This window comes from Bradyrhizobium sp. AUGA SZCCT0160, assembly GCF_018130105.1.
GTDB lineage: Bacteria > Pseudomonadota > Alphaproteobacteria > Rhizobiales > Xanthobacteraceae > Bradyrhizobium.
In genome coordinates this window covers 164,879-272,950 of sequence record NZ_JAFCMD010000007.1, presented here as the reverse complement: position 1 = coordinate 272,950, position 108,072 = coordinate 164,879, and the positions used below count along the sequence as shown (strand labels likewise).

122 protein-coding genes and 4 tRNA genes (2 of these 126 only partly in view) are annotated in these 108,072 nt (G+C 62.2%); 96 read left to right on the top strand and 30 right to left on the bottom strand.

The genetic code is table 11. From position 1 onward, the window contains the following. Positions 1–617, bottom strand: partial view of a hypothetical protein gene (locus JQ558_RS14885; RefSeq protein WP_212294048.1) — the 5' portion only. Its footprint begins 46 nt before the window's first position; the window shows 617 of its 663 coding nt (coding positions 1–617); it begins with the start codon at positions 615–617; the stop codon falls past the left edge of the window. A gap of 320 nt (positions 618–937) precedes the next feature. Here JQ558_RS14885 and JQ558_RS14880 point away from each other — a divergent pair, with 320 nt between their 5' ends. Then, positions 938–2,533, top strand: coding sequence for a S10 family serine carboxypeptidase-like protein (locus JQ558_RS14880; RefSeq protein ID WP_212294047.1), 1,596 nt, complete (start codon positions 938–940; stop codon positions 2,531–2,533). Positions 2,534–3,598: 1,065 nt separating this feature from the next. Here JQ558_RS14880 and JQ558_RS14875 read toward each other — a convergent pair. Together JQ558_RS14875 and JQ558_RS14870 are read right to left on the bottom strand one after the other, a co-directional pair. Then, the gene (locus JQ558_RS14875; protein WP_212294046.1) at positions 3,599–6,232 is read right to left on the bottom strand and encodes an EAL domain-containing protein; all 2,634 of its coding nucleotides are present in this window, start codon (positions 6,230–6,232) and stop codon (positions 3,599–3,601) included. Positions 6,233–6,541: 309 nt separating this feature from the next. Continuing rightward, positions 6,542–7,087, bottom strand: coding sequence for a lipopolysaccharide assembly protein LapB (locus JQ558_RS14870; protein ID WP_212207309.1), 546 nt, complete (start codon positions 7,085–7,087; stop codon positions 6,542–6,544). A gap of 469 nt (positions 7,088–7,556) precedes the next feature. Between JQ558_RS14870 and JQ558_RS14865 the strand changes: the two genes are divergently transcribed. Further along, positions 7,557–7,979 carry a hypothetical protein gene (locus JQ558_RS14865; protein ID WP_212207310.1) on the top strand — a complete coding sequence of 141 codons (423 nt, stop codon included), beginning with the start codon at positions 7,557–7,559 and terminating at the stop codon, positions 7,977–7,979. Positions 7,980–7,995: 16 nt separating this feature from the next. On the opposite strand, the gene JQ558_RS14860 is transcribed toward JQ558_RS14865, so the two are convergent. After that, positions 7,996–8,526, bottom strand: coding sequence for a MarR family winged helix-turn-helix transcriptional regulator (locus tag JQ558_RS14860; RefSeq protein ID WP_212207311.1), 531 nt, complete (start codon positions 8,524–8,526; stop codon positions 7,996–7,998). 147 nt (positions 8,527–8,673) lie between these two features. On the opposite strand from JQ558_RS14860, the gene JQ558_RS14855 reads away from it, so the two are divergent. From JQ558_RS14855 to JQ558_RS14845, 3 genes are all read left to right on the top strand, one after another. Further along, a complete protein-coding gene (locus JQ558_RS14855) occupies positions 8,674–9,720 on the top strand; it encodes an alpha/beta fold hydrolase (RefSeq protein WP_212294045.1) in 1,047 nt (348 codons plus the stop codon). 354 nt (positions 9,721–10,074) lie between these two features. Next, the gene (locus tag JQ558_RS14850) at positions 10,075–10,788 is read left to right on the top strand and encodes an outer membrane protein (protein WP_212294044.1); all 714 of its coding nucleotides are present in this window, start codon (positions 10,075–10,077) and stop codon (positions 10,786–10,788) included. 190 nt (positions 10,789–10,978) lie between these two features. After that, positions 10,979–11,218, top strand: a complete 240-nt coding sequence (locus JQ558_RS14845; protein ID WP_212036121.1) for a hypothetical protein — start codon at positions 10,979–10,981, stop codon at positions 11,216–11,218. A 94-nt stretch (positions 11,219–11,312) separates the two neighbouring features. On the opposite strand, the gene JQ558_RS14840 is transcribed toward JQ558_RS14845, so the two are convergent. Next, on the bottom strand, positions 11,313–11,576 hold the full coding sequence (locus JQ558_RS14840) for a hypothetical protein (RefSeq protein ID WP_212207314.1): 264 nt from the start codon (positions 11,574–11,576) through the stop codon (positions 11,313–11,315). Between the two features lie 208 nt (positions 11,577–11,784). Between JQ558_RS14840 and JQ558_RS14835 the strand changes: the two genes are divergently transcribed. The 3 genes from JQ558_RS14835 to JQ558_RS14825 all read left to right on the top strand — a co-directional run bounded on the left by JQ558_RS14835 (position 11,785) and on the right by JQ558_RS14825 (position 13,208). Then, the gene (locus JQ558_RS14835; RefSeq protein WP_212207315.1) at positions 11,785–11,895 is read left to right on the top strand and encodes a glucose transporter; all 111 of its coding nucleotides are present in this window, start codon (positions 11,785–11,787) and stop codon (positions 11,893–11,895) included. Between the two features lie 99 nt (positions 11,896–11,994). Beyond that, positions 11,995–12,363 (top strand): hypothetical protein, encoded by a 369-nt coding sequence (locus JQ558_RS14830; RefSeq protein WP_192733974.1) that lies wholly within the window; start codon positions 11,995–11,997, stop codon positions 12,361–12,363. After that, positions 12,360–13,208 carry an alpha/beta fold hydrolase gene (locus JQ558_RS14825; protein ID WP_212294043.1) on the top strand — a complete coding sequence of 283 codons (849 nt, stop codon included), beginning with the start codon at positions 12,360–12,362 and terminating at the stop codon, positions 13,206–13,208. Before JQ558_RS14830 ends, JQ558_RS14825 begins: the two co-directional genes overlap by 4 nt. 96 nt (positions 13,209–13,304) lie before the next feature. Here JQ558_RS14825 and JQ558_RS14820 read toward each other — a convergent pair whose 3' ends face one another. Together JQ558_RS14820 and JQ558_RS14815 are read right to left on the bottom strand one after the other, a co-directional pair. Next, positions 13,305–13,715: a hypothetical protein gene (locus JQ558_RS14820; RefSeq protein WP_212207317.1), complete on the bottom strand. Its 411-nt coding sequence runs from the start codon at positions 13,713–13,715 to the stop codon at positions 13,305–13,307. A 314-nt stretch (positions 13,716–14,029) separates the two neighbouring features. Beyond that, entirely contained in the window at positions 14,030–14,317 is a 288-nt protein-coding gene (locus tag JQ558_RS14815; protein ID WP_212294042.1) for a hypothetical protein, read from the bottom strand. A 374-nt stretch (positions 14,318–14,691) separates the two neighbouring features. On the opposite strand from JQ558_RS14815, the gene JQ558_RS37860 reads away from it, so the two are divergent. Together JQ558_RS37860 and JQ558_RS14810 are read left to right on the top strand one after the other, a co-directional pair. Beyond that, the gene (locus tag JQ558_RS37860; RefSeq protein ID WP_283813745.1) at positions 14,692–14,826 is read left to right on the top strand and encodes a hypothetical protein; all 135 of its coding nucleotides are present in this window, start codon (positions 14,692–14,694) and stop codon (positions 14,824–14,826) included. A 174-nt stretch (positions 14,827–15,000) separates the two neighbouring features. Further along, on the top strand, positions 15,001–15,261 hold the full coding sequence (locus JQ558_RS14810) for a hypothetical protein (RefSeq protein WP_212294041.1): 261 nt from the start codon (positions 15,001–15,003) through the stop codon (positions 15,259–15,261). A 40-nt stretch (positions 15,262–15,301) separates the two neighbouring features. On the opposite strand, the gene JQ558_RS14805 is transcribed toward JQ558_RS14810, so the two are convergent. From JQ558_RS14805 to JQ558_RS14785, 5 genes are all read right to left on the bottom strand, one after another. Continuing rightward, positions 15,302–15,439, bottom strand: coding sequence for a hypothetical protein (locus tag JQ558_RS14805; protein WP_212207320.1), 138 nt, complete (start codon positions 15,437–15,439; stop codon positions 15,302–15,304). A gap of 240 nt (positions 15,440–15,679) precedes the next feature. Further along, positions 15,680–15,910 carry a hypothetical protein gene (locus JQ558_RS14800; protein WP_212207321.1) on the bottom strand — a complete coding sequence of 77 codons (231 nt, stop codon included), beginning with the start codon at positions 15,908–15,910 and terminating at the stop codon, positions 15,680–15,682. Between the two features lie 2,423 nt (positions 15,911–18,333). Then, positions 18,334–18,408 (bottom strand) — tRNA-Thr (locus tag JQ558_RS14795). A 176-nt stretch (positions 18,409–18,584) separates the two neighbouring features. After that, entirely contained in the window at positions 18,585–18,914 is a 330-nt protein-coding gene (locus JQ558_RS14790; protein WP_212294040.1) for a hypothetical protein, read from the bottom strand. A 142-nt stretch (positions 18,915–19,056) separates the two neighbouring features. Continuing rightward, complete coding sequence (locus JQ558_RS14785) at positions 19,057–19,401, bottom strand: hypothetical protein (RefSeq protein WP_212207323.1); 345 nt, start codon at positions 19,399–19,401, stop codon at positions 19,057–19,059. A 161-nt stretch (positions 19,402–19,562) separates the two neighbouring features. Between JQ558_RS14785 and JQ558_RS14780 the strand changes: the two genes are divergently transcribed. The 4 genes from JQ558_RS14780 to JQ558_RS14765 all read left to right on the top strand — a co-directional run bounded on the left by JQ558_RS14780 (position 19,563) and on the right by JQ558_RS14765 (position 22,255). Next, a complete protein-coding gene (locus tag JQ558_RS14780; protein WP_212294039.1) occupies positions 19,563–20,282 on the top strand; it encodes a dienelactone hydrolase family protein in 720 nt (239 codons plus the stop codon). A gap of 51 nt (positions 20,283–20,333) precedes the next feature. Next, entirely contained in the window at positions 20,334–21,029 is a 696-nt protein-coding gene (locus JQ558_RS14775) for an urease accessory protein (protein ID WP_212207325.1), read from the top strand. A 248-nt stretch (positions 21,030–21,277) separates the two neighbouring features. Then, positions 21,278–21,736 (top strand): hypothetical protein, encoded by a 459-nt coding sequence (locus JQ558_RS14770; RefSeq protein WP_212272127.1) that lies wholly within the window; start codon positions 21,278–21,280, stop codon positions 21,734–21,736. 48 nt (positions 21,737–21,784) lie between these two features. Further along, positions 21,785–22,255, top strand: coding sequence for a hypothetical protein (locus JQ558_RS14765; protein WP_212272128.1), 471 nt, complete (start codon positions 21,785–21,787; stop codon positions 22,253–22,255). A 58-nt stretch (positions 22,256–22,313) separates the two neighbouring features. Here the strand turns inward: JQ558_RS14765 and rlmB are convergent, their stop codons facing one another. Then, positions 22,314–23,141 (bottom strand): 23S rRNA (guanosine(2251)-2'-O)-methyltransferase RlmB, encoded by an 828-nt coding sequence (gene rlmB / locus JQ558_RS14760; RefSeq protein ID WP_212207328.1) that lies wholly within the window; start codon positions 23,139–23,141, stop codon positions 22,314–22,316. Positions 23,142–23,343: 202 nt separating this feature from the next. On the opposite strand from rlmB, the gene JQ558_RS14755 reads away from it, so the two are divergent. The 3 genes from JQ558_RS14755 to JQ558_RS14740 all read left to right on the top strand — a co-directional run bounded on the left by JQ558_RS14755 (position 23,344) and on the right by JQ558_RS14740 (position 24,931). After that, positions 23,344–23,429: transfer RNA gene (locus JQ558_RS14755), tRNA-Tyr, on the top strand. Positions 23,430–23,528: 99 nt separating this feature from the next. Further along, entirely contained in the window at positions 23,529–23,678 is a 150-nt protein-coding gene (locus JQ558_RS14750) for a DUF5989 family protein (RefSeq protein WP_249119410.1), read from the top strand. Positions 23,679–24,754: 1,076 nt separating this feature from the next. Then, positions 24,755–24,931, top strand: a complete 177-nt coding sequence (locus JQ558_RS14740; RefSeq protein WP_212294038.1) for a hypothetical protein — start codon at positions 24,755–24,757, stop codon at positions 24,929–24,931. A gap of 14 nt (positions 24,932–24,945) precedes the next feature. Here JQ558_RS14740 and JQ558_RS14735 read toward each other — a convergent pair whose 3' ends face one another. Then, positions 24,946–25,341 (bottom strand): YciI family protein, encoded by a 396-nt coding sequence (locus JQ558_RS14735; protein ID WP_212294037.1) that lies wholly within the window; start codon positions 25,339–25,341, stop codon positions 24,946–24,948. Positions 25,342–25,565: 224 nt separating this feature from the next. Here JQ558_RS14735 and JQ558_RS14730 point away from each other — a divergent pair, with 224 nt between their 5' ends. From JQ558_RS14730 to JQ558_RS14710, 5 genes are all read left to right on the top strand, one after another. Beyond that, entirely contained in the window at positions 25,566–25,766 is a 201-nt protein-coding gene (locus JQ558_RS14730) for a hypothetical protein (protein WP_249119398.1), read from the top strand. A 185-nt stretch (positions 25,767–25,951) separates the two neighbouring features. Then, entirely contained in the window at positions 25,952–26,317 is a 366-nt protein-coding gene (locus JQ558_RS14725) for an SH3 domain-containing protein (RefSeq protein ID WP_212294036.1), read from the top strand. A 396-nt stretch (positions 26,318–26,713) separates the two neighbouring features. Further along, positions 26,714–26,787 (top strand) — tRNA-Gly (locus JQ558_RS14720). A 198-nt stretch (positions 26,788–26,985) separates the two neighbouring features. Further along, entirely contained in the window at positions 26,986–27,363 is a 378-nt protein-coding gene (locus tag JQ558_RS14715; protein ID WP_212207334.1) for a YbaN family protein, read from the top strand. A 121-nt stretch (positions 27,364–27,484) separates the two neighbouring features. Continuing rightward, positions 27,485–28,678 (top strand): M20/M25/M40 family metallo-hydrolase, encoded by a 1,194-nt coding sequence (locus JQ558_RS14710; RefSeq protein WP_212294035.1) that lies wholly within the window; start codon positions 27,485–27,487, stop codon positions 28,676–28,678. Between the two features lie 9 nt (positions 28,679–28,687). Here the strand turns inward: JQ558_RS14710 and JQ558_RS14705 are convergent, their stop codons facing one another. Then, positions 28,688–29,266 (bottom strand): alpha-ketoglutarate-dependent dioxygenase AlkB, encoded by a 579-nt coding sequence (locus tag JQ558_RS14705; protein WP_249142463.1) that lies wholly within the window; start codon positions 29,264–29,266, stop codon positions 28,688–28,690. A gap of 143 nt (positions 29,267–29,409) precedes the next feature. Here JQ558_RS14705 and JQ558_RS14700 point away from each other — a divergent pair, with 143 nt between their 5' ends. Further along, complete coding sequence (locus JQ558_RS14700) at positions 29,410–30,267, top strand: SDR family oxidoreductase (protein ID WP_212294034.1); 858 nt, start codon at positions 29,410–29,412, stop codon at positions 30,265–30,267. Positions 30,268–30,350: 83 nt separating this feature from the next. On the opposite strand, the gene JQ558_RS37220 is transcribed toward JQ558_RS14700, so the two are convergent. The 4 genes from JQ558_RS37220 to JQ558_RS14685 form a co-directional block, all read right to left on the bottom strand. Further along, complete coding sequence (locus tag JQ558_RS37220) at positions 30,351–30,563, bottom strand: hypothetical protein (RefSeq protein ID WP_249142462.1); 213 nt, start codon at positions 30,561–30,563, stop codon at positions 30,351–30,353. A gap of 195 nt (positions 30,564–30,758) precedes the next feature. Beyond that, positions 30,759–31,541, bottom strand: coding sequence for a S9 family peptidase (locus JQ558_RS14695; protein WP_212207339.1), 783 nt, complete (start codon positions 31,539–31,541; stop codon positions 30,759–30,761). After that, positions 31,538–32,656 (bottom strand): DUF3182 family protein, encoded by a 1,119-nt coding sequence (locus JQ558_RS14690; protein WP_212294033.1) that lies wholly within the window; start codon positions 32,654–32,656, stop codon positions 31,538–31,540. The genes JQ558_RS14695 and JQ558_RS14690 overlap by 4 nt, the downstream gene beginning before the upstream one ends. Before the next feature lie 161 nt (positions 32,657–32,817). Beyond that, the gene (locus JQ558_RS14685) at positions 32,818–33,792 is read right to left on the bottom strand and encodes a LysR family transcriptional regulator (RefSeq protein ID WP_212272160.1); all 975 of its coding nucleotides are present in this window, start codon (positions 33,790–33,792) and stop codon (positions 32,818–32,820) included. Between the two features lie 118 nt (positions 33,793–33,910). Here JQ558_RS14685 and JQ558_RS14680 point away from each other — a divergent pair, with 118 nt between their 5' ends. From JQ558_RS14680 to JQ558_RS14655, 6 genes are all read left to right on the top strand, one after another. After that, positions 33,911–34,867, top strand: a complete 957-nt coding sequence (locus JQ558_RS14680) for a hydroxymethylglutaryl-CoA lyase (protein WP_212294032.1) — start codon at positions 33,911–33,913, stop codon at positions 34,865–34,867. Next, on the top strand, positions 34,864–36,081 hold the full coding sequence (locus JQ558_RS14675; protein ID WP_249142461.1) for a CaiB/BaiF CoA-transferase family protein: 1,218 nt from the start codon (positions 34,864–34,866) through the stop codon (positions 36,079–36,081). The genes JQ558_RS14680 and JQ558_RS14675 overlap by 4 nt, the downstream gene beginning before the upstream one ends. Before the next feature lie 65 nt (positions 36,082–36,146). After that, positions 36,147–37,145 (top strand): tripartite tricarboxylate transporter substrate binding protein, encoded by a 999-nt coding sequence (locus tag JQ558_RS14670; RefSeq protein WP_212294031.1) that lies wholly within the window; start codon positions 36,147–36,149, stop codon positions 37,143–37,145. An 8-nt stretch (positions 37,146–37,153) separates the two neighbouring features. Then, positions 37,154–39,142 (top strand): aconitase family protein, encoded by a 1,989-nt coding sequence (locus JQ558_RS14665; protein ID WP_212294030.1) that lies wholly within the window; start codon positions 37,154–37,156, stop codon positions 39,140–39,142. A gap of 184 nt (positions 39,143–39,326) precedes the next feature. Beyond that, positions 39,327–40,553: a CaiB/BaiF CoA-transferase family protein gene (locus JQ558_RS14660; protein WP_212207345.1), complete on the top strand. Its 1,227-nt coding sequence runs from the start codon at positions 39,327–39,329 to the stop codon at positions 40,551–40,553. Between the two features lie 112 nt (positions 40,554–40,665). Then, on the top strand, positions 40,666–41,058 hold the full coding sequence (locus JQ558_RS14655; RefSeq protein ID WP_212294029.1) for a RidA family protein: 393 nt from the start codon (positions 40,666–40,668) through the stop codon (positions 41,056–41,058). Here JQ558_RS14655 and JQ558_RS14650 read toward each other — a convergent pair. Continuing rightward, positions 41,055–41,747 (bottom strand): TetR/AcrR family transcriptional regulator, encoded by a 693-nt coding sequence (locus JQ558_RS14650; RefSeq protein WP_212207347.1) that lies wholly within the window; start codon positions 41,745–41,747, stop codon positions 41,055–41,057. The genes JQ558_RS14655 and JQ558_RS14650 overlap by 4 nt on opposite strands. Positions 41,748–41,930: 183 nt before the next feature. Between JQ558_RS14650 and JQ558_RS14645 the strand changes: the two genes are divergently transcribed. From JQ558_RS14645 to JQ558_RS14630, 4 genes are all read left to right on the top strand, one after another. Continuing rightward, positions 41,931–43,163, top strand: coding sequence for an acyl-CoA dehydrogenase family protein (locus tag JQ558_RS14645; RefSeq protein ID WP_212207348.1), 1,233 nt, complete (start codon positions 41,931–41,933; stop codon positions 43,161–43,163). 64 nt (positions 43,164–43,227) lie between these two features. Continuing rightward, positions 43,228–44,286 carry a phosphotransferase family protein gene (locus JQ558_RS14640; protein ID WP_212294028.1) on the top strand — a complete coding sequence of 353 codons (1,059 nt, stop codon included), beginning with the start codon at positions 43,228–43,230 and terminating at the stop codon, positions 44,284–44,286. A 173-nt stretch (positions 44,287–44,459) separates the two neighbouring features. Beyond that, positions 44,460–45,371 carry a DMT family transporter gene (locus JQ558_RS14635; RefSeq protein ID WP_212272168.1) on the top strand — a complete coding sequence of 304 codons (912 nt, stop codon included), beginning with the start codon at positions 44,460–44,462 and terminating at the stop codon, positions 45,369–45,371. Between the two features lie 87 nt (positions 45,372–45,458). Beyond that, the gene (locus tag JQ558_RS14630) at positions 45,459–45,812 is read left to right on the top strand and encodes an NIPSNAP family protein (RefSeq protein WP_249127643.1); all 354 of its coding nucleotides are present in this window, start codon (positions 45,459–45,461) and stop codon (positions 45,810–45,812) included. A gap of 669 nt (positions 45,813–46,481) precedes the next feature. Here JQ558_RS14630 and JQ558_RS14625 read toward each other — a convergent pair. Further along, complete coding sequence (locus JQ558_RS14625; RefSeq protein ID WP_212294027.1) at positions 46,482–47,267, bottom strand: SDR family NAD(P)-dependent oxidoreductase; 786 nt, start codon at positions 47,265–47,267, stop codon at positions 46,482–46,484. A gap of 161 nt (positions 47,268–47,428) precedes the next feature. Here JQ558_RS14625 and JQ558_RS14620 point away from each other — a divergent pair, with 161 nt between their 5' ends. Next, the gene (locus JQ558_RS14620; protein WP_212272169.1) at positions 47,429–48,139 is read left to right on the top strand and encodes a histidine phosphatase family protein; all 711 of its coding nucleotides are present in this window, start codon (positions 47,429–47,431) and stop codon (positions 48,137–48,139) included. An 87-nt stretch (positions 48,140–48,226) separates the two neighbouring features. Beyond that, positions 48,227–48,994, top strand: coding sequence for an SDR family NAD(P)-dependent oxidoreductase (locus JQ558_RS14615; protein ID WP_212294026.1), 768 nt, complete (start codon positions 48,227–48,229; stop codon positions 48,992–48,994). A gap of 41 nt (positions 48,995–49,035) precedes the next feature. Here the strand turns inward: JQ558_RS14615 and JQ558_RS14610 are convergent, their stop codons facing one another. Beyond that, complete coding sequence (locus JQ558_RS14610; RefSeq protein ID WP_212294025.1) at positions 49,036–50,259, bottom strand: serine hydrolase; 1,224 nt, start codon at positions 50,257–50,259, stop codon at positions 49,036–49,038. A gap of 175 nt (positions 50,260–50,434) precedes the next feature. Between JQ558_RS14610 and JQ558_RS14605 the strand changes: the two genes are divergently transcribed. After that, positions 50,435–50,510 (top strand) — tRNA-Trp (locus tag JQ558_RS14605). Positions 50,511–50,528: 18 nt separating this feature from the next. On the opposite strand, the gene JQ558_RS14600 is transcribed toward JQ558_RS14605, so the two are convergent. Then, a complete protein-coding gene (locus JQ558_RS14600; RefSeq protein ID WP_212294024.1) occupies positions 50,529–51,725 on the bottom strand; it encodes a site-specific integrase in 1,197 nt (398 codons plus the stop codon). After that, the gene (locus JQ558_RS14595; protein WP_212294023.1) at positions 51,722–52,153 is read right to left on the bottom strand and encodes a hypothetical protein; all 432 of its coding nucleotides are present in this window, start codon (positions 52,151–52,153) and stop codon (positions 51,722–51,724) included. The genes JQ558_RS14600 and JQ558_RS14595 overlap by 4 nt, the downstream gene beginning before the upstream one ends. Before the next feature lie 120 nt (positions 52,154–52,273). Here JQ558_RS14595 and JQ558_RS14590 point away from each other — a divergent pair, with 120 nt between their 5' ends. The 10 genes from JQ558_RS14590 (at position 52,274) to JQ558_RS14545 (ending at position 58,996) form a co-directional block, all read left to right on the top strand. Continuing rightward, a complete protein-coding gene (locus tag JQ558_RS14590) occupies positions 52,274–52,480 on the top strand; it encodes a helix-turn-helix domain-containing protein (RefSeq protein WP_212294022.1) in 207 nt (68 codons plus the stop codon). 12 nt (positions 52,481–52,492) lie between these two features. Beyond that, positions 52,493–52,717 (top strand): hypothetical protein, encoded by a 225-nt coding sequence (locus JQ558_RS14585; protein ID WP_212294021.1) that lies wholly within the window; start codon positions 52,493–52,495, stop codon positions 52,715–52,717. Next, positions 52,714–53,925, top strand: a complete 1,212-nt coding sequence (locus tag JQ558_RS14580; protein ID WP_212294020.1) for a virulence-associated E family protein — start codon at positions 52,714–52,716, stop codon at positions 53,923–53,925. Before JQ558_RS14585 ends, JQ558_RS14580 begins: the two co-directional genes overlap by 4 nt. 503 nt (positions 53,926–54,428) lie before the next feature. Continuing rightward, positions 54,429–54,641, top strand: a complete 213-nt coding sequence (locus tag JQ558_RS14575; RefSeq protein ID WP_212294019.1) for a hypothetical protein — start codon at positions 54,429–54,431, stop codon at positions 54,639–54,641. A gap of 195 nt (positions 54,642–54,836) precedes the next feature. After that, entirely contained in the window at positions 54,837–55,880 is a 1,044-nt protein-coding gene (locus tag JQ558_RS14570; RefSeq protein ID WP_212294018.1) for a phage major capsid protein, read from the top strand. A gap of 4 nt (positions 55,881–55,884) precedes the next feature. Next, positions 55,885–56,223: a hypothetical protein gene (locus JQ558_RS14565; protein WP_212294017.1), complete on the top strand. Its 339-nt coding sequence runs from the start codon at positions 55,885–55,887 to the stop codon at positions 56,221–56,223. Beyond that, the gene (locus tag JQ558_RS14560; RefSeq protein ID WP_212294016.1) at positions 56,216–56,386 is read left to right on the top strand and encodes a hypothetical protein; all 171 of its coding nucleotides are present in this window, start codon (positions 56,216–56,218) and stop codon (positions 56,384–56,386) included. Before JQ558_RS14565 ends, JQ558_RS14560 begins: the two co-directional genes overlap by 8 nt. Positions 56,387–56,486: 100 nt before the next feature. Further along, complete coding sequence (locus tag JQ558_RS14555) at positions 56,487–56,720, top strand: hypothetical protein (protein WP_212294015.1); 234 nt, start codon at positions 56,487–56,489, stop codon at positions 56,718–56,720. A gap of 3 nt (positions 56,721–56,723) precedes the next feature. After that, positions 56,724–57,107: a hypothetical protein gene (locus JQ558_RS14550; protein WP_212294014.1), complete on the top strand. Its 384-nt coding sequence runs from the start codon at positions 56,724–56,726 to the stop codon at positions 57,105–57,107. Continuing rightward, on the top strand, positions 57,104–58,996 hold the full coding sequence (locus JQ558_RS14545) for a hypothetical protein (protein WP_212294013.1): 1,893 nt from the start codon (positions 57,104–57,106) through the stop codon (positions 58,994–58,996). The genes JQ558_RS14550 and JQ558_RS14545 overlap by 4 nt, the downstream gene beginning before the upstream one ends. A 28-nt stretch (positions 58,997–59,024) precedes the next feature. Here the strand turns inward: JQ558_RS14545 and JQ558_RS14540 are convergent, their stop codons facing one another. Together JQ558_RS14540 and JQ558_RS14535 are read right to left on the bottom strand one after the other, a co-directional pair. Beyond that, entirely contained in the window at positions 59,025–59,645 is a 621-nt protein-coding gene (locus tag JQ558_RS14540; RefSeq protein WP_212294012.1) for an O-antigen ligase family protein, read from the bottom strand. Beyond that, entirely contained in the window at positions 59,540–60,271 is a 732-nt protein-coding gene (locus tag JQ558_RS14535; RefSeq protein ID WP_212294011.1) for a hypothetical protein, read from the bottom strand. Before JQ558_RS14535 ends, JQ558_RS14540 begins: the two co-directional genes overlap by 106 nt. Before the next feature lie 391 nt (positions 60,272–60,662). On the opposite strand from JQ558_RS14535, the gene JQ558_RS14530 reads away from it, so the two are divergent. Together JQ558_RS14530 and JQ558_RS14525 are read left to right on the top strand one after the other, a co-directional pair. Beyond that, a complete protein-coding gene (locus JQ558_RS14530; protein ID WP_212294010.1) occupies positions 60,663–61,328 on the top strand; it encodes a hypothetical protein in 666 nt (221 codons plus the stop codon). Beyond that, positions 61,325–61,552 carry a hypothetical protein gene (locus JQ558_RS14525; protein ID WP_212294009.1) on the top strand — a complete coding sequence of 76 codons (228 nt, stop codon included), beginning with the start codon at positions 61,325–61,327 and terminating at the stop codon, positions 61,550–61,552. Before JQ558_RS14530 ends, JQ558_RS14525 begins: the two co-directional genes overlap by 4 nt. Before the next feature lie 255 nt (positions 61,553–61,807). Here the strand turns inward: JQ558_RS14525 and JQ558_RS14520 are convergent, their stop codons facing one another. Next, complete coding sequence (locus JQ558_RS14520) at positions 61,808–62,002, bottom strand: hypothetical protein (protein WP_212294008.1); 195 nt, start codon at positions 62,000–62,002, stop codon at positions 61,808–61,810. Positions 62,003–62,375: 373 nt separating this feature from the next. Here JQ558_RS14520 and secE point away from each other — a divergent pair, with 373 nt between their 5' ends. The 12 genes from secE to JQ558_RS14460 all read left to right on the top strand — a co-directional run bounded on the left by secE (position 62,376) and on the right by JQ558_RS14460 (position 81,757). Continuing rightward, positions 62,376–62,567, top strand: coding sequence for a preprotein translocase subunit SecE (secE, locus tag JQ558_RS14515; RefSeq protein ID WP_212211803.1), 192 nt, complete (start codon positions 62,376–62,378; stop codon positions 62,565–62,567). A gap of 20 nt (positions 62,568–62,587) precedes the next feature. Further along, positions 62,588–63,118 (top strand): transcription termination/antitermination protein NusG, encoded by a 531-nt coding sequence (gene nusG, locus JQ558_RS14510; protein WP_211998187.1) that lies wholly within the window; start codon positions 62,588–62,590, stop codon positions 63,116–63,118. Between the two features lie 137 nt (positions 63,119–63,255). Beyond that, positions 63,256–63,684 carry a 50S ribosomal protein L11 gene (gene rplK, locus JQ558_RS14505; RefSeq protein WP_065728804.1) on the top strand — a complete coding sequence of 143 codons (429 nt, stop codon included), beginning with the start codon at positions 63,256–63,258 and terminating at the stop codon, positions 63,682–63,684. Between the two features lie 6 nt (positions 63,685–63,690). After that, on the top strand, positions 63,691–64,383 hold the full coding sequence (gene rplA, locus JQ558_RS14500) for a 50S ribosomal protein L1 (RefSeq protein ID WP_192733881.1): 693 nt from the start codon (positions 63,691–63,693) through the stop codon (positions 64,381–64,383). Positions 64,384–64,464: 81 nt separating this feature from the next. Continuing rightward, positions 64,465–65,418, top strand: coding sequence for a 2-hydroxyacid dehydrogenase (locus JQ558_RS14495; RefSeq protein WP_212294007.1), 954 nt, complete (start codon positions 64,465–64,467; stop codon positions 65,416–65,418). A gap of 601 nt (positions 65,419–66,019) precedes the next feature. Then, positions 66,020–66,538 (top strand): 50S ribosomal protein L10, encoded by a 519-nt coding sequence (gene rplJ, locus JQ558_RS14490; protein ID WP_212035215.1) that lies wholly within the window; start codon positions 66,020–66,022, stop codon positions 66,536–66,538. 52 nt (positions 66,539–66,590) lie between these two features. After that, positions 66,591–66,968 (top strand): 50S ribosomal protein L7/L12, encoded by a 378-nt coding sequence (gene rplL / locus JQ558_RS14485; RefSeq protein WP_192733878.1) that lies wholly within the window; start codon positions 66,591–66,593, stop codon positions 66,966–66,968. A 457-nt stretch (positions 66,969–67,425) separates the two neighbouring features. Next, the gene (rpoB, locus tag JQ558_RS14480; RefSeq protein WP_212211799.1) at positions 67,426–71,544 is read left to right on the top strand and encodes a DNA-directed RNA polymerase subunit beta; all 4,119 of its coding nucleotides are present in this window, start codon (positions 67,426–67,428) and stop codon (positions 71,542–71,544) included. A gap of 154 nt (positions 71,545–71,698) precedes the next feature. Beyond that, entirely contained in the window at positions 71,699–75,898 is a 4,200-nt protein-coding gene (gene rpoC, locus JQ558_RS14475) for a DNA-directed RNA polymerase subunit beta' (RefSeq protein WP_212211797.1), read from the top strand. 230 nt (positions 75,899–76,128) lie between these two features. After that, on the top strand, positions 76,129–77,214 hold the full coding sequence (locus JQ558_RS14470) for a LuxR family transcriptional regulator (protein WP_212294006.1): 1,086 nt from the start codon (positions 76,129–76,131) through the stop codon (positions 77,212–77,214). Between the two features lie 306 nt (positions 77,215–77,520). Further along, positions 77,521–79,575, top strand: coding sequence for an FAD-dependent oxidoreductase (locus tag JQ558_RS14465; RefSeq protein WP_212294005.1), 2,055 nt, complete (start codon positions 77,521–77,523; stop codon positions 79,573–79,575). Between the two features lie 139 nt (positions 79,576–79,714). Next, positions 79,715–81,757, top strand: coding sequence for an ABC transporter ATP-binding protein (locus tag JQ558_RS14460; RefSeq protein ID WP_212294004.1), 2,043 nt, complete (start codon positions 79,715–79,717; stop codon positions 81,755–81,757). On the opposite strand, the gene JQ558_RS14455 is transcribed toward JQ558_RS14460, so the two are convergent. Next, entirely contained in the window at positions 81,697–82,923 is a 1,227-nt protein-coding gene (locus JQ558_RS14455; protein WP_212294003.1) for an NAD(P)/FAD-dependent oxidoreductase, read from the bottom strand. The two genes, JQ558_RS14460 and JQ558_RS14455, sit on opposite strands and share 61 nt — an antisense overlap. A gap of 699 nt (positions 82,924–83,622) precedes the next feature. On the opposite strand from JQ558_RS14455, the gene rpsL reads away from it, so the two are divergent. From rpsL to rplQ, 32 genes are all read left to right on the top strand, one after another. After that, complete coding sequence (gene rpsL / locus JQ558_RS14450) at positions 83,623–83,994, top strand: 30S ribosomal protein S12 (protein ID WP_057849132.1); 372 nt, start codon at positions 83,623–83,625, stop codon at positions 83,992–83,994. Between the two features lie 15 nt (positions 83,995–84,009). Continuing rightward, the gene (gene rpsG / locus JQ558_RS14445) at positions 84,010–84,480 is read left to right on the top strand and encodes a 30S ribosomal protein S7 (protein ID WP_192733871.1); all 471 of its coding nucleotides are present in this window, start codon (positions 84,010–84,012) and stop codon (positions 84,478–84,480) included. A gap of 30 nt (positions 84,481–84,510) precedes the next feature. Next, positions 84,511–86,583: an elongation factor G gene (gene fusA, locus JQ558_RS14440; RefSeq protein WP_212211784.1), complete on the top strand. Its 2,073-nt coding sequence runs from the start codon at positions 84,511–84,513 to the stop codon at positions 86,581–86,583. Between the two features lie 39 nt (positions 86,584–86,622). Continuing rightward, the gene (tuf, locus tag JQ558_RS14435; protein ID WP_192733869.1) at positions 86,623–87,813 is read left to right on the top strand and encodes an elongation factor Tu; all 1,191 of its coding nucleotides are present in this window, start codon (positions 86,623–86,625) and stop codon (positions 87,811–87,813) included. 89 nt (positions 87,814–87,902) lie between these two features. Beyond that, positions 87,903–88,211 carry a 30S ribosomal protein S10 gene (gene rpsJ / locus JQ558_RS14430; protein ID WP_002712302.1) on the top strand — a complete coding sequence of 103 codons (309 nt, stop codon included), beginning with the start codon at positions 87,903–87,905 and terminating at the stop codon, positions 88,209–88,211. Positions 88,212–88,263: 52 nt separating this feature from the next. Continuing rightward, positions 88,264–88,986 (top strand): 50S ribosomal protein L3, encoded by a 723-nt coding sequence (gene rplC, locus JQ558_RS14425; RefSeq protein WP_192733868.1) that lies wholly within the window; start codon positions 88,264–88,266, stop codon positions 88,984–88,986. A gap of 1 nt (position 88,987) precedes the next feature. Further along, on the top strand, positions 88,988–89,608 hold the full coding sequence (rplD, locus tag JQ558_RS14420) for a 50S ribosomal protein L4 (protein WP_192733867.1): 621 nt from the start codon (positions 88,988–88,990) through the stop codon (positions 89,606–89,608). Next, a complete protein-coding gene (locus JQ558_RS14415) occupies positions 89,605–89,904 on the top strand; it encodes a 50S ribosomal protein L23 (protein ID WP_192733866.1) in 300 nt (99 codons plus the stop codon). The genes rplD and JQ558_RS14415 overlap by 4 nt, the downstream gene beginning before the upstream one ends. A gap of 12 nt (positions 89,905–89,916) precedes the next feature. After that, positions 89,917–90,750: a 50S ribosomal protein L2 gene (rplB, locus tag JQ558_RS14410; protein ID WP_211998086.1), complete on the top strand. Its 834-nt coding sequence runs from the start codon at positions 89,917–89,919 to the stop codon at positions 90,748–90,750. A 12-nt stretch (positions 90,751–90,762) separates the two neighbouring features. Continuing rightward, complete coding sequence (rpsS, locus tag JQ558_RS14405; protein ID WP_027536815.1) at positions 90,763–91,041, top strand: 30S ribosomal protein S19; 279 nt, start codon at positions 90,763–90,765, stop codon at positions 91,039–91,041. A 10-nt stretch (positions 91,042–91,051) separates the two neighbouring features. After that, entirely contained in the window at positions 91,052–91,438 is a 387-nt protein-coding gene (rplV, locus tag JQ558_RS14400) for a 50S ribosomal protein L22 (RefSeq protein WP_192733864.1), read from the top strand. 17 nt (positions 91,439–91,455) lie between these two features. Further along, complete coding sequence (gene rpsC, locus JQ558_RS14395; RefSeq protein WP_192733863.1) at positions 91,456–92,154, top strand: 30S ribosomal protein S3; 699 nt, start codon at positions 91,456–91,458, stop codon at positions 92,152–92,154. A gap of 30 nt (positions 92,155–92,184) precedes the next feature. After that, the gene (rplP, locus tag JQ558_RS14390; protein WP_025588649.1) at positions 92,185–92,598 is read left to right on the top strand and encodes a 50S ribosomal protein L16; all 414 of its coding nucleotides are present in this window, start codon (positions 92,185–92,187) and stop codon (positions 92,596–92,598) included. Between the two features lie 5 nt (positions 92,599–92,603). Further along, positions 92,604–92,810, top strand: coding sequence for a 50S ribosomal protein L29 (rpmC, locus tag JQ558_RS14385; RefSeq protein WP_192733862.1), 207 nt, complete (start codon positions 92,604–92,606; stop codon positions 92,808–92,810). A gap of 10 nt (positions 92,811–92,820) precedes the next feature. Beyond that, positions 92,821–93,069 carry a 30S ribosomal protein S17 gene (rpsQ, locus tag JQ558_RS14380; RefSeq protein ID WP_192733861.1) on the top strand — a complete coding sequence of 83 codons (249 nt, stop codon included), beginning with the start codon at positions 92,821–92,823 and terminating at the stop codon, positions 93,067–93,069. A gap of 80 nt (positions 93,070–93,149) precedes the next feature. Then, positions 93,150–93,518: a 50S ribosomal protein L14 gene (gene rplN, locus JQ558_RS14375; RefSeq protein WP_011473865.1), complete on the top strand. Its 369-nt coding sequence runs from the start codon at positions 93,150–93,152 to the stop codon at positions 93,516–93,518. Then, the gene (rplX, locus tag JQ558_RS14370; protein ID WP_192733860.1) at positions 93,518–93,832 is read left to right on the top strand and encodes a 50S ribosomal protein L24; all 315 of its coding nucleotides are present in this window, start codon (positions 93,518–93,520) and stop codon (positions 93,830–93,832) included. Before rplN ends, rplX begins: the two co-directional genes overlap by 1 nt. After that, on the top strand, positions 93,825–94,382 hold the full coding sequence (gene rplE, locus JQ558_RS14365; RefSeq protein ID WP_192733859.1) for a 50S ribosomal protein L5: 558 nt from the start codon (positions 93,825–93,827) through the stop codon (positions 94,380–94,382). The genes rplX and rplE overlap by 8 nt, the downstream gene beginning before the upstream one ends. A 44-nt stretch (positions 94,383–94,426) precedes the next feature. After that, a complete protein-coding gene (gene rpsN, locus JQ558_RS14360) occupies positions 94,427–94,732 on the top strand; it encodes a 30S ribosomal protein S14 (RefSeq protein ID WP_074276047.1) in 306 nt (101 codons plus the stop codon). A gap of 13 nt (positions 94,733–94,745) precedes the next feature. Then, positions 94,746–95,144: a 30S ribosomal protein S8 gene (gene rpsH, locus JQ558_RS14355; RefSeq protein WP_211998087.1), complete on the top strand. Its 399-nt coding sequence runs from the start codon at positions 94,746–94,748 to the stop codon at positions 95,142–95,144. A 14-nt stretch (positions 95,145–95,158) separates the two neighbouring features. After that, the gene (rplF, locus tag JQ558_RS14350) at positions 95,159–95,692 is read left to right on the top strand and encodes a 50S ribosomal protein L6 (protein ID WP_192733856.1); all 534 of its coding nucleotides are present in this window, start codon (positions 95,159–95,161) and stop codon (positions 95,690–95,692) included. A gap of 11 nt (positions 95,693–95,703) precedes the next feature. Next, complete coding sequence (gene rplR, locus JQ558_RS14345) at positions 95,704–96,063, top strand: 50S ribosomal protein L18 (RefSeq protein ID WP_212035204.1); 360 nt, start codon at positions 95,704–95,706, stop codon at positions 96,061–96,063. A 62-nt stretch (positions 96,064–96,125) separates the two neighbouring features. Next, complete coding sequence (rpsE, locus tag JQ558_RS14340; RefSeq protein ID WP_028349043.1) at positions 96,126–96,701, top strand: 30S ribosomal protein S5; 576 nt, start codon at positions 96,126–96,128, stop codon at positions 96,699–96,701. Positions 96,702–96,742: 41 nt separating this feature from the next. Continuing rightward, positions 96,743–96,934: a 50S ribosomal protein L30 gene (rpmD, locus tag JQ558_RS14335; RefSeq protein WP_192733854.1), complete on the top strand. Its 192-nt coding sequence runs from the start codon at positions 96,743–96,745 to the stop codon at positions 96,932–96,934. An 83-nt stretch (positions 96,935–97,017) separates the two neighbouring features. Continuing rightward, entirely contained in the window at positions 97,018–97,506 is a 489-nt protein-coding gene (rplO, locus tag JQ558_RS14330; RefSeq protein WP_212211783.1) for a 50S ribosomal protein L15, read from the top strand. A gap of 146 nt (positions 97,507–97,652) precedes the next feature. Continuing rightward, positions 97,653–98,984 (top strand): preprotein translocase subunit SecY, encoded by a 1,332-nt coding sequence (gene secY / locus JQ558_RS14325; protein ID WP_212211781.1) that lies wholly within the window; start codon positions 97,653–97,655, stop codon positions 98,982–98,984. A 95-nt stretch (positions 98,985–99,079) separates the two neighbouring features. Further along, positions 99,080–100,189 carry a preprotein translocase subunit SecY gene (locus tag JQ558_RS14320; RefSeq protein ID WP_249142460.1) on the top strand — a complete coding sequence of 370 codons (1,110 nt, stop codon included), beginning with the start codon at positions 99,080–99,082 and terminating at the stop codon, positions 100,187–100,189. Further along, entirely contained in the window at positions 100,186–101,031 is an 846-nt protein-coding gene (locus tag JQ558_RS14315; RefSeq protein ID WP_212294001.1) for an adenylate kinase, read from the top strand. Before JQ558_RS14320 ends, JQ558_RS14315 begins: the two co-directional genes overlap by 4 nt. 184 nt (positions 101,032–101,215) lie before the next feature. Further along, on the top strand, positions 101,216–101,584 hold the full coding sequence (gene rpsM / locus JQ558_RS14310; RefSeq protein ID WP_211998091.1) for a 30S ribosomal protein S13: 369 nt from the start codon (positions 101,216–101,218) through the stop codon (positions 101,582–101,584). Between the two features lie 130 nt (positions 101,585–101,714). Next, the gene (gene rpsK, locus JQ558_RS14305; RefSeq protein WP_192733848.1) at positions 101,715–102,104 is read left to right on the top strand and encodes a 30S ribosomal protein S11; all 390 of its coding nucleotides are present in this window, start codon (positions 101,715–101,717) and stop codon (positions 102,102–102,104) included. Between the two features lie 118 nt (positions 102,105–102,222). Next, positions 102,223–103,254 carry a DNA-directed RNA polymerase subunit alpha gene (locus tag JQ558_RS14300; protein ID WP_192733847.1) on the top strand — a complete coding sequence of 344 codons (1,032 nt, stop codon included), beginning with the start codon at positions 102,223–102,225 and terminating at the stop codon, positions 103,252–103,254. A 142-nt stretch (positions 103,255–103,396) separates the two neighbouring features. Further along, entirely contained in the window at positions 103,397–103,813 is a 417-nt protein-coding gene (rplQ, locus tag JQ558_RS14295) for a 50S ribosomal protein L17 (protein ID WP_212211768.1), read from the top strand. 103 nt (positions 103,814–103,916) lie between these two features. On the opposite strand, the gene JQ558_RS14290 is transcribed toward rplQ, so the two are convergent. Then, positions 103,917–104,318 carry a hypothetical protein gene (locus tag JQ558_RS14290; RefSeq protein WP_212211766.1) on the bottom strand — a complete coding sequence of 134 codons (402 nt, stop codon included), beginning with the start codon at positions 104,316–104,318 and terminating at the stop codon, positions 103,917–103,919. A gap of 386 nt (positions 104,319–104,704) precedes the next feature. Between JQ558_RS14290 and JQ558_RS14285 the strand changes: the two genes are divergently transcribed. Both JQ558_RS14285 and JQ558_RS14280 read left to right on the top strand, forming a co-directional pair. Then, complete coding sequence (locus tag JQ558_RS14285; RefSeq protein WP_212294000.1) at positions 104,705–105,499, top strand: SDR family NAD(P)-dependent oxidoreductase; 795 nt, start codon at positions 104,705–104,707, stop codon at positions 105,497–105,499. Positions 105,500–105,592: 93 nt separating this feature from the next. Beyond that, positions 105,593–105,889, top strand: coding sequence for a DUF1330 domain-containing protein (locus JQ558_RS14280; RefSeq protein ID WP_212293999.1), 297 nt, complete (start codon positions 105,593–105,595; stop codon positions 105,887–105,889). Positions 105,890–106,007: 118 nt separating this feature from the next. Here the strand turns inward: JQ558_RS14280 and JQ558_RS14275 are convergent, their stop codons facing one another. Continuing rightward, the gene (locus JQ558_RS14275) at positions 106,008–107,021 is read right to left on the bottom strand and encodes a zinc-binding alcohol dehydrogenase family protein (RefSeq protein WP_212272181.1); all 1,014 of its coding nucleotides are present in this window, start codon (positions 107,019–107,021) and stop codon (positions 106,008–106,010) included. A 118-nt stretch (positions 107,022–107,139) separates the two neighbouring features. Between JQ558_RS14275 and JQ558_RS14270 the strand changes: the two genes are divergently transcribed. Both JQ558_RS14270 and JQ558_RS14265 read left to right on the top strand, forming a co-directional pair. After that, on the top strand, positions 107,140–107,517 hold the full coding sequence (locus JQ558_RS14270) for a helix-turn-helix domain-containing protein (protein ID WP_212211758.1): 378 nt from the start codon (positions 107,140–107,142) through the stop codon (positions 107,515–107,517). 64 nt (positions 107,518–107,581) lie between these two features. Then, positions 107,582–108,072 carry the 5' end (the start) of a DegQ family serine endoprotease gene (locus tag JQ558_RS14265; protein ID WP_212211756.1) on the top strand. The gene runs 901 nt beyond the window's last position, so only the first 491 of its 1,392 coding nucleotides appear in the window; the start codon lies at positions 107,582–107,584; the stop codon falls past the right edge of the window.

The following is a 108,072-nucleotide window of genomic DNA, read 5'->3' as shown; positions in this document are numbered from 1 at the left end:
TTTGCCTGCGCGTCGACCCGGAACACGATTTCCGACGATTTGAACGAGGCGGCGTAGAGACCGCCGGGGACCAGGGCGACGTTCTCGCCGGCGAAATCGACGAACTTGCCCTTGAGCTGGGTGCCGCCGAGCGCGATCTGGTGACGCTCGCCGGCGAGGTCGAGCCGGCGCACCACCAGCGTGCCGCGGCCCTTGGCCTGCACGAACGGTGAGGCGCCGTAGATCGTCAGTTGCGGCTCGGGCAGCGAAGCGGTTTTGGCGCTGCGGAGCAGGGTGGCGGCGACGGCGCTGGTGTCCTTGGTGGTGGCGTTGGCCTGGTTGGAATCGCAGTTCGTCCTCTCCGCCTTGAGGACGGCTTGATCGACCATGCTCTCCTCGTTGCCGACGACAACGGTGCCGGCGCCGCTGATGGTCTCGCGCCGGCAGGACTTCAAATAGCTAAGCACGACGGAGCCGCCGTCGGCGATCTTGATGACGGATCTGGCGGTCACATAGTCCATGAACTCGGCGCCGGTCACCTTGCCCTTGATGTCCTCGACCACCGCAACCGGTGAATCCGCCGCGGCGGGAGAAGCCAGCGTCAGCAGGCCGAGGCAGGCAACAATCGCACGTTTCATTTTGGTCCCCATTGGAAAGCGCAGGTTCTTTAGTCTCGCCAGCGCCAAAATGGTTTCATGGATGAATCAAAATAATTGGCCGGGTCCGCCGGCGGAACCGACCGATATCACCTAACGGTTGGCGAGGACAACCATGGCGATGCGGCGGATCAAGCCCCATGCGGATTGCTTTCACGCAATACTGTCGGGATTGTGATGCCAGCGGGTTTCGTCCTGTTGTAGCACAGCTCTTCTGTCGCCATCCCAGGCTGAAATCCGCGGCGCAACCGCGCGGCGCAGGGAGCAAGTGGCCGGGAGCAAGTGAGAGGGAGCAGGACGTCATGGCTTTTCGCTTCACCGCGCGGCGTCATATGCAACTCGCCATCACGCTTGTCATGCTGTCTTGCGTGGCCGGCGCGCGCGCCCAGGACGCAAGCCCGACGGCCGCGCAGCAGCAACCTGCCGCGACGCCGACGCCGGGGCCAACGCTTCCGCCGCAACCGCCGCAGGGACAGAAGGGCGGCGGACGGCGCGGCGACGCCGCCACGCCGCAACCGGTTTCCGATCAGCACCGGCTACCGCCGGATTCCACCACCAAACAGACGCTGGCGCTGCCCGGGCGCACGCTGGCTTTCACCGCGACCGCAGGTTCGATCCGGCTGTTCGACGAAAAAGGCGAGCCGCAGGCCGACATCGCCTACACCTCCTACCAGCTCGACGGCACCGATCGCGGCACGCGGCCAGTCACGTTCCTGTTCAATGGCGGGCCGGGCGCATCATCGGCGTGGCTGCAGTTCGGCACTGCCGGACCGTGGCGGCTGTCGATTACAGGAGATGGCGCGATAGCTTCCGCTTCGCCCGAGCTTGTGCCCAATGCCGAGACCTGGCTCGACTTTACTGATTTGGTCTTCATCGATCCCGTGAGCACCGGCTATAGCCGCTTCGTCGCGACGGGTGAGGACGCGCGCAAGCGGTTCTTCAGCCTGGATGGCGACGTCAGTTCGATCGCGCTGGTGATCCGGCGCTGGCTCGAAAAATACGACCGGCTGCTGTCGCCGAAATATGTCACCGGCGAAAGCTATGGCGGCATCCGCGGCCCGAAGATCGTCCGCAACCTGCAGACCCAGCAGGGCATCGGCGTGCGCGGGCTGATCCTCGTCTCTCCCTTGCTCGACTACCGCGAATTTTCCGGCTCCAGCCAGCTCCAATATGTCCACCGGCTTCCCACCATGGCCGCGGTGGCGCGCGAAGCGAAGAGTCCGGTGAAATGGGCCGATCTCGCCGATGTTGAACGCTACGCGCGCAGCGAATTTGTCAGCGACCTGCTCAAGGGGCAGGCGGACACCGAGGCCACCAACCGGCTCGCCGACAAGGTCGCGTCGTTGACCGGCATCGATCAGGCCGTGAGCCGCCGGCTTGCCGGACGCTTCGAGGTCGGCGAATTCCGCCGCGAGTTCGACCGCCGCAACGGCCGGGTGACCGGACGCTATGACGCGTCGGTGTCGGGCTTCGATCCCTATCCGGATTCGGACTCCTCGCACTTCGGCGATCCGTCCGGGGATTCGCTGATGGCGCCGTTGACCAGCGCCGCCGTCGATCTCACCACGCGCAAGCTGAACTGGCGGCCGGACGGCTCGTACCATCTGCTCAACGGCAGCGTCCTCAGTTCCTGGGATTTCGGCCGCGGACCTGCCGAGTCGGTTTCCCAATTGCGGCAGATTCTCGCGCTCGACCCGAAGATGAAATTGCTGGTCGGGCACGGCCTGTTCGATCTCGCCACACCGTATTTTGCCTCGAAGATCATCCTCGACGGGTTGCCGGCCTTCGCCAGTCCGAACCGTGTCAAACTCGTGGTCTATCCCGGCGGCCACATGTTCTATTCACGCGATGCGGCACGGCAGGCGTTTCGCAGCGAGGTGCAGGCGGTGATGAAGTGAGGGGACCTTCGCCACTTGCCGTCATTGCGAGGAGCGAAAGCGACGACTTGTCCGCCGTAGCTCGAAGAGCGAAGGAGGAAGCAATCCATGGGCCGGCTTGGCGCGGTATGGATTGCTTCGCTTCGTTCGCAATGACGCCTGTGCGTCACCATAATTCTTCTTGAGAGACCGAGTGGACAATCCGCACGAAGCGTGAGTCGCCGTCTTGATCGGCGCATTTTAGTACCTACATGCACTGTGCGGCGGCGCCTCGCGCTGTCGCTGCCCTCTTTTGGGGCGTTTCCTCCCTAGACTTGGGCCGCTTGTTCATTCAAGCGGCCCTTTTTTCGTTTATGCATGGGTATGCGACAAAACAACCCGTCGGGCAAATCACTTCCGATTTACGGAAACCGTGTCAAGCAGAAAAATTCCGTAAATCAAAAATATTTCTGTTGTCGGCCGACCCAAATCAGTGCGCATCTATCGCCATCCCGTCCTGGTCAGAAGGGCGTCGGCCGTCGTCACGGACGTTGGACGGGTTGCGGTGGACGCTGGTTTACGCCTCGACGACGGCGTGGATAAGCGTACGGCAAAACCGTGTGGTCCTGGCACCCGTTGCAGGTGTCAAGCTGTCGGGTAGGCGAGAGCTGAACGGCAGCGACGGAGTCAACCAAGAACTCGTCTCCGGGGAGATCACGGCATAAGCCGTAAAGCCATTGCGCAGGGAAGGCCGGGTGTTCACCGCTGCCCTGTATGCTCGTGTGCACTTTGTTTTGTGCAAACCGCACACGAGACCGCGGGTGCAGCGCGCACCCGGTCTTCCCTGCGCCCTCTATTTTCGAGGGCGGGAAGTTTCTGGCAAAGCTCGGGCGCAATCCGTCGCGAGATCGCGAAACTACGTTTAGACCACGGTGCAACAACAAACACCGCTGTCGTCCCGGCCTTGAGCTCAGATGCGCAATTGCGCATCGGGGGACCCATAACCACAGGGAGAAGTTTTGCGAAAGGTGTTTGATACCGCGGCCTCATCGAGAAATCACGCGGTATGGGCCCCGACTCAAGGCCGGGACGACGATGAAAGCGGCTTTACGAGTTGGTGCCGGAAGCGATGCGTGGTGAAGCCTCGGCCAGCGATCGTCCGACGTGCCGCAGCACTCTGCTGGCCTGCGCGGCGCTATGGTCGAGCAGCCAGCGGCCGAACGCGTCGGGCGACAGCGCGCGGGCGTAGAGAAATCCTTGAACGACGTCGCAGCCAAGTTCGGTCAGCAAGTTCAGCTGCCCGTCGCTTTCGACGCCTTCGGCGACGACGGTGAGGTGCAGGCTCTGGCCAACGCGAACCACCGATGTGACGATCGCCAGCGCGCTGGGGTCGCTCCCGACATCGTGCATGAAGCTGCGGTCGATCTTCAACTCGCGGATCGGCAGATGCGCCAGCCGGCTCAGGCTCGAATAGCCGATGCCGAAATCATCCAGCGACAGGCCGACCCCCAGGTCGCGAAGCGCATGCATCGTCTCGATCGCAACCGAGCGCTCGTTCATGATCACGCCTTCGGTGATCTCGAGCATCAGCACTTCCGGCGGCAGGTCATGGTCTGCGAGAATTCCGGCGACCGCTGCGGCCAGGTTCGGGTTCTGGAAATTGATCGGCGACAGGTTGACCGACACGCAGGGGATATCCACGCCGGCGCCGCGCCATTCCGCCATTTGCCGGCAGGCCTCGCGGAGCGACCACATGCCGATCTGTTCGATCAGTCCGCACTCTTCGGCGAGCGGGATGAACTTCGAAGGCGAGACTTCGCCGAGCTCCGGATCATACCAGCGCGCCAGCGCCTCGACGCCATAAATGCCGCCGTCGCCGGTCCGGATCTGCGGCTGATACTGCAATTGCAGAACGTCGCTGGCGAGCGCGCGCCGCAACGCCGCGCTGTGGGCCAGCCGCTGTTCGGCCAGCCGATCCATGTCGGCGCTGAAGAAGCGAAACGTGGAGCGGCCGGCCTGCTTGGCCTTGTACATGGCGGCATCCGCCTGCTGGATCAGCGTATCGATATCGGTCGCGTTGTCCGGATACATGCTGATGCCGATGCTGGCGGACATCGCGACCTGCTTGGCGCCGATCTGAATCGGATTGACCAGGGCCTCCGTCATCCGCGACGCCATCAGCGAGGCTTCGGCCGCGTTGCGGTTCGGCAGCACGATCACGAATTCGTCGCCGCCGAGCCGCCCCAGCATGTCGCCCCGCTGGATCTGCGCGCGCAGGCGCTGGGCAAATCCGACCAGCAGTTCGTCGCCGGCCGAGTGTCCGAGCGTATCGTTGACGTCCTTGAAATTATCGATGTCGAGAAACGCCAGCGCAACGTGTCTGCCGGCCGGGCAGGCGTTGGTCGCCTCAAGGATCAGATCGCGCAGGCGCGCGCGGTTCGGCAGGCCGGTCAGCATGTCGTAATAGGCGAGCCGAGCGATCTGGGCGCGGGCCTCCTTGCGCTCGATCGCGAGCCCGCCGAGATCGACGCAGGCGTCGACGATCCGCTGATGCCAGCGGCTGGGCGCGCGACATTCCCGGTAGTAGAACGCGAAGGTACCGATCACGCGGCCGTCCTTGCCCTTGATCGGCGTGGACCAGCAGGCGCGCAGGCCAACCTCGAGCGGGCGGGTCTTGAACGGCTGCCAGCGCGGATCGGTGTCGATGTCCTCCGCCAGCACCGGCTTGCCAAAATACGCCGCGGAGCCGCAGGAGCCGATGTTCGGACCGATCGCGACGCCGTCCAGCGCCCGCGAATAGTCCTCGGGAAGGCTGGGACCGCCCAGCGGGTGAACCAGTCCGCCGGCGTCGATGTGAAGCAGCGAGGAGACGACGTCAGGCGCGATCTCTTCGACGCGCCGGCAAAGCCGGTCGGCGATGTCGGCGATCGGGATTTCATCGGCCAGCGCGCTCATGATCAGCTGCTGCAGCGAACGCAGCTGCTTGGTCTCGGTGATGTCGGTCAGCAGGGCGAACATGTAGTTGGACCGTCCGCGCCCGTCGCGGAACGTCTTGACGTTGGCCGAGACCCAGATCTCGTCGCCGTTCCTGTCGTAGGCGAGGACTTCCTCTTCACCGCCGGCTTCCTCGCCGACCCAGCGTCGCAGCCTGGCCAGCGTCCTGCGGTCGGTATAGCGGCCCACCAGCAGTTCGCCTGCAAACCGGTCCTTCGCCTCTTCGAGCGAGTACCCGAACATTCCCGTAAACGCGGCGTTGGTATAGACGACCTTCAGATTGCGGTCGGTGACGATGACGGCGCGGCTGGTCCTGTCGGCGACCAGCGAGAGCAGGGCCAGCCTTTCACGCCGCGCGACCTCCTTGGTGATGTCCCGCACGAATGCGATGGTGCGGCATTGCCCGTCGATCGCGAGATTCGAAAGCCAAAGCGCCACGCGAATCCGGCTGCCATCCTTGCGCGCGATCGTGATCTCGGCGTTGCGTCCATGCGGAACGTCGTTGCGGCTCACCTGGTCCGAGGCCGGCGTCGCGACATGATGATGTTGCAGGTCCTTGAGCCCGAGATCGCCGACATGGCAACCGAGCGCTGCTGCGCGGTCCAGCCCGAAGATGAGTTCGGCCGCGGCGTTGCAATACCTGACGTGAAGCTCGCGATCCAGGATCAGCACGGCGTCGTTCGCCCGCTCAAGCGCGGCCAGCAGAACGTCCGGCGTTTCGGCCGCGGGGTAATCGCCTGTGCTCATCATCCAACCCTGATGCCCGTCTGGAACCCATCGGGGCCTTGGTCCGATGGGGCGGCGGCGTCATTTTGGTGAAAAGCCTAGGGGAGCATGGGTGTTGAAATGGTTCTTCGATCCCGTCCCGGTTGGCGGAAAGAGATCATCCTTAAGGATTCGCTAATGAATAGCCGAGCAACCGGCGTCAGCGGCCAGGCTGGAACGCGATTTCCGTTGTGCGTGACAGAAAAAGGAAAGGTGCCGGCGGCGGATCGCGTCGGCACCCATCCATTTTCGTATTGCCGCTCCCCGCCACGAAGCGAGGGCGTTGACGGCTCAGTAAGCCAGACCGGTTCCCGGCGGCTTTTCGAGCGCTGCGGCGAGCGAGCGGTATTCCTCACTCGAGGTGCCGGCAAGCGCCGCGATCTTGTTCAAATGGTACTGCGCGGATTCGCGGTTACCCTGTTCGACCTGCCACAAGCCGTAATATTGCCAGGTCTTGACGTGGGTCGGGTCGGCCTTGAGCGCGCGCTCGTACCAGATCTGCGACACCTTGTAGTCGCCGAGCTGGCGATAGGAATAGCCGATCAGATTGGCGACCGCGGCGCTGTCGTCGCGGCCGAGCGCCTTCAACTGTTCGATCGCCGAGGCGTAGTCGTGGCGATCGTAGATCGCGGCATAGGCGGCGCGATAACCGGTTGCAAATGCGGTTTCCTGCGTGCTCGGGCGCACTTCGCTCGATCGCTTCTTCTTTTTGCTGTTATCGGGCGGCGGCGGCGGACTGCTGTCGGGTGCGGCGTAGACCACGCTGACGACGGGGGCCGCCGTCAGCGTCAGCGTGAACATCGCCAGCGTCAGAAGCCTGATAGCAAGTTTGGTCATGCGTCTCTCCAGTTGAACAGATCAAGAAACCCGACTTCGAAAAAATCAGTAGAAAAGGACGGTGCCATCAGGCGATCCTATACCGAAGCTCGCTGATTTGAACACCTGGCGGTTGGGAACATTCCCGACGCATAATGCCATTCCCGTGATTTGGCGTTGCTTTGGGAACGTGACGAAGATGTCATGCAGATGAACGACGTCCGCTGTCGCGCTTCACGAGGGGTTCAGCGCGGGGGCGCTAGTGTCGTCCGCAGCCACCATCAAACTGATCCGCGGGCGCGGTTCGATCCCCATTGCCCCCGACGCGCCGGCGGGTATCAGGCCGACCCACGCGCCATTGCTTCCCCAATGGCCGTGGGTTGGCGCCGATGTCAGCGGTCCAATCCGGGCGCGATAAGCGAGTTGCGAATTCCATTTCGGCGCCGCCCGGTCTAAGAGATAGCCTCGGGGGCAGGTGGAAGACTTACGCTTGGGGACATCAGCAAAATTCGCGGCGATCGTGTTGCTGCCGATCGTGCTCGCGGCCTGCGCGGGCAGCGACGAGGTCAGGAGCATCACCTATACCGACGACCGCGGCGTCTCCAATCAGCCGTTTCCCAACAATTACAAGGGCGAGATACTCCTGTTCATGAGGACCTATCTCAACAACCCGGTCGGCGTGCGTAACGCCGTGATGGCGGAGCCGATACAACGTGTCGTCGGGGGACGGCTGCGTTACGTCAGTTGCCTGCGCTTCAGCCCGCGCGATTCCGACGGCAATTACGCCGAACCGCGCGAACGTGCGATACTTTACGTCGATGGCCGGCTCGACCGCATCATTGAAAACGCCAGCGAGCCCTGCGCCGGTGCGGTCTATGCGCCATTCCCCGACCTGGAAAAGATGGCGCGGTAGCGGCCGGCGCTCGGGATTACGCGCCTTGCTTTGCCGCCGCGGCCGAGGGGCTTGCCGGCGCGCCGGTCGGCGTATCCTGCATTGATTTGATCAGGTTGTTGCGCACCGTGACCACCGCCTTCTGCAGCCTGGGGAATTCCTCCGGCGAAAGCCCGGAAGCCTTCACCAGATTCCTTCCTCCGAGTTTTTCGCGCAGCCCGCGCCCGGCCTCGGTCAGGCTGACCAGCACCTGGCGCTCGTCGGCGGCATCGCGCTGCCGGCGCAGATAACCCATCGTCTCGAGCTTCTTCAGGATCGGGGTCAGCGTGTTGGATTCGAGGAACAGCTTTTCGCCCAGACTTGAGACGGTCTGGTTGTCGTTTTCCCACAACGCCACGATCGCAATATATTGCGTGTAGGTGAGGCCAAGTTCATCGAGAAGTGGTTTATAGGCCCGGCCAAAGGCGAGGTTGGCCGAATAGACCGCAAAGCACAGGAAGTCGGCGAGCTTTCGATCCGTAGGCTGTGGATCTGCAGGCAGTGGGTTCGAAGACTTGGTCGGTTTCATCCTGATGCTCCCGGGCACACGCGATCGTGACGGTTGCAGAGCATATATATCGGATACGATTAAATCGGAAGGGTTGACATCAAGAATATTGGGCTATTAGATCGTGTCCGAGTTAATCGTATTCGATCAGTATAGGAGGGAGCCCACATGTCCGACAACATCAACCTTGGTCGCCGCCGTTTTCTTGGCGCCGCTGCAACGACTCTGGCAGCCGCCCAGCTCGCCCTGGCTGGCCCGGCCGACGCACAGTCCGGTAACGCCAAACCGGTGACGGCGATCAAGCCTGGGACGCACAGGTCGTTTCCTGCCATCAAGCAGATCAACGCCGGGGCCCTCAACGTCGGATACGCCGAAGCAGGACCCGCTGATGGTCCGCCGGTCATCCTGCTGCACGGCTGGCCCTATGACATTCACGCCTTTGTCGACGTCGCGCCGATCCTGGCCTCGGCCGGTTTCCGGGTGATCGTCCCGCATCTGCGCGGCTACGGCACCACGCGGTTTCTCTCCAGCGACACGCCCCGCAACGGTCAGCAGGGCGCGCTCGCGGTCGACGTCATTGATCTGATGGATGCGCTCAGGATCGAGAAGGCGGTTATCGCCGGGTTCGACTGGGGCGCACGGACCGCCGACATCGTCGCGGCGATCTGGCCGCAGCGGGTCAAGGCGCTGGTTGCGGTGAGCGGCTATCTGATCGGCAGCCAACAGGCCAACAAGGCGCCGCTGCCGCCGAAGGCCGAGCTTTCCTGGTGGTACCAGTACTATTTCACGACCGAGCGCGGCCGGGCCGGCTATGAGAAATACACCCGCGATTTTGCCCGGCTGATCTGGCAAACGGCTTCGCCGAAGTGGAATTTCGACGACGCGACGTTCGAGCGCAGCGCAGCCTCCCTCGACAACCCGGATCATGTCGCCATTTCGATCCACAATTATCGCTGGCGGCTCAGCCTGGCCGAGGGCGAGGCGAAATACGACGATCTGGAGAAGCGGCTCGCCGCATTTCCGGTGATCTCGGTGCCGTCAATCACCCTCGAAGGCGATGCCAATGGCGCTCCGCACCCCGATCCTGCCGCTTATGCCAAGAAGTTCTCAGGCAGATACGCGCACCGCCTGATCACCGGCGGCATCGGGCACAATCTGCCCCAGGAGGCGCCGCAGGCGTTTGCCGAGGCGGTGATCGAGGTTGCCGGCTATTGAGCCGGGGAGGGCTTCCGGGATGCCTTCGAAAATCGAGCGTCCCGGAAACCCGAATGGCGGCTCTTTTGCGGAGGGTCCTCCGACTTAGCGGAGGGTCCTGCGACCCGAAAGATGAACGGAATTCAATCACTTTTTGGCGACCCTTGAACCTCGCCTTAGTTATCTCCGACATCAACAAAGCGGGATACCTGCCGGTAACGCAGGAAAAAACCTAATATGCGAGGGAACCAAAGCGCTCTGTTGCCGCGCCGTCACAGTTGAGCACCGTTCGGTGCTCCGGCATTGCCGCAAAGCAACCTAATTGAGGTCACGTTGTTTGGTTTGATGGCGGAACGTTAGTCACGGGGAATGAAGATGAAGAAGATTTTGCTCGGCGCTGCCGCGCTGGCCGCAATGGCGGCTCCTGCTTTCGCGGCGGACATCCAGCCTCGACCTTATACCAAGGCGCCGGCCTACACCGCGCCGGCGCTGGTCTATAACTGGACCGGTTTCTATATCGGCGGCCATGTCGGCGGGGCCTTTGCGGGTACCGACTCCCTGCAAAGCAGCGACGCGCGCTTCCTCGGCGGTGTGCAGGGCGGCTTCGACTACCAGTTCGCGCCCAACTGGGTGGTGGGTGCCGAAGCCCAATACAGCTGGCTGAACGGCGGCAGCAATAATGGCGTGCTGTTCCCGGGCGGTACGCTGGTGACCAGCAATACCGACCAGCTTGGTTCGGTGACCGGCCGGGTCGGCTACACTTGGGGGCCGGCGTTGCTCTACGCCAAGGGCGGTTATGCCTGGCGGGACGGCAACAATCTCGGTGTCACCGTGGGCGGCGTCCCGCCGGGCTTCACCACCAGCGGCAACCGCAAGGACGGCTACACGGTCGGCGGCGGCCTCGAATACATGTTCGCGCCCAACTGGTCGGCCAAGGCCGAGTACCAGTATTATGATTTCGGCAAAACCACCTTCACGGCTGGCCCCGCCGACGTCACCGGCCAGAGCTTCCGGAACGACGAACACACCGTCAAGGTCGGCGTGAACTACCGGTTTGGCTGGGGTGGCCCCGCGGCCTCCAAATACTGAGGGCTTGCTACCTAACCAGACGGAAAAGGCCGGCGGGAAGCCGGCCTTTTTGTTTTCAGGGGGCGCCGCCGGACGGCACGAAGCGCCATCCGCAGCTGTTGGTACCTCGCGAAAAATAATTTTCGCGGTGCGCGCAACTTTTTGTCATCTTCGGCTATTATGGTCCGGTCGGCTGGTTGGACAATCAAACATGCGTGCTTTTGCGTTAGGGCTGATATTCTCCGCAGCGTCGCTGCCATGCCTTGCCCAGACTGTCCTGAAATCAGAACCGCTCATCCTTGCTCCCTATGAAATCGCCTTCGTACAGGACGCCAACTGTCCGGTTGGGAAGGTGCTCAAGGTGACCGGCGCGATCAGGGGACTGAACCGTCGCAAGGCGTGCGTCGTCCTCGCCTCGGAACAGGCTTCACTGGCAGCCGCGACGCCTTAAGAAGGCGATCGTTCGATTTTTCCTCCGGCCGTAAGGCCGGCCCGTTCCCGTGCGGCCTTTTATCTCCGCCGACGACACCCGCGAAGCGGCTGCGTCAGGCCGCTTTCGAACCCAACTGCAGCACCGAACGGGCGTCGCGCTCGGCCTCGGCCTTGTTTCGCGCCGGATCTTCGTCCGGGTCCGGCTGGCAGGGCTTGATCTCGTAGTCATTGTCCAGCACCGGTCGCGGCGCCTGCCTTTCCTCATCGGAAACCGCATCGACCACGAGCCCCGACTGTCGGGCCAGCCTCCAGACATCGGCCTCGGTCGGATAGGCCTTGCTCAGCTTGGCCTCTTGGCAGAATAGCGCGTAGGGCATGCGTGGGGGCTCCAGCAAAAACGGTCAACGTTGCAGCCCCTTTTGGGTTCTGGCTTGGCTGGTATTCCGCCCGTTCAGGGCTCACGAAGGGCTGAAATGGCCCGTTTCGACGGCATTTTGGCGGAGTCCCTGAGTCGTAAACGAGTCATGAATCCCGCGAAAAAGAATCCCCGAGACTCCTCGGCTAGAATCGCTGGATGTTTCGGCCATGAGAACGATCGTCCAGACTCACTCCTGCGAGCGTGTCCAACTCACGCTCACGGTCGCGCTGCTGGTGGCCTGCGCGGCCAACATCGCGCTGGTCTGGGCGTGGCTTTAGCGGCCGGGGAGCGATTGACCGCGCGACCAATCCACCCATCATGCAACACAACAAGTTCGGGCCGCGAGGCGGCTCGATGACATGACGGGCGGGACGGGAATGATCGAGACGCTGCAAGCGCGGGTCAATGGCGATGCGGGACTGGTCCGGCGCGGCCGCTATCTCACGACCAGCTTTCTTCTGGAGGTCGGCCAGTCAGCCTTTCTGATTTCGATCCATGAGGGCCGAATCGTGTCGGTGACGCCAGGGCCGTTAGTGATGCCGTCTTCGGCTTTCGCGCTTCGCGCCTCCGAGGAGGAATGGAAGAAGTTCTGGAGCGAGCGCCCGCCGCCGGGCTCCAACGATTTGCTGGCGCTGATCAAGCGGCGCGTGCTGAGGGCCGAAGGCAATCTGCAGATCTTCATGGCCCATCTGCGTTACTTCAAGGAAGCGCTGGCCAAGCTCCGCGCCACGGGAGCTGGCGCATGAGCGCGAGGTTCGAGCCGATCGTCGGCCGCTACATGCATCTGGAATTGTTCGGCCGGCCACACCGCATCTATGTCGAGCAAGCGGGCGAAGGCACGCCGTTACTGTGCCTGCACACCGCGGGCAGCGATGGCCGGCAATATCGCGCGCTGATGAACGATGTGCGCATCACCTCAAAGCATCGCGTCATCGCCTTCGACATGCCCTGGCACGGCAAATCCTCGCCGCCGGCCGGCTGGCACGACGAGGAATACCAGCTGACCTCGGCGCAATACACGACCATGGTCCTGGAAGTTTCGGCGGCACTCGAGCTCGACAAGCCGATCCTGATCGGCTGCTCGATCGGCGGCCGCATCGCGCTGCATCTGGCGCTCGAACATCCCGAGCGCTTTCGCGCCATCATCGGCCTGCAGGCCGGCGCGCATGTCGATCCCTATTACGATCTGAATTTCCTGCACCGGCCGGATGTGCATGGCGGCGAGGTCTGCGGCGCCATCGTCTCCGGTCTGGTCGGCCCCGATGCGCCGGACCGTGAGCGTTGGGAAACGATCTGGCACTACATGCAGGGCGGACCCGGCGTCTTCAAAGGCGATCTGTATTTCTACAAGCTCGACGGCGACATCCGCGGCCGCGTCGCAGAGATCGACACCAGGCGCTGTCCGCTGTTTCTGCTGTCCGGCGAGTATGATTACTCCTGCACTCCGGAGGAAACGCTGGCCGTGGCCAACAGCATCAGGGGTTGCGAAGTCACCATCATGAAAGGGCTCGGCCACTTCCCGATGAGCGAAAACCCGGAGCTGTTTCTGACGCACCTGCTGCCGGTGCTGGAGAAGATCGGCAGGGCCTAGAGGATTTTCAAGCGAAGCATGCCCTCGGACTTGATCCGAGGGTGGATTCCGATCCGCCTTACGACAACCCGTCAAACAAGAGGATTGGGGCGAGGGCTATTTGCCCAGCGGCGGCGGCGCGGTGTCTTCACGCAGCGCGGCGTGGACCTTGGCCATGGTGGCGCTGCAATAGGCCTCGCGCTCGCGGTTGAAGCGCTCCTGATGCGCGCGGAAATTGGCGACACGGGCGCGGATTTCGGACTGGAAATCGACCTTGGGCTCGGGACGTGCGTTCTGGACCGGCTTCGGCGGCGCGACGGAGATGGTTTCGGCCAGCATCGCCTCGATGTCAGGCATCGACACCGCGGGCGTGGCTTTGGGCACGTCAAAGGGTGCGGGCGCTTCCGGGCTTACGAAAGAGGCCGGATTCGCAAGGAATTGCGCCGCGTCCGGCTTCTTCCCGGTCACCGATTGCACGAATGCCATCGTCTGCGCGATCAGGAGGTCGCGTTCCTTCATCCATTTCATCGCACACCTCAACCCAAGTCATTCCAGCAAAAGGCTTTTGTGGAATCAAGAGCAAGTGTTGAACTTGGCTAATGAAGGCATTCGATTTGCCGGCGAGGTGACAAAAGGGCGACACCCTGTGGGGGACATCCTGCGTAGTACCTCCGCCAGCGGTGCCATGCCAGCGGGTGCCATCCGAGGCACCGCAGGGCCAGACCCAAAATCGCGAAACAACCCCATGCAAAGTAGAACGGGCCGTGGCTCGCAGCGCGGGTGTGCGTTGCGTAGGCATTAGAAAATAGGGTCGGCCCTCACGGCTCGACCCTCGTCCTTGCTTAGCGCTCGCGCGGATTGGTGTTGGGCACGAAAGGCGCGCCGATCACCCGGACCGGCGTCTGGTCGACGAGACGGGCCGGTTGCCGTGCCGCCGGCGAAGCCGCGGCGGCCGACGGCGAAGACGCCGCAGCGGCCGACGACGACGTCGCGGCGGCGGCATAGACCTGCCTGTTTTTGCTCACGTCGGAGGCAGGTTCCCAAAAGCCCGCGGCGCCCGCGATGACTGCACTCACCAGCGTCACGCCGGTGAGCAAAACCAGATTGCAGTTCTCTTCCCGAATTCTCATGCAGCAAAAACGTGATCGAACGGGGTTGGTTCCGGGAGGCCACGGGAACCCAAAATGCCGCAGCTATCGGATGGAACAAAGATTAAATGTGCACTTCGTAACACATCACTCGGAACGATTCCTGCGTTGCAGCGTAACGTCTGTGGGACAGCAAGCGGGAGATAGCAGCAGTGGTGGGCAGGCAGTATCTGACGCGTCAGGCAACTACGCTTCTCAAATTCGCACGGACAGTCACGGACCCGAATGTGGCAGCGGGCCTGGTCGAGAAGGCCGCCGACCTCAAATCCCAGGTCGATGACCCGAACCGGTCGGACAAGAGTCCGAGAGCGCCTGACGTCGAGCGGACCAGCAGTCGATAGCTCAGCGACGCCGCCATGCAGGAAGGCCGCACCCTTGCCCTCGGAACAGTGCTCGGCGTCGCGATCGGTGCTGCCATCGACAATATCGCTATGGGCATCGGCCTCGGCCTCGCGCTGGGTATTGCGATGTCCTACGCCGTGAAGCCCTGACGGCGCGGCGCTCAATCTGCGCTCGCAAGCGGACGCGCGATCACCCAACGCATTCCGAACTCCGCTGAATCACCGGAACAGAACTCCGTTTCCGAAACCTTCAAAAATTATCTGGCGCAAGTTCCCAACAGGCTCGCTGGGCAGGCGTTAACCCGGCAACGGAAAGGAGCGCACATGCGAAAGATAGGATTACCTCTCGCAGCCGTTGCCGCGCTTGCGACAACCGCTGTCGTCAACTCGCCGGCCGAGGCCCGTGGCGGGCGTAACGCGGCGATCGGCTTCGGCGTGGCCGCTGGCGTGCTAGGCGCCGCCGCGGCGGCCAATGCCTACCACGGCGGCTACCACTATGGACCGAGGTACGGCTATTACGGCGGTGGGCCGTACGCCTATTACGATGGCCCGCGATACTATCATCGCCACTACCATCATTGGTAACGAAGAGGCCCGGAGCAATCCGGGCTTTTTCTTTGCGCCGTCAGATAAACAGCTTGGCGACGGCCAGCACGATCAAAGCGGCAATGCAGAGGTACATCAGTCCGAATAGCCGCCGGTCCTGTTTGGCGTGCCGTTCGGAAATCTTACCAGTCATGAAATCAGTAAATGGATCTTGCACGGTGGCCCTCTGAACTAAGGCCGTACAGGTTCTGATTTGCGATTCCCGGTCAAGAGTCGCTTGAGATTTTTTGATCTTGTGGTCTGTATCAAGCGGCTCACTGAGAACGGTACGAAAAGTGTTCACTGTGAATAGCGAGGATAACGGGAATCTTGCCATAGCTGTGAATAGCGAGGATTGAGGGTAGAAAACTACTTGGGTGCCTGACAACTCGAAGCGCGCACTTCAGAACCGTATTCATCAAGCCATTGTTCGGGAGGTGCCATGTTGAAGTATAATGGTGTCAGCTCGCCAGCGGCCTATGTCTGCCATGCGGTTTGATTCTTTATCGGTTGGGCCGCGCTCGCGCTTTTCACCGTCAATCGGGTGAAAGTCGATCACTCCAAAAGGGCCGAGCTGGAATCCATTTTCAAGATTGCCAGACGGCTCGCCTGCGATTTCGGTGGATCTGCTCGGCGTCGGCGTCATCATAGCCGCGCTCGGGCTCGCGTGGCTGATACGGCGCTGGATGCTGATGTAAACGGCGCAAGCGTTGTTGTCGCATTTGCGACTTTGAACGCGGACTGGTGCCGGTTGAGCGAGTTGAACCCCAACCTTCGGTTTACAAAACCGGCCCGCATTCAATTATATCAATACCTTACGGCGACGGTGACCTATTGTCGGAAAATGTCATTTTTTGTGAACAGTTTCACAACGCCGCTATCCAGAGCCGGCGCGTTAGGTTAAGTGACGCAGGACAACCCCGGAGTGATCATGACAACAGTGCAGGCCATTGCATTTGGGGCCATGCTAGCTTGGACTCCAGCGCTTATCATCATGGCGTTCTTGTTGTGGGATGTTCCCGACCTCGACGAGAAAGAATAGCCTCGTTGCGTCGCCGGTGTCATCAGCGATTCGCCTTGCCGTCGACCTGACGCTAGACCGACAAACCATTTCCATTTTCGATCGAAGCCCTGGGCCACTCTGAACTCAATGCGCCGATACGCCATGAGTTAGCGTGGCTGCAAGTCGTGCAAAGCTGAATCACGATCAGGATCTGGGTTACCAGCGGCTTGCCTGTTCCGGCTAAACACAAGACCAAGGCAGCCGATCGCGATTAAAATAGCTCCCGCGATCATTAGCCAATGCGGCAAGCCAATCGACGACAGCAGGTCCATTTATTCCCCTTCGCCTTCAGCCGGACAGTACAGCATCATTCGGCTTCTGCATTGGCGGATGTCTCCCCGTCGAGCCAGTCTTGCTCCTCGGCTAACGCGAGCCAGCCAGACGCAGGCAGTTCTCAGCGTTCTGCCGGTAGATTTCAGATTGCCTTATCATTGCCGCGCCTCCTTGGCCCCATTTCTCTATCGCTTTTGGTCAGATCCAGCGGCAGTCGTAAGGAGCTCATCGGAAGAGTTTAGTCCTTATGTTCGGTCCAGCTGCGTTCGCCGCACTGACATTCAAACATTCGTACCGTCAAGCCACGGGTTGGCTCCATCATCTTGTGAACCACTTTGGGCTGCGCGCCACACCTGCACCCGTGATGCTCGCGATTCTCCGGTCCTGATAGTTTATCGCCGCTTGAGTCGTCCATTACTCAACTCACCCCGCCAAAGGTGAGTCAGTAAGTTGCTAACTGCGCTTTGGTTCCCACTCGCTCGCGGAAAAGGTGCGCATCACCCGAATGGGTTATCATTCAAGTAAAGCCACTAACGGCGAGGCCGCAACCGTTAAGCAAACAAATGCGCGCCGGCCAGTGTGTACTTCACGAAGGTCCCGGCCTCGTGCAGCCACAGCCAGCCGCGCGCTGGCGCCGATACTCGACGAAGTCGGCTTCCGTGCATTGTGGCTGACAATCTTTTCCACGCCGTTTCGAATCCGCCCAGCACCTGGTCGAAAAGTTGACGTAGCCGCTGCGGGAGAGACCGCGATGTCATGCCGACGTCCCATCTCCATTGTTTGCCAGCAGTCGGTGCGTTCGGGTTCGGGCGACGAAGGATTGCGGTTCGCAGGTGCGATCGGCACACTGAAAGAGGCCGCCAACCGAGGTACTCCAAACTAGTTCGGAACGATCGACCGAGTTGCGGTAATTTGGCTAACCGTAGGCCGCCTTTTTCCGCGTTGCCCACGGTTGGAATGGGCGGCCCCAACTCAGCCCCCAGCCCCGAGGTTGGGGCCGCTTCTCAGCGGCATCGCGAATGGAAGAGGCCGCCAACTGAGGCGGCCGACATGGCGAACAATAGGATGCCGATGCCACCACGCCGCGCGCTTTGCTACTTTTGAAACGGGGCGAGTGTTATGAGTTCAAGCGAAAAAGCGGCTGCCGAGGTGTCAGTGGCCCCCAGCGGCCAAAGGCGAGAGCAAGTGATCGTTGGGGTGGCCTTCTTTGTTCCTGTTATCCTTGCAACGGCGGGTTGGTTCTACCTACTTAGCAAGCTCGTTGCGACGACCTACGATTGGCTGTTTGCATAATTGCAGCGGAGCGCGCCGCGCGCAGCCATTGGTCGATTGCGTCGGCAGCGGCATCGGCAAGTAACCAAGCCTTGAAGGGGCGATGGCGGGCGATGCTCGATGAGGTCCCGGTGCATCGGGGCAGGTAATCTTTCCATGTCGCTTCGGTGTCGGTCCCGAGCCTGATCGAAGCTTGACGCGTACCAGGTGCGAGACTGGTTTGCATTCACGATCCGGTATTTCTGCGCCGGCTTTTGCTGGCCAATGAAAAAGGCCGCAGGCGTTGCGCGCTGCGGCCCGTCCGGGAAAATTGATTGTCAGTGCAATGACAATACTCCCAACCCCGGTAGCGTCGAATCTGCCGCAAGACTTTCGAGCGTGGGAGTCTTAATTGGTGTTCCGAGAAGCGAAACATCATGGATGTTGCCGGACGGTGACAGTTCCTCGCACCACTCAAGAGACGCTGGTGCCGGTTGAGAGGATTGAACTCCCGACCTTCGGTTTACAAAACCGCTGCTCTACCGCTGAGCTAAACCGGCGAATTGAAGCGATGGCGGGCCAGCCAGGATAACGCGCGAGGTTCCACCAATCTTCGGCGGTCGAATACCAGACTTGCCCGCAAAGGGCCAGCACCTCGAAAGCCCGTTTCCGTTACGTCTGCGCATGAAAAAGGCGGCCTTTCGGCCGCCTTTTTCCGCATCTCGCTCCGCTTGTCCTATTGGCAGATGTGCCGGCGGCCGTCTTCGCCGCGGAACAGGGTGCCGGGGATGCAGACGAAGCCGTTGCGGCGGGCGTATTCTTCGCCGCCGATCGGTTCGACTGCCATCGCGGACGCGGTGCCTGCGGCGGCGTTGCCCGCCCGGAACCCGCTGCGGTCGTCCCAGCGGTTGTAGCTGTTCTGCCAGTTGCCGTTCTGCCGATAGGCCTGATCCGGAGAGGCCTGACGCTGATAGCTGCCGGTGTTCGTGACCTGCTGCGCCATGGCCGGGCCCGCCAACGCGGATGCGATGATCGCAGCCGTGCCGAGGATTTTGATTATTGTCATACGGTTCTCCTTTTCATGACGCGGGTTTTCTGGTGACGCCAGTTTTCGTCACGCCAAGCCAGGTCCGGGGTGCAAGGTCGTTCCGTATTTTCCCTGGCCGCAATTCTATTCGGCGTTATTGGCCCGGACCGCTCACGCCTCGTCAGCAGGGGCGCCAGCGTCCGTCGGGGCCCATATAGGTCGCGTCGGGTTGAATGCCGCAGGCGGGACGCAGGCTCTGCGGGCGCTGGACGGGATAGGCATAGGAATCGTCGTAGGCCGGTCCGCCGTAATAGGCGTAGGAATCCCGGTTGCGGAACGGGGCGGTCGCAATCGCGCCTGCTGCGCCAACCGCGCCGCCGACGACGCCGGCTGCGACTTCGCCGGGCCAGAAGCCGGACGATCGATGGCGATAGTTGTAATCATTCGTCCACTGCTGCGCCATCGCAGGTGTCGCAATCGTCGCTGCCAGCAATGCCGTTGCGCCCAGAAGTTTCAGTTTTGTCATTGGTTGCTCTCCGCAAATGTTGTGCGGGGCCAACCGATCGCAGCGCTCGATGTTCCGATTTTGGGTTGTGCTGCGTTCAAACCGGTGTGATGTTCCTGTTCCCCGCATTTTGAAGCGCCCCCAAAGAACCAAGAGAACTTCAAGAGCTTGAAGAGAATTTCATGCCGACGCGTGACCTCGATTACCGCTGCGACGACGTCAATTTGCGGGGCTATCTCGCCTGGAACGACAACGCCTCAGGTCCGCGGCCGGGCGTGCTGGTGTTTCACGAGGGACTGGGGCTCGGCGAGTTTGCGATGGAACGCGTGCGGCGGCTTGCAGACCTCGGCTATATCGCGCTCGCGGCCGACATGTTCGGTGACCGGCGGCAGGCGAGCAATCTGCAGCAAGTCGCGACCCTGGTTGGCGGACTGCGTGCCGAGCCGGAAAAACTCCACGCCCGCGGCCGCGCCGCGCTTGCGGCGCTGGCGAATCTGCCTGATGTCGATACCAGCCGGCTCGCGGCAATCGGCTTCTGCTTTGGCGGCTCGGTGGTGCTGGAGCTCGCGCGCGAGGGCGCCGATCTCAAGGTTGTCGTCAGTTTCCACGGCGTGCTGGCGACGAAAATGCCCGCGCAGCCCGGCCGCGTGAAGGCCAGCGTGCTGGTGCTCACCGGCGCGGAGGATCCACTGGCGCCGCCTGATCAGGTCACAGCGTTCGAGAACGAGATGCGAGAAGGCCACGTCCGCGATTGGCAGGTCATCAGTTATGGCAACACGCTGCACGGTTTCACCAACCCCGCCGCCGACGGTTCGATGATGCGCACCGCGCTCTACAATGAGCAGGCCGATCGCCGCTCATGGGCAGCGATGCGGGGACTGTTCGATGAAGTGTTGACCTGACAAGAACAGTTGATTGGTGTTTGATAAGCGCTTGTAGCGCGCAGGGGGCATATGTTCGGAATTCTGGGGCTTGGGTTTTTGCTGGGCATGCAGCATGCGCTCGAAGCCGATCATATCGCCGCCGTCTCCAGCATCGCCGTGCGCCGCAGCCGTGTCGGTGACATCGTCAAGCACGGGCTGACCTGGGGGCTCGGCCACACGCTGACGCTGTTCGTGTTCGCCGGCTGCGCCATCCTGCTCGGCAGCGCGATCCCGGAAAGCGTGGCGCGACCGCTCGAGGCCGCCGTCGGCATCATGCTGGTCGGCCTTGGCGCGCATGTGCTGTGGCGGCTGTGGCGGGACCGCGTGCATTTTCACAAGCACGGCCATGGCGACGGCACCGTGCATATTCACGCCCACAGCCATGCCGGCGAAACCACGCCGCATCTGCGCACCGCGCACGCCCACGAACACGGCTTTCGCTGGCGCACATTGCTGGTCGGGTTGATGCACGGCATGGCGGGCTCGGCTGCACTGCTGGTGCTGACGGTTTCGCAGGCGTCGAGTGCGGCGGTCGGGCTCGGTTATGTCGCGCTGTTCGGGATCGGCTCAATGATCGGCATGGGCGCATTGTCCACCGTCATCGCCGTGCCGCTCGCGGTGTCCGCGCGCTGGCTCACTTGGGCCAATCGCGGCCTGCAGGGGGCGGTGGGTATCGTCACGATCGCCATCGGCGCAACGACGATCGTCGAAAATTTGTTCGCCTGAGATATTCCCTCTCGCCTTCTCTTTCTCTCTCGTCATTCCCCGATGCGCAATGCGCATCGGGGAATGACGTCGGAGAGATCCCGATGGGTCGGGCTCGCCCCGTTAACAATTGCTGATCGGGTTCGCTCGCAATTGAGCGACTGGGGATGCTGACGCGTTAGCCTTACCGGCAGTTTGGTCCGGCCCCTTAACCCTTGGGGATGCCCGTTCGACTAAATTGCGGCCAAAGGAAAACGGGGTCCCAAGCGATGCGCATTGGCGTGACACTGGCAATTCTGATGGCGACGACGTCGACGGCCTTGGCCGGTGGCGGGTTTGAAATCGTGATTCCGGGTCGCCCCGGTGTTCCCGTCATCATCAACGGCGTCGATGCATCCTATTCGGTGGTCGAGGGCGACTGGGGCCTCCTCAGGGGCACGCATGTGCAGCCGACCATCTATGGCGGCCGCTATATCGACCCGGTGCCGCGTGTCGGTCATTATTATCCGAGCGCAGGTCATCTGCCCGGTTACGGCCGTCTGGAAATCGAGCCGCCGGCGAACCGACGGTTGCCGCAGCCGGCCGAAAGCTATCACCAATCCTGGTCTGCACAGTCGGCACCGCTGCCGGCGCAATCCAACGTGCCGGTCAATCCGCCCGAGATCATCTACGCACCGCAGGAAGACCGGCGTCGTCGGCATCCCACGGGATTACTTCCACGCCCATAAACCACGCCAACAAGAACACCAACAGGCAAACACGTACAGGAGAGAGTAATGCGTCATCTGATTTCAGGACTGGTCGCGGCCGTTGCCGTGATGGCCTCCGCGCCCGCGATGGCGTGCGGTTACACGAGCTGCGGTTACGCTGCGCCCGTCGTCTACGCGGCACCGGTTGTTGCGACCTACACCTCGGCGGGCTGCAATCCCTGCGGCGGCGTGGGTTGGGGTTATGACCGGCTCGCCGATCCCGTGCAGCAATATTACTACGTCAACCAGGGCCCGACCTATTCCGGTCCCGGCGCCTGGGCTCCGGCGCGCGTCTATCAGGAAGACACCGTCGTCGGCTATCGTCCGTATTACGGCTACGGCTACGGCAGTGGCGTCGTAGCGCCGCGGGCCTACGGCTACCGCTACGGTTTCCGTCCGGGCTTCCGTTATGGCTACGGCGCCCGTTACGGTTATGCCGGACGCTATGGCTACGGCGCTCGTTACGGCTATCGCGGCGCGCGCTTCGGCCGCTACTGATCCAAACTTCGAATCAAGACGAAGGCGCCCGTTCGCATCATGCGAGCGGGCGTTGTTTTTATTTCATCAGGCCAAGCCGGCTCGCGCCGATATAGAGCGCCAGCACCGCGGCGTTGGAGACGTTCAGGCTCTTGATCTCGCCGGGCATGTCGAGGCGCGCCACCACGCTGCAGGTCTCGCGCGTCAATTGCCGCAAGCCCTTGCCTTCGGCGCCCAATACCAACGCCAGCGGCTGCTGTAATGCGACAGCGCCGAGGTCTTCGCTGCCTTCGCTGTCGAGGCCAACGGTCATGAAGCCACGGTCGTTCAACTCATTCAGCGCGCGGGCGAGATTCTGCACGGTCACCAATGGCACCATTTCCAGCGCGCCGGACGCCGACTTCGCCAGCACGCCGGTCGCCTCGGGGCTGTGCCGCGCGGTCGTGACGATCGCCTTGACCGCAAACGCCGCGGCCGAACGCATGATGGCGCCGACATTGTGCGGATCGGTGATCTGGTCGAGCACCAGCACGATGCCCTCCTGATCAAGCGTATCGATATCGGGCGAGGGCAGGGGATCGGCCTCCGCGAGCAGGCCCTGATGCACGGCATCGGGGCCCAGCCGCTGGTCGATCGCGCTCGGCCGGACGAGTTCCGGGGGCACGCGGGTGTCGATATTCTCGTCGGCCAGGCGCCGGGCGGCGTTCTCGGTCAGAAATAGTTTGCGGATCTGGCGTTCCGGATTGGCCAAAGCCGCCGCCACCGTATGCCAGCCATAAAGAATCACCGGCCCGTCCGGGCCCGTGTCCCGGTCGCGCCAGGCCGGGCGACCGCCCGGTTTCCGGCCTTTTTCGAAGGGTTTGCCGCCGCCACGGCGGAACGGCGGTTTTCGGTCGCGATCGCTCATGGGCCAGCTTGTGTCACGGGTTCCGGATTATGGCAATTTGGCCCCTCGAGGCTCGTTTTTCGAGCCTTCCCTTGGTTGACTTTGCCATGGCCCTTCGCCCATAAACGCGCCCGACCGGGAGCGCGCCATCGGCTCCAGGTATTAACGTCATCCATGGCCTGTCTGCCGCCATCAAGCGGTTGGGTTTGCGATGCAGTTAAACGGGGGAGTGTCCCGAGTGGCAAAGGGAGCTGACTGTAAATCAGCCGTCTTATGACTTCGAAGGTTCGAGTCCTTCTTCCCCCACCATCCTTCGCTGGCTCCGCCAGCTACGGCTAGGCAGGCCCTATCGTAGCGAAGGCTGCCGCGCCGAAGCCCGGTGAATCACAAATTCTGGGTTCGGATATGCTGTCGTTTCTGGCCGAATTTTGGATGTTTCTGCGGGTGCGGAAGAAGTTTTGGCTGCTGCCGATCTTCATCATGATGCTGCTATTCGGGTCGCTGCTCGTCTTGTCGAAAGGCTCTGCGGTCGCACCTTTTATTTACGCGATTTTCTAGATGGACGGCATCAGGCCCATGCCGGGCCTTGCTTGAGACGAAAGATTTCGCACTGCGTCCCGATTCCTCATGTCATCATAGCTTCGATCCGAGCGATGGAGACCACCGAGGAGTTTGCTGATTCGATCAGCAATCGCAGCCTGCCGGACGGGCTCGCCCATGCGACTTTCAGACATTTGCTGAACTCTGGAGCCTTCCCGCGGTTGGAGGCATACTGGTGGAAGGTCGCGACCATCAGCGGTCGGACGAACGCAGAGGGGGGGGCTTTGCATGAGGATTCTTCCGATACTTGCCGTTGGTGTTGCGCTCGCGCTCGCTGGGTGCGGCAGAGATCCTGGTCCAAAGGGCGACCCGGGCCCTCAGGGACCGGCCGGCCCCCAAGGGTCGCAGGGCCCCCAAGGCGTGCCCGGTGCGCAAGGCCAAGCTGGGCCGCAGGGGCTCCAGGGCGTGCCCGGTGCGCAGGGCCAGGCCGGGGCACAGGGGCCGCAAGGTCCACAAGGCGCTCCGGGCGAAAGGGGCCCGAAGGGCGATCCGGCGACGGCGAGCGTTCGCGCCGTTCAAGGCGATGGCGCAGTGAGCTGCGAATCCAACGAAATGTTGGTGTCGGTTTTCTGTCCCAGTGGCGGGGTATCTGAAGGAGCAAAATGTGCGACCGCTCCAACAATTGGGCTTTGTCTGATCAAGCCCTAGCACGCGCGGCACGAGATAAACGCAACGTGGCCTGTCGGTTCATGCCGACGGGCCAAAGCGCTTTTTACTCTGGCCATACCGCGTCGCTATTTCCTGGGTCTACTACTGGCTCAAGTATAAATCCGAGAGTCACAACGTCGCGACGTTGCCGCAGCAGCCGCCGTCCAGCTACGACATCAAGACATCGGTCGATGAAACCGCGGCCGAAATGGACGAGCGGTCCGCCGTCAGCGTGGCGCGGGAGATCGACGGGTTTCTCGGCCGCCTGACGGCAAAGGGCGCCGCAACAGGCCCGCCTGCCGCACACGCCTCACGCGAATTGCCGCAGCTTGAACCCTGGCGAGCTGGCTCACGACCAAGCCGCCAGGAGAGAACAACATGTTCTAATGGCTGATTCCGATTTTGATCGCGGCGGTGCTGCTGCTCTGGCTCCTTGTTCCCTCGGCCTGCTCGAGTTCGTGAGCGCCGTTCTGGAGCTGATCGGGGCGGTGATTTCAGGCGTTGTAAAGCTTGCCACCTCTGTGATTCGCCGGTTGACCGGACCGGCAAAACTCCAGCCCTGAGCGTCGTAGCCCTCCTAGGCGGTAAGGCCCGGCGTCTCGGTGGTCGGGAACGGCTCGCCGGGAAGATAGAGGGCGATCGGGCGGATCTCGTAGACCGCGGTCGGATTGACCTTGCGCAGGTCGCGGGCCACCGCGATCGCAGCGTCCTCATCGGCGCAGTTCACGACATAGAGTCCCAGCAGCTGCTCCTTGGTTTCGGCAAACGGCCCGTCGATCACGACCCCCGCGCCCGGTCCGCGCAAGGTGCGGGCCTTGCCCGTCGCCCCCAGCCGCGCCGACGGCCCCAACAATTTCTGTTCGTTGAGCCGGTCATGAACTCCAAGCAACTCGGTCATCAGGGCGGCGTCCTCCGCCGGCGTCCAGGACTGCACCTCGGCTTCCACGTGATAGGCCAGAATGGCGTAAAGCATCGATATCTCCTTGGCCTTTGGCGGGATTGGACGCCTGCGAGGACGTTTCGCAAAGCCCTATCCCGACAGGACCGTTTCAACAAAGCGTCAGATGGTCGCCGGGTGAGGCAGGTCACGAAACATTCCGGAAGCACGATATAGGGGTTCGGCGCTTGAACGCGCGGCGGCCAGTTAACGACTGATGAACAGAACGCAGCAACTGCGCATCATCCACGGAGACGGTCATGCAACGCAAGCCAGCCTCGATCATCAGTGACGCCACCCGGTCCCATTCGGCGTCACCGGCATCGACGCAGCCCGGCGACTGGCACGATGTCTCCGGCCACCACCGCTATTACGGCAGTTCGGCCACCAATGGCGGCGAGAACATTGTCGAAAGCCGCCGCGGCGCACGCCCGCGATCGGTCAATCTCTGCGGCTTCTGACCGGCCTTCGCGTTAGCTAAGTCCAACCTTATGGCCGACCTCACCCTGAACGGGGTCCTCAACCACTTCTGAACCTCGGAATCGAACGTCTTGGCCCTATTGCTCTCGTCCCGGGCTTGCGGAACAATGCCGCCAGCGATGGAGGAAGAGATGGGAGCAGCGTTCACTGTGGCGCAAAACGTGCCGTGCTGAAGATCGCCTTGCTTGGCACGTTCGTGAGCGCCTGCTGTGTTGCGGCGGCCTTTGCACAATCCGGCAATGCCGGCGGCACCATCGGCAATGATGAAAAGGCGCTCTCGGGCACCAGGCAGGAATTGCAGTCGGCCGGACCGGACCAGGACCGCAATTCATGCGTCGTCGCCGATCCGACCGGAACGCCGCTCAACGTCCGGACGTCACCGAACGGAAAGATCGTCGGCAAAATCGCCAACGGCGAACGCATTCGGATTTCGGACCAGACCACAGAGAACGGAAAGCAGTGGGCCTATATTTCGAATGTCGCTTCCCGGCCGATGGGGTGGGTGTTTCGAAAATTCCTCGTGTGTAGATGAATTGCTTTGGTCGCGAGTTGCAATTCCACCCCACAAACAAAAAGCGCGGCGGGATTGCTCCCGCCGCGCCCCAACTTTTGAACTCGCTGGTCCAGGGCTGAGAGCGCCCCGTGCCAAGCCTCTAAGCGCGAGAGCCTAGCGGGCGATCCCAGCGAGGTGACAGCGCTTGGTAAGAGACACTGGATCACCTCCTTTCGTTGTTGATGGAAATAAGAGTATAGGCAGCGAATCTGTCGCTGTTAAGGGGGCTGAGCGGCGCGGATTCCGGCCGGAACCGGGCCTGTTTGTCAGGCGACCGGGCCGTGTTTGGCAGTTTCCTGCGGTTTCCCAGCAGTTTATCGACGGTTCCCTGGGTGGTTGAGGCCGCCCGCATGGCGTGTTAGGTGATCGCCCAATGCGGGTGTAGCTCAATGGTAGAGCAGCAGCCTTCCAAGCTGAATACGAGGGTTCGATTCCCTTCACCCGCTCCAGCCTTCGCTCGCGAAGCGAGAGAAGGCTGCCGCGCCGAAGCCCCGAAAGCGCGGTTACGCGCGTCTTCGACGCGCTATGGGCGAAGGCGGGCGCGCGGCCGCGAGCTCCGGCTCGGCAAGCCATGGTGTCAGCCGGGAGCGAGCAATCCTTTTGAAGAGCAATCCTTTATTTGAAGAACTGGGCGGGCGGCAGGTCTGATGCGCATCATCTATTTTTGCCTGGGCTGGGTGATGGTCGCGCTCGGCGTGATCGGCCTTGTAATGCCGTTGATGCCGGGGGCGGTTTTCCTGATCGTTGCGGCGGCGTGTTTCGCGCGCTCCTCGCCCCGTTTCGAGGCCTGGCTGCTCGAGCATCCGACATTGGGAAAACCGCTGCGGGATTGGCGCGCCGCCGGAGCCATCCCGCGCACCGCCAAGATCATGGCTTGCGCGGGGATGGCGTTCGGGTTCGCTGTCTTCTGTTATAGCTTCGCGCCGTCGGTGCCGCTCGCTTTGGCCGTGGCGGCGGGTTTCCTGGCCTGCGCCGCCTACGTCGTCTCGCGTCCGGCGGTGGCCCGGCAGGACACTTCGATCTAGCGATCGCCGCGACGAGCACAGTGGCGTCCGCATGCCAGTCCTGATTCCAAGTCGCCTTGTGCAGCCGGCCATCTCGAACGATGCTCGCGAGAGTCCGCAGCGCCTCATCAGGAAACCCACCATGCAAGTCGACGTCAAAACCGCCACCGACCGTCTCATGCGCTTCCTCGCCGTCGAGGGCGTGACCGGAAAGGAGGCCGCGATCGGACGCGAACTCAGCGCGGCGCTGCAGGAAAGCGGCGTGCCGGCGAGCGCGATCCGCCTCGATGACGCCAACACCCGCATTCCCGTGCCAACGGAAACCGGCAATCTCATTGTCGATCTGCCCGGCCGCGGCGCGATGCACAACCAGCCGCGGATCATGTTCATGACCCACATGGACACCGTGCCGCTGTGCGCCGGAGCCAAACCGAAACTGGCGGGACGCAAGATCGTCAATGATGCGAAGACCGCGCTCGGCGGCGACAACCGCGCCGGCTGCGGCGTTCTCGTCACGCTGGCGGCCGAGCTTGCCAAGCAGAATCTCGATCATCCGCCGATCACGCTGCTGTTCTGCGTGCGCGAGGAGAGCGGGCTCTATGGCGCGCGCCACGTCAAGACCGCCGAGCTCGGCTCGCCGGTGATGGCGTTCAACTACGACGGCGGCTCCGCCTCCAACGTCACGATCGGCGCCGTCGGCGCGGATCGCTGGCAGGTCGAGATATTCGGCCGCGCCTCCCACGCCGGCGTCGCACCGGAGCGCGGGATCAGTTCGACCATGATTTTGGCACTTGCGCTCGCGGACGTGAAGGCGGGCGGCTGGTTCGGCAAGGTGGTGAAGCGCAAGCTGCAGGGCACCAGCAACGTCGGTCCCGTCACCGGTGGCGAGGGAAGGCCGGCCGGCGACGCCACCAATGTCGTCACCGACTATGTGCACGTGCGCGGCGAAAGCCGCAGCCACGACAGCAAGTTCTTCAAGGAGATCACGAAAGCCTACAAGGCGGCGTTCGAGAAGGCCGCCTTGAACGTGAAGAACAGCGACGGCAAGTCGGGGCGCGTCAAGTTCAAGGCGGAGACCGACTATTATCCGTTCCGCATGAAAGAGAGCCTGCCCGTCGTCAAGCGCGCGATCGAGGCCGTGTCCGGCGTCGGCGCAACGCCGAGCATCCGCGCCGCCAATGGCGGGCTGGACGCCAACTGGATGGTCCGCCACGGCGTGCCGACCGTGACCTTCGGCGCCGGGCAGAACGAACCGCACACCATCGACGAGTGGATCAATCTCGACGAGTACGACAAGGCGTGCGCGCTCGCAGTTCAGCTCGCGACCATGCGGTGAGGGTAGCCATCATGACGAGCTCTCAGCCATGCTCCGGAAGGTGATCGAATAGCGAAGCGCCTCCACCGGCGGGATGCTGTGCTCCCACTCTGATCTCACGGCTCCGGCCATCTGATAGATGGACCGCGGCGCCGCTTCGAGCGTGAAGCGGCTCCATTTGGCACCTGCCGGCCGCCGAAATCGAAACTTGCAGGGCGAGCCCAGCGACAATCCAAATATCTGGTCGAAATGCGGTTTGTCGCGGTGCCAGCCGATGCCGACGCCGCTGTCGTATTCGGTGCAGAGAATTTGACCTATTCGAACGCCCGCGCCGCCGAAGGCCGCGACCCGCTCGATCAATGGTGCCAGCCATTCGGGAATCGGATCGGCGTCCTGCAGCCGCCGCAACGTGTAGTCATAGCGGAAGCCGAATGAGGCCACCCGCCGCTTGCCCTCGTACTGGCCGAACTGGAACGGCTGCAACGGAAGCTGCGCGATGCGCGTCATCAAGTTCCGTTCGATCGCCGGCGAAACGAAGCCGGTAGCGTAGCGCAGGCCCTGCGGAGCGGGCGATTGGTCCGCAAAAAGTGGAAGCTGCTGCTCGGCCAATCCGGCGATCCGTCCGTTGTGAGGGCGGTTCTCATATAGGACGAAGCAACCGCGAAGGAAGCGTGAGCTCCGTGCCAAGGGGAGGGAACACTTGCGCAGGCCGGCGATTAGGCGATGGAGTGTCGCATCCTTGGAGAATGCTCATGCCCGACTATCCCAAGCCGCCTTATCCGAAACAGAAACAGCCGATGCCTGGCTCAACAGCGAAGATGGATCCGCGGCCGGACCACGGCGAGAAGAGTTACCGAGGCTCGGACAAGCTGAAAGGCAGAAAGGCTGTGATCACCGGCGGCGACAGCGGCATCGGCCGCGCCGTGGCGATCGCCTTCGCGCGGGAGGGCGCCGACGTGCTGATTTCCTACCTCAGCGAAGAAGACGATGCGCAGGAGGTCAAGGCGCTGATCGAGAAGGAAGGTCGCAAGGCCGTCCTTGTGGCCGGCGACCTGCGCCGTCCAGAGCATTGCCGTTCCGTCATCAAGCGTGCCGTCGATGAACTGGGCGGGATCGACATCCTCGTCAACAACGCCGCCCACCAGGCCGCTTTCAAGGACATCGGCGAGATCAGTGACGAGGAATGGCAATTGACCTTCGAGGTGAACATCCATGCGATGTTCTATCTGACGAAGGCCGCCGTGCCGCACATGCAGCCGGGCAGTGCGGTCATCAACACGGCATCGATCAACGCGGATATGCCCAATCCGATTCTGCTGGCCTACGCCACCACCAAAGGCGCCATCCAGAATTTCACCGGCGGTCTTGCGCAGATGCTTGCGCCGAAGGGCATTCGCGCAAATGCCGTTGCGCCGGGGCCGATCTGGACCCCGTTGATTCCCTCGACATTGCCGGAGGATTCCGTGCAGAATTTCGGCAAGCAGGTCCCCTTGCAGCGGGCGGCACAGCCGGCCGAACTGGCAACGGCCTACGTCATGCTGGCGGATCCGCTGTCGAGCTACACCTCCGGAACCACCGTCGCGGTCACGGGCGGCAAGCCTTTCATCTAGGCAAGCCCGTCCAGTCTGATTGCGGGCGGTTCGGCGCCCCGCAATTTCCGCCAGCGTGGTCTGACGCGTTGGGCCGGTGGACTTCAAGCCGTATGGCCGGGATCAAAATTCGACGGAGTCTTCTTTCTGCGTTGCGGGACCATTTTTGCGGGGTCTGGCTCTCCCGGTACCCCGCGCGGTCCGAGTTGCTCGCGCTGAATGTCGTCCTCCGATTGCCTCGGCCGGCCGTCATCGACTTGCCGACGAATTTTGATGCTCTCGTCGTAGATTTGCCGACTGCTTTTGGTTTCCGGCATGAGGGCACCCGTTTTTCAGCTAGATTCCTGGCTGTTCGACTTCGACCTCGCGCCTTTGCCGATCGCCTCGGGCGCGCGAGGAAATAATAATATGTGAGTCAAATAACGTCCCCGACGGCGGTTCCGTTCCTTGTCTTGCTATCGAACCGACAGCGTTGAAGGCGATACGGACGCCATGCAGGCTCGCCGGCCCCGCTAGCTGATGACATGGGCCGGAGTATTGGCTGCGCGCGATTGTCCGGCGCCGCGGGATCCGAGCACCATTTCGGTCATCCACTTGATGAGCAGCGACGTATAGGCCTGTTGGTGCTTCGCCTCCGACAGTCCGTGATCGGCCCCGCCTATGGTGCGGTAGGTAAGCGAATGGGCGTTGCGGAACGACGACCTGTAGCTGATGATCGTTTCATGGGGGATGAGGTCATCGTGCTCGGACTCGACGATCAGGACCTCGCCGCCGAATTGCGCACACGCCCGAAGCGCCCGATTGTCTTTCGCGGAGACGGCGCTCCGCCGGTATGCAGCAAGCACTTCGCGGTCGAGTTGCCGCTTCGCCACGTCCCATTCGTCATCCCTGTAAAGGGCGGGCACCCGAAGCGCCATCCAGCGCACCGCCCTTGCCGTGGTTAGAAGCGCCGCCAGATACGCGCCGTAACTGCTGCCAACGACGGCAACCGAGGACCGGTCGACCGTTGGATGCCGCATCAGCGCGTCATAGGCCGCAATGAGATCGTGGAGGTTTTGCTCGCGCGTGACACTTTCGAATTGGGATTTGGTTCCGGCATGGCCGCGAAGGTCAAAGGTCAGGCAGACGCATCCGAGCGCGGCAATTTCGCGCGCGCGAACCAGGTCCGTTTCCTGGCTGCCGCCCCAGCCGTGGACGAATAACACGCCCGGCAACGAGCTTGTGGGGGTAAGCAACGTGCCGGCCAGACGCTGATCGTCGACGTCGATTGTAACGGCTGTCTGTTCCGGGTTCATGCAGGCTTTACGTGCGCGTATTTGATCATTGGACCCAGCCGTTCATCGACGCCCTCGAAATAGACAATCGCGTTGGCCGGTTTCGCCGGACTGGTTCCGTAAGCTTCCACCGACGAGACCCGCACGGTCTGGAGGCCGGGATCGGCACGCAAGACCTCAAGCGCGGTGATCTCGGCCGGCGTTGCACCGCCGATCCGCCATGACTGTTCAAGAACACCGGAGCAACGTCGTCCCGTGGCCGAGGTTCCCTCAATGACGTCATAGTTTCGTCGTGAGACGATCATGCCTGGAAAACAGCGCATCGCAGCTGCGTCGTACCGCTGGGCCTGGGCAATGGCGAGGCGCTCGCCGTCCGACAGGCCATCGAGCGTCATGAGGCTGTCGAGCTCGCCACGGACGACCGTGAGATCGGAGCCGCCATAGGCGGTTCGCCCCGAATTGTTGCTTACCAGATTCTGTGTGCCGTGGTAGCTGGCGACCAGCTCGTCGAGCCGAACTTGCCCGATGCTGTAGGTTTTGGGATCGCCAAGGTTCTCTTCGAGGACAAGTCCGAACTGTGTGAGTTGCGCTTGATCAACTTGCTCCACGGCTGAATCGAGTTCACCAACATTCCCGACGACAAGCTGGCCCCGCCCACCGGTTGCCTTGACTGGTTTGATCCGGATGGGATGGTCATGAAGCAAGCGGTGCGCCGCGAGATGCGCGTCGTCGCGGCTGAAGGCCGTATATCCCCGGGGGACGATGTCGCGGACGATCTTCGCAAAATCGTGCGACCAGCCGGTTGGCGCCGTGGCATTCTCCTCGATCAGGCCATGGGTAATCGCCTTCGTGCCGACAAAGGCATGAGGCACAACGCCGCCGAACAGGTCATGCTCGGTGAAAACGCCTAACTCGTGCGCCTGATCGATCCCGATGATGGTGTCGGTCGGCACCAGATAAGGCTGGCTCCGGTAGGCGCGGGCGTGATCGAATTCACCGCCAAAACAACCGCCCTTGAGTGCGGCGATCCGTTTGGCAATCTCAAGGTGGACAAGCCTTTCATGGGTTGTGCAAAACCGTGCACCGGCTGGGGCGTGGATGACGACTGTCCTCTCTCCGAGAAATTCGTTCGCCATCGAAAATTCCCGATCAAGGTATACCGATTGAGATACGACTCCCTGAGAAAGTCGCGCAGCTCGCTTGCACATCAGGGAAACGTTGCGGGAGAAGACCTGTTCCGCGACATTTCGATGACAATGCCGCGCTCGCTGCGTGCGAACGGACGCGCCCTTCGATTTCAGCGTGGCTTTGCGGCTTTCAGCCCTTTGGCCGCACGTCGCCGGCCGTACTCCGTTGCCGGCCAGCGTTTGTTGCTGATGGCGGCGCGCACGACCTCGATCACGGTCTTGCGCACCTCCAGGAACGCCTTGGTCTGCGGCCGGTCCGCCAGCGCGATCAGCCCAAGCGAGCGCGTCAGCGGCGGATCGATGATGCGCCGCGCATGATATTTCTCCGCCGCAAGGTCGGAGAGCACGGTGGCGCGTGAAAGAATGGCACATCCGAGGCCGGCCTCAAGCGCCATTCGCAGCGCCGGCAGTGAATCGACTTCGAGCGTTTCGCTTGGGATGACCTGATTGCGGAGAACCTGGGTCTGGATGATGGCGCGCGATGCCGGCATCGGCGACAACCCAAGTACGCTTCGCTGCGGAATCGCGGAGAAGGCGATCGGAGTGGCCGACCGGCCGATCAGGCTCGGATGCCCGACGAGGTAAAGGTCTTCCTCCAGCAGCAGCTCGACATCCAGACGGGCGTCTCGCGGGGGATTGTAGGCGAGCGCGAGATCGACGGTGCCGGACAGGACGCGCTCGGTCAGCGCCGGTGACAGCGCCTCGACGATGCTCAGGTAAACGCCCGGAGCGATGGTTCGAACCGCCTTCATCAGATCGAGCGCAACCAGCGAAATCCCGGTATGGCTGAGGCCGAGGCAGACCGGACCGGTCGCGGCCTCATTATAGGTCCGGACATCCTCTTCGGCCTTGCCGAGTGCCGACAGGACCGCGCTGGCGTGCTCGTAGAGCCGGCGTCCGGCCGCCGTCAGCGCGATGCCGCGCGGCCTTCGTTCGAGCAGTTTGACGCCGAGATCGTTCTCGAGCGCGGCGACGTGATGGCTGAGCGCCGACTGGGCGATGTTGAGCCTCTCCGCCGCCCTCGACAGCACGCCGGCGTCGGCAATGGCGATGAAGTATCTGATCTGCCGCAACCCCAACGCCACCGTGATCGCTCCCGTCATCTAATTAATAGAACAGATTGATCGTGATATTATATTTGTCAGATGTCTTGGGGCGCGGCAAGCTCACATCCAACAAGATCACCCGGAGGAGCCACGGCGCATGGACCTGCCGAACAGCGTCGTCATCAGCGAAGAGGGGCCTCGCGAAGGCTTTCAGATCGAGCAGGGCCCGATCGCGACCGCGGACAAGATCGCGCTGATCGACGCGCTTTCCAATTGCGGCCTGCGCCGGATCCAGATCGCCTCCTTCGTCAACGCCAAGCATGTTCCGGGTTGGGCCGACGCCGAGGCCGTGGTCGAGGGGTTCACCGCACGGCAAGGCGTCGAATACTCCGCGCTGTGGTTCAACGAGGGCGGATTGCGGCGCGCACTTGCGTTCGGCGGGAAGCTGACCCTTGCCGGGTTCATTTCGCTAAGCGCATCGGAAGCTTTCGCCATCAGAAATCTCAACCGCGATCGCGCCGGACAACTCGAAGCCATGCGCAAATATGTGGGCGTGCACCAGGAAGCGGGCGTGCCGATCGCCAAGATCATCGTCATGGCCGCCTTCGGCTGCAATTTCTCCGGCGACGTCTCGCCCACGACGGTCGTGGGGACGGTGGCGGACGGGCTAGCCGTCGCGCGCGAATTCGGCGTTGAGGTGCGGGATGTCGCGCTCGCGGATTCCATGGGCTGGGCGACGCCGGGCCGGGTCGCGGCCGCGGTCGGCGCCGTGCGTGACTGCTGGCCGGACGTGCGGATCGCCCTGCATCTGCATGACACGCGCGGGCAGGGTATCGCGTGCGCCTATGAGGGCCTGAGGCTCGGCGTGACCGCGTTCGATGCGGCGGTGGCGGGGCTCGGCGGCTGCCCGTTCGCCGGCCAGCCCGGAGCGCCCGGCAACATCGCCACCGAGGAACTCGCGCTGCTGTGCGACGAGATGGGCATCGCCACCGGCCTCGACATCGAGGCGCTGATCGAGGCCGGGCGTCTCGCCGAGCGCATCGTCGGACACCGCCTGCCGAGCGCCGCGTTGCGTTCGGGATCGCTGGCTGCATTCAGGAAAAGGGCTGCATGATGACGGCGTCCAGGCCGCTGGCGGGATTGAAGGTGCTTGATTTCGGCCACACCATCATGGGCCCGTGCGCGGGCGTGCTGTTTGCCGATCTCGGCGCTGACGTCATCAAGATTGAGCCTGCCGGCGGCGATCCGACGCGGCGCCTGCCGGGCTTCGCCGCCGGATTCTTCGCGACCTATAATCGCAACAAGCGGTCGATCGCGATCGACCTGAAGCGGCCCGAGGGACAGGCGATCGTGCATCGGCTCGTTGGGGATGCTGACGTGGTGCTGGAGAACTTTGGGCCGGGAACCATCGAGCGGCTGAAATGCAGCTGGGAGGATCTGCGCCGGATCAATCCACGTCTGGTCTACCTTTCGATGAAGGGTTTTTTGAAAGGGCCGTACGAAAATCGCGGCGCGCTCGATGAAGTCGTGCAGATGCAGTCCGGCCTCGCCTACATGACGGGTCCGCCCGGCCGGCCACTCCGCGCTGGCGCGCCCGTGATCGACATTCTCGGCGGCGTATTTGGCGTGGTGGCTGCGCTGGCCGCGCTGCGCGAACGCGACGCGACGGGCGTCGGGCAGAAAGTTGCCAGTTCCCTGTTTGAAAGCGCGACCTTCATGCTCGGCGCCGTCGTCGTCGGCAGCGCGGTCACCGGCGGTCCGATGCCGCCGATGCCGGCACGCAAGAATGCCTGGGGCGTCTACGACGTTTTCACCGCGTCCGATGGCGGTCAGGTCTTCATCGGCTGCACTTCGGACGGCCACTGGCAGCGCTTCTGCGAAACGTTCGGCTTCGACGACTGGCGCGATGATATCAGGTTTGCAGGCAACGCCGCCCGCTGCGAAGCGCGCGAGTGGATGCTCCCCGAACTGGAGCGGCGGATCGCGCGGCTGCCGCTCGGCGAAATCCTGACAAAATGCGAAGCGGCGCGGGTGGCCTATTCGCGGGTTGGCCGGCCCGACGAATTGTCGACCGATCCGCATCTGCTTGACAATGGCGGGCTGCTTGCGACCGCCGTATCGGGACTAGGTGGCGGGCCGCTGGTCGGAATCCCGGCGCTGCCGGTCGAGTTCGGCGAAGCGCAGGAACGGCCCGGCCTCGATCGCCAGCCGCCGCGGATCGGCGAGCACACGGACGAGATTCTGCGGGCCGCCGGATATTCGGAGGGCGACATTGAGGATTTGCGTTCGGCCGGCGTGCTGGGCGCGGTCGCGAACGAGCCAGCATAAGAACGAACCAGAGCGCGGTGAATTCAACCGCACCTGGATATGTGATCTCAGGGAGGAGGCGGAGCATGACATCCGGCAAACTGGTTCGAGGAAAAGCCCGCGCGCTGGGCGTCGTGGTGCTGGTTGCAATGGCGCTGGTTGCGACGGTGCTCGGCGCCAAGGCGCAGCCATATCCATCACGATCCCTGACAATCCTGGTGGGTTATTCCGCGGGCGGGCAGGCCGACGCGCTGGCCCGGATCATCGGCAAGCAACTCGGCGAGAACCTCAAAGTATCCGTCGTCATCGAAAACAAGACGGGTGCCAATGGCATGATCGCGGCGCAGGCGGCCGCACGCGCCGAGCCCGACGGATACACGATCCTCCTCGTGACGGACGCGATGGTCGCTATCGACCCGCACCTCGCCACCAGTAATCACTTCGACCTTTCGAAGGCAATGGAGCCGGTCGTCAACGTCATGTGGTCGCCGCTGCTGCTTGCCGCTGCCAACAATGTGCCGGCGAATTCGGTGGCCGAGCTGGTCGCGCTGGGCAAGCAAAAGACGCAGAATTTGAGTTTCGGCAGTCCTGGCAGTTCGACGCCGCATCGCCTCGCCGGCGAGATGCTGCAGAAGTACGGCGGCTTCACCATGACCCACATTCCCTACAAGGGAACGTCGGTTGCTGTGAACGATCTCCTGGGCGGGCAGATACCGCTGCTGTTTGGCGCACCGACGGCGGTGGAGCCGCTGGCGATGGCAGGCAAGATCAAGGTGCTCGGCGTCACGTCGGAAAAGCGATTCCCGTTGCTTCCCGACGTGCCGGCGATCAGCGAAACTTTTCCGGAGTTCAAGGTCATCAGCTATACCGGGTTCATGCTGCCAAAGAATACGCCGAAGGCGGTGATAGCCACCTTGAACAAGGAGATAAATCAGATCCTTGCAACGGAATCGATGCGCACCTGGCTGGATAAGCAGCGCATGGTCGCGCTCGGTGGCACGCCTGATGATTTCAGGCGCCAGATCGAGGTCGACTATCAGGCACGCGGTGAACTCATCCGCGCTCTCGGCATCACCGCCGAATGAGAGGCGTCATGACATCGGGACCAGCCACACAGGTCCGCTTCGACGGCCGCATCCTGTTCCTCTCTGAGGACGCGGACGTGGTGGAAAGCCAGTTGCAAGGGACGGATGTCTCGCTGGCCGAGGCGCTGCCGCTGCGCAGCGACGTGTCGACCGACGAGATCACCCCGGCCGCGATCTGCTATTATTACGACGAGAAGCTCGGGGAATATCCCTATCTCGGCCTGAAATGCGGTCAGCGCCTCCCGGTATCTGCCGGCAGCGTCAAGGCCGGCGGGTTCGGCGTGACGGTGGCCGGGCGCCGCTACGGCAAGGGCTCGTCGCGCGAGGCCAGCCCCTATGCGGAATGGTGCGCCGGCATCAGGCTGGTGATCGCCGAAAGCTTCGAGCGCATCTACCGGCAGAACTGCCGTAATCTGGGCATCTACACCTCGACCGATTTCGCCTTGATCGAACGGATACGCCGCGGCGAGAGCATTTCCGTCAGCGAGTTTACCGAAGGCGAGGACGAACTCACCGCAGAACTCATTCGGCGCGGCGGGCTGTTCAAGCTGGCGCGCGCGCGAAAGGATGGCTGGTCGCCGGCCGTGCGCACCACCGCATCGCGGCCGATGACCTATGCCGAAAAGATCATCGCACGCGCATCCGTCGGCCATTCGGCTGCGGTTCGTCCCGGGCAAGCCGTCTTCGCACGGGCGAACTGGCGCTATGCGCACGAATACGTAACGCCGATGTGCGTCAGCTTTCTCGCGCGGGAAATGGGCGAGGGCCCGATCACGCTGCATGATCGTGCGAGCATCGTCTGCTTCGGTGATCACTTGCCCTTCATCCACCAGACCATGGCGCCCGAGCGGCGCGCCCGCGGCCTGCTCGAAGCCGCGCAGGCATTGGCCAGGGTGCAGCAGCAATTCTGCGAGACGTATGGGGTGCGCCTGCACGGCTATCTTGCTGACCGTGACGGTTCGGAAGGCATCAGCCACTCGATCATGGCGGAGCGTTACGTGAAGCCGGGTCAGCTGGTCGTCGGCACGGATTCCCATACGCCGCATTGCGGTGCCCTGGGAGCATTGGCGTTCGGCATCGGCACGACCGAAATGGCCAACGCGTGGATGACGGGAGAGGTGCGTGTCGAGGTACCCCGGACATGCCGTGTGCGGCTGAGCGGCCGCCTTCCGGCCGGCGTCGAGGCGAAGGATATCGTTCTGCACCTCTTGCGTTTGCCCTACGTGCGCGAGGGACGTGCGATCGGCCAGATGTTCGAGTATTGCGGCGAAGCGCTGTCAAACCTGTCTACCGACGAGCGTGCGACGCTGACCAACATGGTGGCGGAAATCGGCGGCTTCAGCGCAATCGTCGTGCCCGATGCGGAGACGCAGCGCTTTGTCAGGGAGCGCCGCGGCATCGATCTGCAGCTCGAGCCATGGATGTGCAGCGACGAAGGGGCCGAACTGGCTCACCTCATCGAGATCGAGTGCGACAGGCTCGAGCCGATGCTGGCGAGGCCCGGCGATCCCGGTCGCGGCGTTGCCATATCGGAACTGGCGGAGACGGTGGGGATCGATATCGCCTATGGCGGCTCGTGCACAGGCGGCAAGCGCGAGGATTTGCTGCATTACCACGCCGTGCTCGAATGGGCGGCGCAGCGCGGCATGCGGGTCGCTGCCGGCACACGCTTCTTTCTCCAGTTCGGCAGCCAGGATGTCCGTGACTTCTGCGTTCAAAGCGGAATGCTTGACGTGTTTGAACGCGTGGGTGTCGAACTGGTCGAGCCGGGATGTGGCGCCTGTGTGAATGCCGGTCCCGGCGTCTCCGAGCGCGCCGATCAGGTGACGGTAAGCGCGATCAACCGCAATTTTCCAGGCCGCTCCGGGCCCGGGCAAGTCTGGCTGGCGAGCCCGTCCACAGTCGCGGCCAGTGCGATCGCCGGTCGGATCGTGAGCTTTCGGCAATTGCGTGCACTGAAAGCAGGGGAAGGCGATACGGTGCCGGACGGCCGATAATTCGTTTTGCACACTCCTCCAGGCACCCCACCTCGACTTCCGCTCGGCGCGCCACAAGCCACAAACGGATACCTGCATGCCGCCAATGCAGGGCTCATGGCCGCAAAATAGTGTATCCGCTGGGCATCGCGCGCCGGGGGGGACATTCCGGCGCCACCAAATCAAAAGTTTCGGAGGAAGTTTCATGTCGGCTCTGCCACTCAAAGGCATCAAAATTCTCGACCTGACGCGGGTGCTGGCGGGGCCCTTGTCGGCGCAGATGCTGGGCGATCTCGGCGCCGAGGTGATCAAGATCGAGCGTCCCGGCGGCGGCGACGACGCGCGCGCCTTCGGCCCGCCTTATCTGCAGGACCCCGAAGGCAAGGCCAACAACAACAATTCGTTCTATCTGTGCGCTAACCGCAACAAGAAGTCGGTCACGGTCAACATCGCCTCGCCGGAAGGCCAGGACATCATCCGCGAGCTGGCAAAATCCTGCGACGTGATGATGGAGAATTACAAGGTCGGCGACCTCAAGCGCTACCGGCTGGATTATGAATCGATCAAGGCGATCAATCCCGGCATCATCTATTGCTCGGTGACCGGTTTCGGCCAGACCGGGCCTTACGCGCCGCGCGCCGGCTACGACGCCATCCTGCAAGCGATGGGCGGCCTGATGAGCGTCACCGGTCATATCGACGGCGAACCCGGCGAGGGGCCGATGAAGGTCGGCCCGTCGATCGTCGACTACATGACCGGCATGAACACCTCGATCGGCATTCTCTCGGCGCTGTTCCACCGCAAGGTCAATGGCGGGGAGGGGCAGCATGTCGACGTCTGCCTGTTCGACACCGTGATCGCCTCGCTGTCGCATTGGTTGCAGATCTACCTCGTCAACGGCGTGACGCCGCCGCGGCGCGGCACCTGGGGCAATGGCGGCATGCCGGCCGGCGTGTTCCGCGCCACCGATGGCGAATTGATGCTGGTGGTCGGCAATGACGGCCAGTTCGCGCGCACCTGCGCCGTGTTGGGCGCCCCCGAGCTTGCGACCGATCCAAGATTCCTCAAGAACAACGACCGCGTCGTGCACGGCAAGGAGATCATGGCGATCTTCGCCGGATTGTTCCTGAAGAAGCCGGTGGCGTACTGGCTGGACGAATTGGAAAAGGCCGGCGTGCCCTCCGGTCCGATCAACAATTTCGAGCAGGTGTTTTCAGATCCGCACGTCCAGTCGCGCGGCATGCGGGTCAAGGTCGAACATCCCTTCGAGCCGGAACTGTCGCTGATCCGCAACGCCATCTCGTTCTCCGGCACGCCGGTAAAGGACTATCGCGCGCCGCCGCTGCTCGGCGCGCACACCAGGGAAGTGCTGGCGACGATCGGCTATGACGACGCCAAGGTCGAGGCGTTGAAGGCGCAGAAGATCGTCTAAGGCGCGAAACCCGGCTGGACCCGGTAACGACACTTCCACCTCGGTCGAAACATGATGTCACTGGCGGCTGCTAGTGTCGCATCATGGGCTCGATTCGAACCGAGGTGCCGCCATGAAACGAGAAGTGATCCGCGTCGAGCCATTGTCCTCTTATCTCGCGAAGTGGAACGCGCCGATCTCGCCGGTCACGCGGGCCGGCAACATGGTGTTTGTATCAGGCTTTCAGCCGTTCGATCCGGAAACCGGCGAGGTGCGTGCCGCGCCGATCGAGCGCCAGACCGAGATCGTCCTGGAGCAGATGAAGCTCTGCCTGGAGGCTTCAGGCACCAGCCTGCAGAACGTGATGAAGTGCAATATCTACTGCACGTCGGCAAAGCACTTCCCGACCGTCAATGCGATCTATGCGCGGTACTTTCCGGTCGATCCGCCGGCGCGCATTTTCGTGTGCGTCCCGGAATGGATGGGGCCGTTCGACATCGAGATCGACTGCGTAGCAGTTCTCTAGATATCCTGCCGCGTCAGCCGGCCATACGGCGGCGCCATGGACCGGGCCGGTGCTTTCCTCGCCGGCTCGCCGCCCGTCAGCGCCATCACCGATACCGCGACCACGCGTTCGACGATCGCGTGCACGTCGTTCAGGTCGCACTGACCTTCCGACAGCTTTGTCAGCCGCTCCTTTTCCCGGATCGTGTGGTGCGACATCGCGAGGGCAAAATGCAGGCCCCAATAGAGCTCGGCATCGTCGCGGCCGGGCAGGGAGCGGCGCATGGCGGCGACGAATTTCCGCAGATGATCGACCTCGCGATTCTTGATGCGGCGGATCGGCGGCACTGACTCGATCGAGGCGCGGATCATGAAGCGCGCCGCGGTCGAGCCTTCGCGGTCCGGGCCGAGGCAGCCGCGCAAGGTCGGGCCGACCAGCGCGTGCATGATGGCCTCGATCGAGGCGCGGCCGCCGCCGGCTTCCTCGGCCGCCTTCAGTTCGTTGAGCCGCTCGCGGTTGGTGGCGAGGCTGCGGGTCACGAACAATTCCGCGATCAACTCGTCCTTCGATCCGAAATGATAATTCACCGCGGCGAGATTGACATTCGCCTCGGCAACGATGTCGCGCAGCGTCACGTCGCCAAAGCCGCGATCGGCGTAGAGCCGTTCGGCGGCGGCGAGAATGGCGGAGCGGGTATGATCGGACGCCATATCTGGTCCCCTGTTGGGGAGTTGCATTTCAAACGTGTGTATGAAACTATCGTTTGAAGGGCCGGAAATGTCAATCCACCTCGGTTCGTGCGCCAGCAAATCTCTTGCGGCGCGCGAGGGGCGGGCAGACAGTGCCGCCAAAGGTTTCAAAAGCCAGCGAATATCTTCAGAAGGGAGCGTCCCATGGACTTCAATATGTCAGAACGCCAGACCGAATGGCTCAACCGCGTTCGTTCGTTCATGAAAACGCATGTTCGGCCCGCGGTGCCGATCTACGATAAGCAGGATGCAGAGGGACCGCGCTGGAAGGTTATCCCGATCCTCGAGGATCTGAAGAAGAAGGCCAAGGCCGAAGGCCTCTGGAACATGTTCATGCCGCCGAACGCGCATGAGGATGACGAATTCCGCGGCGCGGGATTGACCAACCTCGAATATGCGTTGCTGTCGGAAGAGATGGGCCGCATTTCCTGGGCTTCGGAGGTGTTCAATTGTTCCGCCCCGGATACCGGTAACATGGAAGTGTTCATCCGCTACGGCACCAAGGAGCAGAAGCGGAAGTGGCTGCGGCCGCTGATGGACGGTGAAATCCGTTCCGCCTTCCTGATGACCGAGCCCGCGGTGGCGTCATCGGACGCGACCAACATCGAAACGCGCATCGAAAAGGATGGCGACCACTACGTCATCAACGGCCGCAAATGGTGGTCGTCAGGCGTCGGCGACCCCCGCTGCAAGATCGCGATCCTGATGGGCAAGACCGATCCGAGCGCGGCGAAACACAAGGCGCAGTCGCAGATCCTGGTTCCGCTCGATACCCCCGGCATCAAGGTCGAGAAAATGCTTCCGGTGTTCGGCTATGACGATGCGCCGCACGGCCACGCCCAGGTGCTGCTGGAAAACGTTCGCGTGCCTGCGGAAAACATCCTGCTCGGCGAGGGCCGCGGCTTCGAGATCGCGCAGGGCCGTCTTGGTCCGGGCCGCATCCATCACTGCATGCGCACCATCGGCAAGGCCGAGGAGGCGCTTGAGAAGATGGTGAAGCGGCTGGCCTCGCGCACCGCGTTCGGCAAGAAGATCATCGAGCACTCGGTGTGGGAACAGCGTATCGGCGAAGCGCGCGCCGACATCGAGATGAATCGCCTGCTGTGCCTCAAGGCTGCCGACATGATGGACAAGGTCGGCAACAAGACTGCACAGGCCGAGATCGCAATGATCAAGGTCACCGCGCCCAACATGGCGTTGAAGATCATCGACAATGCCATCCAGGCCTATGGCGGCGGCGGTGTCTCCGACGAAGCCGGCCTGGCGAAGGATTATGCCCATATCCGTACGCTCCGCCTGGCTGACGGTCCGGACGAGGTGCATAATCGCGCCATTGCCAGACTTGAACTTCGGAAGTATGCAAACACGTCGCACTAATTAACGGGAACGCTTCAGATGGCGCTCTCCAAAGGAAACTAAGAAATCTCAAGGGAGCGTCATCGTGGCGGACGGCGTCAGGAAAGACGAAGAGTTTTCAGGCACCAAGGAAGTCGAGGAGCGTCATCGTATCGATGAGAAGCGCCTCGATGGGTGGATGCGCGAAAACGTTGAAGGCTATCAGGGACCGCTGACCGTCCTGCAGTTCAAGGGCGGCCAGTCCAACCCGACCTACCGGCTCGATACGCCCGGACGATCCTACGTGATGCGCCGCAGGCCGTTCGGCAAATTGCTGCCGTCGGCGCATGCGGTGGATCGCGAATTCCGCGTCATCGCCGCGCTGAGCAAGCAGGGCTTTCCGGTTGCGAAGGCCTATGCGCTCTGCACCGACGACGGCGTGATCGGCTCGGCGTTCTACATCATGTCGATGGAAGAGGGCCGGGTGCTGTGGGATCCCACGCTGCCGACCCAGACGCCGGGCGACCGCTACAAGATTTTCACGAGCAAGATCGAGACACTGGCGAAATTGCATCTGTTCGATCCGCAGGCCATCGGCCTCGGTGATTTCGGCAAGCCCGGCAATTATTTTGCGCGGCAGGTCGATCGCTGGACCAAGCAATACCGCGCCTCCGAGACCCAGCACATTCCGGAATTCGAAAAGCTCGCCGAATGGCTGCCGAAGACCGTGCCGGAGCAGAAGCGCGTTTCCATCGTCCACGGCGACTACCGCCTCGACAATATGATCTTCCATTCGACCGAACCGCGCGTGCAGGCGGTGCTGGACTGGGAATTGTCGACGCTCGGCGATCCCATGGCCGACTTCACTTACCTCCTGATGCAATGGACCATGCCGGGCCTCGCCAACGCCGATCTCAAGGCGCTGAACATCCCGAGCATGGAAGCGGCCGCGCAGATCTACTGCAACGTGACCGGTACCGAGGTCCCCGACCTGAACTGGTATTTCTCCTACAACCTGTTCCGCCTTGCCGGCATCACGCAGGGTATTGCAGGCCGGATCCGCGACGGCACCGCGGCCAATGCCAAGGCCATCGAGTCGGCGAAGCGCACGGTGCCGCTGTCGCAGGCCTCCTGGGAATACGCGCAGAAGGCCGGCGCGAAATAATTTGCAACATGGCGCGGTCCATCCGGATCGCGCCATGTTTCATTCATTGCATCCGCAGGGTGGGCAAAAGGCGCGTCAGCGCCGTGCCCACCATTTCTCCAGATCGTTGTTGCTAATGGTGGGCACGAAGTCGCTTTGCCCACCCTACGATCCACGATTCACCGGAATCCATCTTGGCTCTCTCCCCAAATATCCGCGGCAGCCTGATCATGGCCACCGCCATGGCCGCCTTCACGATCAACGACTCCATCACCAAGGCGGTGTCGGCGGAAATCAATTTCGGCCAGGTCATGCTGGTGCGTGGCCTGTTCGCGATCGTGCTGGTCGCGGCGCTCGCATTCCATCAGCGCGCGTTGCGCCCGTTGCGCACGGTGATGACCGCGCCGGTCGCGCTGCGCGTCGTCGGCGAGGTCGGAGGCACGATCTCGTTCATGGCGGCGCTCACCCATCTGCCGCTGGCCAATACGTCAGCGATCTTTCAGGCCTTGCCGCTTGCCATCACGCTCGGCGCGGCGCTGGTGTTTCGCGAGCCGGTCGGCTGGCGGCGCTGGCTGGCGATCGCGGCCGGTTTTGTCGGCATGCTGATCATCGTGCGGCCGGGCATCGCAGGCTTCAACCAGTTTTCGCTGCTGGCGCTGGTCTCGGTGGCGTTCTGCGCCCTGCGCGATCTCTCGACCAGGAAAATCCCTGAGAAAATTCCCTCGCTGTTCATCACGCTGTTGATGACGGTGACCGTGACATCGGCCGGCGCGGTCATCCTGTTTCCGCTCGGCGGCTGGACCCCGCCGTCCAATCATGCGCTGGGCATGCTGGCGCTGGCGGCGGTGCTGGTGCTGATCGGCTATCAATGCATGATCGTGGCGCTGCGATCGGGCGATATCTCGGCGGTGGCGCCGTTCCGCTATTCGGCGCTGCTGTGGGCCATGCTGCTCGGCTATTTCATGTTCGGCGACAAGCCTGACGGCATGATGCTAACAGGCGCCGCGATCATCGTCTCGTCCGGCCTCTATGCTTTCTACCGCGAACGGGTCCGCGCGCGCCCGGTGGCGGCAACCACGTCAGGCATCCCGCCCGACGGGCTGTGAGCTTCGTATCCTTTGTTGATGGCATTCATTGCGGCAGGGGATTTGACAGAAGACGCCGAGGCCATATCTCTCGATGAGGGAGAGGCCATGATGATCCAGCAACTGCGCATCTACGAGATATTCGAAAACAACAAGGCCGCGTTCCACGCGCGATTCCGCGATCACGCGGCGCGTATCATGCGCAACCGATACGGCTTTCGCATCGTCGCGATGTGGGAAACCAAATTCGGTGACAGAACCGAATTTGCCTATCTGCTGGAATGGCCCGACGAGGCGAGCAGGATTGCGGCATGGTCGGCCTTCATGGCGGATGCCGAATGGTCCGAAATCAAGCGCGTGACGCACGCGGAGCACGGTCGGATGGTCGGGCAGATCGAGGATCGCTGGCTGGTGCCGGTGGATTATTCGCCGGCGAAAGGGAGTTTGCTGTCGGCTTCCTGACACGCGCTACTGCGCTCTGACGGCGGATGGATTGCTCGCGCTGCGACAAATTAACCCGACGGGCAAAATTTCGCTTTCCTCGTCGGGCAAATCAGCGGTTTGAATTGTCGCGTCCCGCCCGACAAGAGGGGCGTGCGCACGTCACGAACGCGCGGCGGGATGCGGTGGACGCTGGTTCACGTCTGACGACGGCGTGGATTTAGCGTACGGCAAAACCGTGTGGTCCTGGCGCCCGTTGCAGGCGTCAAGCTGTCGGAGAAGCGCAAGCGGAAACGATAGCGACGGAGTCAACCCAGAACTCGTCTCCGGGGAGATCACGGCATAAGCCGTAAAGCCATTGCGCAGGGAAGGCCGGGTGTTCACCGCTGCCCTGTATGCTCGTGTGCAGCCTACTTAGTGCAAACCGCACACGGGACCGCGGGTGCAGCGCGCACCCGGTCTTCCCTGCGCCCTCTCATTGGAGGGCAAGGAGATTTCTGGCAAAGCTCGGGCGCATCGTGCCGCGAGAATGCGGCCACATATTCAGTTGTCGTCACCCGCGAAGGCGGGTGATCCAGTATTCCAGAGACGACAATGATAGACCCGAGAAGCCGCGGCGTACTGGGTCCCCCGCTTTCGCGGAGGACGACAGTCGCGGGTTGGAAGCGATGCGGCTCCCTAAAAAACCAACTAAACCGGCTTGCCCGTATACGGCATCGACGCCGTCAAGCCGCCGTCGACCGTGATCGCCTGGCCGTTGACGTAGGACGCGTCGTCACTCGCAAGGAACAGTCCCATTGCCGCGAGTTCATGCGGCTGCCCGGCGCGCTTCAGCGGATTGAGCTGGCCGATCTTGTCGGATGTGCCGCGCTCCTTGGCTCGGTCGAACACCGGCTTGGTCATGCCGGTTTCGATCAGGCCGGGGCACACCGCATTGATGCGCACGCCGGTGCCGGACAGCGAATAGGCCGTGGTCTGCACCAGGCTGATGACGCCGGCCTTGCTCGCGCCATAGGGATGTCCGCTGGCGCCGGCCTTGAGACCTGCGACGGAAGCGGTGCAGACGATCGAGCCCGACTTCTGCCTGATCATGTGCGGCATCGAATGCTTGATCGCGAGGAACGGTCCGATCAGGTTGATGCGCAGCACTTCCTGCCAGTGCTCTACGGTCTGTTCGGGAATCGGAACCAGCCCGCCGCTGACGCCGGCATTGGCCCAGATCGCATCGAGCTTGCCGTATTTCGAGACCGCCTTGTCGATGAAGGCTTTCACGTCGGCTTCCGATCCCGCGTCGGCCATCACGGCTTCGACAATGCCGCCGGCGTCGCTGACGAGCTTTGCGGTTTCCTTCACCGCTTCGCTGCGATCGACCGCAATCAGTTTTGCGCCTTCCCTGGTGAACAACAAGGAGGCCGCGCGCCCGATTCCGCTGCCTGCGCCGGTGATGATGACGGATTTGCCTTCGAGGCGGCCCATGAAGTTTCTCCCTGGAGTATACAAGGTCGGCGTCTGCCGCCTTGCGGAATTTCAAACAAGTTTTCAAACGCTCAAGAACGTCGAAGTGACTTGAGGCGGTGCGTGCTCTGACGTACAGCGACATCAAAGACGATTGCAAACACTATTGAGGGACTTTGGCGATGTCCAATCCAGGCAAACCGAACGAGGTCACGACGCGCTGGTGGTGGGTGCGCCACGCGCCGGTCCGCGAAGACGGCGGCTGCATCTACGGGCAGAAGGATCTGGGCTGCGACACCAGTGACCGCGTGGTGTTTGACGCAGTCGGAAAAATTCTGCCGCGGGGCGCGGTGTGGTATGCAAGCAACCTGAAGCGCACGCATCAGACCGCGGACGCGATCTGGGCCGCCGGATTTCCGAAACCCGCGGAGATGCCGCACATCAAGGACTTTGCCGAACAGCATCTCGGCGAATGGCAGGGCATGAATCGCGCGGCGTTTCTGGCCAGCCGTCCCACCGGTTCTCATTGGTTCGCGGCGATCGACGAAGCAGCACCCGGCGGCGAAAGTTTTATGGATCTCTACAACCGTGTCTGCGGCGCGATCGAGCGCATCACGATTGAGCATGCCGGCAAGGACGTGATTGCCGTGACTCATGGCGGAACGATCAAGGCCGCGGTCGGTCTTGCGCTGGGCGGTCAACCCGACAAGGGCCTCGCCTTCGATATCGACAACGTATCGGTGACGCGGCTCGATCACATCGCAACCGGAAGCCATTCGATCTGGCGGCTACCGATGGTCAACCAACAGCCATGGATTGCCGACCCCTCGCACAATGCGATGCATCAGCCGGCCGGGCCGGAGGTCGTTCCGCCTGCGACAAAGCTTGCTTGAGCGTTGTCGAACACCTCAAAGGCTGCTTAGCTTGAATTCGAAAAACGAGAACCGGCTTGCGGCCGGACCAACATTTGGGAGAGAGACATGAGCTTGTTCGACATGAAGGGCAAAGTCGCCGTCATCACCGGCTCCACGCGCGGCATCGGCCTTGCCATCGCCGAGCGGATGGCCGAGCACGGCGCCAAGGTCGTGATCTCCTCGCGCAAGCAGGACGTCTGCGATTCCGTCACCAAATCGATCAACGAAAAATTCGGCAAGGGCACGGCGGTCTCGATCGCGGCGAATATTTCGAGCAAGGAAAACCTGCAAGACCTCGTCGATGAATCCAACCGCGCCTTCGGCAAGATCGACGTGCTGGTCTGCAACGCGGCGTCCAATCCCTACTACGGTCCGCTCGGCGGCATCTCCGACGATCAGTTCCGCAAGATCCTGGACAACAACATCGTCGCCAACAACTGGCTGATCAACATGGTCGTGCCGCAGATGATCGAACGCAAGGACGGCTCGATCATCATCGTGTCTTCGATCGGCGGCCTGAAGGGTTCGACCGTGCTCGGCGCCTATGCGATCTCGAAGGCCGCCGACATGCAGCTCGCGCGCAACCTCGCCTGCGAATACGGCAAGCACAACATCCGCGTGAACTGCATCGCGCCCGGCCTGATCAAGACCGATTTTGCCAAGGCGCTGTGGGACAATCCGGAAACGCTAAAGGCCTCGACCGCGCGCTCGCCGCTGCTCCGCATCGGCACCCCCGACGAAATCGCCGGCGCCGCCGTGTTCATGGGATCGGCGGCCGGCGACTTCATGACCGGCCAGACGATTGTGATTGATGGCGGGGCGACGATCAGTTGATCTCTATCTCGTCGTCCCGGCTCAAGGCCGGGACGACGGGATTATTCCACCGCCGCATACACCAGGTTACGCAACATCGTGCGGATGTATTCCCGCTGGCCCGGGCCCTGCATCATGAACACCGCGAACAGGTCCTCCTTCGGGTCGATCCAGAAGAAGGTCCCGGCCATCCCGCTCCAGAAGAAGTTGCCGCGCGAGCCCGGGAACGGCGCCATGCCGTCATGGGTGCGGACCGCGAAGCCAAGGCCAAAGCCGTGGCCGGCCGGCATCAAGGGCGAGTTGACCTTGACTGACGGGGCGAGGTGATCGGACGCAATCAGTTCCAGCGTCTTGCGGCTGACGATCCTGACGCCATCGAGCGTGCCGCCGCTCAGCAGCATCTGGCTGAAGCGGGCATAGTCCATCGTGGTCGACACCAGCCCGCCGCCGCCGGATTCCATCACCGGCTTCTCGAGCATGTTGAAGAGCTGGACCTTGTCGCCGTTCCAGGGATCGGACGGGAACGCCTCGGCCAGCCGGCCGGCGTTTTCCTCAGCCGTGTGGAACGCGGTCTCGGCCATCTGCAGCGGCGCCAGGATCCGTTCGGTCAGGAAGGCGCCGAGCGACTTGCCGGAGATGACTTCGATGATGCGGCCGAGGATGTCGGTGGAGCGGCTGTAATTCCATTCCGCGCCGGGCTGGCAGATCAGCGGCATGCTGGCGACCATCACGGCATGTTCGGCATTGGTGATCTTGCGGCTGCGCAGCCGCGATTGCTGATAGAGCTGTTGCACCAGTCCGTTGCCGGTATGGTCGTAAGTGATGCCCGAAGTGTGGCGCAGCAAATCCTGCACCGTCATCGGCCGCTTCAACGGCACCAGATCGAGCTGGCCGGTGCGCTCGACGCCGACCTTCTGGGTGGCGAATTCGGGGATGAATTTGGCGACGGGATCGCTGAGCAGGAAGTGGCCGTCCTCGATCAGCATCATGATGCCGACCGAAACGATCGGCTTGGTCATGGAGAAGATGCGGAAGATGCTGTCCTTCGCCATCGGCGCGGAAGAAGCGGGCGCCTGCCGGCCGATCGCGTCGAACCAGCCGATCTGGCCGCGGCGGGCCACCAGCACGGTCGCGCCCGGCAGGGTTCCCTTGTCGACCTCGCGCTTGAAGGCGTCCGACATCCGCTGCAGGCGGGCACTGGACAACCCGATTTGTTCCGGCTTGGCGTGGGGGAGGGATGGGGTCTGCGGGGCGGCGGCGTGTTTGGGGGCAGTCTGCGCGTTCATGGTCTCTCCCGATTGCTCTTGTTGTTATGGCAGGGAGGGAAGTTTGGCGCAGAAGCCTTGACTTGAACAGGGCGGTGACCGATTTCCAGAGGGCCGCTCGCGGCTTCGCCCTTGCAATCGGGGCACCGCCTATGCTTGAAACGGGCCGAAACCGGCGGCGACGCGTGGTTTGCGTAGGGGTGTAGCTCAGTTGGTAGAGTACCGGTCTCCAAAACCGGTTGTCGCAGGTTCGAGCCCTGCCGCCCCTGCCAATGTTTTCAAGGTCTTAGCTATATATCCTTCAGGCCGGCCGGGGCCATTGCCACCGGATTGCCACCGGTGATGGGTCCAATCTGTTCCTCTTCCGTTGATGAAGCGCTGAGGGCCGCCTCGATGGCCGTCGCGGCCCTGTCGTCGGTCTGCGGCATCAGGTGGCCGTAGATGTGCAAAGTCACGGTGGGCGAGCTGTGGCCCAGCCGGCGGCTAATGGTCAGGATGTCTACGCCGGCGGCGATCAGGTGGCTCGCATGTGTGTGCCGCAAGCTGTGGAAGGTGGCTTCGACGCCGGCCTTGTGGGTCAGCTTGGCCCAGGTTTGTGAAACGGTTTGAGGCAGGCGGGGGTCGCCGTTCAGGTCACAAAAAACCAGCGAATCGGGTGGGGACTTGCCGGCGCCGAGCCGGAGCCGGATTTCCTGCTGATCTCGCCAATGGGCCCGCATGTCGTTCACGGCCGTCGCGGGGAGGGAAATCGTTCGCCGGCCGCGCTTGGTCTTGGGTTCCTTAAAACGCAGTCCGGCCTTCGTCTGCTCGAGCGAGCGGGCTACAGTGATCCGCGCCTTGTCGGTGTCCAAATCCTTCCAGCGCAGGGCCAGCAACTCGCCGCGGCGCAGACCGGTGGCCAAGGCCAGCTTGGCGATAGGATTGATCCAGCCCTCGCGCACCGCCGCCATGGCGGCCTTCAATTGCCCCACCGTCAGGATCTCGACCTCTTCGTCCTCCACCCGAGGGGGCTGGACGCGGTCTGCGACGTTAGTGGTCAGCAAATCCCACTCGACTGCTTGCGATAGGGCTTGATGAAGCACCCGGTGGACGTGGCCGATCGTGCGAGGTGCGAGTTTAGCGGCGAGCGTCCCGTATAGTTCCGCCAGTTGTACGGGCCGCAGTTTTTGCAATCTGACAGCGCCGACATGCGGGGCGACGTGAAGGCGCATCAACTCCTCGTACCGTTCCCTCGTTTTCGGTGAAACGTTCGACTTGCACCAATCAGTGTCCCAACGCTTGAGGAATTCGGCGACGGTTATCCGCGAAGGGTCGACCTGTTCGCCAGCGGCGGCGGTAGCGATGAGCCTGGCGAGTTCGATTGCCGCGTCGCGCTTGCTGCCTTTGAAGCTGGCATAGCGCGTTTTGCGCCGGCCGTTGCTGTCACTACCGATGTCGTACTTCAGCTCCCACGATCGTTCGCCGCGGCGCCTGACGTGTCCGGTCATTGATCGTCTCCAAGAACTTGCTGTCGCAGGGCTTCTAAAGCGGCTTCTTTCTCGATGCGCGTAGGCTGTGGCATTCCGAGATGCAGCAACGCGCCGGCGGCGGCTACGAACGCCTCCCTGTAGCAGGCTGGATCCTTCATCCATTTCGTTGTGTCGTAACCTTCGAAGCCATTCGCCCGCTGCCCTGCGTGCCAAAAGGTGGACGCGACTAGCATTGCGATCTGTTCAATACCGGGGAAGCGGTCTTGCCGTCCGAGCGATTCCGATAATCGCTCAGCGGCATCCTCCGACATGCTGACATGCTTTTTTTCAGCGGACGCCTTTAGCGCTTCGTAATCCAATTCGTGGACCCGCAGAGCGATCACGGGCCGCTTAATTCCAGAGCGAGGCCGCCCCACCGGTTTCTTCGCCTTTTTCGATTTTTCCACAGTACTCCCCCTCAATCCCAATATTTGTTACTCTATAGAAACAAATAATATTTACAAGGGCCGCCAATTCAGCCATAGGTCGGTTTCCGTTATGTTCTAATAACAGAAATGAGGATAGCGATGGATGAGAACGTTCGCGCGGCCCTGATGAGTAATTTGACGGTGTCGGTGGAGATCGCCGGCAAGGCTTTCGGCATCGGTCGGAATGCCGCCTACGACGCGTGCAAGAGCGGGGATATTCCCAGCGTTCGGATCGGCGGGCGCATCACTTGCCCGACGGCGCCGTTGCGCAAGATGCTCGGCATCGAAGACAAGGCCGTAGCCTGAGGGGTTCCGAAGATGACGGAAGCCGCTCACCAACGCATTACCCGCGCGATCGGCGGGACCGTCTACGTCACCGTGCTCCGTGACCCGGCCGATGGCTCGGCGCGCTATGCCGTCACTTACGAGAACCGCGGAGGGGCGGAGCGGTGGCTATCTAAGCATCGCTTCCAGGACGTCGCTCAAGCCGACGCGGGCTGCCTCGCTTTGGGCGACTTCCTCGGCGCTCAGGTGCGCGGATGAGCAATGTCGTCTCGATGCCGCCGGTGGAGTGGACCAACGGGCTCATGAAGTTCGGGAACGGCCCGCCGCAAGGCACACTAGCGAACGGCTGCCACGCGTTGCGGTTTTGCCCTGAGCTGAAACTGATGCTGGCCTACGACGTATTCGCCATGCGGACAATGGCCGTAGCCGCTCCTCCCTGGGAGCCGCAGCCTGAGCGCTTCTTGCAACGGCATTGGGGACCGCACGATGATTTACTCGTCACAGAGCATCTGCAGCGCCTTGGCATTCCGATCAAACCGCAGACGGCAGCGCAAGCGGTCGAGGTCGTAGCGCGCGAACAGTCCTACCACCCGGTGCTGGATTATCTCGACAGCATCAAATGGGATCGCAAGCCGCGCCTGGACGATTGGCTGACAAAGTATATTGGCGCGGTCGAAACGCCGTACACCCAAAGTGTAGGGCGCTCAGCGCTGATCGGCGCGGTGGCACGTATTCGCCGTCCCGGATGCAAGGTCGACACGGTACCGATCATCGAAGGCAAGCAGGGGCTCGGCAAATCGTCGGCGGCGCGCATCCTGTTCGATCCGTGGTTCTCCGATGAGTTGGCGGACCTCGGCGGCAAAGACGCTGCAATGCAAACGCAGGGCATATGGCTGATCGAGATATCGGAACTCGACGCCATGACCCGCGCGGAAGTGTCTCGCATTAAGGCATTCGTGAGCCGCACCACTGATCGGTTTCGGCCTCCCTACGGTGCGCGCGTGATCGAAACCGACCGCTCGTGCGTGTTCTGGGGTACAACCAACAGTGACGCTTATCTAAAGGACGAAACGGGCGGCCGGCGCTTCTGGCCCATCCAGGCCGGCCGGATCGATGTCGATGGCCTTGGCAAGGTGCGCGATCAGCTTTGGGCGGAAGCTGATCATCTTTTTCGCGCCGGCGCTGCCTGGTGGATCGTTAATCCTGAAGCCCAGCGCATAGCAGATGGCGAACAGACCGCTCGCTATCAGGGCGACCCATGGGATCAGGCGATCGGGGAACACCTCAAGACCGTCGCCGACGTATCGGTCGAGGAGGTACTCCGAGACGTTTTGCATCTCGAGATCGGTCGCTGGACGCAGGCCGATATGAACCGGGTGGTGCGGTCGCTGAAGGTACGTGGACTCATTCGGACACAGGTTCGCACGGGTGACAAACGTGCTTGGCGCTACAGGAAAGCCGTCTGAATGGCCGCTATCCTGACACAAAGGGCGAACGTCACCACATCAGAGGCGGTGACAATCACTGATGCGGTGACACAAGAAATCGCTGATACGCAACGCTTGTCACCACTGTCACCACTGTCACTAGTTTTATTTCTAGCAATACACGCGCGCGGTAGGAGTTTGGGAGTGCCCGGTGTCACCGGTGACGGAACGGGGGCGGCCGACTGGAAATATCAGAGCCACATTTCCCAGACCGGCGGGGGTCAAAATCTTCCACAAAGCCAGATTAACATTCTGAAGTGCCTAATGTGGTTTTGGCGCGCATTCTTGCACATTGACCTTCTCAAATGCTCAATTTGCAATGGTGCAAACATGCATGTTGTGCCTATGGCACAAGGCTTACTTGCGCTTTTACCGATCACCCCCCCCTTCAAATTTTACTCTCGCTGCGTATGCAGGAATGCCACCGGTCGTGGGTGCTTCCGGCTGAGGTTTGCGGGCACGCCCCCGAGGGGGTTTGCGCCGTGAGTGCCCAGCGCCAGCGCCGGTACCGGCTGCGGTTGGCTGGCGGCGTTGCCACCTTCCGCATCAAGTCGGATCCAGACGACATGAGGGTCGCGCTGCAGGGCAGTGGCGTGCTGCCACCTGGCGAGCATGAACGCGAAGCTATTGAGCGAGCCCTGCAGGAACAGATCAACGACTGGGTGGCCGGCTGGGCCGCTCTGAAGGAGGCCTAACGGCATCCGACGTAAACGAAGAGTTTTCGTTTACGTCACGGTGTCAGACGCAAACGCAGAATCTGCGTTTGCGTCAAAGCCGTAACGGTGCGTAACGCCATGCCGGCGCCGCCGCTGATACTTTCCGATCGCTGAGAGTATCCGGGCGCGCCGTTCTCCAGTTGTCGGCGCGCCCCCTTTTCCAAGGAGTGATTGATGAGCCGGCCCTTTGCACTGCCACGCGACATCGTGGCCAAGTTATCAGCCGGCGATCAATTGACCCGAGCGGCGTTCGTCTACGCACTCGCAGCTCACCAAAAGATTGATCTCGACGCCGCCAAACTCCAGATCGCGAAGGCAGCGGTCAATCCCGCGACCACCACGACCGCAGCCTGGGCGGGCAATCTCTCCACCCAGGCCGTCGGCGATTTCGTTAAAAGCTTGGCGCCGATCTCCGGAGCTTCTCAGGTTTTTGAACGCGCGTTCCGGTCGTCGCTCGCCGGCGTTAATTCGATCTTGCTTCCCCGCCGAACGGCGGTCCCGGCTGCAGGGTCGGTCCCGTGGGTCGAACAGGGCATGCCGATCCCGGTGCAAAATCTGTCCGTTACAGGCGTGACGCTTGGCCCCGAGAAAAAGCTCGGCGTGATCGTCGCGTTGACGAACGAAACCATGGCTTCCTCCGCAGCTGAGGCTGTCGTCACCCAGATGCTCAGGGAAAATGCGGCGATGAGTTTGGACGCTACGCTGTTCAGCAACGCAGCCGCGACCGCGGCAGCGCCGGCCGGTTTGCTCAATGGTATCTCTGCTCTGACGGCTGTTTCAGGCGGCGGCGAAACTGCGATGGTGGGTGACCTGATGCAGCTGAGCGATGCTATCGCCGACGCTACTGGTGATATCGTCATCATCGCCCATCCAAAGCAGGCCAATACTATTCGGATCCGGCGCGGCAACACGTTTGACATTCCGGTTTTTGCTACGCGTGGCGTGCCTGCCGGGACCGTGATCGCTCTCGATCCCCAAGCCCTCGCTGTTGGCTTTGGTACGGAGCCGAAATTTGAATCCTCGATCGAAGCGGTCATCCATCAGGAAGACACATCCCCGGTAGCGCTCGGCACCGTAGGCAGTCCGAACGTGGTCGCAGCGCCATCGCGCAGTCTGTTTCAGACGGATTGCACCAGTTTGAGGATGTTACTACCCGCGGCATGGGCAATTCGCGCCCCGAATTCCATTGCCTGGGTTTCTGCGGCGAATTGGATCTGATGTAATGCACTCATCCATCAAACGCGCATTGGAGCTGATCGAACGGGTCGAACAAAGCGAGCAGGAATTAGCGGTCAGACGCGCGACCCGCGATATCGACGAACCTGATGCTCTCGAGGCCTGGCGCGCACTCATGCCAGCACCGGCAAAGAAGGCGCGCCGCGAACTCTCGACTGCTGATGTGACGCGCTTTACCGCCAGCGAGATCGCAACGTTGGATGCAACGATACGCCAGCATATTGAGGCTCGGCTGCAAGCATTCGCAGAGATCATTGCCGAGGAGATTGCGCGCAAGGATGCGGACGATCCGGCATCGCCAGTCAGGCTGGTGTCCAATGGATGAGCTCGAATTGCAACGCAATCTGATCAACGAGATGCGCGCCCTGCTGCGTGAGGTGCGAGCGGAGCGCGAGGCGCTGTTCTCGATCGTCATTGAGGTTGGTCACTTGCCTACCCTTCAACGAATTGCAGAGGAGCTGGGATCGTGTCGCGCTGCAATGCACTGAACCCCGGGGGCACCGTTCCAAACTTTTGGGCGCGCGTTTCTAGACCGGTGGGGCCCTGCAAAACGCAATTCCGCAGATTTTGAGAACCCCTAGCAAACGAATGCTCACAGAGAAACGCAAGCGAGGGGCTCAACCGGGCAATTGGAATGCCCTCAAACACGGCCGGCGCAGCCCGCGGAAGCGTTCGGAGCGCCGAGCTGCGCATCTGGTCCAGTTCGAGGCCAGGCGCGCGCGGGAGAAGGCCTGGGCGGATGCTGCGCCGAAGATCGATTACGGGAAAGTCGCCGACATGATCGCGGCCGATAAGGCGCGGCGAGCCGGCGCGATGCACTGAAGGATGGAAGCTATGACACGATTTTTAACCACCGCTGCATTCGTTGCGCTCACGCTGAGCGGCGCCGCGGCTGAGCCGAACCGGTGCGCGCCGTTGGACTTCAAGTCCAACGAGTTCAGGAACGTCACCGAACCGGGCGATGTTCACATTCTGCCGACGGACAAAACCGTTCTGATCAACAAGAGGAAGCCCGAACCAACCCGCGTGATTTTCGGTCGCGCGACTTCGGCCCATTCGCCCGTTGTCATCGTGAAAGATTGTAGCGGCACCGCGTATCAGCACGCCCTCACGCTGTCTGGCCAGATCGACATCCGCGTGATCACGATCGATGGAAACTACGCAACCCAAGCCCTTCGTCGCGTAGGCAATCGGTGGATGACCCAATGAGAATTTTGCTGAAAGTATCGTGCTTCTGCCTTGCGCTGTTCGGTCTAGCCGGGACTGCCGGCGCGCAGGATGGGATGGGCACTTCCCCGCTGTCGATCGTCAAGGGCGGCACGTCGGCGTCTACAGCGGCCGGCGCGCGCACCGCGCTGGGCCTCGCGATCGGCTCTGCAACGCAGGCGTGGGATGCCGACCTAGATTGTCTAGCTGCGCTGTCGAGCGCTGGCATAGTGGCGCGGACGGGTTCGGGGACTTGCGCGGTTCGAACGTTTACGGCGCCAGCCGCCGGCTTCACCATCACAAATCCAGCCGGCACCGCAGGCAATCCGACCTTCGTCCTCGCCAATGACTTAGCGGCGCTGGAGGGTCTGGCGAGCACGGGCATTGCGGTCCGGACCGGGTCTGACGCCTGGGCACAGCGGACGCTTCAAGCGCCGGCGGCCGGATTTACGGTTACCAATCCGGCTGGAGTTGCCGGGGATCCGACATTCGTCCTCGCCAACGATCTGGCGGCCCTTGAGGGGCTCAGCGGGACAGGCTTTCCGGCGCGCACGGGAACGGATGCGTATTCGCTCCGGGCACTCACAGCACCAGCGGCAGGCTTTACGATAACGAACCCGGCGGGGGTGGCGGGTGCCCCAACGTTCGTGCTGGCAAATGACCTTGCCGCACTCGAAGGGTTGAACAGCAACGGCTGCGCCGCGCGCACCGCAACCGACACATGGGCCGTCCGGACCATCACGGGAACGGCAAATCAGATCACTGTCGTCAATGGCGATTGCGTCAGCGGCAATCCGACGCTCTCGATTTCGGCATCGCCAGTTTTCACCGGAACCACGACGCCGAGCGAAGCTCTGGCGCTGACTGGCGACATCACGCCGACGCAGATCACGTCGGACCAAAATAACTACGCCCCGAGCGGCTTCTCTACCGCAAGCGTTCTGCGCCTCAACACGGATGCCAGCCGCACGCTGACAGGGCTTGCCGGCGGGGGCGATGGCCGGACGATTTATCTCTACAACGCCGGCTCATTCAACCTCGTTCTCTCATCCGAGAGTGCTTCCTCCACCGCAGCAAACCGCTTCGGCTTTAGTGGCGATAGGACGTTGGCTGGCGGCGATGGCATCACGCTGATCTATGATAGCACAGGGCAGCGCTGGCGGCTTGTGGGCAGCAATCCGTCAGCGGGTGGCGGCGGTGGTGGTGACGTCACCGGCCCTGCATCGGCTACGGACAACGCGCTGGTGAGATTTGATGGCACGACCGGAAAGGTAATTCAAAACTCCGGGATTACCATCGATGACAGCAACAACGTTTCCGGCATCAACAATCTGGCAGCGCTTGGCTCTTCAATGGTACTCTTGTCCTGCCAAACGGCGAGCGCGAGTGCTACGCTGAACTTCAGCAATTTAATTTCGAGCGCCTACACATTCTACACTCTGCGGATTGGCTCAATCACGCCGGCGACGGACGACGCTTCTCTTCGGTTGCGGGTGGGCACCGGTGCGGGCCCAACCTATCAAACGACGGGTTATTCTTGGGGCGCAAACCGGTTTTCGAACAACCCGGTGGCTTATGCTGGCAACGGGTCCGTCGCCGACGGTGCTGCAGACGCGATCTATCTCTCAACCCCTGGTGCAAGCAACGGCATTGACAACGGCGGGTCTGCGAGCGGGGGCTATACTGGACTGGTTACCTTCGCTTTTGCCGCCAGCACCATTGTCAACTTTCGCATGGACGGGACGTTTACGAGGGCAGATGCTGCGATGATTTCTTATCAGGGGGGCGGGCAGTGGCAGACCGCGACTAGCCTGACGTCTCTTCAATTGCTGATGAGCAGCGGCAATATCGCGAGTGGTAAGGCATGCTTGTACGGTTTAAGGGACAGCTGATGCGTGCATCCCTATTCTGCGTTGGCAATTACTGACGATCAAAAAAGCTGTCCTCGTAGATCCGGGATGCATATCCCAAAAAGAGAAACAGCAGCCCCGCGTGGGACATACTCCCGTGAATCAGGCTGATCGAGCCGATGAACACGAGAGAGCAGAGCACGAAACGGGCCTCGTGAGAGTCCTGTGCAGGCTTCCATGCATAGCCAAGGGCGCTGATCATCAGCAGGCCAAGGGAGAGACCGCCGATCCAGCCAAATTCAACGAGGGCCTGTAGAACGATGTTGTGCGGCGACGTTCCCTTGAAGCAGGAAACGTCCTCAAATCGATTGAGTCCCCGCCCGAATAGCCCGGCCGAGGGGATGGCGACGACGGCATCGCGCCAAATTACGGCACGCACGCCTATCGAATCATTGACGATGACGCCGCATTCGGACCTCGGCGTCCACGGCACTGTCTCGGAAGAGTGCGCGTTGCTGATGATGTATTTACCGAGCGTAGCCCACGTCTCGTATCGGGTGAGAGTGCCTGCGACCGACGTCGCGATCACCATCGCGAAGATGGCGTAGACATATCGCCGATGCAGCGGCCGCGCCGATCGGGCAGCGGTGTAGATGCTGACGGCCAGCGCGACCAGGGCGAAGCGAACCATGCTACGGAAAACACAAACAGCGGCACAGCGAAGGTCGCGCAAATAATCCGGGTGCGGTGCGCATTCAAGGGGCCGCTCGCAAACCAGATCAGTCCGAAGCCCAGCGCCACCATGAACACGATCGAGGCGTGGTGGAAGCCGAATACGACCGGCTTGCTCATCTGGTCGCCCCATTGGGCGGCCAGCGCCAGCGCCGTCGCGATGCTGCCGACGCCGACGATCGCCAGGATGGTCCAGGCGAAGATCGGCCCCATGGCACCGCGCGGGATCAGCCGTCCGACCGGGTAGCTAGCGAAGGTGAGCAGGAACAGCGCGATCTCTTTCGTGCCACCCGCGTGCAGGCCGAGCGCGAAGCCTACGGCCGCGCTCAGAACCAGCAGTGCGAACAGGACGTCGAGTTGATTAAGCAGAAATCGGCTGGCGCTTCCCAAGCACAAGACCATCGCCGTCGTGCCGATCAGGAAGGTGCCGCTCACTAGCGAGCTGCCCACACCGGCGCCGTGTAGCAAAACCAGTACCGCGTCGGATGATATTAGTAAGGCGAAAAGAAAGTGTCGAAGGGTGTTGCATCCAGTGCGGTCTGCCGGCAGCGCGTGATCGACCATGGCTTGGCGGACATAAAGCATAGCGGCTCCCCAATGACTTGAGGAATCTAGCACACAACCCCACAGCGAAAACCCCTGAAATCGGAGAGTTTGTCGCGGCGTTTAAGTCTCGATTTTCTGTTCTGGCGTCATCGTGAGGGTTTCACCTTCAGCCCCAGCTCTACAAGCCGGCGGATGGCTTCAGGGCGGCCGGGCAAGTCATCCTGCTTTCGGCGCCAATCGTCTAGCTGCTTGGCCATGTCAGGCTGGACGCGGACGCCTACGAGATCCCCCGTAGCCGCAGCGCGCTTCTTTGGTGTTTTCATGTTAACATGAGTTGATTTGCTCATGTGGCCATGATAACACGAAAACAAGCCGAGGGGAAGCTTGCGACTTCCGCCCCGGCTCTAACCCAAGCCACAAGGGGTACCAAATGGCTCAAGCTAAGACTGACAATAGCATACCCGCGCACTCTGTTTCGACCCGTCGCCGGTTCCTATCCCAAGCCGCTGGCGCGGCCGCTGGTGGCGCCGTCCTGACGCTGGCCACCGTTTCCGGCTCGCAGGCCGCTGCGTCACCCGTGACCGCCGAAATCGATCCTATCTTTGCTCTGATCGATGACTACCGAGCGGCCGTAAAGGAAGTCGAGGCGGCGGCAACTGAGGTCTCGCGCCGAGAAGAGTTTATCATCCAAGAGGGGCTATCCCCTTACCCGGTCGTTTGCGTGGTGGATCGCACGCTCTTGAAGCCCGTACCTGTCATGGCTTACTCGCATGCGCACATAGACAAGCTGGTTCCGCCTGACCGGTTTAGCAAGGCGAACGCGGAGGCTAGGGCCGCTCTCGATGTTCAGACCAAACGGCTTAAGGACATTGTAGACGACGCCGAGGCCGCCTTGAATGCTGCCTTCGATGCCGAGGTGGAAGCGCGGGACACGCTCGTCTGGACGCCGCCAACCACGGTGGCAGGCGTTCTGGCGCTGTTGGAGTTGTGGCCGGAGATGAGGAGCGCGCTGGATGACGATCAAGCCGATGCCATCAGGATCTCCGTTATCGATGCGCTGCAGGCCATACATCCGAACGTCTCGGTGATCGGATGAAACGGCGCATTCCCGAACACGTCGCCACGCAAATTCGCAGGGTAGAGCCAGTCGGAGGCGATCTCGTCAGGCTTTACTTCTCCGTCGAGCGCGGTGCGGCCTGGGATGATCAGGTGACCATCCTGATGCCGGCCTCATGCATATCCGGCTCGTTCGACTTCGCCGTACAGTCGGTAAGGGAAATCACGGCGGAGGCCGCGGCGCCGTCGGCCACCGCCCATTAATGCAAGGGCCCGCTGGTTCACGCCGGCGGGCTTTTGTTTTGCCACCGCGATTGCCACCGGACGGGCAAGTATAGAGCGGTATGGGTTGATACACCGAAACTCAAAAACCCAATGAAATAAGGGCTAACAGCACCATGCGACATGCGAAGGTACGGCCCGAATAATACTCCAAAACCGGTTGTCGCAGGTTCGAGCCCTGCCGCCCCTGCCAGCTAAATCAAGGACTTGGTCGAGGTTCCTGCCGCCGGTCCGGAACTAGCCGAAGAAGGCGACGACCACTGCCATATCCGAGGTCGCGGGCTCGGCGCCGCGCAGATTCGCGTCAATCACCCGCCGGCAGGCATCGATGGTGACGGTATCGCCGAGGTCGTTGGCCGCGTCGAGAACGCTCCAGGCGATGTCACCTGCAGGTCCGTCCTGGCCGGTCTGGTGTTGGCTGAGCAGCGACATCGTCACCTCATGGTCCATCAAGGGGACGGTCAGGATGGCGGGGAGCCTTTAAGAACCAGACCACGCTCTGATTCGGATTTGAGGCGCGCCCGCTACCTGCGGTTAACCAAGGGCCTTCGGTCCGGCTCGGGCCGTTCAGCCGGCCGGGGGGCCTCCCGCCGACCGGCGGATACCTTGACCTTTTGCCCGACTGGCAGTAGATACCCGCCACCTGCTGTCGGCCCGTTATGCGGATATCCGGCGCGGCTTTTGAAATCCCCCGAACAATCGAGCCCGCATGGCGGCTCATCCTTCGAGAGAGGGCTGGGCGCTAGAGGGCTGTTCGGATTCACTTAAATTCAGAAATTCGTCTCAAAGGACGCGGTACCCAACGATGGCTATCAGCCCGTTCAAGTTCCTGCAGGAAGTGCGTTCGGAGACCGCCAAGGTCACCTGGCCGACCCGGCGCGAAGTGACCATCACCACCATCATGGTGTTCATCATGGTGGCGCTGGCTTCGATCTTCTTCTTCGCCGCGGATATGATCATCCGCTATCTCATTACCTTCCTGCTGGGCGTCCACTGATGAGCACCGGAACCCAAACGATGGACAAGCGCTGGTATATTGTTCACGCCTATTCGAACTTCGAGAAGAAGGTCGCCGAATCGATCCGCGAACAGTCCAAGCAGCGCGGGCTCGAGGACCTGTTCGAACTGGTGCTGGTGCCGACCGAAAAGGTCACTGAGGTGCGCCGCGGCCGCAAGATCGACGCCGAGCGCAAGTTCTTCCCGGGCTACGTGCTGGTGAAGATGAAGCTGACCGACGAGGCGTTCCATCTCATCAAGAACACGCCCAAGGTGACCGGCTTCCTGGGCGCCGAAAACAAGCCCATGCCGATCTCGGAGTCCGAGGCGATGCGGATCCTGCACCAGGTGCAGGAAGGCGTCGAACGTCCCAAGGCGTCGGTGTCGTTCGAAATCGGCGAAAACGTCCGCGTGGCCGATGGGCCGTTCGCGTCGTTCTCCGGCGTGGTCGAGGAAATTGACGAGGCGCGTTCGCGCGTGAAGGTCGCGGTGTCGATCTTCGGCCGCGCTACGCCCGTCGAACTGGAATTCGGTCAGGTCGAGAAGGTCTGATCGTCTTGACCTCTTCCCGCATGCGGGGAGAGGGAAAAGTGCCGTGGGAGGAGATGGATGATCGCCAGTCATCCGTTGAACCGCACCACGGTCCTGTGAAGCTTCCGGATGATCCGGAGCAACATGAGGAGTGACGTATGGCAAAGAAAGTGACCGGATACCTGAAATTGCAGGTGCCGGCGGGTGCTGCGAATCCTTCGCCCCCGATCGGTCCCGCGCTTGGTCAGCGCGGTCTCAACATCATGGAATTCTGCAAGGCGTTCAACGCCCAGACGCAGAAGGAAGAAAAGAACACCCCGATTCCGGTGGTGATCACGATCTACGCCGATCGTTCGTTCACCTTCGAGATGAAGACCCCGCCGATGTCCTTCTTCCTCAAGCAGGCCGCCAAGATCCAGTCCGGTTCGAAAGCCCCGGGCCGCGACAAGGCAGGCCAGGTGACCAAAGCGCAGGTGCGCGAGATCGCCGAGAAGAAGATGAAGGATCTCAATTGCGATTCCGTCGAGTCGGCCATGAAGATGGTCGAGGGCTCCGCCCGTTCGATGGGTCTGGAAGTTGCGGGGTAACGGACCATGGCAATCGGAAAACGTTTGAAGAAGGCCCGCGAGGGCGTCGACCGCGAGAAGCTCTATCCGCTCGCGGACGCCATCAAGATGGTCAAGGAACGCGCCAAGTCGAAGTTCGACGAGACGATCGAGATCGCGATCAATCTCGGCGTCGATCCGCGTCACGCCGACCAGATGGTTCGTGGCGTGGTGACCCTGCCGAACGGCACCGGCCGTACGCTCCGCGTCGGCGTGTTCGCGCGCGGCGCCAAGGCGGAAGAGGCCAAGGCTGCGGGTGCTGACGTCGTCGGCGCCGAAGACCTGGTCGAGAAGGTGCAGGGCGGTGCGATCGATTTCGACCGTTGTATCGCCACCCCCGACATGATGCCGCTGGTCGGCCGCCTCGGTAAGGTGCTCGGCCCGCGCGGCATGATGCCGAACCCGAAGATCGGCACCGTGACGATGGACGTCGCCACCGCCGTGAAGGGCGCCAAGGGCGGCTCGGTCGAGTTCCGCGTCGAGAAGGCCGGCATCGTGCAGGCCGGCATCGGCAAGGCCTCGTTCACCGAAGAAAAGCTGGTGCAGAACGTCAAGGCGCTCGCGGATGCGGTCTCCAAGGCGAAACCCGCCGGCTCCAAGGGCACCTACATCCAGCGCGTGGCGGTCTCCTCCACCATGGGCCCGGGCGTCAAGGTCGAGCCGGGCACGCTGCTCGGTTAAGGTCTTGCGGCACGGATGAGAAAACAGGGCGGAATCGGGTGACCGGTTCCGCCCGTTGTTTTGCGCCAGGGAAAGAACAACATGCCCGAAAAGGTCCTGGTCTATTCGCGCTTCCCAAAAGCCCTGTTGGTGCGGATCGGTGAGCGCTACGAATTGCTGGATGCCGCGGGCAAGCCGCCGAACGAGACGTTCTCGGCCGAACAGCTCTCCAATATTCGCGCGATGATAACGGCAGGCGGCACACCGCTCAGCGCCAATACGATGGACCAGATGCCGAAACTGGCAGCCATCGTCTGTTACGGCACCGGTTATGACGGCGTCGATCTCGCAGCCGTTGCCAAGCGCAACATCGTGCTCGGCCACAGTCCGGGCGCGAATGCGGCTTCTGTGGCCGACATTGCGGTGACGCTGATGCTGGCGGCGACAAGGCGCTTGCTGGCGGCCGACGATTACGTGCGCAGCGGAAGCTGGGTCGGCGCAAAGCCGTCGCCGATGATGCGTCCGCAGGCCGGCATGCCCGGCCGCAAGATCGGCGTCTACGGCATGGGCGAGATCGGCCGCAAGATCGCCGCGCGTGTTGCAGCCTTTGAGACCGAAGTGGGCTATTTCAGTCGCAGCCAGCACGACGTGCCGTATCAATATTTTCCGACGCTCGAGGCTCTGGCGGAATGGTGCAGCGTCCTGATGATCGCCGTTCGTGCCGGCAGCGACACCCACCACGTGGTCGATGCCAATATCCTGAACAAGCTCGGCAAGGACGGCTACGTCGTCAACATCGCGCGGGGTTCGGTGATCGATCAGCAGGCGCTGGTCGCGGCGCTGACCGACCAGAGCATCGCCGGCGCCGGCCTCGACGTCTACGCCAGGGAACCGCATGCGCCGGATGCGCTGACGGCACTGCCGAACGTCGTGCTGTCCCCGCATATCGGCGGCCACACGCTGGAATCGCACGTGGCGATGCAGGACTGCGTGATGGCCAATCTCGAGGCCTATTTCGCCGGCAAGCCGTTGCCTTATGCGGTAAAGCTCGGCTGATCGCCGGCCGCTCGCAACGCCTGGCGGACGGGAACCTTGCCGGGAAGGGGCGTTCCCCATTTGTGGCCGCGGCCTGAATTTTGCCCTTGGCAAGACGGGCGAGACTCGGTAAAGAGGCTTCCGGGCGTGCTGGCCGTTGCTGGCACGTCTGTGCTCGCATTCCGAAAACCCGATACGGTAGGAGATCATTCCTTTCAGGACATCCGCTATGGATTGCTCGAAAGGAAGGAAACCCATCGTCGGGCTGGAAAGCGGCAGGGGGCGTCCGGCTTGCCGGATAACCTCGATCCTGTCCAAGACTGCAGGCGCCCAAGTTGAAATTTGCACTGAGATGCAAGTCTCTTCAACGGCTTAATCGCATAGCCTGCACAGACGGGTGAAGACCGGATTTTGCCTGGCGTCGCGTCATGCGGCGTGAGGGCCGATTTGGTTCGAACCTCGACACCCCGCGCCATCTGGTTCGGGAGGGCAGGCTTTTCAATGTCGTCTTGCCCGACGTGTCCGAAGGACTGGTGTCTTGAGGTCAGGTTTTGGGTGAGACGGTGGGTGCAACCCGGCGGTCTCGCCTCACGCGAAGGCCGCCAACCGGAGAGAGCTTGCTGTGGAAAGAGCGGCAAAAAAGGACGCGGTTGAGGCGCTGAACGGGGTCTTCAAGACCACCAGCGTTGCAGTCGTCGCCCACTATTCCGGCCTCACCGTGGCCCAGATGCAGAAGCTGCGCACGCAGATGAAGCAGGCGGGTGCGTCGGTGAAGGTCTCGAAGAACCGTCTCGCCAAAATTGCTCTTGAAGGCACGGATGTCGTTGCCATCGGTTCCCTGCTGAAGGGACCGACCGTGATCGCCACTTCAGACGATCCGGTAGCGGCGCCGAAGGTTGCCATCGAATTCGCCAAGACGAACGAGCAGTTCGTCATTCTCGGCGGCTCGATGGGTAAAACCGTCCTGGATGTTAACGGCGTGAAGGCTCTTGCCTCGCTGCCGTCACTCGATGAACTGCGCGGAAAGCTTGTCGGCCTCCTGGTGGCGCCGGCGACCAAGATCGCTCAGCTCTCGACTGCGCCCGCGGCCAAGCTCGCGCGCGTCGTCCAGGCCTATGCCTCAAAGAGCGAAGCGGCCTGACCCTTCGCAAATCAAACCTGGTTCGAACCAATACGTTTAAGGAAACAGATCAATGGCTGACTTACAGAAAATCGTCGACGACCTCTCGAGCCTGACCGTGCTCGAAGCTGCCGAGCTCGCAAAGCTCCTTGAAGAAAAGTGGGGCGTGTCCGCCGCTGCCGCCGTTGCGGTTGCCGGTCCGGCCGGTGGTGGCGCTGCCGCCGCTCCCGCTGAAGAAAAGACCGACTTCACGGTCGTGCTCGCCGCCGCCGGCGAGAAGAAGATCGAAGTCATCAAGGAAGTCCGCGCCATCACCGGCCTGGGCCTCAAGGAAGCCAAGGACCTCGTCGAAGGCGCGCCGAAGCCGGTCAAGGAAGGCGTCAACAAGGACGAAGCCGAGAAGATCAAGGCCCAGCTCGAAAAGGCCGGCGCCAAGGTTGAACTCAAGTAACGCAAGTTACTTGAGACAAGGTCCCGGGCGGGGCGCAGCTGCACCCGGGGTCGCTGCAAAAGTCGTGCTATGGGACAACCGGACGCACGGCGTACACAAAAATGTGTGGGGATTCGCGGGGTTAACCCTCGAATCTCCACTATTGTCATCCCATATCGGGCTGGCAGCAGGAAAATACGGTAGGCGGCGGGAACGGCAGGGTTCCCGGCGTAAGCCGTTGGGAGACAGTCAAATTTCGGGCTTTTTCAGTCCGTGAAGCGATGGTTGGACGGGCGAGGTGCAGTCATGCGCCTTGCGCGTCGTTTTGCGTTTTGAAGGTCTGGAGAACGGATTTGGGACTTAATTCCTGAATTTGGGCTTGGTTCCGGCGAAGCGATTCGAAAATTCAACCCGGGGGCGATGGCAGTCGCGCTTCGGAAGGTTCGTCCATCAAGGGCGACGAAAATGAGAGGCCACGATGGCGCAGCAGACATTCACCGGTCGCAAACGCATCCGCAAGTTTTTTGGACACATCAAGGAAGTCGCCGAGATGCCGAACCTCATCGAGGTTCAGAAGGCGTCCTATGACCAGTTCCTGATGGTCGATGAGCCGGTCGGCGGCCGTCTGGACGAGGGCCTGCAGGCGGTCTTCCGTTCGGTGTTCCCGATCTCGGATTTCTCCGGCACCTCGATGCTGGAGTTCGTCCGCTATGAATTCGAACCGCCGAAATACGACGTCGACGAGTGCCGCCAGCGCGGCATGACCTATGCGGCGCCGCTGAAGGTGACGCTGCGCCTGATCGTGTTCGATATCGACGAGGAAACCGGCGCCAAGTCGGTCAAGGACATCAAGGAGCAGGACGTCTACATGGGCGATATCCCGCTCATGACGATGAACGGCACCTTCGTCGTCAACGGCACCGAGCGCGTCATCGTCTCCCAGATGCACCGCTCCCCGGGCGTGTTCTTCGACCACGACAAGGGCAAGACCCATTCGTCCGGCAAGCTGCTGTTTGCCGCCCGCGTGATTCCGTACCGCGGTTCCTGGCTCGACATCGAGTTCGACGCCAAGGACATCGTGTTCGCGCGCATCGACCGCCGCCGCAAGATCCCCGTGACCTCGCTGATGTATGCGCTGGGTCTCGACGGCGAGACGATCCTGTCCACCTTCTACAAGAAGATCAATTACAAGCGCGCCAAGGAAGGCTGGCGCGTGCCGTTCGACGCCACCCGTTTCCGTGGCTACTCGACCATCAACGACCTGATCGACGCCGATACCGGCAAGGTCGTGCTCGAGGCCGGCAAGAAGCTGACCGTGCGCAGCGCGCGCCAGATGCAGGAAAAGGGCCTCAAGGCGCTGCGTCTGTCGGACGAAGAACTGATCGGCAACTATCTGGCCGAGGACCTCGTCAACCCGAAGACCGGTGAAATCTACGCCGAAGCCGGCGAGGAACTGACCGAGAAGTCGCTGAAGGCGCTCAACGAGCAGGGCTACAAGGAACTGCCGCTGCTCGACATCGACCACGTCAATGTCGGCGCTTACATCCGCAACACGCTGCATGCCGACAAGAACATGACGCGTGAAGACGCGCTGTTCGACATCTACCGCGTGATGCGTCCCGGCGAGCCGCCGACCATCGACTCGGCGCAGACCATGTTCCAGTCGCTGTTCTTCGACAGTGAGCGCTACGACCTGTCCGCCGTCGGCCGCGTCAAAATGAACATGCGCCTCGAGCTCGACGCGCCCGACACCCACCGCACGCTGCGCAAGGAAGACATCCTCGCCGTCATCAAGACGCTGGTCGACCTGCGCGACGGCAAGGGCGAGATCGACGACATCGACCATCTCGGCAACCGCCGGGTGCGTTCGGTCGGCGAGCTGATGGAAAACCAGTACCGCATCGGCCTGCTCCGCATGGAGCGTGCGATCAAGGAGCGTATGTCCAGTGTCGATATCGACACCGTGATGCCGCAGGACCTGATCAACGCCAAGCCGGCGGCTGCCGCGGTGCGCGAATTCTTCGGCTCCTCGCAGCTGTCGCAGTTCATGGACCAGACCAACCCGCTGTCGGAGATCACCCACAAGCGCCGTCTCTCGGCGCTTGGACCGGGCGGTCTGACCCGCGAGCGCGCCGGCTTCGAAGTGCGCGACGTGCATCCGACGCATTACGGCCGTATCTGCCCGATCGAAACGCCGGAAGGCCCGAACATCGGTCTGATCAACTCGCTGGCGACGTTTGCGCGCGTCAACAAGTACGGCTTCGTCGAAACGCCCTATCGCAAAGTGAAGGATGGCCGCGTCACCGAGGAGGTCGTGTACCTCTCGGCGATGGAAGAGGGCCGTTATCGCGTGGCGCAGGCCAACGTGCCGCTCGACGCCAAGGGCCGCTTCACCGAGGACCTGATCATCTGCCGTCACGCCGGCGAGGTGTTGCCGATCACGCCGGACAAGGTCGACTACATGGACGTGTCGCCGAAACAGCTGGTTTCGGTTGCCGCGGCGCTGATCCCGTTCCTCGAGAACGACGACGCCAACCGCGCGCTGATGGGCTCGAACATGCAGCGCCAGGCGGTGCCGCTGGTTCGCGCCGAGGCGCCGTTCGTCGGCACCGGCATGGAAGGCGTGGTTGCGCGTGACTCCGGTGCTGCGATCGCGGCCCGCCGTTCCGGCGTGATCGACCAGATCGACGCTACCCGCGTCGTTATCCGCGCCACCGAGGATCTCGATCCCACCAAGTCGGGCGTCGATATCTACCGGCTGATGAAGTACCAGCGCTCCAACCAGTCGACCTGCATCAACCAGCGTCCGCTGGTGAAGGTCGGCGACATCGTCAAGAAGGGCGACATCATCGCCGACGGTCCCTCGACCGATCTCGGCGAACTCGCGCTCGGCCGCAACGTGCTGGTCGCGTTCATGCCGTGGAATGGCTACAACTTCGAAGACTCGATCCTGCTCTCGGAGCGGATCGTGAAGGACGACGTCTTCACCTCGATCCACATCGAGGAATTCGAGGTGATGGCCCGCGACACCAAGCTTGGTCCGGAGGAAATCACCCGCGACATTCCGAACGTTTCGGAAGAAGCGCTGAAGAATCTCGACGAAGCCGGCATCGTCTACATCGGCGCCGAAGTTCGCGCCGGCGACATCCTGGTCGGCAAGATCACGCCGAAGGGCGAAAGCCCGATGACGCCGGAAGAAAAGCTGCTGCGCGCCATCTTCGGCGAAAAGGCGTCCGACGTTCGCGACACCTCGCTCCGCGTGCCCCCGGGCGTGCAGGGCACGATCGTCGAAGTGCGCGTGTTCAACCGTCACGGCGTCGACAAGGACGAGCGCGCCCTGGCGATCGAGCGGGAAGAGATCGAGCGTCTGGCCAAGGACCGCGACGACGAGCAGGCGATTCTCGACCGTAACGTCTACGGCCGTCTGGCGGAGCTTCTGGAAAACCGCCAGGGCATCGCCGGTCCGAAGGGCTTCAAGAAGGACACCAAGATCACCCGTGCGGTGCTCGACGAGCATCCGCGCTCGCAGTGGTGGCTGTTCGCTTCGCCCAACGACAAGCTGATGGCTGAAATCGAGGCGATGCGGAAGCAGTACGACGAATCGAAGAAGGGCCTTGAACAGCGCTTCCTCGACAAGGTCGAAAAGCTGCAGCGTGGCGACGAATTGCCGCCCGGCGTGATGAAGATGGTCAAGGTCTTCGTCGCGGTGAAGCGCAAGATCCAGCCCGGCGACAAGATGGCCGGCCGTCACGGCAACAAGGGCGTGGTGTCCAAGATCGTTCCGATCGAGGACATGCCGTTCCTCGAGGACGGCACCCATGCCGACATCGTGCTCAATCCGCTCGGCGTGCCCTCGCGCATGAACGTCGGTCAGATTCTGGAGACGCATCTCGGCTGGGCCTGCGCGGGCCTCGGCAAGCGCATCGGCCAGACCATCGACAGCTATTATCAGAAGCAGGATCTCAAGCCGCTGCGCGAGACCCTGAAGAAGATCTATGGCGACGATGAAACCATCAAGACGCTGAACGACGGCGAGTTGATGGAGCTTGGCAAGAACCTGAGCCACGGCGTGCCGATCGCAACGCCGGTGTTCGACGGCGCCAAGGAAGCCGACATCGAGGAAATGCTGAAGCTCGCGGGCTTCGACGCCTCGGGTCAGTCGACCGTCTATGACGGCCGGACCGGCGACGCCTTCGACCGCAAGGTGACGGTGGGCTACATCTACATGCTCAAGCTGCACCATCTCGTGGACGACAAGATCCACGCGCGTTCGATCGGACCGTACTCGCTCGTTACCCAGCAGCCGCTGGGCGGCAAGGCGCAGTTCGGTGGCCAGCGTTTCGGCGAAATGGAGGTCTGGGCGCTCGAAGCGTACGGCGCCGCCTACACGCTGCAGGAAATGCTGACCGTGAAGTCGGACGACGTCGCCGGCCGTACCAAGGTGTACGAGGCGATCGTGCGCGGCGACGACACGTTCGAGGCGGGTATCCCGGAATCGTTCAACGTGCTGGTCAAGGAAATGCGCTCGCTCGGCCTCAACGTCGACCTGCACAACTCCAAGATCGGCCCGGCCACGACGTCCGAGGCGGCAGAGTAACGCTTACGATTTCATGTCCGGCGCATGCGAGCGAAGCAAGCCTTCGCTCAGATGTGCCGGGCATTCGCACTCCGCTCGGACGTTGAGCAGGGCGCGCGCTGACAAAGAGTTTCGAATTTGCTGCCGGTGACGATCGGCACGCGAGGAGAAGACGATGAACCAAGAAATTATGAATCTCTTCAATCCGACGACGCCGGCTCAGGTCTTCGACCAGATCCGGATTTCGATTGCGTCTCCGGAGAAGATTCTGTCGTGGTCGTATGGCGAAATCAAGAAGCCGGAGACCATCAACTACCGTACCTTCAAGCCCGAGCGCGACGGCCTGTTCTGCGCCCGCATCTTCGGGCCGATCAAGGACTACGAGTGCTTGTGCGGCAAGTACAAGCGGATGAAGTACAAGGGCATCATCTGCGAAAAGTGCTCGGTCGAAGTGACGCTCTCCCGCGTCCGTCGCGAGCGCATGGGCCATATCGAACTGGCGGCGCCGGTCGCGCACATCTGGTTCCTGAAGTCGCTGCCGTCCCGCATCGGCCTTCTGCTCGACATGACGCTGAAGGATCTCGAGCGGATTCTGTACTTCGAATATTACGTCGTGCTGGAGCCGGGCCTGACCGCGCTCAAGGACCGTCAGCTGCTGTCGGAAGACGAGTATCTGAAGGCGCAGGACGAATACGGCCAGGACAGCTTCACCGCCATGATCGGCGCCGAAGCGATCCGCGAGCTGCTCAAGGGTCTCGAGCTCGAAAAGCTCGAGCAGTCCCTGCGCGCCGAGATGCAGGAAACTGAATCCGACATCAAGCACAAGAAGCTCGCCAAGCGCCTCAAGATCGTCGAGGCGTTCCGCTATTCCGGCAACAAGCCGGAGTGGATGATCCTGACCGTGGTGCCGGTGATTCCGCCGGACCTGCGTCCGCTGGTGCCGCTCGACGGCGGCCGCTTTGCGACCTCGGACCTCAACGACCTCTACCGCCGCGTCATCAACCGCAACAACCGCCTGAAGCGGCTGATGGAGCTGCGCGCGCCCGACATCATCATCCGCAACGAAAAGCGCATGCTGCAGGAGGCCGTCGACGCGTTGTTCGACAACGGCCGCCGCGGCCGCGTCATCACCGGCGCCAACAAGAGGCCTTTGAAGTCGCTGGCCGACATGCTCAAGGGCAAGCAGGGCCGCTTCCGGCAGAACCTGCTCGGCAAGCGCGTCGACTATTCCGGCCGTTCGGTGATCGTGGTCGGTCCCGAACTGCGGCTGCATCAGTGCGGCCTGCCGAAGAAGATGGCGCTCGAACTGTTCAAGCCGTTCATCTATTCGCGGCTCGACGCCAAGGGTCTGTCCACCACGGTGAAGCAGGCCAAGAAGCTGGTCGAAAAAGAGCGTCCCGAGGTCTGGGACATCCTCGACGAGGTCATTCGCGAGCATCCGGTGCTGCTGAACCGCGCGCCGACGCTGCATCGCCTCGGCATTCAGGCGTTCGAGCCTGTCCTGATCGAGGGCAAGGCGATCCAGCTGCATCCCCTGGTCTGCGCCGCGTTCAACGCCGACTTCGACGGCGACCAGATGGCCGTGCACGTTCCGCTGTCGCTCGAAGCGCAGCTGGAAGCGCGCGTGCTGATGATGTCGACCAACAACATCCTGCATCCGGCGAACGGCCAGCCGATCATCGTGCCGTCGCAGGACATCGTGCTCGGCCTCTATTACGTGTCGATCATGCGCGAAGGCCTGCCCGGCGAGGGCAAGATCTTCGGCGAGATGGCCGAACTCGAGCACGCCCTGCATTCGAAGGTCATCCACCTCCACACCAAGATCAAGTACAGGTGGGAAGGCATCGACGATACCGGCAAGGTGTCCAAGCGCTGGATCGAAACCACCGCGGGCCGCGTCATGCTCGGCAATTTGCTGCCGAGCTCGGCGAAGATTTCGTACGACATCATCAACAAGCTGATGACCAAGCGCGAAATCTCCGGCGTCATCGACCAGGTCTACCGTCACTGCGGTCAGAAGGAGACGGTGATCTTCTGCGACCGCATCATGGCGCTCGGCTTCTACAACGCGTTCAAGGCCGGCATCTCGTTCGGCAAGGACGACATGGTCGTGCCGCACTCCAAGTGGAAGATCGTCGACACCACCCGTACGCTGGCGAAGGATTTCGAGCAGCAGTACAATGACGGCCTGATCACCCATGGCGAGAAGTACAACAAGGTGGTCGACGCCTGGTCGAAGGCGACCGAAGAAATCGCCAAGGAGATGATGAAGGAAATCTCCTCGACCAAGAAGAACGCCAAGGGCGCCGACGCCGACATCAACTCGATCTACATGATGGCGCATTCGGGCGCGCGCGGTTCGCCGGCCCAGATGCGTCAGCTCGCCGGTATGCGCGGCCTGATGGCCAAGCCGTCGGGTGAGATCATCGAAACGCCGATCATTTCCAACTTCAAGGAAGGTCTGTCGGTGCTCGAATACTTCAACTCGACCCACGGCGCCCGCAAGGGTCTCGCGGACACCGCGTTGAAGACCGCGAACTCGGGCTACCTGACGCGCCGTCTGGTCGACGTGGCGCAGGACTGCATCATCACGCAGGACGATTGCGGCACCAAGCTCGGCATCAAGATGCGCGCCATCGTCGATGCCGGCACGGTCGTGGCCTCGCTGGCGTCGCGCATTCTCGGCCGCACCGCGGGCGAGGATCTGCGCGATGCTGCGACCAACAAGGTCGTGGTCAAGCGCGGCACGCTGATGGAAGAAATGCATGTCGACGCCATCCAGCAGGCCGGCATCCAGGAAGTGAAGATCCGCTCCGCTCTGACCTGCGAACTCGTCAACGGCATCTGCGGCAAGTGCTACGGCCGCGATCTGGCCCGCGGCACGCCGGTCAACCATGGTGAAGCGGTCGGCGTCATCGCGGCGCAGTCGATCGGTGAACCCGGCACCCAGCTGACGATGCGAACGTTCCACATCGGCGGCGCGGCGCAGATCAACGAACAGTCGTTCATCGAGTCGAACTTCGACGGCAAGGTGACCATCAAGAACAAGGCCATCGCCAAGAACAGCGAAGGTCATCTGATCGCGATGGTCCGCAACATGGTCGTTGCGATCACCGACGCCGACGGCACCGAGCGTGCGACCCACCGCATTCAGTACGGCGCGCGCATGCACGTCGATGAAGGCGACATGGTCAAGCGCGGCCAGCGGATCGCGGAATGGGATCCGTACACCCGTCCGGTTCTCACCGAAGTCGAGGGCACCATCGGGTTCGAGGACCTGGTTGAAGGTCAGTCGATCTCGGAAACGCTCGACGAATCCACCGGTATCGCCAAGCGCGTCGTCATCGACTGGCGTGCGTCGCGTGGCGGGGCGGATCTGCGTCCGGCCATCGTGGTCAAGGGCAAGGACGGCAAGGTGCTGAAGCTCGCGCGTGGCGGCGATGCCCGCTACATGCTGTCGGTCGACGCCATTCTGTCGGTTGACACCGGCGCGAAGGTGAAGGGCGGCGACATCCTGGCGCGTATTTCGACGGAAAGCGCCAAGACCCGCGACATCACCGGCGGTCTGCCGCGCGTCGCCGAACTGTTCGAGGCTCGCAAGCCAAAGGATGCGGCGATCATCGCGGAAATCGCGGGCACGATCCGCTTCGGCCGCGACTACAAGAACAAGCGCCGCATCTCGATCGAGCCGATGGACAAGAACGAGGAGACCAGGGAGTACCTGATCCCCAAGGGCAAGCACATCCATCTGCAGGACGGCGACATCGTCGAAAAGGGCGATTTCATCGTCGAAGGCAATCCGGCACCGCACGACATCCTGGCGATCAAGGGCATCGAGGAACTCGCGGCCTATCTGGTCAACGAGATCCAGGAAGTCTATCGGCTGCAGGGCGTGCTCATCAACGACAAGCACATCGAGGTGATTGTCCGTCAGATGCTGCAGAAGGTCGAGATCACCGACCAGGGCGAGACCGACATGATCTCGGGCGAGCAGGTCGACAAGATCGAGTTCGACGCGCTCAACCTCAAGGCCAAGGAAGAGGGCAAGAAGCCCGCCACGGGAACGCCGGTTCTGCTCGGCATCACCAAGGCGAGCCTGCAGACCCGCTCGTTCTTCTCGGCGGCCTCGTTCCAGGAGACCACCCGCGTGCTCACCGAAGCCGCCGTCAACGGCAAGGTGGATCCGCTGGAAGGCCTCAAGGAGAACGTCATTGTCGGCCGGCTGATCCCGGCGGGCACCGGCGCCTCGATGGCCAAGATCCGCGAAGTCGCGGTCAAGCGCGACAAGCTGATCCTCGACGAGCGCGAGAAGCAGGCTGCGATCGTGCCGACCGCTCCGGAAGCGGAACCGCTGGCGCTGCCGCCCGCGGAATAGGGCTTCCGCACGAATAGGCTGTAAGAGAAAAGGCCGGCGCAAGCCGGCCTTTTTGCTGCGGTTGGCGTTCACGTGTCGCTGTGACACCGCCCGGTTCCGTCAAACGGGGCGGGGAAGCTGGCTGTCCTTTGTCGACGGCGCGTCCTGGTGCTTCACCCGCAAAGCGGGGGCGTGCTATCAAGACGTGAATCGTACCCGGGCAACCATTTTCACGGTTTTCCATGAGCGAAATGGATCATTCAGAGCAATTGATCGACCGCATTTACGAGGCGGGGCTCATTCCTTCGCTTTGGCCGGCCGTGCTTGGCGAGCTCGGAGCGGCGACCAGCGGTAGCGGTGGGTTTATGTTCGCCGTGCGGGACGGATACGTCAGCGCGGTCAACTCAGTCGAATATGATGCGACCATGCCGCTGTTCTTGAACGACGGATGGAGCGAGCGCGATCCGAATCTGCCGCGCGCCATCGCGCTGAATCATGCAGGCTTCCTCACCGACGGCGATCTGCTCTCGGACGAGGAAATTGCAACCAACGACGTCTACTGCAATTTTTATCGCAAATACGGCCTCGGCTACCGGGCCGGCACGATCATCCCGATACCGAGCGGCGATTCCGTCGCAATCGTCGTGCCGCGGCACCAGGATCTTGGTCCGGTGCCGCGCGAGATCGTAACCTTCCTGGATGGACTGCGGCCGCATTTGGCGCGGGCATCGCTTACGGCAAACCGCCTTGGCTTCGAGCGCGCACGCGCCCAGGCGGACGCGTTGCAGGCGCTGGGCCTGCCCGGCGCGGTGCTGCGTGCGCGCGGCCAGGTATTCGCGGCCAACGGCCTGTTCGAAGCCTTGATGCCGTCGCTGTTTGAAGACCGTGCCGAGCGCGTGACAATGACGGACATAACGGCGGATGCGCTGCTGGCCGAAGCGCTCGCCGCGCGGCCTCTTGGGGATCGCCGGATCATCAAGTCCATACCGGTTGCCGCGACGGCAAATTATCTGCCGATGGTCTTGCACGTCATTCCCGTCCGTGGGGCCGCGCGCGACATCTTCACACAAGCGACCGTGCTGCTTGTGGTGACGCCGGTCGATCGCGCCGCGGTGCCGACCGCCGAAGTCCTGCAGGGCCTGTTCGACCTGACGCCGGCGGAAGCGCGTGTGGCGCGCGGCATCAGCGAAGCCCGCACGGTCGAGGTACTCGCAGGGACGCTTGGTGTCAGCCGCGAAACGGTCCGCACCCAGCTCAAGTCGGTGCTCACGAAAACAGGCCTTTCGCGGCAGCAGGAACTGATCAGTCTGCTCGCCGGCAAGGCGTTCCCGAAATAACAGAACGTCCGCGGGAATCCGAAGGCATACTCCACGTCCGCGGGAATAAGGCCGGCGGTTCCGCTTGCCGCCACCGTGGCTGTGAATCCACACATGGCGACTCCCGATCAGCCGCCGGCGCCGAAACCCCGTAAGAGTACGGATTCGGATGAAAAAGCGCAGTTATGGCGGCTCCCTGGCGCTTTCCGGCATTGCTGCGATGCGCGGACTTGCTTTGTTCATCTTCCCTTCAGGGTGAAAAGCGCTTTTGCTAAGGAGACTTAAACCGGCCGCACCTGGGGGCCGTCGGGAACTTGCGGAAAACACATGCTCGATCTTGCAATCGTAGGCGGCGGCCCCGGGGGGCTGATGAGCGCCTGGTATCTGAAAAAGAAGCTCGGCGATCTCTGCCGCATCACGATCTACGAGGCATCCGACCGGGTCGGCGGCAAGATCGTCACGCGCAAATTCGATTCGGCGCCGGCGATGTATGAGGCCGGCGTTGCCGAGATCTATGATTACTCGATGACCGGACCCGATCCGCTGCGCGAGCTGATCCAGCATTTCGGCCTGCAGACCATTCCGATGGACGCCGAGCAGGTGCAGTTCGACGGCGAACTCCTCAACGACGTGCAGGGCATGCGCCGCAAATACGGTGCGAAGACCGCAGCCGCGATCGAGGGCTTCCGCAAGCGCTGCAGCGATATGGTGTCGCCGATCGAATATTACGAAGGCGTCGGTGCCCATGACAACGAGCATCCGTGGGCCTACATGACCGCCGAGGAGCTGCTCGAAAAGTTCGTCGACGACGATACCGCCAAGCGCTTCTTCAAGGTGATGGCCCGCTCCGACATCGCGACCGAGCCGCACAACACCAACGGGCTGAACGCGCTGAAGAACTTCGTGATGGATGTCGACGGCTATATCGGGCTGTATTCGATCCAGAACGGCAACGAACAACTGGTCGATTGCCTGCGCAGCGAAGTCACGGCCGATATCCAGCTCAATCACCGGGTGCTCCAGGTCGGCAAGACGTCCTCCGGCCGCTATCAGCTCAACATGATGAACGGCAAGGGACCGGAGACGCGGGACTTCGATCTCGTGGTGATGTGCCTGCCGCATTCCTGGCTTGGCACGATGCGCTGGAACGGCGAAGAGCTGCGCAAGTCGATGGTCAAGCACGTCGCCTATTTCGACCGGCCCGCGCATTATCTGCGGGTCTCGATCCTGTTCGACGAACCGTTCTGGGGCGAGAAGATCCCCGGCGCCTGGTTCATGTCGGAGGCATTCGGCGGCTGCTGCGTTTACAACGAGGGCGCGCGCCATGACGTCGGCAAGCACGGCGTCCTGAACTGGCTGATCGCGGGTTCCGACGCGCTGGCGTTTGCCAATCTCAGCGACCAGGAACTGATCGACGCCGCGTTGAAGTCGCTGCCGGCGGCGCTCGGCAACGCCCGTGACTATTTCAAGGAAGGCAAGATCCATCGCTGGCTGTCGTCGGTGAACGCGCTGCCGGGCGGCTTGCCGGTACGCGACGTCATGACCAACCACCGGCCCGAGCCGAAGGAACATCCGGGGATCGTCGTGGTCGGCGACTATCTGTTCGACTCCACGCTGAACGGACTGCTCGACTCCTCCGACGCCGCCACCGACATCATCGTCTCCGAGATGATGCGGCTGCGCCGCGCACGCGCGCAGGCGGGCGGGGCGCTCTCCGACAAGATCGACCGCGATTATTTCCAGAATTATCGCGGGCTTGGCCCCTACAGCGAGGTCTGGCGCGAGTTTACCGACCCGGCCTATCTGACGGACCTGATCAAGATCGTCTGGAACCGGGCGAGGGGCTACAAGCTCCTGATCGCCGGATCCGCCAGCGGCGAATTGGTTGGCGCGCTGCGCGAGCGCGGCATCGACGCCTGGGGTATCGAAAACAACCGTACCATCCATGCCCGGACGCCGAAGGCGCTGAAGAAATTCAACAAGCTCGGCTCGATCGTCGATATGCCGTTCAAGGACGGCGAATTCGATTTCGTGTTCGAGACCAGCCTGTGCCACGTCGCGGAGAAGCAGGTGCCGCGTGCCGTGCGCGAGCTGAACCGGGTGATCAAGACCGGACTGCTGTTCGGCTCCGTCACGTCGGACACGCCGCCGGCGCTGATCGACCGCTACGACCTGCTGCGCGGGGTGAAGAAGCTCGGCACCTGGTGGGAATGGTCGGAGTTGTTCTTCGGCAACGGATTCGACCTCTCAATGCATCGCCGTGACGTCACCGATGCATTGTGGGCGGCGACGCTTGCCGCCAACAAGGGGCCGGGGCAGTGGTACGCCGACTCCGACAGCCTGCGTTATTCGTTTTTCGACAAGGTGGAGTCCGAAGACTGATCGGCAGCCGCCGGTACTCGGATTGTTTGGCAATTGTTTTGCCGAATTCATCCTGATCGCATAGGATCGGCGCGATAGCGTCCACCGCTATCGCGTTTCGATTTGCGGTCATGCCGGCCGTGCAGCATCGGTTGGTTTCATGGCGCCAAAGCCTCCTTCTTCGGATGATCAGAATCCCGCGCCAGCGGATGATCCTGAGCTTGCGAAGAGGCTCGCGCTCGAGGCTGTCGCCACTGGCAAGCCCGCCGGCGTGTCCGCCGCCGATGACGGCATAAAAGACAAAAAAGCCAACAAAGACGAGGACGACGACGAGCTGGAGCTCGACGAAGATGATGACGAGGACCTCGTCGTCTTCACCGCGAAGGAAGCTGCCGGCGCGATGGCGACGGTCTATGGCTTCGTCCGGCCGTATCTGGGCAGTTACAGGAAGCCATTGGCGATCGTCACCTTCGGCGTGCTGGTCGAGACGCTGTTCAACGTCATCATGCCGCTCAGCCTGAAATTCCTGATCGACGACGCGCTCGGCGAAGAGGATTTCCAGGCGCTGTACAAGATCCTCGGCGTGCTCGCGGTCGCCGGCATCATCACCTCGATCGTCGCGATCTGGTATGAGCGCTGGGATGCGCGGCTGGCGGCCGGCATCATTTCCGATGTCCGGACCCGGTTGTTCGAGCATGTCCAGAGCTTGCCGGCGGGCTATTTCGCCCGCACCAAGCGTGGCGAAATTCTCTCGCGCTTCTCGATCGACCTCTCGGCGTTCGAGGGGGCGGTCAAGACCTTTGCCAACAGCGCGGCGCTGCCGTTCCTGGAACTGATCGCCGGCATCATCCTGATGCTGTTCCTGAACTGGCAGCTCGCGGCCGTCGCGCTTCTGGTGTTTCCGATCACGCTGATCGGCCCGCGGATTTTGACGCCAAAAGCAGTGCAGGCCAATTACGAGCAGAAGCTGAATGAATCGGCGCTGCTCGGTACGGTGCAGGAAAACGTCGCGGCCCAGGCGGTGGTGAAAGCGTTCAGCCTGCAGCGCCGCGCGTTCGGCTGGTTCTCCCTGCGCAACCAGGATGTGCGCATCAAGACCGCGTCCGCGGTGTTCCTGTCGACCATGGTGGAACGCACCGTCACGATCTCGGTGCTGTTGCTGCACCTCGTGGTGCTCGCGATCGGCGCCTATCTCGCCACCAAAGGCCAGATCACCATCGGCACCTTCGTGACCTTCGAGAGCGCGTTCTGGGAGGTGTCCTACAACATCGCCCATCTGATGCATTTCATTCCGGTGTCGATCCAGGCGGCCGCATCGGTGCGGCATATGCAGGAACTGCTGGACGAGCCGACCCGCGGGGCCGACCGTCCCGGCGCGCCCGATCTGCCGCGCATCACCAACGACATCACCTTCGATCGCGTGACCTTCCAATACGAGGGCAGCGAGACCCCGGTGCTCGACAATCTCAGCCTCAAGCTCAACGCCGGCAAGCGCATCGCCATCGTCGGACCCAGCGGCTCCGGCAAGAGCACGCTGCTCAACCTGGTCCTGCGGCTCTACCAACCCGACGAGGGGCGCCTGACCATCGACGGCGTCGACGTCCGCCGGGTCACCCTGGAATCGCTGCGCGGGAGCATGGCGATCGTGTTCCAGGAGAACATGCTGTTCAACATGTCGATCCGCGAAAACATCCGGCTCGGCAAGGAAGGCGCGAGCGACGAAGAGGTCGAGGAGGCCGCCAGGAAGGCCGAGATTCACCAGTACATCATGAGCCTGCCGCAGAAATACGACACGCCGGTCGGCGAACGCGGCGACACGCTGTCGGGCGGCCAGCGCCAGCGCATCGCGATCGCGCGCGCCGTCATCCGCAATCCGTCCGTCCTGCTGCTCGATGAGGCGACGTCCGCGCTCGACCAGACCACGGAAGCTGCGATCAATCGCACGCTGCTGAAGGTCGCGGAGGGACGCACCATGATCTGGTCGACGCACCGCCTGACCTCGGTGGTCGAGATGGACGAGATTATCGTGATTTCAAACGGCAAGGCGATCGAACGCGGCTCGCACGCGGAACTGCTTGCCCGCAATGGCGCCTACCGCAGGCTTTGGGACGACCAGGGCCACAGGCCGCACAATGCGGCCGGTCAGGCCGACGACGACAATGAAGACGACGATGATGATGAGGACGAGGACGACGAGGAGTGAGCGTGGGTTTTTGATTCCGCGCTGATGGCCTTGCGTAGCCGTCGCAAATTGCCTTTGCCAAACCACGCCAGGAACCGCGCCAGGCGTTGTGCGCGCCAGTAGATGCCGCGGTCCAGCGTGACCTTGCGGAAGCTGAAGGCCTTCGCCATCGACCAGGCGTCGCAGGCCTGCTTGACCGGATCTTCGTAGTACGACGCTATCTTGGCCTCGCTCATGCCCTCGGTCGCCAGCCAGGCGGGAATATGGACGTTGCATAGCTGGGTGACGTCAGTGAGTACCTTGTCGGCGCCGGTGCCCGTGACGGGGCAGGTGGTCGCGAAGGCGTCGCCGACCAGGACGATGCCGGGCTGCCGATAGCCTGTGCTGACGTAAAGATCCGCCGGCCTGATCTTGACGTCGCCTGACACGGTATACTCGCCGGTGATGCGGCGCAGCCGCGGCAGCGCGGCATTCATGGTCTCGATCGGCTTTTGCCGCATCTCGCGCAGCCAGGGATCGTCGGCCTCACGATAGGCGAACAGATTGGCCCGCATCTTCGTGCCGACCGGAAACAGCGTCAGATAGGGGATACGGCCGCTCGGACGTTCCGAGAAATACGTCAGCGCGGGAAATGCGAAAGCGGCGCGACCGGCGGGCGCAAGGTCGAACCCGATCGAGATCGAGTGGCACGCGCTGATGATCTGGCGTTCGATGCCGAGATTGCGACGCAGCCCGATGTTCAACCCGTTGGCCAGCACCACCAGCCGCGCCGAGATCGATTCGCCGTTCGAGAGCGTGAGCTTCTGGCGATGGTCGCTGGTCGAGACATCCGTGACCTTGGCGTGGACCAGTTCGGCCGGTTTGGGGATTTCGGCCCGAATCGCCATGATCAGCGCGTCATACATGATGCCGAACTGCTGGCTGGGCCGCTTGTCGAGCAGATAGCCGGCCCGCGCGATCCAGTTTTCGCCGTCATGGGTGGTCGAACGCAGCAGCGAATCGGCGAATCCCGTCTTGTGCAAAAGGTCGACCTGGGTGCCGCCGCTCAGCTTTTCGACGCGAAAATCGAACGGAAAATTTTCATGCGGGTCGATCAGGAGCGTCGGAATCCCGGCGCGTCCGAGCATCGCGGCCGCGGTCGAGCCGGCGAGGCCGCCCCCGATAATTGCAACGTCGGTATACCGCATAGGAATTTCCGGCCTTGAAGGGCCAGTTTTGTGCCAGGAAAGGCAAATAAAGGCTTAGCTTGGCAATCCGCTTTGGACGGGAACCCGGGAATTATGTTTCTGAATATATTTACCCGGGTAAAATAACCGAGAATCGCCGGCACCGTTCGATTCGAGGAAGCGGGGAGTGCCGCCAATTTCGGTGCGCACCGATTCACGCGAAGCTCTGAATCTGCCGGTGCCATAGGCGTTTCCTGCGTTGTCGTTTCGCTTGACTTAGCTACCCACGGCTTATAGAAGACCCCCACTTCACGACAGGCGGTGAGCGTCGCCAGCGTCGGAACGGAACACCCTTCAAATCCTTATGGACCCAAATCCTTCTGGACTGAGACGGGCACCAACCTCGACGAATGCCGCTCAAACGCTGTCGATCATATAGCTAGGCAATGCCAGTGCGATTTTAGTTCTCTTGAGCACGTTCTCTTGAGAGTGAACTCGGATGCATGACCTCGGTAGCAGGCCGAACAGCGAACGCTGATCGGTCTTCAGTCGCGGTCCTCTGTGGCGTCGAAGCGCTTTCCGCTCAGCAATGAGTGGTTGGCGCGATTTCGTTTTGCGTGGGTGTTTTCCCGTGCAAGGCGGCCGAACGGGGCGGCTAGTCCCGAGAAGAATTTGCGAAGCCATCTCCGGTTTCGCGCGAACTAAAGGGTGAAGGCTGACATGCCGACGATCAACCAGCTGATCGCAAAACCGCGTACCGTGCAGAAGTCGCGCAAGAAAGTGCCGGCGCTGCAGCAGTCGCCGCAGAAGCGCGGCGTTTGCACGCGCGTCTATACCACGACCCCGAAGAAGCCGAACTCGGCGCTTCGTAAGGTTGCCAAGGTGCGCCTGACCAACGGCTTCGAAGTGATCGGCTACATCCCCGGTGAAGGCCATAACCTTCAGGAGCACTCGGTGGTCATGATCCGCGGCGGCCGCGTCAAGGATTTGCCCGGCGTGCGCTACCACATTCTCCGCGGCGTCCTCGATACCCAGGGCGTCAAGAACCGTAAGCAGCGTCGTTCGAAGTACGGCGCGAAGCGTCCGAAGTAAGCGGGAACAGCCAAGATGTCTCGTCGCCATTCAGCTGAAAAGCGTGAAGTGAACCCGGATCCGAAGTTCGGGAACATCATCATTACGAAGTTCATGAATTCGATCATGTACGACGGCAAGAAGTCTGCCGCCGAGAGCATCGTCTACGGCGCGCTCGCCATGATCGAGGCCAAGACCAAGCAGGGTCCGCTGCCGGTGTTCGAGCAGGCGCTGGAAAACGTCATGCCGACCATCGAAGTGCGTTCGCGCCGCGTCGGCGGCGCCACCTACCAGGTGCCGGTTGAAGTGCGTTCCGTCCGCCGTCAGGCGCTGGGCATTCGCTGGATCATCACCGCGGCGCGCGATCGCAACGAGAAGACGATGACGGAGCGGCTCTCCGCCGAGCTGCTCGACGCGTCGAATAACCGGGGTAACGCCGTCAAGAAGCGTGAAGACGTGCACCGGATGGCTGAAGCCAACCGCGCCTTCTCGCACTATCGCTGGTAACGGCGAAACACGGATTTTAAGGAACAACCCATGCCCCGCGTTCATGCCATAGAGAACTACCGCAACTTCGGTATCATGGCGCATATCGATGCCGGCAAGACCACGACCACCGAGCGCATCCTTTATTATACCGGCAAGAGCCACAAGATCGGCGAAGTGCACGAAGGTGCCGCGACGATGGACTGGATGGAGCAGGAGCAGGAGCGCGGCATTACGATTACGTCGGCTGCGACCACCGCGTTCTGGGAAGGTAAGCGCCTCAACATCATCGACACTCCCGGCCACGTCGACTTCACCATTGAAGTCGAACGTTCGCTGCGCGTGCTCGACGGCGCGGTATGCGTGCTCGACTCCAACCAGGGCGTCGAACCCCAGACCGAAACCGTCTGGCGTCAGGGCGACAAGTACCGCGTTCCGCGCATCGTCTTCGCCAACAAGATGGATAAGACCGGCGCCGACTTCTACAAATGCATGCAGGATATTGTCGATCGCCTCGGCGCCAAGCCGATTGCGATCCAGCTTCCGATCGGCTCCGAAAACAACTTCAAGGGTTTGGTCGATCTCGTCCGCATGAAGGGCGTGGTCTGGGAAGAAGAGAAGCTCGACGCCAAGTTCGTCGACATCGATATTCCCGAAGACATGGTCGAGAAGGCCAATGAATATCGCGAGAAGCTGCTGGAAGCCGCCGTCGAACTCGACGACGACGTTCTTGCTGCTTACCTCGACGGCAAGGAGCCCGATGTCGCGACCTTGAAGCGCATGATCCGCAAGGCCGTGCTGACCGGCGCGTTCTTCCCGGTGCTGTGCGGCTCGGCGTTCAAGAACAAGGGCGTGCAGCCGCTGCTCGACGCGGTCGTGGACTATCTGCCGTCACCGGTCGACGTGCCCGCGATCAAGGGCATCGATGACGACGGCAACGAAGTCACCCGCAAGGCCGACGACAAGGAGCCGCTGGCTCTGCTCGCATTCAAGATCATGGACGATCCGTTCGTCGGCACCATCACCTTCTGCCGCATCTATTCGGGTGTGCTGATGAGCGGTACCGGCGTGGTCAACTCGACCCGCGAGAAGAAAGAACGTATCGGCCGCATGCTTTTGATGCATGCGAACAACCGCGAAGACATCAAGGAAGCTTATGCCGGCGACATCGTCGCGCTGGCCGGCCTGAAGGAAGCGCGCACCGGTGACACGCTGTGCGATCCCGACAAGCAGGTGATCCTGGAAAAGATGGAATTCCCGGAGCCGGTGATCGAAATCGCGATCGAGCCGAAGTCGAAAGCCGACCAGGAAAAGCTCGGCGTCGCACTGGCGAAGCTCGCTGCGGAAGATCCGTCGTTCCGGGTGTCGACCGACCAGGAGTCCGGCCAGACCATCCTCAAGGGCATGGGCGAGCTCCACCTCGACATCAAGGTCGACATCCTGCGCCGTACCTACAAGGTCGATGCGAACATTGGCGCGCCGCAGGTGGCGTTCCGTGAGCGCGTCACCAAAAAGGCCGAGGTCAAGTACACGCACAAGAAGCAGACCGGCGGTACCGGTCAGTTCGCCGAAGTGTCGATCGTGGTCGAGCCGAACGAGCCCGGCAAGGGCTACGAATTCGAGTCCAAGGTTGTTGGTGGTTCGGTGCCGAAGGAATACATCCCCGGCGTCGAAAAGGGCCTCAACAGCGTCATGGGTTCCGGCGTCGTCGCCGGCTTCCCGGTGGTGGACGTCAAGGTGACGCTGGTCGACGGCAAGTATCACGACGTCGACTCGTCGGCGCTGGCCTTCGAAATTGCATCGCGCGCGGCGTTCCGCGAAGCGCTGCAGAAGGGCAAGTCCGTCCTGCTCGAGCCGATCATGAAGGTCGAAGTGGTGACCCCGGAAGACTACACCGGTTCGGTCATCGGCGATCTGAATTCGCGGCGCGGCCAGATCCAGGGTCAAGACATGCGCGGCAACGCCAACGTCATCAACGCGATGGTGCCGCTCATGAACATGTTCGGGTACGTGAATAACCTGCGCTCGATGAGCCAGGGACGCGCGACCTTTACCATGCAATTCGATCACTACGCGGAAGCACCCGCGAACGTGTCGGCAGAAGTCCAGAAGAAGTTTGCCTGATTGTCGTTGGCGGCAGTCAACGATTAAACGGAGAGTCAAATGGCCAAAGCAAAATTTGAACGTAACAAACCGCACTGCAATATCGGAACCATCGGTCACGTCGACCATGGCAAGACTTCGCTGACCGCAGCGATCACCAAGGTTTTGGCTGAAACCGGCGGTGCGACGTTCACGGCGTACGATCAGATCGACAAGGCGCCCGAAGAAAAGGCGCGCGGCATCACGATCTCGACCGCTCACGTCGAATACGAAACCGCCAACCGGCACTACGCCCACGTCGACTGCCCGGGCCACGCCGACTACGTCAAGAACATGATCACCGGTGCGGCGCAGATGGACGGCGCGATCCTGGTGGTGTCGGCCGCCGACGGCCCGATGCCGCAGACCCGCGAGCACATCCTGCTCGCCCGTCAGGTCGGCGTTCCCGCGCTCGTCGTGTTCCTGAACAAGTGCGACATGGTCGACGATCCGGAACTGCTCGAACTGGTCGAGATGGAAGTCCGCGAACTGCTTTCGAAGTACGAATTCCCGGGCGACACCATCCCGATCATCAAGGGTTCGGCTCTCGCCGCCCTCGAAGACAAGGACAAGAAGCTCGGCCACGATGCGGTTCTCGAGCTGATGAAGGCCGTCGACGAAAGCATCCCGCAGCCGGCGCGTCCGATCGACCAGCCGTTCCTGATGCCGGTCGAAGACGTGTTCTCGATCTCGGGCCGCGGCACTGTGGTGACCGGCCGTGTCGAACGCGGCATCGTCAAGGTCGGCGAGGAAATCGAAATCGTCGGTCTGCGCGATACCCAGAAGACCATCGTCACCGGCGTCGAAATGTTCCGCAAGCTGCTCGATCAGGGCCAGGCCGGCGACAACATCGGTGCGCTGCTGCGCGGTACCAAGCGCGAGGAAGTCGAGCGTGGCCAGGTGCTGTGCAAGCCGGGTTCGGTCAAGCCGCACACCAAGTTCAAGGCTGAGGCTTATATCCTGACCAAGGAAGAGGGCGGTCGTCACACCCCGTTCTTCACCAACTACCGGCCGCAGTTCTACTTCCGCACCACCGACGTGACCGGCGTCGTGCATCTGCCCGAAGGCACCGAAATGGTGATGCCGGGCGACAACATCGCGATGGAAGTGCATCTGATCGTGCCGATCGCGATGGAAGAGAAGCTCCGCTTCGCGATCCGCGAAGGTGGCCGCACCGTCGGCTCGGGTGTCGTCTCCGCCATCATTGAGTAAGCGAACAGGAATTGGCGAGTGGCGGATGAAATCATCCGCTACTCGCTAGCCACCATTCGCAGATACGACGACAAAGAAAGACAGCGGCAATGAACGGCCAAAATATTCGCATCCGTCTCAAGGCGTTCGACCATCGAATTCTCGATACGTCGACCCGCGAGATCGTGAACACGGCGAAACGCACCGGTGCTCAGGTTCGCGGACCCATTCCGCTGCCCACCCGCATCGAGAAGTTCACCGTCAACCGTTCACCGCACGTCGACAAGAAGAGCCGCGAGCAGTTCGAGATGCGCACCCACAAGCGCCTGCTCGACATTGTCGACCCGACTCCGCAGACCGTCGATGCTTTGATGAAGCTCGACCTGGCCGCCGGTGTCGACGTCGAGATCAAGCTCTAGATTTTTTTAGATCGTCCGAAGTTAGCGGACAGAAAGAACAGGAAGCACGCCGATGCGCTCCGGAGTGATCGCACAAAAGGTCGGGATGACGCGGGTCTTTACGGAGACCGGTGAACATATCCCTGTGACCGTGCTGAAGCTGGGCAATTGCCAGGTTCTGGGCCACCGCACGACCGAAAAGAACGGTTACGTTGCGCTGCAGCTCGGTTCCGGTACCCGCAAGACCGTCTATCTGCCCAAGGCAGAGCGCGGCCAGTTTGCGGTGTCCAAGGTCGAGCCCAAGCGGAAGGTCACCGAGTTCCGCGTGTCCGAGGACGCGCTGATCCCGGTTGGCGCCGAAATTCAGGCGGACCATTTCGTGGTCGGCCAGTTCGTCGACGTCACCGGCACCTCGGTCGGTAAGGGTTTCGCCGGCGGCATGAAGCGCTGGAACTTCGGCGGTCTTCGCGCCACCCACGGTGTGTCGGTTTCGCATCGTTCGATCGGTTCGACCGGCGGACGTCAGGATCCTGGCAAGACCTTCAAGAACAAGAAGATGCCCGGTCACATGGGCGTCGATCGCATCACCACGCTCAACCTGCGCGTTGTGCAGACCGACGTCGAGCGCGGCCTGATCCTCGTCGAGGGCGCCGTTCCCGGCTCCAAGGGCGGATGGATCTCGGTGCGAGATGCGGTGAAGAAGCCGTTGCCGAAGGAAGCTCCGAAGCCCGGCAAGTTCAGGGTTGTCGGCGGCGCCGAGCAGGCTGCTGCACCGGCCGAGCAGGAGGGCGCGTGAGATGGAACTGAAAGTCACGACCCTTGAGGGCAAGGAAGCCGGTTCGGTCCAGCTGTCCGATGAGATCTTCGGCCTGGAGCCGCGCAAGGACATCATCCAGCGCTGCGTCAACTGGCAGCTCGCCAAGCGTCAGGCCGGCACGCACAAGACGCAGGGTCGCGCCGATGTCTGGCGCACCGGCAAGAAGATGTACAAGCAGAAGGGCACCGGCGGTGCTCGTCACGGTTCGGCCCGCGTTCCGCAGTTCCGCGGCGGTGGCCGTGCGTTCGGTCCGGTGGTGCGCTCGCACGCCTTCGCCTTGCCGAAGAAGGTGCGCGCACTGGCACTTCGCCATGCGCTCTCCGCCAAGGCAAAGGACGGCGGGCTGATCGTGATCGAATCGGCGACGCTCGAGGCCGCCAAGACCAAGGCTCTGGTCGGGCATTTCTCGGGTCTTGGCCTGACCAATGCACTGATCATCGACGGCGCCGAGGTCAACACCGGTTTCGCGACCGCGGCCCGCAACATTCCGAACATCGACGTGCTGCCGATCCAGGGCATCAACGTCTATGACATTCTGCGCCGTCACAAGCTGGTGCTGACCAAGTCGGCGGTGGATGCGTTGGAGGCGCGCTTCAAATGAAGAATATCGATCCGCGCCATTACGACGTGATCGTTGCCCCGGTGGTGACCGAAAAGGCGACGGTAGCGTCCGAGCACAACAAGGTTGTGTTCAAGGTTGCCTCCAAGGCGACCAAGCCGCAAATCAAGGAAGCCGTCGAAAAGCTGTTCGACGTCAAGGTGAAGAGCGTGAACACGCTGGTCCGCAAGGGCAAGACCAAGGTGTTCCGCGGTAATTTCGGTTCGCAGTCGGATGTGAAGCGGGCGATCGTGACCCTCGAAGAGGGCCACCGCATCGACGTCACCACCGGACTATAAGGCGTTACGACGATGGCATTGAAAACATACAATCCGACGACGCCGGGCCAGCGCCAGCTGGTGATGGTCGACCGTTCGGCGCTGTACAAGGGCAAGCCGGTCAAGGCGTTGACCGAGGGCAAGCAGAGCAATGGCGGCCGCAACAACACCGGCCGTATCACGGTTCGCTTTCGTGGCGGTGGCCACAAGAAGGCCTACCGGATGGTCGATTTCAAGCGTGACAAGGTCGACGTTTCAGCGACCGTCGAGCGCCTGGAATATGATCCGAACCGCACCGCGTTCATCGCGCTGATCAAGTATGCCGACGGCGAGCAGGCCTACATCCTGGCGCCGCAGCGGCTGGCGGCGGGCGACACCGTCGTTGCCGGTAACTATGTCGACGTGAAGCCCGGCAATGTCATGCCGCTCGGCAACATGCCGGTCGGCACGATCGTGCACAATATCGAGATGAAGATCGGCAAGGGCGGCCAGATCGCACGTTCCGCCGGCACCTATGCGCAGATCGTCGGCCGCGATCAGGACTACGTCATTCTGCGCCTGAACTCGGGCGAGCAGCGCCTGGTGCACGGCCGTTGCCGCGGCACCATCGGCGCGGTGTCGAACCCCGATCACATGAACATCTCGATCGGCAAGGCCGGCCGTACCCGCTGGCTCGGCTGGCGTCCGCATAACCGCGGCGTCGTCATGAACCCGATCGACCATCCGCACGGCGGCGGCGAAGGCCGCACCTCGGGCGGCCGCCACCCGGTGACCCCGTGGGGCAAGCCGACCAAGGGCAAGAAGACCCGTTCGAATAAGTCGACCAACAGATTCATCCTCCTAAGCCGCCACAAGCGGAAGAAGTAAGGAACGCCGGACATGGTTCGTTCAGTCTGGAAAGGCCCGTTCGTCGAAGGCTCTCTGCTCAAGAAAGCAGATGCCGCGCGCGCGTCCGGCCGTCACGACGTCATCAAGATCTGGAGCCGCCGCTCGACCATTCTGCCGCAGTTTGTCGGCCTGGTCTTCGGTGTCTACAACGGCCAGAAGCATGTGCCGGTATCGGTCAACGAGGAAATGGTGGGTCACAAGTTCGGCGAATTCTCGCCGACCCGTACCTTCCATGGCCATTCTGGCGACAAGAAAGCCAAGAAGGCTTGAGGAATAAGCGATGAGCAAACCAAAGCGCGAAAGAGTGCTCGCGGATAACGAGGCTAAGGCTGTGGCCCGGATGCTGCGCGTGAGCCCGCAGAAGCTTAATCTTGTCGCGCAGCTGATCCGCGGCCGGAAGGCGTCTGCGGCACTGGCCGACCTGCAGTTCTCGCGCAAGCGGATCGCGGTCGACGTCAAGAAGTGCCTGGAATCGGCGATCGCGAACGCCGAGAACAACCACGACCTCGAGGTCGACGATCTGGTCGTCGCCGAGGCCCATGTCGGCAACGGCATCGTGATGAAGCGCTTTTCGCCGCGCGGCCGTGGCCGTTCGGGTCGTATCTACAAACCGTTCTCGCACCTGACCATCGTGGTTCGTCAGGTCGAGGCCGAGGCTGGCGCTTAAGGGCGCGGGAGAAGACGATGGGTCAAAAAATCAATCCAATCGGACTGCGTCTCGGCATCAACCGTACGTGGGATTCCCGTTGGTTCGCCGGCAAGAACGAGTACGGCAAGCTGCTGCATGAGGACGTGCGGATCCGCGAGATCCTGCACAAGGAACTCAAGCAGGCAGCCGTCGCCCGCATCGTGATCGAGCGTCCGCACAAGAAGTGCCGCGTGACGATCCATTCGGCGCGTCCGGGCGTCGTGATCGGCAAGAAGGGCGCCGACATCGACAAGCTGCGCAAGCGGGTTGCCGACATCACGGCTTCCGACGTCGTCATCAACATCGTCGAAATCCGCAAGCCTGAACTCGACGCCACCCTGGTCGCCGAATCGATCGCCCAGCAGCTCGAGCGCCGCGTCGCATTCCGCCGCGCCATGAAGCGCGCGGTGCAGTCGGCGATGCGTCTTGGCGCCGAAGGCATTCGTATCAACTGCTCGGGCCGTCTCGGCGGCGCCGAAATCGCGCGTATGGAATGGTATCGCGAAGGCCGCGTTCCCTTGCACACGCTGCGCGCCGACGTCGATTACGGCGTGGCGACCGCGTTCACGACATTCGGTACCTGCGGCGTCAAGGTCTGGATCTTCAAAGGCGAGATCCTCGAGCACGATCCGATGGCCCAGGACAAGAAGATGGCCGAAGGCGACAATACCCGTCCGCGTCGCGACGCTGCTTGAGACATTAGAGAAGGTTTGAGGGCGTAAGCCATGATGCAACCAAAGAAAACGAAGTTCCGGAAGGCGCATAAGGGCCGTATCCACGGCGTTGCGACTTCGGGCGCGACGTTGTCGTTCGGACAGTTCGGCCTGAAGGCGATGGCGCCCGAGCGCATCACCGCCCGTCAGATCGAAGCCGCACGCCGCGCGCTGACCCGTCACATGAAGCGCGCCGGCCGCGTCTGGATCCGCGTGTTTCCGGACTTGCCGGTGTCGAAGAAGCCCGCCGAAGTCCGCATGGGTTCGGGCAAGGGTACGCCGGAATTGTGGGTGGCCCGGGTCAAGCCCGGCCGCGTGATTTTCGAGATCGACGGCGTCACGGTGCAGACCGCAAAGGAAGCGCTCTCGCTCGCCGCCGCCAAGCTGCCGATCAAGACGCGCTTCGTCGCGCGCATTGCGGAGTAACCGTCATGGCCGAGATGAAAACCGCCGACATTCGCGCGATGAGCGACGATCAGAGGGAGGACGCCGTCCTCAACCTGAAGAAAGAGCGTTTCAACCTGCGTTTCCAGCGCGCCACCGGGCAGCTGGAGAACACCACGCGGCTGCGTGAAGCCCGCCGCGATATCGCCCGCATCAAGACCATCGCCGCGCAAGCGCGCGCGAAGAAGAAGTAAGAGGCCGGATATGCCGAAACGAACCCTTCAGGGCGTGGTCGTGAGCGACAAGCAAGCCAAGACGATCGTGGTGCGCGTCGATCGCCGCTTCACCCACCCGATCTACAAGAAGACGATCCGCCGCTCCAAGAACTACCACGCGCACGACGAGAACAACGAGTTCAAGCCGGGCGACATGGTGTGGATCGAGGAGAGCAAGCCGATCTCGAAGTTGAAGCGCTGGACGGTTGTCCGGGGCGAACAGAAGAAAACGGCCTGAAGCAGGTCGGGCCTGGCCCGACCGGTTTTGGGAAATTTTAAGCGCGTTTCAGCGCATCAGAAAGAGGACGAGGTGCATCAATGATTCAGATGCAGACCAACCTCGACGTGGCCGATAATTCAGGCGCACGCCGTGTCATGTGCATCAAGGTGCTTGGGGGCTCCAAGCGCCGCTATGCCACCGTGGGCGATGTTATCGTTGTGTCGATCAAGGAAGCGATTCCGCGCGGCAAGGTGAAGAAGGGCGACGTGATGAAGGCTGTCGTGGTGCGGGTCCGCAAGGACATCCGCCGCGCCGACGGCTCGGTCATCCGCTTCGACCGCAACGCCGCCGTGCTGATCAACAATCAGTCGGAGCCGGTCGGCACCCGTATCTTCGGGCCCGTGCCGCGCGAGCTGCGCGCCAAGAACCACATGAAGATCATTTCACTTGCGCCGGAGGTGCTGTGATGGCTGCCAAGATCCGCAAGGGTGACAAGGTCATCGTGCTGAACGGCCGCGACAAGGGCCGTACCGGCGAAGTATTCGAGGTCCGTCCCGACGAGAACAAGGCTCTCGTGCGCGGCGTCAACTTGGTGAAGCGTCACCAGAAGCAGACCCAGTCCCAGGAAGGCGGCATCATCTCCAAGGAGGCGCCGATCCACCTGTCCAACATCGCGTATGTCGGCAAGGACGGCAAACCGACCCGCGTGGGCTTCAAGATTCAGGCTGATGGCAAGAAGGTACGCATTGCCAAGAGCTCGGGAGCAGAGATCGATGGCTGAAACCGCTTATGTGCCGCGCCTGCGCGTGGAGTATGACAAGAGCATCCGCAGCAAGCTGACTGAACAGTTCGGCTATGCCAACGTCATGCAGGTGCCGCGTCTCGACAAGGTCGTCCTCAACATGGGCGTCGGCGATGCCGTCAACGACCGCAAAAAGGCCGAGACCGCAGCTGGCGACCTGTCGCTGATCGCCGGCCAGAAGGCGATCGTGACCTATTCGCGCGTCGCGATCGCGACCTTCAAGCTGCGTGAAAACCAGCCGATCGGCTGCAAGGTCACGCTGCGCAAGGCCAAGATGTACGAGTTCATCGACCGCCTGGTGAACGTGGCGCTGCCGCGCGTGCGCGACTTCCGCGGCCTCAATCCGAAGAGCTTCGACGGCCGCGGCAATTATTCGCTCGGCCTCAAGGAGCACATCATTTTCCCCGAAATCGACTTCGACAAGGTTTCGGAAGCCCGCGGCATGGACATCACGGTTTGCACCACGGCGCAGACCGACGACGAGGCGCGTGCCTTGTTGACCGCTTTCAATTTCCCGTTCCGGCAGTGAGACGCAGTTAAAGCCTCTCAAACGCGGAAACCCAGGAGCCAAGCATGGCAAAGAAGAGTTCAATCGAGAAGAACAACCGGCGCAAGCGGATGACCAAGAACGCCGCCCCCCAGCGCGCGAAGCTGAAGGCGATCATCGCCGACAAGACCAAGCCGATGGAAGAGCGCTTCGCGGCGACGCTGAAGCTTGCCGAGATGCCGCGCAACTCGTCGGCGACGCGCATCCGCAACCGCTGCGAACTGACCGGCCGTCCGCGTTCCATCTATCGCAAGAACAAGCTCAGCCGCATCGCGCTGCGTGAACTCGGCTCCAAGGGCCTGGTTCCCGGGCTCGTGAAGTCGAGCTGGTAAGGAGGGTCGTCAGATGTCAACGCACGATCCGATCAGCGATCTCATCACCCGCATCCGCAACGCGCAGATGCGCTCGAAGTCCAAGGTTTCGACCCCGGGCTCGAAGATGCGCGCCAACGTTCTCGAAGTGCTGAAATCCGAGGGTTACATCCGCGGCTATGCCAGCGTCGAACATGCTTCCGGCCGCAGCGAGCTCGAGATCGAGCTGAAATATTTCGACGGCGAGCCGGTCATTCGCGAAATCGAGCGGGTGTCGAAGCCCGGCCGTCGGGTTTACGCTTCGGTGAAGAACCTGCCGCGCGTGAACAACGGTCTCGGTATTTCGGTCTTGTCGACGCCGAAGGGAATCATGGCTGACCACGACGCGCGTGACGCGAATGTGGGCGGCGAAGTTCTCTTCACGGTGTTCTGAGGAAGGATTCTAGCATGTCACGTGTTGGCAAACGGCCCGTGCCGATCCCGTCCGGTGTGACGGCGACCGTCGAAGGGCAGACCGTCAAGATGAAGGGGCCGAAGGGCCAGCTTCAGTTCGTCGTGCATGACGACGTCGAGGTGAAGTTCGAGGACGGCGCGGTCAAGGTCGCGCCGAAGCTCGAAACCAACCGGGCGCAGGCCATGTACGGCACCGCGCGCGCCCAGGTCGCAAACCTGGTCGAGGGCGTCACCAAGGGTTTCGAGAAGAAGCTCGAGATCACCGGAGTCGGCTACCGCGCCGCGCTGCAGGGCAAGAACCTGCAGCTCGCGCTCGGCTACAGCCACGACGTCGTCTACGCGATCCCGGATGGCATCACCATCGCGGTGCCGAAGCCGACCGAGATCACGATCACGGGCAATGATTCCCAGCGTGTCGGTCAGGTTGCGGCCGAGATCCGCGCCTATCGTCCGCCGGAGCCCTACAAGGGCAAGGGCGTGAAGTACGCCAACGAATTCATCTTCCGCAAGGAAGGCAAGAAGAAGTAACGGAGCCGGCCATGTCACTGAAAGTTACAAATGCCCGGCGCAAGCAGCGTGTGAGGAATTCACTGCGCCGCTCCGCCAATGGACGTCCGCGTCTGTCGGTGTTCCGCTCGTCGAAGCACATCTACGCCCAGGTCATCGACGACCTGAAGGGCGAGACGCTGGCTTCCGCATCGTCACTCGAAAAGACCATGCGCGAGAGCGGCAACACGGGCGCCAACATCGATGCGGCCAAGGCCGTCGGCAAGCTGCTGGCGGAACGCGCCGTGCAGAAGGGCGTCAAGGAAGTGGTGTTCGATCGCGGTCAGTATCTGTATCACGGGCGCGTCAAGGCGCTTGCGGATGCGGCCCGCGAAAGCGGATTGAGCTTCTAACAACCGATTTTGAACCAAGATGAAGGACAGGGGCGTTAGGCTCCCTGAGATTGGAAAACACCATGGCAGGTGAACGCGAACGCGGCGGACGCGAACGGAGCAGGGATCGCGAAGAGCGCGACAGCGAGTTCGTCGACAAGCTGGTCCACATCAATCGCGTGGCGAAGGTCGTCAAGGGCGGCAAGCGCTTCGGCTTTGCGGCGCTGGTCGTGATCGGCGACCAGAAGGGTCGGGTCGGTTTCGGTCACGGCAAGGCGCGCGAAGTTCCCGAGGCGATCCGCAAGGCGACGGAATCGGCGAAGCGTAACCTGACGCGCGTTGCTCTGCGCGAAGGCCGCACGCTGCATCACGATATCGCCGGCCGTCACGGTGCGGGCCGCGTCTATCTGCGCGCAGCCCCCGCCGGTACCGGCATCATCGCGGGCGGTCCGATGCGCGCGGTGTTCGAAACGCTCGGCATCCAGGATGTGGTGGCGAAGTCGATCGGCTCGTCGAACCCCTACAACATGGTTCGCGCAACCTTCGACGCGCTGAAGCATCAGGATTCGCCGCGTTCGGTGGCGGCGCGCCGCAACATCAAGGTGTCAACGCTGCAGTCGCGCCGCGTCGGTGGCGATGCCGAAGTGGTGGCTGAATAAACAATCAGGCGCAGTTTCCCGCGCCGTTCGGAGTCAAGACGATGGCCAAGGCCGCAAAGATGATCAAGGTCGAGCAAACTGGCAGCGCAATCCGCCGCCACCACTCGCAGCGTGCGACGCTGATCGGCCTCAAGCTCAACAAGATCGGCCGGGTTTCCGAGCTGCAGGATACGCCTGAAGTTCGCGGCATGATCAGCAAGGTTCAACATCTCGTCCGCGTCGTCGGCGAGTAAGCAAGACAGGGAGGAGCATGATCCCGAAAAGTGGGGACCGGTTTTCGGTCAAGATCATGCTCCATAGATAAGGGAATTTCGCGATGAAGCTCAGCGATATCGCCGACAACGCCGGCTCGCGCAAGAAGCGCATGCGCGTCGGCCGTGGCATCGGTTCAGGCAAGGGCAAGACTGCGGGCCGCGGCGGCAAGGGCCAGACCGCGCGTTCGGGCGTGCGCATCAAGGGCTTCGAGGGCGGGCAGATGCCGCTGCATCGGCGCCTGCCGAAGCGCGGCTTCAACAACATCTTCAAACTCGATTTCGCCGAGATCAATCTCGACCGCCTGCAGGACGCGATCGATGCCAAGCTGGTCGATGCCAATGAGACCGTCACCGCCGAATCGCTGGTGAAGGCCGGCGTGCTGCGCCGCGCCAAGGACGGCCTGCGGCTGCTCGGCCGCGGCGAAATCAAGGCCAAGCTCGCCATCGAGGTGCATGGCGCCTCGAAATCCGCGATCGCGGCGGTCGAAAAGGCCGGCGGCACGGTGAAGGTTCTGGCTCCGGCCAAGAAGGAAGAAGGCGAGGCGGCGTAACATCTGCGTCATTGCCCGCCGCGGCGCGGGCAATGCGCCGATTGAACGATGGACTTATCGAAGCCGAGCACCAAATAATGTCCGGCGTCTGCCGATGGCCCCGCTCGGGGCTTGAGGCGTGAGGGACGGCGGGAGAAAGCCTAGACATGGTCTCAGCAGCAGAACAACTTGCGGCAAACCTCAATTTCTCTGCGCTCGGCAAAGCCGACGAACTGAAGAAGCGCATCTGGTTCACACTGGGTGCGCTGCTTGTTTATCGGCTCGGCACCTATATCCCGCTGCCCGGCATCGATCCCGCGGCCTGGGAGCAGGTGTTCAAGTCGCAGGCCGGCGGCATCCTCGGCATGTTCAACATGTTCGCCGGCGGCGGTATCAACCGCATGGCGATCTTCGCCCTGAACATCATGCCGTATATCTCGGCGTCCATCATCATCCAGCTTCTGACTACGGTTTCGCCGCAGCTCGAGGCGCTGAAGAAGGAGGGCGAGGCCGGCCGCAAGACGCTGAACCAGTATACCCGCTATCTCACGGTGATCCTCGCCGCGTTCCAGTCCTACGGCATCGCCGTCGGCCTGCAGGGCGCCGGTAACGTCGTCAGTGAGCCCGGGCCGTTCTTCCTGATCTCCACCGCGATCACGCTGACCGGCGGCACCATGTTCCTGATGTGGCTCGGCGAGCAGATCACCTCGCGCGGCATCGGCAACGGTATTTCGCTGATCATCCTGGCCGGCATCGTCGCCGAGTTGCCCTCGGCGCTCGCCAACATGCTCGAACTCGGCCGTCAGGGGGCGCTGTCGACCGCCCTGATCCTGATCGTGATCGTGATGGCGGTCGTCGTGATCGCCTTCATCGTGTTCATGGAACGCGCGCAGCGGCGGCTCCTGATCCAGTATCCGAAGCGCCAGGTCGGCAACAAGATGTTCGAGGGCCAGTCCTCGCATCTGCCGCTCAAGCTCAACACCTCGGGCGTGATCCCGCCGATCTTCGCCTCGTCGCTGCTGTTGCTGCCGACCACGGTGGCCAACTTCAACGCCGGCTCGGGTCCGGAGTGGTTCCAGTGGCTCAACACCCAGCTCAGCCACGGCCGGCCGCTGTTCCTGTTCTGCTATCTCGGGCTGATCGTGTTCTTCGCGTTCTTCTATACCGCGATCGTGTTCAACCCGACCGAGACCGCGGACAATCTGAAGAAGCATGGCGGCTTCATCCCCGGCATCCGTCCGGGCGAGCGCACCGCCGAATATATCGACTACGTGTTGTCGCGTGTGACGGTGCTCGGCGCGATCTATCTCGCTATCGTCTGCCTGATTCCCGAAGTTCTGATCTCCTACGCCGCGGTGCCGTTCTACTTTGGCGGAACCTCGCTTCTGATCGTCGTCAGCGTGACGATGGATACGGTGGCGCAGGTGCAGGGCTATCTGCTCGCCCATCAGTATGAAGGGCTGATCCGCAAGTCCAAGCTCAAGGGCCGCCGTCGATGAAATCTGAGCTGCCGCGCCGGATCGCGATCACGATCGGCGCGCTGCTCACCTTCCGGCTCGGCAGTCATATCCCGCTTGCGGGCCTCTCGCCACAGATGCAGGCCGGCCTGCTGCTTTCATCGCACGCTGCCGCCCGCATTTCGGTTTTCGCGCTCTTCATCATTCCCTATCTGAGTGTCGCGATCGTCATGCAGCTTGTCGCTGTGGTGTGGGGCAGGCTGAGTGCGCTGGAACGATCGGGTGAGGCCGGCCGCCGCAAGATTGCCCGCTTCACGCTGATCCTGACGCTGCTGCTTGCAGCATTCCAGGCCTTCGGCGTCGCGTCCGGTCTTCAGGACGTTCCCGGCCTCGTCACCGAGCCCGGCGGCTGGTTCCTGCTGTCGGCCACTGCAACGATGGTGGGCGGCGTGTTCTTCCTGGTCTGGCTTAGCGAACAAATCACCCGCCACGGGATCGGCAACGGGCTCGCGCTGCTTCTGTTCGTCGGCATCATCGTTTCGCTTCCGGCAGATATTTCCGCCACCTTCCAACTGCTGGGACAGGGCGCGATCTCCGGCAGCCTTCTGCTGTTGCTGGCGATCCTCGCGGTCGTGGGCGTCGCGGTCATCGTGCTCGTCGAAGGCGCGCGGCGGAACGTGCCGGTGCAATATGCCGCGCGCCAGGCGGGAATACGCCTGCTTCCCGCGCGCTCCTCGGTGCTGCCGATCAAGATCAACAGCGCCGGGTTCCTGATCCCGGCCACCGTGACGCCGTGGATTTTCTATCTTCCGCTGGTGCTTGCGACCTTGGCCTTCGGCCAGACGCCCACGCTCGCCGTCGCCTACGACCACATCCAGTTCGCCCGGCCGGTCCACATGATCCTCGGATCCATTGCGGTCTTCGTGCTGGCTTTCATCTATACCGCCTATGTGCTTGATCCCGCGCGCATCGCCGAGGTCTTGCACAAGCGGGGCGGCGCGATTACAGACGTGGCGCCGGGCGAACCCACCGCCGACCATCTCGATCGCGTCGTGACGTTGACGACCTTCATCGGAGCCGTCTACCTCGTGGCCGTGTCGCTGATTCCGGAAGCCCTGGTGGCTTACGGTAAGCTGCCCTTTCTTTTTGGTGGTGGCTCGGCGCTGATTGTGGTTTGCACTATCCTTGATATCAAAACGCAGGTGCGCGGGCATTCGCTCACCAAGCCGGGGGGCGAATTGTCATGAGATTGATCCTTTTGGGGCCGCCGGGTGCGGGCAAGGGGACCCAGGCGCAACGGCTGGTCCACAAACACGACCTGATCCAGCTCTCCACCGGCGAGATGCTGCGCGCTGCGGTGGCCGCCCAGACACCAGTCGGCCTGCAGGCCAAAGACATCATGGCGAGCGGGTCGCTGGTGCCGGATGAAATCGTGATCGGGATCATCTCCGATCGCCTCGACCAGCCCGACATGAAGAACGGGTTCATCCTCGACGGCTTTCCACGCACGGTGCCGCAGGCCGCAGCCCTCGATGAACTGCTGAAGAAGAAGCACATCAAGCTCGACGCCGTCATCGAGCTGCGCGTCAACGAGAGCGCGCTGCTCGACCGCGTCGAGAATCGCGTCGCCGAGATGCGGGCGAGGGGCGAAGAAGTGCGAATCGATGACACTCCGGAAGTGCTGTCGAAGCGGCTGGCGAGCTACCGGACCCTGACCGAGCCCCTGATTCACTACTATTCGGAGCGGCGGAAGCTGCTCACGGTCGATGGTATGATGACCATCGAGCACGTCACCCGGGAAATTAACCGGATCCTGTCCGCCATCGGCGCGGTGGAACCCAAAGCATCGAAGGCAGCTGCGCCGGCCAGGCAGGCCAAGGCGGGCGCCAGGAAAACCGCCAAGCCCGCGGGCAAAAAAGCCGCCAAAGCCGCCAAAACCGCTCCAAAGGCCGCCAAAGCCGCCTCCAGGGGGGCAAAAAAGGCCAAAAAGGCGACCAAGAAAACGGCCGGAAAAACGGCTAAAAAGGTGGCCAAAAAGCCCGCCAAAAAGGCCGTGAGAAAGGTCACGAAAAAGCGAGCTAAACGATAGAGACGGTTGACGAAACCGAGTTGAATCCTTTAATAAGCCCCGCATCCAAGTCGGATAGTTTCAGACGATGCCGGGCCCCAAAGAATCTGAGGGGACGGGCGTCGTGTTCGCGTTTGCGGACACCTGCCCGAGTTAGCAAGAACATAGCCCGGTCCGCGAGGGATCGGTGACAGGAGAGAAGTCCGTGGCCCGTATTGCCGGCGTGAATATCCCGACCAACAAGCGCGTCTTGATCGCGCTCCAGTACATCCATGGCATCGGCCAGAAGAACGCGGCCGAGATCATCGAGAAGGTGAAGATTCCCGTTGAGCGCCGCGTCAGCCAGCTCAGCGACCAGGAAGTTCTGCAGATCCGCGAAGTCATCGACCGCGACTATCTTGTCGAGGGCGATCTTCGTCGTGAAGTCGGCATCAACATCAAGCGTCTGATGGACCTCGGCTGCTATCGCGGCCTGCGTCATCGCCGCGGCCTGCCGGTGCGCGGCCAGCGCACCCACACCAATGCGCGCACGCGCAAGGGCCCGGCCAAGTCGATTGCCGGCAAGAAGAAGTAATTGGCGAGTAGCGAATGGCGAATGGCGAGTAGGGGCTCGACCCCTATTCGCTATTCGCCACTCACCATTCGCTCTTAGGTGTAGCCGCTGGCACTACGGCGGCGTTTGAGATCACAGGAAAGGTTTTGGAATGGGCAAGGAAGCCACCCGCATACGCCGCCGCGAACGCAAGAACATCGCCTCCGGCATCGCGCATGTGAATTCGTCGTTCAACAACACGACCATCACCATCACCGACGCGCAGGGCAACACCATTGCCTGGTCGTCGGCCGGCACGATGGGCTTCAAGGGTTCGCGCAAGTCGACCCCCTATGCCGCGCAGGTCGCGGCCGAAGACGTTTCCAAGAAGGCGCAGGAACACGGCATGCGCACGCTGGAAGTGGAAGTTGCAGGCCCCGGTTCGGGCCGTGAGTCGGCGCTTCGCGCGCTGCAGGCGGCGGGCTTCACCGTCACATCGATTCGCGACGTGACGACGATCCCGCACAATGGTTGCCGTCCGCGCAAGCGCCGGCGCGTTTGATGTTTTGGTCGCGGGCGGATTTATCCGCCGCGCGATTGCCTTGGAATTTCGACAGCCGCGGGCTGATCCGCGATCTCCAACGTCAGTTGCGGGCACGACTGGCCCAAAGGACTGACACATGGGTGACACAGTGACGATCCAGAAAAATTGGCAAGAACTTATCCGACCGAACAAGCTGCAGGTAACGCCGGGCACCGATGCGGCCCGGTTTGCGACCGTTGTTGCAGAACCCCTCGAGCGCGGCTTCGGCCAGACCCTCGGTAACGCGCTGCGCCGCATCCTGCTGTCGTCGCTGCAGGGCGCAGCGGTGCAGTCGGTGCACATCGACGGCGTGCTGCACGAGTTCTCCTCGATCGCGGGCGTTCGCGAGGACGTCACCGACATCGTGCTCAACATCAAGGACATCTCGATCAAGATGCAGGGCGAAGGCCCCAAGCGCATGGTCGTGAAGAAGCAGGGCCCGGGCGTCGTCACCGCCGGCGACATCCAGACCGTCGGCGACGTCGTGGTGCTCAATCCCGACCTGCAGATCTGCACGTTGGACGAGGGCGCGGAAATCCGCATGGAATTCACGGTCGCTGCCGGCAAGGGCTACGTCGCCGCCGAGCGTAACCGCCCCGAGGACGCGCCGATCGGCCTGATCCCGGTCGACAGCCTGTTCTCGCCGGTCCGCAAGGTCTCCTACAAGGTCGAGAACACCCGCGAGGGCCAGATCCTCGACTACGACAAGCTGACCATGACGATCGAAACCAATGGTGCGATCACGCCGGAAGACTCGGTGGCCTATGCCGCCCGCATCCTGCAGGATCAGCTCAACGTGTTCGTGAACTTCGAAGAGCCGCGCAAGGAAGTGGCGCAGGAGATCATCCCCGATCTCGCGTTCAACCCTGCCTTCCTCAAGAAGGTCGACGAACTGGAGTTGTCGGTGCGTTCGGCAAACTGCCTGAAGAACGACAACATCGTCTACATCGGCGATCTCGTGCAGAAGTCGGAAGCGGAAATGCTCCGTACCCCGAACTTCGGCCGCAAGTCGCTGAACGAGATCAAGGAAGTGCTGGCCCAGATGGGTCTGCATCTCGGCATGGAAGTGCCGGGCTGGCCGCCGGAGAATATCGACGAGCTCGCCAAGCGCTTCGAAGACCACTATTGAGCGAATAGGGAGTGGCGAATAGCGAATGGAAAGACAAATCATTCGCTACTTACTACTCGCTTCCCAGGGCGAACGCAGGCGGCCCACCTGAGCAACAAGTCCGACGAACCGTCGCGACAGAATAAGTATTGAGGAATTCAACATGCGTCACGGCAAGGTTCATCGGAAGCTCAACCGCACCGCCGAGCATCGGCGTGCGATGTTCGCCAACATGTGCGCGGCGCTGATCAAGCACGAGCAGATCGTCACCACGCTGCCGAAGGCCAAGGAATTGCGCCCGATCGTCGAGAAGCTGGTCACGCTCGGCAAGAAGGGCGGTCTGGCCATGCGCCGCCAGGCGATCTCCGAAATGCGCGACAAGGATCAGGTCCGCAAGCTGTTCGACGTGCTGGCGTCTCGCTACAAGGACCGCCAGGGCGGCTACACCCGCATCATCAAGGCCGGCTTCCGCTACGGCGACAACGCCCCGATGGCCGTGATCGAATTTGTTGACCGCGACGTCGATGCCAAGGGCAAGGACTCCGGCCCGGTGCAGGAAAAGTCCGCCGAAGCGGCGTAAGCCTTACAAGCCAAATGGTCTTAAAAGCGGCGCTTTCCGGCGCCGCTTTTTATTTGCCGAACTCGAACGCGGCGCGCGATGTCCAGCGCCGCGTTCGCTTAACTCACCAGTGGCGCCAGTGGCGATGATAATACCGGGGCCCGCCATAATAGGCGAAGGCCGGGCGGATCACGCGGCGATAGCGAACCACGGGCACATAGGGCCCGCCATAATATCCGCCGTAGTAGGCTGGCGCATAACCGCCGTAATAGGCCGGAGCGTATCCGCCGTAGTAACGAGGGTATCCGTAACCGTAGCCGGGATATCCGCCATAGTATCCGTAACCAGGGCCATAGGCGTAGGCGTTGGACGCAAGGCCGCCGATCAACGCTCCCGCCAGGAGGCCGCCAGCCACAGCCGGGAAAAATCCGCCGCCGCGCCAGCGCGCTTCGGCGGGCGAGGGCGCTGCGACAGCCGTCAGGCCGAGGGTGGCCGCAAGTGCCAGGATCAAAGGTGCTTTCCTCATGGAACACTCCTTTCCGCAAATCCGTAAAGCAGACACTCAATAAACACATTCAAGTGAAGTTCGTTGCACGCCGCAAGCGGCCGAGCGGCCGGGCGGCAGATTTAATATTCATGAACACCTGTTCACGGCTTCGAGCGGGCCTCCGGGCGCTGCTTTTTTGTCTCGGCCGAAGCGAGCGTTCGCTTCCCCAATGGTCCGAACCACAACGGCGGCGCGCCACCATTCGCGTCCTGAGCGGCTGACGGTCGGCGGGATGGCCGACCAATCCTCGGAAGAGTCCTCGACGGCGAAAGCGGAGAGGCTGAGAGAGATCACGAACTGAAGAGAACAATTGCCGTTGCACTTGTCGCGCCCGATATCCCCGTCATCAAACAGGGAGATACCTCATGAACATCGATCTTGCGGGAAAGACCGCGCTGGTCAGAGGCTCGACCGCCGGCATCGGACACGCCATCGCCAAGGGGCTGGCCGCGTCGGGCGCCACGGTCGTGGTCAATGGCCGTGCGCAGGGCAAGGTCGATAGCGCGGTCGCCGCCATCAGCAAGGCGCTGCCTGGCGCCAAGGTCCGCGGCGTGGCCGCCGATGTCTCGACCGCGGCGGGTTGTGGCGCGCTGCTTGAAGCGCTGCCCAGCGTCGACATCCTGATCAATAATGCCGGGATATTCGAGCCCAAGGGCTTTTTCGATATTCCCGACGAGGACTGGAGCCGTTTCTACGAGGTCAATGTGATGTCGGGCGTGCGGCTGTCGCGCGCCTATATGCCCGGCATGCTGAAGCGCAACTGGGGCCGCATCGTTTTCATCTCCTCGGAATCGGGACTGAATATTCCAAAGGAGATGATCCATTACGGCATGACCAAGACCGCACAGCTCGCGGTCGCGCGGGGCCTTGCGGAACTCACCCGCGGCACCGCCGTGACGGTCAATTCGGTGTTGCCCGGGCCGACCATGTCGGAGGGCGTCGAGACCTTCGTCAAGGATCTCGCCAAGCAAAATGGCCAGTCGGTAGAGGAGGCGGCAGCCCGCTTCGTCAAACAGCACCGCCCGACGTCGCTGGTCGAGCGCTTTGCCAGCGTCGAGGAGATCGCCAACATGGTGGTCTATGTCAGCTCAAAGGAAGCCTCCGTCACCAACGGTGCGGCATTGCGGGCCGAGGGCGGCATCATCCAGACCATCGCGTGAGGAGCCATTACGTTTTCGAGCATTCCCCCGGACTTGATCCGGGGGTGAGGACCGGTTCGAGGAAAGAAAACGCGCCAAACAAGGAAGGCTTCGATGTCGGCCTATGTCATTTCCGAAGTCGAGGTGCATGATGCGGCAGACTTCGGTGCCTATCGCAGCCTCGCTGCCGAAACGATCGCGCAGTATGGCGGGCAATATCTCGTTCGTGGCGGGCGCGTCGAACTCATCGAAGGTGAACCGCCGCCGAAGACGATGATCATCGTGGAATTCCCGTCGATGGCGCGCCTGCGTGAATGGTATGCCTCGCCGGAATACGCCGAGGCATTGAAGGTGCGCGCGACCGCGCTGGAACGCCGGCTGTTGTTTGTCGAGGGGGTGCCAGCAGTTTGAGATCGTAATCGTAGTAGATCGTAGGGTGGGTTAGCCGAAGGCGTAACCCACCACTTTAGTAAATCGCGTGGCAAGTTGGTGGGTTACGCTGCGCTAACCCACCCTACGCAATCTCGAACTACCATCCCTCCAGCACGATCTTGCCGCGCGATTTTCCCGACTCCAAAAGCGCATGCGCGCGTTTGAGGTTGGCGGCGTTGATGGTGCCAAAGGTCTGGTCGAGCGTGGTGCGCAGCACGCCCTTGTCGATGAGGTCGGCAACATCGTTCAGCAGCATGTGCTGCGCGATCATGTCCGGCGTCTGGAACGACGAGCGGGTGAACATCGATTCCCAGTGCACCGAGATCGCCTTGCCCTTGAAGGCGCTCATTGTGAATTCCGGGGGATCGTCGATCAGGCCGAATTTGCCCTGCGGTGCCATCAGGTCGGCGATTCCCTTGTAGTGCTGATCGGTGTAGGTGAGGCTGGCGACCAGGCCGACCGGCGGCACTTTCAGCTGCTCGATCTGCTCCTTCATCGGCTTGCCGTGATCGATCACGGCATGCGCGCCGAGATCGAGGCACCACTTTTTCGATTCCGGCCGGGTCGCGGTGGCAACCACGGTGAGGCCGGTGAGGCGGCGCGCGAGCTGGATCAGGATCGAGCCGACGCCACCGGCGCCGCCGGTAATCAGCAGCGTGCGCGGATCGACGCTCTTGCCCGGCACCGCGCCGAGCCGATCGAACAGCAATTCCCAGGCGGTGATCGAGGTCAGCGGCAGCGCTGCGGCCTGTGCGAAGGAAAGCGATTTCGGCTTGCGACCGACGATGCGTTCATCGACCAGATGGAATTCCGAATTGGTGCCCTGGCGCAGGATAGAGCCGGCGTAGAACACTTCATCGCCCGGCTTGAACAGCGTCACGTCAGGCCCGACCGCATCAACGACACCGGCCGCGTCATAACCCAAAATCTTGGTCTCGCCTTCGGGCGGCGCGGCGCGCTTACGGACCTTGTAGTCGACCGGGTTGGCCGAGATCGCTTTTACGGCGACTCTGACGTCGCGGCCTTTCGGCTCGCCCTTGGCGGTCTCGAAATCGATCAGCGAATTCGCGTCCTCGATCGGGAGCGATTTTTGGTATCCGACGGCCTTCATGGCTGCTGTCTCCTGCCAGTTCTGTTGATTGAGCCTACCTGTCGCGCTGGCATCAATTTGGCAAGTACTGTAAAATCGGGGAACTAGTCCCTGTTTGGATACTATTGGAAAATAACGCATGAAAAGGCGGAATTTTGCTCATCGGCCCGGCTGCTCGGTGGAAGCCACCCTCGACCTGATCGACGGCAAGTGGAAGGGCGTGATCCTGTTCCATCTGCAGGCCGGTACCCAGCGATTTGGGGAGTTGCGGCGGCGGATGCCCGGCATTACCCAGCGCATGCTGACCAAGCAGCTGCGCGCGCTGGAGGATGACAAACTGGTGGTCCGCAAGGTCTATGCCGAGGTGCCGCCGCGGGTCGAGTATACCCTCTCGGAGCTCGGCGAGAGCCTGCGCCCCGTGATCGATACGCTGAAGGCGTGGGGGGAGAGCCATCGGGACCGGCTGTCCTGTGGACCTGCGCCGGAAACCATCAAAGCGCCCGATCGCGCAGCGTAGCCTTGTCTTCTCTCGTTGCCGCCTCGCATCTATATCTGACGCACCAAATTACGGGATTTCTTGCATGTTGATTCGCTCTCTTGCCCTGCTACTGGTTTCCGCGATCGTCGCCACGCCGGCGCTGGCGCAGGACCGCCGCGTGCCGTCGTCGGGAGCCGAGCTGCGGCTTTCCTTCGCGCCGATCGTGCAACGGGTGCAGCCGGCGGTGGTCAACGTCTATGCCGCCAAGACCGTGCAGAACCGCAATCCCTTGCTGGACGATCCGATCTTCCGCCGCTTTTTCGGCGTGCCCGGCCAGCAGCCCGAGCAGATGCAGCGTTCGCTGGGTTCGGGCGTAATGGTTGACGCCTCCGGCCTCGTCGTCACCAACAACCATGTCATCGAAGGCGCCGATCAGGTCAAGATCTCGCTGGCCGACAAGCGCGAATTCGAAGCCGAGATCGTGCTGAAGGACAGCCGCACCGATCTGGCGGTGTTGCGCATCAAGGACAACAAGGAGAAGTTCACGACGATCGACTTTGCCAATTCCGATGAATTGCTGGTCGGCGACGTCGT

What these genes read in the sequence shown, in the direction of transcription:
- JQ558_RS14875 (WP_212294046.1), bottom strand. Translation starts at nt 6,232, where the DNA reads ATGAGCACAGGCGATTACCCCGCGGCCGAAACGCCGGACGTTCTGCTG.
- rplL (WP_192733878.1), top strand. Translation starts at nt 66,591, where the DNA reads ATGGCTGACTTACAGAAAATCGTCGACGACCTCTCGAGCCTGACCGTG.
- tuf (WP_192733869.1), top strand. Translation starts at nt 86,623, where the DNA reads ATGGCCAAAGCAAAATTTGAACGTAACAAACCGCACTGCAATATCGGA.
- JQ558_RS14560 (WP_212294016.1), top strand. Translation starts at nt 56,216, where the DNA reads ATGGATGAGCTCGAATTGCAACGCAATCTGATCAACGAGATGCGCGCC.
- secY (WP_212211781.1), top strand. Translation starts at nt 97,653, where the DNA reads ATGGTCTCAGCAGCAGAACAACTTGCGGCAAACCTCAATTTCTCTGCG.
- rpsH (WP_211998087.1), top strand. Translation starts at nt 94,746, where the DNA reads ATGTCAACGCACGATCCGATCAGCGATCTCATCACCCGCATCCGCAAC.
- rplP (WP_025588649.1), top strand. Translation starts at nt 92,185, where the DNA reads ATGATGCAACCAAAGAAAACGAAGTTCCGGAAGGCGCATAAGGGCCGT.
- JQ558_RS14275 (WP_212272181.1), bottom strand. Translation starts at nt 107,021, where the DNA reads ATGAAGGCCGTCGGATACCAAAAATCGCTCCCGATCGAGGACGCGAAT.
- rpsG (WP_192733871.1), top strand. Translation starts at nt 84,010, where the DNA reads ATGTCTCGTCGCCATTCAGCTGAAAAGCGTGAAGTGAACCCGGATCCG.
- JQ558_RS14585 (WP_212294021.1), top strand. Translation starts at nt 52,493, where the DNA reads ATGACGGAAGCCGCTCACCAACGCATTACCCGCGCGATCGGCGGGACC.
- rpsQ (WP_192733861.1), top strand. Translation starts at nt 92,821, where the DNA reads ATGCCGAAACGAACCCTTCAGGGCGTGGTCGTGAGCGACAAGCAAGCC.
- JQ558_RS14300 (WP_192733847.1), top strand. Translation starts at nt 102,223, where the DNA reads ATGGGTGACACAGTGACGATCCAGAAAAATTGGCAAGAACTTATCCGA.
- JQ558_RS14610 (WP_212294025.1), bottom strand. Translation starts at nt 50,259, where the DNA reads ATGAACGCGCAGACTGCCCCCAAACACGCCGCCGCCCCGCAGACCCCA.
- JQ558_RS14555 (WP_212294015.1), top strand. Translation starts at nt 56,487, where the DNA reads ATGCTCACAGAGAAACGCAAGCGAGGGGCTCAACCGGGCAATTGGAAT.
- JQ558_RS14315 (WP_212294001.1), top strand. Translation starts at nt 100,186, where the DNA reads ATGAGATTGATCCTTTTGGGGCCGCCGGGTGCGGGCAAGGGGACCCAG.
- JQ558_RS14845 (WP_212036121.1), top strand. Translation starts at nt 10,979, where the DNA reads ATGCGTGCTTTTGCGTTAGGGCTGATATTCTCCGCAGCGTCGCTGCCA.
- rpoB (WP_212211799.1), top strand. Translation starts at nt 67,426, where the DNA reads ATGGCGCAGCAGACATTCACCGGTCGCAAACGCATCCGCAAGTTTTTT.
- JQ558_RS37220 (WP_249142462.1), bottom strand. Translation starts at nt 30,563, where the DNA reads ATGCCGGAAACCAAAAGCAGTCGGCAAATCTACGACGAGAGCATCAAA.
- JQ558_RS14870 (WP_212207309.1), bottom strand. Translation starts at nt 7,087, where the DNA reads ATGACCAAACTTGCTATCAGGCTTCTGACGCTGGCGATGTTCACGCTG.
- JQ558_RS14530 (WP_212294010.1), top strand. Translation starts at nt 60,663, where the DNA reads ATGGCTCAAGCTAAGACTGACAATAGCATACCCGCGCACTCTGTTTCG.
- JQ558_RS14470 (WP_212294006.1), top strand. Translation starts at nt 76,129, where the DNA reads ATGGATCATTCAGAGCAATTGATCGACCGCATTTACGAGGCGGGGCTC.
- JQ558_RS14620 (WP_212272169.1), top strand. Translation starts at nt 47,429, where the DNA reads ATGTCCAATCCAGGCAAACCGAACGAGGTCACGACGCGCTGGTGGTGG.
- JQ558_RS14615 (WP_212294026.1), top strand. Translation starts at nt 48,227, where the DNA reads ATGAGCTTGTTCGACATGAAGGGCAAAGTCGCCGTCATCACCGGCTCC.
- rpsC (WP_192733863.1), top strand. Translation starts at nt 91,456, where the DNA reads ATGGGTCAAAAAATCAATCCAATCGGACTGCGTCTCGGCATCAACCGT.
- JQ558_RS14840 (WP_212207314.1), bottom strand. Translation starts at nt 11,576, where the DNA reads ATGCCCTACGCGCTATTCTGCCAAGAGGCCAAGCTGAGCAAGGCCTAT.
- nusG (WP_211998187.1), top strand. Translation starts at nt 62,588, where the DNA reads ATGGACAAGCGCTGGTATATTGTTCACGCCTATTCGAACTTCGAGAAG.
- rplO (WP_212211783.1), top strand. Translation starts at nt 97,018, where the DNA reads ATGAAGCTCAGCGATATCGCCGACAACGCCGGCTCGCGCAAGAAGCGC.
- rplD (WP_192733867.1), top strand. Translation starts at nt 88,988, where the DNA reads ATGGAACTGAAAGTCACGACCCTTGAGGGCAAGGAAGCCGGTTCGGTC.
- fusA (WP_212211784.1), top strand. Translation starts at nt 84,511, where the DNA reads ATGCCCCGCGTTCATGCCATAGAGAACTACCGCAACTTCGGTATCATG.
- JQ558_RS14455 (WP_212294003.1), bottom strand. Translation starts at nt 82,923, where the DNA reads ATGCGGTATACCGACGTTGCAATTATCGGGGGCGGCCTCGCCGGCTCG.
- JQ558_RS14535 (WP_212294011.1), bottom strand. Translation starts at nt 60,271, where the DNA reads ATGCTTTATGTCCGCCAAGCCATGGTCGATCACGCGCTGCCGGCAGAC.
- JQ558_RS14285 (WP_212294000.1), top strand. Translation starts at nt 104,705, where the DNA reads ATGAACATCGATCTTGCGGGAAAGACCGCGCTGGTCAGAGGCTCGACC.
- rplC (WP_192733868.1), top strand. Translation starts at nt 88,264, where the DNA reads ATGCGCTCCGGAGTGATCGCACAAAAGGTCGGGATGACGCGGGTCTTT.
- rpmD (WP_192733854.1), top strand. Translation starts at nt 96,743, where the DNA reads ATGGCCAAGGCCGCAAAGATGATCAAGGTCGAGCAAACTGGCAGCGCA.
- rplA (WP_192733881.1), top strand. Translation starts at nt 63,691, where the DNA reads ATGGCAATCGGAAAACGTTTGAAGAAGGCCCGCGAGGGCGTCGACCGC.
- JQ558_RS14320 (WP_249142460.1), top strand. Translation starts at nt 99,080, where the DNA reads ATGCAGGCCGGCCTGCTGCTTTCATCGCACGCTGCCGCCCGCATTTCG.
- JQ558_RS14565 (WP_212294017.1), top strand. Translation starts at nt 55,885, where the DNA reads ATGCACTCATCCATCAAACGCGCATTGGAGCTGATCGAACGGGTCGAA.
- JQ558_RS14830 (WP_192733974.1), top strand. Translation starts at nt 11,995, where the DNA reads ATGATCGAGACGCTGCAAGCGCGGGTCAATGGCGATGCGGGACTGGTC.
- JQ558_RS14855 (WP_212294045.1), top strand. Translation starts at nt 8,674, where the DNA reads ATGTCCGACAACATCAACCTTGGTCGCCGCCGTTTTCTTGGCGCCGCT.
- JQ558_RS14465 (WP_212294005.1), top strand. Translation starts at nt 77,521, where the DNA reads ATGCTCGATCTTGCAATCGTAGGCGGCGGCCCCGGGGGGCTGATGAGC.
- JQ558_RS14715 (WP_212207334.1), top strand. Translation starts at nt 26,986, where the DNA reads ATGCGCATCATCTATTTTTGCCTGGGCTGGGTGATGGTCGCGCTCGGC.
- rplE (WP_192733859.1), top strand. Translation starts at nt 93,825, where the DNA reads ATGGCTGAAACCGCTTATGTGCCGCGCCTGCGCGTGGAGTATGACAAG.
- JQ558_RS14645 (WP_212207348.1), top strand. Translation starts at nt 41,931, where the DNA reads ATGGACTTCAATATGTCAGAACGCCAGACCGAATGGCTCAACCGCGTT.
- JQ558_RS14580 (WP_212294020.1), top strand. Translation starts at nt 52,714, where the DNA reads ATGAGCAATGTCGTCTCGATGCCGCCGGTGGAGTGGACCAACGGGCTC.
- JQ558_RS14835 (WP_212207315.1), top strand. Translation starts at nt 11,785, where the DNA reads ATGAGAACGATCGTCCAGACTCACTCCTGCGAGCGTGTCCAACTCACG.
- rlmB (WP_212207328.1), bottom strand. Translation starts at nt 23,141, where the DNA reads ATGAGCGATCGCGACCGAAAACCGCCGTTCCGCCGTGGCGGCGGCAAA.
- JQ558_RS14670 (WP_212294031.1), top strand. Translation starts at nt 36,147, where the DNA reads ATGACATCCGGCAAACTGGTTCGAGGAAAAGCCCGCGCGCTGGGCGTC.
- JQ558_RS14545 (WP_212294013.1), top strand. Translation starts at nt 57,104, where the DNA reads ATGAGAATTTTGCTGAAAGTATCGTGCTTCTGCCTTGCGCTGTTCGGT.
- JQ558_RS14880 (WP_212294047.1), top strand. Translation starts at nt 938, where the DNA reads ATGGCTTTTCGCTTCACCGCGCGGCGTCATATGCAACTCGCCATCACG.
- JQ558_RS14810 (WP_212294041.1), top strand. Translation starts at nt 15,001, where the DNA reads ATGCGAAAGATAGGATTACCTCTCGCAGCCGTTGCCGCGCTTGCGACA.
- JQ558_RS14650 (WP_212207347.1), bottom strand. Translation starts at nt 41,747, where the DNA reads ATGGCGTCCGATCATACCCGCTCCGCCATTCTCGCCGCCGCCGAACGG.
- JQ558_RS14660 (WP_212207345.1), top strand. Translation starts at nt 39,327, where the DNA reads ATGTCGGCTCTGCCACTCAAAGGCATCAAAATTCTCGACCTGACGCGG.
- JQ558_RS14665 (WP_212294030.1), top strand. Translation starts at nt 37,154, where the DNA reads ATGACATCGGGACCAGCCACACAGGTCCGCTTCGACGGCCGCATCCTG.
- JQ558_RS14820 (WP_212207317.1), bottom strand. Translation starts at nt 13,715, where the DNA reads ATGAAATGGATGAAGGAACGCGACCTCCTGATCGCGCAGACGATGGCA.
- JQ558_RS14765 (WP_212272128.1), top strand. Translation starts at nt 21,785, where the DNA reads ATGCGTCATCTGATTTCAGGACTGGTCGCGGCCGTTGCCGTGATGGCC.
- JQ558_RS14460 (WP_212294004.1), top strand. Translation starts at nt 79,715, where the DNA reads ATGGCGCCAAAGCCTCCTTCTTCGGATGATCAGAATCCCGCGCCAGCG.
- JQ558_RS14785 (WP_212207323.1), bottom strand. Translation starts at nt 19,401, where the DNA reads ATGACAAAACTGAAACTTCTGGGCGCAACGGCATTGCTGGCAGCGACG.
- JQ558_RS14710 (WP_212294035.1), top strand. Translation starts at nt 27,485, where the DNA reads ATGCAAGTCGACGTCAAAACCGCCACCGACCGTCTCATGCGCTTCCTC.
- JQ558_RS14630 (WP_249127643.1), top strand. Translation starts at nt 45,459, where the DNA reads ATGATGATCCAGCAACTGCGCATCTACGAGATATTCGAAAACAACAAG.
- JQ558_RS14695 (WP_212207339.1), bottom strand. Translation starts at nt 31,541, where the DNA reads ATGAACCCGGAACAGACAGCCGTTACAATCGACGTCGACGATCAGCGT.
- rpsL (WP_057849132.1), top strand. Translation starts at nt 83,623, where the DNA reads ATGCCGACGATCAACCAGCTGATCGCAAAACCGCGTACCGTGCAGAAG.
- JQ558_RS14570 (WP_212294018.1), top strand. Translation starts at nt 54,837, where the DNA reads ATGAGCCGGCCCTTTGCACTGCCACGCGACATCGTGGCCAAGTTATCA.
- rplF (WP_192733856.1), top strand. Translation starts at nt 95,159, where the DNA reads ATGTCACGTGTTGGCAAACGGCCCGTGCCGATCCCGTCCGGTGTGACG.
- JQ558_RS37860 (WP_283813745.1), top strand. Translation starts at nt 14,692, where the DNA reads ATGCAGGAAGGCCGCACCCTTGCCCTCGGAACAGTGCTCGGCGTCGCG.
- JQ558_RS14270 (WP_212211758.1), top strand. Translation starts at nt 107,140, where the DNA reads ATGAAAAGGCGGAATTTTGCTCATCGGCCCGGCTGCTCGGTGGAAGCC.
- JQ558_RS14825 (WP_212294043.1), top strand. Translation starts at nt 12,360, where the DNA reads ATGAGCGCGAGGTTCGAGCCGATCGTCGGCCGCTACATGCATCTGGAA.
- JQ558_RS14775 (WP_212207325.1), top strand. Translation starts at nt 20,334, where the DNA reads ATGTTCGGAATTCTGGGGCTTGGGTTTTTGCTGGGCATGCAGCATGCG.
- JQ558_RS14780 (WP_212294039.1), top strand. Translation starts at nt 19,563, where the DNA reads ATGCCGACGCGTGACCTCGATTACCGCTGCGACGACGTCAATTTGCGG.
- rpsN (WP_074276047.1), top strand. Translation starts at nt 94,427, where the DNA reads ATGGCAAAGAAGAGTTCAATCGAGAAGAACAACCGGCGCAAGCGGATG.
- JQ558_RS14815 (WP_212294042.1), bottom strand. Translation starts at nt 14,317, where the DNA reads ATGAGAATTCGGGAAGAGAACTGCAATCTGGTTTTGCTCACCGGCGTG.
- JQ558_RS14680 (WP_212294032.1), top strand. Translation starts at nt 33,911, where the DNA reads ATGGACCTGCCGAACAGCGTCGTCATCAGCGAAGAGGGGCCTCGCGAA.
- rplX (WP_192733860.1), top strand. Translation starts at nt 93,518, where the DNA reads ATGGCTGCCAAGATCCGCAAGGGTGACAAGGTCATCGTGCTGAACGGC.
- JQ558_RS14625 (WP_212294027.1), bottom strand. Translation starts at nt 47,267, where the DNA reads ATGGGCCGCCTCGAAGGCAAATCCGTCATCATCACCGGCGCAGGCAGC.
- JQ558_RS14850 (WP_212294044.1), top strand. Translation starts at nt 10,075, where the DNA reads ATGAAGAAGATTTTGCTCGGCGCTGCCGCGCTGGCCGCAATGGCGGCT.
- JQ558_RS14740 (WP_212294038.1), top strand. Translation starts at nt 24,755, where the DNA reads ATGGCTGATTCCGATTTTGATCGCGGCGGTGCTGCTGCTCTGGCTCCT.
- rplR (WP_212035204.1), top strand. Translation starts at nt 95,704, where the DNA reads ATGTCACTGAAAGTTACAAATGCCCGGCGCAAGCAGCGTGTGAGGAAT.
- JQ558_RS14415 (WP_192733866.1), top strand. Translation starts at nt 89,605, where the DNA reads ATGAAGAATATCGATCCGCGCCATTACGACGTGATCGTTGCCCCGGTG.
- JQ558_RS14525 (WP_212294009.1), top strand. Translation starts at nt 61,325, where the DNA reads ATGAAACGGCGCATTCCCGAACACGTCGCCACGCAAATTCGCAGGGTA.
- JQ558_RS14290 (WP_212211766.1), bottom strand. Translation starts at nt 104,318, where the DNA reads ATGAGGAAAGCACCTTTGATCCTGGCACTTGCGGCCACCCTCGGCCTG.
- JQ558_RS14735 (WP_212294037.1), bottom strand. Translation starts at nt 25,341, where the DNA reads ATGCTTTACGCCATTCTGGCCTATCACGTGGAAGCCGAGGTGCAGTCC.
- JQ558_RS14600 (WP_212294024.1), bottom strand. Translation starts at nt 51,725, where the DNA reads ATGACCGGACACGTCAGGCGCCGCGGCGAACGATCGTGGGAGCTGAAG.
- JQ558_RS14675 (WP_249142461.1), top strand. Translation starts at nt 34,864, where the DNA reads ATGATGACGGCGTCCAGGCCGCTGGCGGGATTGAAGGTGCTTGATTTC.
- rplB (WP_211998086.1), top strand. Translation starts at nt 89,917, where the DNA reads ATGGCATTGAAAACATACAATCCGACGACGCCGGGCCAGCGCCAGCTG.
- JQ558_RS14540 (WP_212294012.1), bottom strand. Translation starts at nt 59,645, where the DNA reads ATGGTTCGCTTCGCCCTGGTCGCGCTGGCCGTCAGCATCTACACCGCT.
- JQ558_RS14790 (WP_212294040.1), bottom strand. Translation starts at nt 18,914, where the DNA reads ATGACAATAATCAAAATCCTCGGCACGGCTGCGATCATCGCATCCGCG.
- JQ558_RS14690 (WP_212294033.1), bottom strand. Translation starts at nt 32,656, where the DNA reads ATGGCGAACGAATTTCTCGGAGAGAGGACAGTCGTCATCCACGCCCCA.
- JQ558_RS14860 (WP_212207311.1), bottom strand. Translation starts at nt 8,526, where the DNA reads ATGAAACCGACCAAGTCTTCGAACCCACTGCCTGCAGATCCACAGCCT.
- rplQ (WP_212211768.1), top strand. Translation starts at nt 103,397, where the DNA reads ATGCGTCACGGCAAGGTTCATCGGAAGCTCAACCGCACCGCCGAGCAT.
- JQ558_RS14700 (WP_212294034.1), top strand. Translation starts at nt 29,410, where the DNA reads ATGCCCGACTATCCCAAGCCGCCTTATCCGAAACAGAAACAGCCGATG.
- JQ558_RS14495 (WP_212294007.1), top strand. Translation starts at nt 64,465, where the DNA reads ATGCCCGAAAAGGTCCTGGTCTATTCGCGCTTCCCAAAAGCCCTGTTG.
- rpsK (WP_192733848.1), top strand. Translation starts at nt 101,715, where the DNA reads ATGGGCAAGGAAGCCACCCGCATACGCCGCCGCGAACGCAAGAACATC.
- JQ558_RS14800 (WP_212207321.1), bottom strand. Translation starts at nt 15,910, where the DNA reads ATGATGACGCCGACGCCGAGCAGATCCACCGAAATCGCAGGCGAGCCG.
- JQ558_RS14770 (WP_212272127.1), top strand. Translation starts at nt 21,278, where the DNA reads ATGCGCATTGGCGTGACACTGGCAATTCTGATGGCGACGACGTCGACG.
- rplK (WP_065728804.1), top strand. Translation starts at nt 63,256, where the DNA reads ATGGCAAAGAAAGTGACCGGATACCTGAAATTGCAGGTGCCGGCGGGT.
- JQ558_RS14280 (WP_212293999.1), top strand. Translation starts at nt 105,593, where the DNA reads ATGTCGGCCTATGTCATTTCCGAAGTCGAGGTGCATGATGCGGCAGAC.
- JQ558_RS14520 (WP_212294008.1), bottom strand. Translation starts at nt 62,002, where the DNA reads ATGTCGCTGCTCAGCCAACACCAGACCGGCCAGGACGGACCTGCAGGT.
- rpmC (WP_192733862.1), top strand. Translation starts at nt 92,604, where the DNA reads ATGGCCGAGATGAAAACCGCCGACATTCGCGCGATGAGCGACGATCAG.
- JQ558_RS14730 (WP_249119398.1), top strand. Translation starts at nt 25,566, where the DNA reads ATGCAACGCAAGCCAGCCTCGATCATCAGTGACGCCACCCGGTCCCAT.
- secE (WP_212211803.1), top strand. Translation starts at nt 62,376, where the DNA reads ATGGCTATCAGCCCGTTCAAGTTCCTGCAGGAAGTGCGTTCGGAGACC.
- rpsJ (WP_002712302.1), top strand. Translation starts at nt 87,903, where the DNA reads ATGAACGGCCAAAATATTCGCATCCGTCTCAAGGCGTTCGACCATCGA.
- rplV (WP_192733864.1), top strand. Translation starts at nt 91,052, where the DNA reads ATGAGCAAACCAAAGCGCGAAAGAGTGCTCGCGGATAACGAGGCTAAG.
- rpsS (WP_027536815.1), top strand. Translation starts at nt 90,763, where the DNA reads ATGGTTCGTTCAGTCTGGAAAGGCCCGTTCGTCGAAGGCTCTCTGCTC.
- rpoC (WP_212211797.1), top strand. Translation starts at nt 71,699, where the DNA reads ATGAACCAAGAAATTATGAATCTCTTCAATCCGACGACGCCGGCTCAG.
- rpsE (WP_028349043.1), top strand. Translation starts at nt 96,126, where the DNA reads ATGGCAGGTGAACGCGAACGCGGCGGACGCGAACGGAGCAGGGATCGC.
- JQ558_RS14590 (WP_212294022.1), top strand. Translation starts at nt 52,274, where the DNA reads ATGGATGAGAACGTTCGCGCGGCCCTGATGAGTAATTTGACGGTGTCG.
- JQ558_RS14550 (WP_212294014.1), top strand. Translation starts at nt 56,724, where the DNA reads ATGGAAGCTATGACACGATTTTTAACCACCGCTGCATTCGTTGCGCTC.
- JQ558_RS14655 (WP_212294029.1), top strand. Translation starts at nt 40,666, where the DNA reads ATGAAACGAGAAGTGATCCGCGTCGAGCCATTGTCCTCTTATCTCGCG.
- rplN (WP_011473865.1), top strand. Translation starts at nt 93,150, where the DNA reads ATGATTCAGATGCAGACCAACCTCGACGTGGCCGATAATTCAGGCGCA.